93 protein-coding genes, 1 tRNA gene, 1 pseudogene and 1 riboswitch (2 of these 96 only partly in view) are annotated in these 115343 nt (G+C 53.1%); of the genes and pseudogenes, 50 read left to right on the forward strand and 45 right to left on the reverse strand.

Features of this window, described 5'->3' with window-relative positions:
• The 8 genes in view from Q2J34_RS08070 to Q2J34_RS08105 are tightly spaced (at most 41 nt apart) and all read left to right on the forward strand, a layout consistent with a single transcriptional unit that may run on beyond the window.
• Nucleotides 1-330, forward strand: the 3' portion of a protein-coding gene (locus Q2J34_RS08070; protein ID WP_300969895.1) for a terminase small subunit-like protein. The gene continues 159 nt to the left of window position 1, outside the view; the window shows 330 of its 489 coding nt (coding positions 160-489); the start codon falls outside the window, past its left edge; the stop codon is at nucleotides 328-330.
• Nucleotides 331-342: 12 nt separating this feature from the next.
• Entirely contained in the window at nucleotides 343-1527 is a 1185-nt protein-coding gene (locus Q2J34_RS08075) for a PBSX family phage terminase large subunit (RefSeq protein ID WP_300969897.1), read from the forward strand.
• The gene (locus Q2J34_RS08080) at nucleotides 1524-1898 is read left to right on the forward strand and encodes a helix-turn-helix domain-containing protein (protein ID WP_300969899.1); all 375 of its coding nucleotides are present in this window, start codon (nucleotides 1524-1526) and stop codon (nucleotides 1896-1898) included. Before Q2J34_RS08075 ends, Q2J34_RS08080 begins: the two co-directional genes overlap by 4 nt.
• Nucleotides 1858-3231: a phage portal protein gene (locus tag Q2J34_RS08085; RefSeq protein WP_300969901.1), complete on the forward strand. Its 1374-nt coding sequence runs from the start codon at nucleotides 1858-1860 to the stop codon at nucleotides 3229-3231. Before Q2J34_RS08080 ends, Q2J34_RS08085 begins: the two co-directional genes overlap by 41 nt.
• A 41-nt stretch (nucleotides 3232-3272) precedes the next feature.
• Complete coding sequence (locus Q2J34_RS08090) at nucleotides 3273-3698, forward strand: structural protein P5 (RefSeq protein ID WP_300969902.1); 426 nt, start codon at nucleotides 3273-3275, stop codon at nucleotides 3696-3698.
• Complete coding sequence (locus tag Q2J34_RS08095) at nucleotides 3695-3883, forward strand: hypothetical protein (protein WP_300969903.1); 189 nt, start codon at nucleotides 3695-3697, stop codon at nucleotides 3881-3883. Before Q2J34_RS08090 ends, Q2J34_RS08095 begins: the two co-directional genes overlap by 4 nt.
• The gene (locus tag Q2J34_RS08100; RefSeq protein WP_300969904.1) at nucleotides 3871-4257 is read left to right on the forward strand and encodes a hypothetical protein; all 387 of its coding nucleotides are present in this window, start codon (nucleotides 3871-3873) and stop codon (nucleotides 4255-4257) included. Before Q2J34_RS08095 ends, Q2J34_RS08100 begins: the two co-directional genes overlap by 13 nt.
• A 35-nt stretch (nucleotides 4258-4292) precedes the next feature.
• Entirely contained in the window at nucleotides 4293-6962 is a 2670-nt protein-coding gene (locus Q2J34_RS08105; RefSeq protein WP_300969906.1) for a structural protein, read from the forward strand.
• Here Q2J34_RS08105 and Q2J34_RS08110 read toward each other — a convergent pair.
• Complete coding sequence (locus Q2J34_RS08110) at nucleotides 6959-7270, reverse strand: hypothetical protein (RefSeq protein ID WP_300969908.1); 312 nt, start codon at nucleotides 7268-7270, stop codon at nucleotides 6959-6961. The two genes, Q2J34_RS08105 and Q2J34_RS08110, sit on opposite strands and share 4 nt — an antisense overlap.
• 53 nt (nucleotides 7271-7323) lie before the next feature.
• Between Q2J34_RS08110 and Q2J34_RS08115 the strand changes: the two genes are divergently transcribed.
• The 18 genes from Q2J34_RS08115 to Q2J34_RS08200 all read left to right on the forward strand — a co-directional run bounded on the left by Q2J34_RS08115 (nucleotide 7324) and on the right by Q2J34_RS08200 (nucleotide 24961).
• Nucleotides 7324-7959 (forward strand): ParB/RepB/Spo0J family partition protein, encoded by a 636-nt coding sequence (locus Q2J34_RS08115; protein WP_300969910.1) that lies wholly within the window; start codon nucleotides 7324-7326, stop codon nucleotides 7957-7959.
• Nucleotides 7956-9368, forward strand: a complete 1413-nt coding sequence (locus Q2J34_RS08120) for a ParB N-terminal domain-containing protein (protein ID WP_300969912.1) — start codon at nucleotides 7956-7958, stop codon at nucleotides 9366-9368. The genes Q2J34_RS08115 and Q2J34_RS08120 overlap by 4 nt, the downstream gene beginning before the upstream one ends.
• Nucleotides 9369-9460: 92 nt before the next feature.
• Complete coding sequence (locus Q2J34_RS08125) at nucleotides 9461-10006, forward strand: hypothetical protein (protein WP_300969913.1); 546 nt, start codon at nucleotides 9461-9463, stop codon at nucleotides 10004-10006.
• Between the two features lie 20 nt (nucleotides 10007-10026).
• Nucleotides 10027-10422, forward strand: coding sequence for a hypothetical protein (locus Q2J34_RS08130; RefSeq protein WP_300969915.1), 396 nt, complete (start codon nucleotides 10027-10029; stop codon nucleotides 10420-10422).
• 22 nt (nucleotides 10423-10444) lie between these two features.
• Nucleotides 10445-11524, forward strand: coding sequence for a major capsid protein (locus Q2J34_RS08135; RefSeq protein WP_300969916.1), 1080 nt, complete (start codon nucleotides 10445-10447; stop codon nucleotides 11522-11524).
• A gap of 8 nt (nucleotides 11525-11532) precedes the next feature.
• Nucleotides 11533-11856 (forward strand): hypothetical protein, encoded by a 324-nt coding sequence (locus tag Q2J34_RS08140; RefSeq protein ID WP_300969918.1) that lies wholly within the window; start codon nucleotides 11533-11535, stop codon nucleotides 11854-11856.
• Nucleotides 11853-12182: a hypothetical protein gene (locus Q2J34_RS08145; protein WP_300969920.1), complete on the forward strand. Its 330-nt coding sequence runs from the start codon at nucleotides 11853-11855 to the stop codon at nucleotides 12180-12182. The genes Q2J34_RS08140 and Q2J34_RS08145 overlap by 4 nt, the downstream gene beginning before the upstream one ends.
• The gene (locus tag Q2J34_RS08150) at nucleotides 12173-12583 is read left to right on the forward strand and encodes a hypothetical protein (RefSeq protein WP_300969922.1); all 411 of its coding nucleotides are present in this window, start codon (nucleotides 12173-12175) and stop codon (nucleotides 12581-12583) included. The genes Q2J34_RS08145 and Q2J34_RS08150 overlap by 10 nt, the downstream gene beginning before the upstream one ends.
• The gene (locus Q2J34_RS08155; protein ID WP_300969924.1) at nucleotides 12580-12993 is read left to right on the forward strand and encodes a hypothetical protein; all 414 of its coding nucleotides are present in this window, start codon (nucleotides 12580-12582) and stop codon (nucleotides 12991-12993) included. Before Q2J34_RS08150 ends, Q2J34_RS08155 begins: the two co-directional genes overlap by 4 nt.
• Nucleotides 12994-13012: 19 nt before the next feature.
• The gene (locus Q2J34_RS08160) at nucleotides 13013-13456 is read left to right on the forward strand and encodes a hypothetical protein (protein WP_300969926.1); all 444 of its coding nucleotides are present in this window, start codon (nucleotides 13013-13015) and stop codon (nucleotides 13454-13456) included.
• A gap of 197 nt (nucleotides 13457-13653) precedes the next feature.
• On the forward strand, nucleotides 13654-14007 hold the full coding sequence (locus tag Q2J34_RS08165; protein ID WP_300969928.1) for a hypothetical protein: 354 nt from the start codon (nucleotides 13654-13656) through the stop codon (nucleotides 14005-14007).
• A gap of 14 nt (nucleotides 14008-14021) precedes the next feature.
• On the forward strand, nucleotides 14022-14513 hold the full coding sequence (locus Q2J34_RS08170) for a hypothetical protein (protein WP_300969930.1): 492 nt from the start codon (nucleotides 14022-14024) through the stop codon (nucleotides 14511-14513).
• The gene (locus tag Q2J34_RS08175; protein ID WP_300969932.1) at nucleotides 14513-14701 is read left to right on the forward strand and encodes a hypothetical protein; all 189 of its coding nucleotides are present in this window, start codon (nucleotides 14513-14515) and stop codon (nucleotides 14699-14701) included. The genes Q2J34_RS08170 and Q2J34_RS08175 overlap by 1 nt, the downstream gene beginning before the upstream one ends.
• Nucleotides 14698-18978 (forward strand): tape measure protein, encoded by a 4281-nt coding sequence (locus Q2J34_RS08180; RefSeq protein WP_300969934.1) that lies wholly within the window; start codon nucleotides 14698-14700, stop codon nucleotides 18976-18978. Before Q2J34_RS08175 ends, Q2J34_RS08180 begins: the two co-directional genes overlap by 4 nt.
• A 4-nt stretch (nucleotides 18979-18982) precedes the next feature.
• The gene (locus Q2J34_RS08185; RefSeq protein ID WP_300969935.1) at nucleotides 18983-19414 is read left to right on the forward strand and encodes a hypothetical protein; all 432 of its coding nucleotides are present in this window, start codon (nucleotides 18983-18985) and stop codon (nucleotides 19412-19414) included.
• Nucleotides 19411-20157, forward strand: coding sequence for a hypothetical protein (locus tag Q2J34_RS08190; protein WP_300969936.1), 747 nt, complete (start codon nucleotides 19411-19413; stop codon nucleotides 20155-20157). The genes Q2J34_RS08185 and Q2J34_RS08190 overlap by 4 nt, the downstream gene beginning before the upstream one ends.
• A complete protein-coding gene (locus Q2J34_RS08195) occupies nucleotides 20154-24308 on the forward strand; it encodes a hypothetical protein (protein ID WP_300969938.1) in 4155 nt (1384 codons plus the stop codon). Before Q2J34_RS08190 ends, Q2J34_RS08195 begins: the two co-directional genes overlap by 4 nt.
• A 56-nt stretch (nucleotides 24309-24364) precedes the next feature.
• Nucleotides 24365-24961 carry a hypothetical protein gene (locus Q2J34_RS08200; protein ID WP_300969939.1) on the forward strand — a complete coding sequence of 199 codons (597 nt, stop codon included), beginning with the start codon at nucleotides 24365-24367 and terminating at the stop codon, nucleotides 24959-24961.
• A 540-nt stretch (nucleotides 24962-25501) separates the two neighbouring features.
• Here Q2J34_RS08200 and Q2J34_RS08205 read toward each other — a convergent pair.
• The 9 genes from Q2J34_RS08205 to Q2J34_RS08245 form a co-directional block, all read right to left on the reverse strand.
• On the reverse strand, nucleotides 25502-25666 hold the full coding sequence (locus tag Q2J34_RS08205; protein WP_300969940.1) for a hypothetical protein: 165 nt from the start codon (nucleotides 25664-25666) through the stop codon (nucleotides 25502-25504).
• A 594-nt stretch (nucleotides 25667-26260) separates the two neighbouring features.
• Nucleotides 26261-27625: a Na+/H+ antiporter NhaA gene (gene nhaA / locus Q2J34_RS08210; RefSeq protein ID WP_300969942.1), complete on the reverse strand. Its 1365-nt coding sequence runs from the start codon at nucleotides 27623-27625 to the stop codon at nucleotides 26261-26263.
• 657 nt (nucleotides 27626-28282) lie between these two features.
• Nucleotides 28283-29833: a potassium/proton antiporter gene (locus tag Q2J34_RS08215; RefSeq protein WP_298887453.1), complete on the reverse strand. Its 1551-nt coding sequence runs from the start codon at nucleotides 29831-29833 to the stop codon at nucleotides 28283-28285.
• 140 nt (nucleotides 29834-29973) lie between these two features.
• Entirely contained in the window at nucleotides 29974-32610 is a 2637-nt protein-coding gene (locus Q2J34_RS08220) for a DUF5686 family protein (protein WP_298887449.1), read from the reverse strand.
• A gap of 7 nt (nucleotides 32611-32617) precedes the next feature.
• Nucleotides 32618-34096, reverse strand: coding sequence for an RNA polymerase factor sigma-54 (gene rpoN, locus Q2J34_RS08225; protein WP_298887447.1), 1479 nt, complete (start codon nucleotides 34094-34096; stop codon nucleotides 32618-32620).
• Entirely contained in the window at nucleotides 34090-35460 is a 1371-nt protein-coding gene (locus tag Q2J34_RS08230; protein ID WP_300969945.1) for a UDP-N-acetylmuramoyl-tripeptide--D-alanyl-D-alanine ligase, read from the reverse strand. The genes rpoN and Q2J34_RS08230 overlap by 7 nt, the downstream gene beginning before the upstream one ends.
• 24 nt (nucleotides 35461-35484) lie before the next feature.
• A complete protein-coding gene (gene coaD / locus Q2J34_RS08235; protein WP_298887442.1) occupies nucleotides 35485-35949 on the reverse strand; it encodes a pantetheine-phosphate adenylyltransferase in 465 nt (154 codons plus the stop codon).
• A gap of 28 nt (nucleotides 35950-35977) precedes the next feature.
• Complete coding sequence (locus Q2J34_RS08240) at nucleotides 35978-37999, reverse strand: toprim domain-containing protein (protein ID WP_298887439.1); 2022 nt, start codon at nucleotides 37997-37999, stop codon at nucleotides 35978-35980.
• Nucleotides 38000-38026: 27 nt separating this feature from the next.
• Nucleotides 38027-39154, reverse strand: coding sequence for a protein-tyrosine phosphatase family protein (locus Q2J34_RS08245; protein ID WP_298887436.1), 1128 nt, complete (start codon nucleotides 39152-39154; stop codon nucleotides 38027-38029).
• A 604-nt stretch (nucleotides 39155-39758) separates the two neighbouring features.
• Here Q2J34_RS08245 and Q2J34_RS08250 point away from each other — a divergent pair.
• Nucleotides 39759-40340, forward strand: coding sequence for an outer membrane beta-barrel protein (locus Q2J34_RS08250; RefSeq protein WP_298887430.1), 582 nt, complete (start codon nucleotides 39759-39761; stop codon nucleotides 40338-40340).
• Here Q2J34_RS08250 and yihA read toward each other — a convergent pair.
• From yihA to Q2J34_RS08265, 3 genes are read right to left on the reverse strand one after another with little or no spacing between them, the layout of a single operon-like run.
• The gene (yihA, locus tag Q2J34_RS08255; protein ID WP_298887427.1) at nucleotides 40337-40948 is read right to left on the reverse strand and encodes a ribosome biogenesis GTP-binding protein YihA/YsxC; all 612 of its coding nucleotides are present in this window, start codon (nucleotides 40946-40948) and stop codon (nucleotides 40337-40339) included. The genes Q2J34_RS08250 and yihA overlap by 4 nt on opposite strands.
• A 37-nt stretch (nucleotides 40949-40985) precedes the next feature.
• Nucleotides 40986-41546, reverse strand: a complete 561-nt coding sequence (locus tag Q2J34_RS08260) for an HD domain-containing protein (protein ID WP_298887421.1) — start codon at nucleotides 41544-41546, stop codon at nucleotides 40986-40988.
• A complete protein-coding gene (locus Q2J34_RS08265) occupies nucleotides 41539-47223 on the reverse strand; it encodes an alpha-2-macroglobulin family protein (protein ID WP_300969947.1) in 5685 nt (1894 codons plus the stop codon). The genes Q2J34_RS08260 and Q2J34_RS08265 overlap by 8 nt, the downstream gene beginning before the upstream one ends.
• A gap of 911 nt (nucleotides 47224-48134) precedes the next feature.
• Between Q2J34_RS08265 and Q2J34_RS08270 the strand changes: the two genes are divergently transcribed.
• Nucleotides 48135-50771 carry a TonB-dependent receptor gene (locus Q2J34_RS08270; protein ID WP_300969949.1) on the forward strand — a complete coding sequence of 879 codons (2637 nt, stop codon included), beginning with the start codon at nucleotides 48135-48137 and terminating at the stop codon, nucleotides 50769-50771.
• 95 nt (nucleotides 50772-50866) lie between these two features.
• Here Q2J34_RS08270 and hemH read toward each other — a convergent pair whose 3' ends face one another.
• The 4 genes from hemH to Q2J34_RS08290 all read right to left on the reverse strand — a co-directional run bounded on the left by hemH (nucleotide 50867) and on the right by Q2J34_RS08290 (nucleotide 56345).
• The gene (gene hemH, locus Q2J34_RS08275) at nucleotides 50867-51856 is read right to left on the reverse strand and encodes a ferrochelatase (RefSeq protein WP_300969951.1); all 990 of its coding nucleotides are present in this window, start codon (nucleotides 51854-51856) and stop codon (nucleotides 50867-50869) included.
• A 4-nt stretch (nucleotides 51857-51860) separates the two neighbouring features.
• Nucleotides 51861-53012: a metallophosphoesterase gene (locus Q2J34_RS08280; RefSeq protein ID WP_298887413.1), complete on the reverse strand. Its 1152-nt coding sequence runs from the start codon at nucleotides 53010-53012 to the stop codon at nucleotides 51861-51863.
• Nucleotides 53013-53024: 12 nt separating this feature from the next.
• Complete coding sequence (locus tag Q2J34_RS08285; RefSeq protein WP_300969953.1) at nucleotides 53025-54437, reverse strand: MATE family efflux transporter; 1413 nt, start codon at nucleotides 54435-54437, stop codon at nucleotides 53025-53027.
• Nucleotides 54438-54911: 474 nt separating this feature from the next.
• Nucleotides 54912-56345 carry an IS3 family transposase gene (locus tag Q2J34_RS08290; protein ID WP_300969099.1) on the reverse strand — a complete coding sequence of 478 codons (1434 nt, stop codon included), beginning with the start codon at nucleotides 56343-56345 and terminating at the stop codon, nucleotides 54912-54914.
• 32 nt (nucleotides 56346-56377) lie between these two features.
• Here Q2J34_RS08290 and Q2J34_RS08295 point away from each other — a divergent pair.
• From Q2J34_RS08295 to Q2J34_RS08315, 5 genes and pseudogenes are all read left to right on the forward strand, one after another.
• Nucleotides 56378-56667: pseudogene (locus tag Q2J34_RS08295) on the forward strand (helix-turn-helix domain-containing protein).
• 248 nt (nucleotides 56668-56915) lie between these two features.
• Nucleotides 56916-57647 carry a toxin-antitoxin system YwqK family antitoxin gene (locus Q2J34_RS08300; RefSeq protein ID WP_300969954.1) on the forward strand — a complete coding sequence of 244 codons (732 nt, stop codon included), beginning with the start codon at nucleotides 56916-56918 and terminating at the stop codon, nucleotides 57645-57647.
• Nucleotides 57648-57662: 15 nt separating this feature from the next.
• Nucleotides 57663-58232, forward strand: a complete 570-nt coding sequence (locus tag Q2J34_RS08305; RefSeq protein WP_018027751.1) for a LemA family protein — start codon at nucleotides 57663-57665, stop codon at nucleotides 58230-58232.
• A complete protein-coding gene (locus tag Q2J34_RS08310) occupies nucleotides 58233-59279 on the forward strand; it encodes a DUF3137 domain-containing protein (RefSeq protein WP_300969957.1) in 1047 nt (348 codons plus the stop codon). It abuts the gene before it with no gap.
• Between the two features lie 47 nt (nucleotides 59280-59326).
• Nucleotides 59327-60034 carry a DUF1266 domain-containing protein gene (locus tag Q2J34_RS08315; protein ID WP_300969959.1) on the forward strand — a complete coding sequence of 236 codons (708 nt, stop codon included), beginning with the start codon at nucleotides 59327-59329 and terminating at the stop codon, nucleotides 60032-60034.
• Nucleotides 60035-60265: 231 nt separating this feature from the next.
• Here the strand turns inward: Q2J34_RS08315 and pepT are convergent, their stop codons facing one another.
• Genes pepT through Q2J34_RS08335 form a run of 4 tightly spaced genes read right to left on the reverse strand, consistent with a single transcriptional unit; the run spans nucleotide 60266 to nucleotide 67651 of the window.
• Nucleotides 60266-61498, reverse strand: coding sequence for a peptidase T (pepT, locus tag Q2J34_RS08320; RefSeq protein WP_300969962.1), 1233 nt, complete (start codon nucleotides 61496-61498; stop codon nucleotides 60266-60268).
• Between the two features lie 15 nt (nucleotides 61499-61513).
• Nucleotides 61514-62776 (reverse strand): HAD hydrolase family protein, encoded by a 1263-nt coding sequence (locus Q2J34_RS08325; protein ID WP_300969963.1) that lies wholly within the window; start codon nucleotides 62774-62776, stop codon nucleotides 61514-61516.
• Between the two features lie 12 nt (nucleotides 62777-62788).
• Entirely contained in the window at nucleotides 62789-64597 is a 1809-nt protein-coding gene (locus Q2J34_RS08330) for a hypothetical protein (RefSeq protein ID WP_300969965.1), read from the reverse strand.
• 42 nt (nucleotides 64598-64639) lie between these two features.
• On the reverse strand, nucleotides 64640-67651 hold the full coding sequence (locus Q2J34_RS08335; RefSeq protein WP_300969967.1) for a tetratricopeptide repeat protein: 3012 nt from the start codon (nucleotides 67649-67651) through the stop codon (nucleotides 64640-64642).
• Between the two features lie 320 nt (nucleotides 67652-67971).
• Between Q2J34_RS08335 and Q2J34_RS08340 the strand changes: the two genes are divergently transcribed.
• The 7 genes from Q2J34_RS08340 to truA all read left to right on the forward strand — a co-directional run bounded on the left by Q2J34_RS08340 (nucleotide 67972) and on the right by truA (nucleotide 74826).
• Nucleotides 67972-68370, forward strand: a complete 399-nt coding sequence (locus Q2J34_RS08340; RefSeq protein ID WP_300969969.1) for a hypothetical protein — start codon at nucleotides 67972-67974, stop codon at nucleotides 68368-68370.
• Nucleotides 68371-68640: 270 nt separating this feature from the next.
• Nucleotides 68641-68868, forward strand: coding sequence for a 4Fe-4S binding protein (locus Q2J34_RS08345; RefSeq protein ID WP_004331567.1), 228 nt, complete (start codon nucleotides 68641-68643; stop codon nucleotides 68866-68868).
• A gap of 14 nt (nucleotides 68869-68882) precedes the next feature.
• Entirely contained in the window at nucleotides 68883-69962 is a 1080-nt protein-coding gene (locus Q2J34_RS08350) for a 3-methyl-2-oxobutanoate dehydrogenase subunit VorB (protein ID WP_300969971.1), read from the forward strand.
• Nucleotides 69963-70002: 40 nt separating this feature from the next.
• Nucleotides 70003-70806 (forward strand): thiamine pyrophosphate-dependent enzyme, encoded by an 804-nt coding sequence (locus Q2J34_RS08355; protein WP_007365492.1) that lies wholly within the window; start codon nucleotides 70003-70005, stop codon nucleotides 70804-70806.
• Between the two features lie 19 nt (nucleotides 70807-70825).
• A complete protein-coding gene (locus tag Q2J34_RS08360; RefSeq protein ID WP_298889090.1) occupies nucleotides 70826-71371 on the forward strand; it encodes a 2-oxoacid:acceptor oxidoreductase family protein in 546 nt (181 codons plus the stop codon).
• Nucleotides 71372-71538: 167 nt separating this feature from the next.
• Nucleotides 71539-74019 carry a type I DNA topoisomerase gene (gene topA, locus Q2J34_RS08365; protein ID WP_300969974.1) on the forward strand — a complete coding sequence of 827 codons (2481 nt, stop codon included), beginning with the start codon at nucleotides 71539-71541 and terminating at the stop codon, nucleotides 74017-74019.
• Between the two features lie 18 nt (nucleotides 74020-74037).
• Entirely contained in the window at nucleotides 74038-74826 is a 789-nt protein-coding gene (gene truA / locus Q2J34_RS08370) for a tRNA pseudouridine(38-40) synthase TruA (protein WP_300969976.1), read from the forward strand.
• A gap of 862 nt (nucleotides 74827-75688) precedes the next feature.
• On the opposite strand, the gene asnS is transcribed toward truA, so the two are convergent.
• The 9 genes from asnS to Q2J34_RS08415 all read right to left on the reverse strand — a co-directional run bounded on the left by asnS (nucleotide 75689) and on the right by Q2J34_RS08415 (nucleotide 86305).
• A complete protein-coding gene (gene asnS, locus Q2J34_RS08375) occupies nucleotides 75689-77104 on the reverse strand; it encodes an asparagine--tRNA ligase (RefSeq protein WP_300969977.1) in 1416 nt (471 codons plus the stop codon).
• A 28-nt stretch (nucleotides 77105-77132) separates the two neighbouring features.
• Nucleotides 77133-78545: a pseudouridine synthase gene (locus Q2J34_RS08380; protein WP_300969979.1), complete on the reverse strand. Its 1413-nt coding sequence runs from the start codon at nucleotides 78543-78545 to the stop codon at nucleotides 77133-77135.
• A gap of 170 nt (nucleotides 78546-78715) precedes the next feature.
• Entirely contained in the window at nucleotides 78716-80050 is a 1335-nt protein-coding gene (purB, locus tag Q2J34_RS08385) for an adenylosuccinate lyase (RefSeq protein WP_300969981.1), read from the reverse strand.
• A 215-nt stretch (nucleotides 80051-80265) separates the two neighbouring features.
• Nucleotides 80266-80613 carry a 50S ribosomal protein L20 gene (gene rplT / locus Q2J34_RS08390; protein WP_293965705.1) on the reverse strand — a complete coding sequence of 116 codons (348 nt, stop codon included), beginning with the start codon at nucleotides 80611-80613 and terminating at the stop codon, nucleotides 80266-80268.
• 57 nt (nucleotides 80614-80670) lie between these two features.
• Nucleotides 80671-80865 (reverse strand): 50S ribosomal protein L35, encoded by a 195-nt coding sequence (rpmI, locus tag Q2J34_RS08395; RefSeq protein WP_004331667.1) that lies wholly within the window; start codon nucleotides 80863-80865, stop codon nucleotides 80671-80673.
• A gap of 159 nt (nucleotides 80866-81024) precedes the next feature.
• Nucleotides 81025-81654, reverse strand: coding sequence for a translation initiation factor IF-3 (gene infC, locus Q2J34_RS08400; RefSeq protein ID WP_298888440.1), 630 nt, complete (start codon nucleotides 81652-81654; stop codon nucleotides 81025-81027).
• 110 nt (nucleotides 81655-81764) lie between these two features.
• Nucleotides 81765-83717 (reverse strand): threonine--tRNA ligase, encoded by a 1953-nt coding sequence (gene thrS / locus Q2J34_RS08405; RefSeq protein ID WP_298888442.1) that lies wholly within the window; start codon nucleotides 83715-83717, stop codon nucleotides 81765-81767.
• Between the two features lie 751 nt (nucleotides 83718-84468).
• Nucleotides 84469-86139, reverse strand: coding sequence for a formate--tetrahydrofolate ligase (locus Q2J34_RS08410; RefSeq protein ID WP_300969983.1), 1671 nt, complete (start codon nucleotides 86137-86139; stop codon nucleotides 84469-84471).
• Between the two features lie 93 nt (nucleotides 86140-86232).
• Nucleotides 86233-86305: transfer RNA gene (locus tag Q2J34_RS08415), tRNA-Thr, on the reverse strand.
• Between the two features lie 553 nt (nucleotides 86306-86858).
• Nucleotides 86859-87085: riboswitch (cobalamin riboswitch) on the forward strand.
• A 54-nt stretch (nucleotides 87086-87139) separates the two neighbouring features.
• Between Q2J34_RS08415 and Q2J34_RS08420 the strand changes: the two genes are divergently transcribed.
• The gene (locus Q2J34_RS08420; RefSeq protein WP_298886695.1) at nucleotides 87140-89539 is read left to right on the forward strand and encodes an anaerobic ribonucleoside triphosphate reductase; all 2400 of its coding nucleotides are present in this window, start codon (nucleotides 87140-87142) and stop codon (nucleotides 89537-89539) included.
• Nucleotides 89540-89554: 15 nt separating this feature from the next.
• On the forward strand, nucleotides 89555-90028 hold the full coding sequence (nrdG, locus tag Q2J34_RS08425; protein ID WP_298886690.1) for an anaerobic ribonucleoside-triphosphate reductase activating protein: 474 nt from the start codon (nucleotides 89555-89557) through the stop codon (nucleotides 90026-90028).
• Here the strand turns inward: nrdG and Q2J34_RS08430 are convergent.
• Nucleotides 89997-91577 carry a S41 family peptidase gene (locus tag Q2J34_RS08430; RefSeq protein ID WP_300969985.1) on the reverse strand — a complete coding sequence of 527 codons (1581 nt, stop codon included), beginning with the start codon at nucleotides 91575-91577 and terminating at the stop codon, nucleotides 89997-89999. The genes nrdG and Q2J34_RS08430 overlap by 32 nt on opposite strands.
• Before the next feature lie 615 nt (nucleotides 91578-92192).
• Here Q2J34_RS08430 and Q2J34_RS08435 point away from each other — a divergent pair.
• From Q2J34_RS08435 to Q2J34_RS08445, 3 genes are all read left to right on the forward strand, one after another.
• A complete protein-coding gene (locus Q2J34_RS08435) occupies nucleotides 92193-92591 on the forward strand; it encodes a hypothetical protein (RefSeq protein ID WP_300969987.1) in 399 nt (132 codons plus the stop codon).
• Between the two features lie 1012 nt (nucleotides 92592-93603).
• Nucleotides 93604-94893 (forward strand): methionine adenosyltransferase, encoded by a 1290-nt coding sequence (metK, locus tag Q2J34_RS08440; protein WP_300969988.1) that lies wholly within the window; start codon nucleotides 93604-93606, stop codon nucleotides 94891-94893.
• 15 nt (nucleotides 94894-94908) lie between these two features.
• Complete coding sequence (locus Q2J34_RS08445; protein ID WP_300969990.1) at nucleotides 94909-95367, forward strand: transcriptional repressor; 459 nt, start codon at nucleotides 94909-94911, stop codon at nucleotides 95365-95367.
• Nucleotides 95368-95457: 90 nt separating this feature from the next.
• Here Q2J34_RS08445 and Q2J34_RS08450 read toward each other — a convergent pair whose 3' ends face one another.
• The 9 genes from Q2J34_RS08450 to Q2J34_RS08490 form a co-directional block, all read right to left on the reverse strand.
• Nucleotides 95458-97482: a TonB-dependent receptor gene (locus Q2J34_RS08450; RefSeq protein ID WP_300969992.1), complete on the reverse strand. Its 2025-nt coding sequence runs from the start codon at nucleotides 97480-97482 to the stop codon at nucleotides 95458-95460.
• Between the two features lie 115 nt (nucleotides 97483-97597).
• Nucleotides 97598-98767, reverse strand: a complete 1170-nt coding sequence (locus tag Q2J34_RS08455) for a DUF5074 domain-containing protein (RefSeq protein ID WP_298887984.1) — start codon at nucleotides 98765-98767, stop codon at nucleotides 97598-97600.
• 80 nt (nucleotides 98768-98847) lie between these two features.
• Complete coding sequence (gene mtnN, locus Q2J34_RS08460) at nucleotides 98848-99600, reverse strand: 5'-methylthioadenosine/S-adenosylhomocysteine nucleosidase (RefSeq protein ID WP_298887986.1); 753 nt, start codon at nucleotides 99598-99600, stop codon at nucleotides 98848-98850.
• A gap of 17 nt (nucleotides 99601-99617) precedes the next feature.
• Nucleotides 99618-101039: a cell division protein FtsZ gene (locus tag Q2J34_RS08465; RefSeq protein WP_298887987.1), complete on the reverse strand. Its 1422-nt coding sequence runs from the start codon at nucleotides 101037-101039 to the stop codon at nucleotides 99618-99620.
• Between the two features lie 49 nt (nucleotides 101040-101088).
• On the reverse strand, nucleotides 101089-102561 hold the full coding sequence (locus tag Q2J34_RS08470; RefSeq protein ID WP_298887989.1) for a cell division FtsA domain-containing protein: 1473 nt from the start codon (nucleotides 102559-102561) through the stop codon (nucleotides 101089-101091).
• Between the two features lie 54 nt (nucleotides 102562-102615).
• Complete coding sequence (locus Q2J34_RS08475) at nucleotides 102616-103368, reverse strand: cell division protein FtsQ/DivIB (RefSeq protein WP_298887991.1); 753 nt, start codon at nucleotides 103366-103368, stop codon at nucleotides 102616-102618.
• 6 nt (nucleotides 103369-103374) lie between these two features.
• Complete coding sequence (gene murC / locus Q2J34_RS08480; RefSeq protein ID WP_298887993.1) at nucleotides 103375-104751, reverse strand: UDP-N-acetylmuramate--L-alanine ligase; 1377 nt, start codon at nucleotides 104749-104751, stop codon at nucleotides 103375-103377.
• A 37-nt stretch (nucleotides 104752-104788) separates the two neighbouring features.
• Complete coding sequence (murG, locus tag Q2J34_RS08485; protein ID WP_298887995.1) at nucleotides 104789-105901, reverse strand: undecaprenyldiphospho-muramoylpentapeptide beta-N-acetylglucosaminyltransferase; 1113 nt, start codon at nucleotides 105899-105901, stop codon at nucleotides 104789-104791.
• Complete coding sequence (locus tag Q2J34_RS08490) at nucleotides 105874-106329, reverse strand: ParB/RepB/Spo0J family partition protein (protein ID WP_298887997.1); 456 nt, start codon at nucleotides 106327-106329, stop codon at nucleotides 105874-105876. Before Q2J34_RS08490 ends, murG begins: the two co-directional genes overlap by 28 nt.
• Nucleotides 106330-106383: 54 nt before the next feature.
• Here Q2J34_RS08490 and Q2J34_RS08495 point away from each other — a divergent pair, with 54 nt between their 5' ends.
• Nucleotides 106384-107142 (forward strand): hypothetical protein, encoded by a 759-nt coding sequence (locus tag Q2J34_RS08495; RefSeq protein ID WP_298887999.1) that lies wholly within the window; start codon nucleotides 106384-106386, stop codon nucleotides 107140-107142.
• A gap of 83 nt (nucleotides 107143-107225) precedes the next feature.
• Nucleotides 107226-107492 (forward strand): hypothetical protein, encoded by a 267-nt coding sequence (locus tag Q2J34_RS08500; RefSeq protein ID WP_298888001.1) that lies wholly within the window; start codon nucleotides 107226-107228, stop codon nucleotides 107490-107492.
• Here the strand turns inward: Q2J34_RS08500 and Q2J34_RS08505 are convergent.
• From Q2J34_RS08505 to Q2J34_RS08515, 3 genes are all read right to left on the reverse strand, one after another.
• On the reverse strand, nucleotides 107448-108488 hold the full coding sequence (locus Q2J34_RS08505) for a toxin glutamine deamidase domain-containing protein (protein WP_298888003.1): 1041 nt from the start codon (nucleotides 108486-108488) through the stop codon (nucleotides 107448-107450). The genes Q2J34_RS08500 and Q2J34_RS08505 overlap by 45 nt on opposite strands.
• Before the next feature lie 921 nt (nucleotides 108489-109409).
• Nucleotides 109410-110324: a dihydroorotate dehydrogenase gene (locus Q2J34_RS08510; RefSeq protein ID WP_298888005.1), complete on the reverse strand. Its 915-nt coding sequence runs from the start codon at nucleotides 110322-110324 to the stop codon at nucleotides 109410-109412.
• Complete coding sequence (locus tag Q2J34_RS08515) at nucleotides 110318-111136, reverse strand: dihydroorotate dehydrogenase electron transfer subunit (RefSeq protein WP_298888007.1); 819 nt, start codon at nucleotides 111134-111136, stop codon at nucleotides 110318-110320. The genes Q2J34_RS08510 and Q2J34_RS08515 overlap by 7 nt, the downstream gene beginning before the upstream one ends.
• Before the next feature lie 664 nt (nucleotides 111137-111800).
• Between Q2J34_RS08515 and Q2J34_RS08520 the strand changes: the two genes are divergently transcribed.
• Nucleotides 111801-112304: a helix-turn-helix domain-containing protein gene (locus Q2J34_RS08520; protein WP_298888009.1), complete on the forward strand. Its 504-nt coding sequence runs from the start codon at nucleotides 111801-111803 to the stop codon at nucleotides 112302-112304.
• A gap of 102 nt (nucleotides 112305-112406) precedes the next feature.
• Here the strand turns inward: Q2J34_RS08520 and Q2J34_RS08525 are convergent, their stop codons facing one another.
• Both Q2J34_RS08525 and Q2J34_RS08530 read right to left on the reverse strand, forming a co-directional pair.
• On the reverse strand, nucleotides 112407-112634 hold the full coding sequence (locus tag Q2J34_RS08525) for a DUF7675 family protein (protein ID WP_298888011.1): 228 nt from the start codon (nucleotides 112632-112634) through the stop codon (nucleotides 112407-112409).
• Nucleotides 112635-112722: 88 nt separating this feature from the next.
• The gene (locus Q2J34_RS08530) at nucleotides 112723-112959 is read right to left on the reverse strand and encodes a hypothetical protein (protein WP_298888012.1); all 237 of its coding nucleotides are present in this window, start codon (nucleotides 112957-112959) and stop codon (nucleotides 112723-112725) included.
• A gap of 412 nt (nucleotides 112960-113371) precedes the next feature.
• On the opposite strand from Q2J34_RS08530, the gene Q2J34_RS08535 reads away from it, so the two are divergent.
• Together Q2J34_RS08535 and Q2J34_RS08540 are read left to right on the forward strand one after the other, a co-directional pair.
• The gene (locus tag Q2J34_RS08535; RefSeq protein ID WP_298888014.1) at nucleotides 113372-113797 is read left to right on the forward strand and encodes a hypothetical protein; all 426 of its coding nucleotides are present in this window, start codon (nucleotides 113372-113374) and stop codon (nucleotides 113795-113797) included.
• 313 nt (nucleotides 113798-114110) lie between these two features.
• Nucleotides 114111-115343 carry the 5' portion of a fimbria major subunit gene (locus tag Q2J34_RS08540; protein WP_300969995.1) on the forward strand. 249 nt of this gene lie beyond the right edge of the window, so only the first 1233 of its 1482 coding nucleotides appear in the window; the start codon lies at nucleotides 114111-114113; the stop codon falls past the right edge of the window.

The raw sequence follows: 115343 nt of genomic DNA on the forward strand, positions 1-115343 counted from the left end.
GAGACGCACCGACTCTCCAAGCAGTCCGAGACGGAGGTGAGCGTCCACAAGGCAGCCTGCGGGTACGAGTTTACCGAGGTACGCACTGAGTACGGTGTCGGAGCCAACGGGCAACCGATCATCACCAAGCAAGTCAAGACCGTCAAGCACTTCCCGCCAAACGTGCAGGCGGCTAAGATGGAGCTACTCAACCTCGCCCCTGAGAAGTGGGGCAACAGTCCGATGGACGACAACTTCGCAGGCGTCCGAGTGGAGGTTGTCACAGCACAGCCAGCGCAGGACAAGGAGCAGGACAAGGAGCAGGAGCAACCAGCACAGAGCAACAAGTAAGACCACATCACCGTGCAGACCATACAGACCACTGAGATATACACCCGACTGGACACAGCGGTACGAGAGGGGTACACAGCTATCTCCCTCCAAGGGTCGGCACGATCGGGCAAGACCTACAACGTGATGATATGGCTCATCCTCTACGCTCTGAGAGTACCCAGCATCAAGATAAGCGTGGTACGTGCCACCCTCCCTGCCCTCAAGGGGTCGGTGCTGGAGGACTTCGAGGCGATTATGCGAGAGCTCGGAGTCTACAACGAGAGGCACTTCAACAAGACCGACCTTGTCTATTGGTTCAAGACACGTAGCACCATCGAGTTCTTCTCCGCATCGGACGAGCAGAGACTGAGAGGTCGCAAGCGGGACATTCTCTTCGTTAACGAGGCTAACGAGCTAACGGCAATCCAATTCCAGCAACTCAAGATGCGTACGACACGGCTCACGATCGTGGACTACAACCCCTCATTCAGCGAGGAACACTGGATCGCCAAAGACCTCAACAAGGACCCCCGCACATACCACTTCGTCAGCACGTACAAAGACAATCCATTCCTCGAGCAGACCGTCATCGACGAGATCGAGAGCCTCCAGCACAAGAATCTCAGCCTTTGGCAGATCTTCGGTGAGGGCAAGATGGCGCAGATAGAGGGACTAGTCTTTACCAACGTGACCACCATCGAAGCCTTCCCCGACCACATCACGCGCACCATCCTCGGCATAGACTTCGGCTTTACGAACGACCCGACCGCCATCGTCGAGGTCGCCTACGACAAGGAGGCACTCTACATCAGCGAGGTCTGCTATCGCACCGAGATGCTACAGCAGGACATCATCAAGGTACTCAAGGAGCATCCCCGCACCAAGGTCGTCAGTGAGAGTGCCGACCCCCGCCTCATCGAGGAGATATACAGAGCTGGCGTCAACATCCACCCAGTCCGCAAGTACGCTGGCAGTATCGAGGCGGGCATAGCGTGGATGCTCCAGCACCCCCTACGAGTCACCGCACACAGCACCAACGTCCTCAAGGAGCTACACAACTACGTCTACTCACAGGACAAGGAGGGCAAGCTCCTCAACACCCCAATCGATGCGTACAACCACGCCATCGACGCCACCCGCTACGTCTGCATGACGGAGTGGATGGGCGGGAAAAAGAAGCCCATCAACCTCAAGAAGTTAGCGCAAATCGTATGAGTCAGCCACAATGGCTCGCCAAGTACAGCGAGCGACAGCAAGCCACCAGCCAGCAGGCTATCGAGCGAGCAACGGACATCGTCCAGCGAGCAACGGGCAAGCCACGGAGCTACTACACGACACGCTCCCGCAAGGTCGAGTTTGTCGCCTATCGTGCGCTCTTCGCCTACCTAGCCGTGGAGATGGGAGCCAGCTACGTAGCAGTCGGCAAAGCACTCGGCAGGACGCACGCCACAGCCATCCACGCTTACGACACCTACACCATCTACGCCACCACATGGGAGCCTCTAGCCACGCTCCGTGAAAAAGTCATTAACCTATCCAACACCAATGCAAAACATCGACGAAATACTAAGTCTCGCACCCGCTGAGGCGGTCAAGAAGCTGAAGAGCAAAGCCTTCACCCCGCCAGCGTGGAGCGACCTCGTCAAGGAGTACGACCCCGCACAGCATCCAGTTACGAACAAGGGCAAATACCCCGACGCAGTAACCCCCGACGGCAAGCTCGAGGAGGTAACACGCATCACGCTCAACTACCAGCAACTAGCCACCAAGCGCATGAGCGAGCTAGTATGCGGTATCCCCGTCAAGCGCATCTACAGCCCCGAGGACGACCGCCAGCGTGAGGCGAGCGAGTGCCTAGAGGCTATCTTCCAACGCAACCGCATCGACTCGGTCAACATCGAGCGGTGCAACGCCCTCTTCAGCGGTTGCGAGATCCTCACCCTTTGGTACCCCACCAAGGAGCCTAACAAGCTCTACGGCTTCGACAGCGACCTCAAGATCCGATGCCAGACCTACAGCCCACGAGAGGGCGCACAGCTCTACCCACTATTCCACGAGGGCGACCTCATAGCCCTCAGCATCGAGACGACACGCACCGAGGACCGGGAGGACATCCGCTACCTAGACACCTACACACGAGACAGCCACATCACCTACCGAGAGGGCAAGGGTGGCTGGCAGGTAGACAAGGAGGAGCCGATCAAGCTCGGCAAGATACCCGCCATCTACTGCATGCGCCCCACACCGATATGGGAGGACACGAGCCGACTAGTCTACGAGATGGAGTGGGCATTGTCACGCAACGGAAATTACCTGCGGAAAAACTCCAAGCCGATCTTCGCAGTCTTTGCCGACGAGGAGGTCTACTTCGGAGGCGAGGAGAGCGAAAACAAGGAGTACAGAGCGGTCGTGCAGTACCCCAAGGGTAGCACCGCAGGCTACCTCACGTGGAGCCAGGCGATTGACTCGCTCAAGTTCTACATCGCTGAGCTACGCCAATCATTCTTCACTCAGCTCCAGCTCCCCGACTGGAGCTACGAGTCGATGAAGTCCACACCGATGAGTGGCGAGAGTCGCAAGCAACTATTCATTGACGCACAGCTCAAGGTCACCGAGGAGAGCGGGCGACTGCTAGAGTTTTACGACCGTGAGGTGAGCGTTGTCAAGGCATACCTCGCCATGCTCCGCCCCGACCTGACGGACGCTATCGAGGCACTCCCCGTGGAGGTCGTCATAACCCCCTACCAAATCACGGAGCAACGAGACACCATCACCGAGCTACTAGCCGCCAACGGCAACAAGCCCCTCATCTCGCACCGTGAGTCTATCGAGCAACTCGGCTGGAGTACCAACGCCAGCGACACGCTCGAGGAGATCCAGCAGGAGAGTACGCTCAACGCTTACGAGATAGCGGAGTAGCGGGGCTAGAGATTAGAAATTAGAGATTAGAAGATAGAACTATGCCTAGAGGAATACGCAATAATAACCCACTCAACATTCGGAGGAGTACCGACAAGTGGCTCGGACTTAGCCCCACACAGCGAGACCCTGCCTTTTTCCAATTCGTCGACCTTGTCTACGGCTATCGAGCCGCAGGCAAGCTCCTCCAAAACTACCAACGGCTCCACAAGCTCTACAACCTTAACGGACTAATAGCCCGCTGGGCACCAGCCAAGGAGAACAACACCAAAGCGTACGTGGCACGAGTCGCCCGTGAGCTATCCACGCAGGCTGGCAGGATGATAGACGGAGAGACGCACCTTGACCTCATCCACGACAAGGAGCTACTCCGCAAAACCATCATCGCCATGCACATCGTGGAGAACGGACTGCGCCCCACAGCCAGCCAGCTGGAGGCACTAGACAAAGGACTATCGATGCTATGATCCAAAACTTCCAGCGAGTAATAGACGAGCGTCAAGCACGCTACGACGAGGCGGTACGCATCTACGCATACAATCGCCAGTGGCTATCGCACAGCGACAGCGTGAGCGCATCACAGCACCGCACAGCCGTGTCGAGAGACGTCATCAAGCGTGAGTGCATAAGAGCTGGAGTATGGGACGACTAGCACGAGAGATCGCAACCGTTGCACTATTTGCAACAGTTGCCAGTTGCGCCCCACGCTACATCCCCGTCAATCACTACATCGAGACGGAGCGTATCAAAGTCGAGCGGGACAGCGTACACTACACCGACACTATCCGCATTGCAGAGAGAGGCGACACGGTTCTTGTGGAGGTCGTCAAGTGGCGCACACGCTACAAGACCGCCACGGACACGCTCGTCAAGGTAGACACGATCAAACTACCGCCCCAGTTTCTCGCACAGCCAGCCCCCGAGCGACAGCCGTGGTGGCGCAGGTGGCTCACAGCCATCGGTGCCATCGTCCTCGTAGGAGCGGGAGCAATAGCCATCTACAAGCTGATAAGAGTGCTCCAATAGCCAACAGCCAACCGCTAATAGCCAACAGCCAAACAATGACCCCCAAGCAGTACGACCGCCAGCACCTCAAGCACCTATCCGCTATGGATAGGTGCATCGACCAGCTCTTCGACAAGGCACTCAAGAGGCTGGCGAGTTACGGCATCTTCCTTGACAAGCCCCTCGGAGACCAGCCCTTCAGCTTTGCCGACTACCCCGAGGTGCAGCGCATCATCGACGGCATCTTCGAGGAGTTCCGCCAGTCGGTGGAGGTCACCATCACCAAGGGACTAGAGTGGGAGGACAACCTCTCAGCCAGCAAGGCGACCGACCTCGCCTCACGCTATGGAGTAGCAGTTGCCCAGCAGAGGAGCCAAGCGATCGCAGGCTTCGCACAGCGCAAGGTCGGGGGGCTAGATTTGTCCCAGCGAGTTTGGAATATCACCAGCACGTTTGAAAAGGAGGTCGAGACCGCTATGGACATCGCCCTCCGTGACGGCACCCCCGCCAACCGCCTAGCGACCGACCTCAAGCAGTACCTCAAGCACCCCGACAAGCTATTTCGCAGGGTACGAGACGAACACGGACAGCTCCAGCTCTCCAAGCGTGCCAAGGAGTTTCACCCAGGGGCTGGCGTCTATCGCTCCAGCTACAAAAACGCTCGCAGGCTAGCCGTCACCGAGACCAATATGGCGTACCACAAGGCGGACAACGAGCGGTGGCGACAGCTAGACTTCGTCCTCGGCTACGAGGTGCAGGTATCGGGGACGAACCCCAACGTCTGCCCCCTTTGCGTGGAGCTAGCGGGCAAGTACCCCAAGGAGTTCGAGTTCGTCGGCTGGCACCCGCATTGCAGGTGCCACGCCGTGCCGATTATGGAGGACATCGACAGCTTTCAAGCCCGCCAAGAGCTAATAGCCAACGGCAAACAGCCACCAGCCCCCACGGGACAAGTGACTGAGCCTCCGAAGAACTTCACCGACCACCTCGCCAACAACAGCGACCGCCTCCAGCGAGCCAGCAAAGCAGGCACGCTCCCCTACTTCGTCCGTGACAACTACAAGGTCGGCAAGGACGGCACACTCACCCCGACATTCAACGCCCCGAAGAAGCCAAACAAGCCAGCGATGCCGAGCATCCTAGAGCGAGCCAAAGCACGCCACGAAGCCCGCACGCCCGAGGAGGTCAAAGACATCAAGCGCAGGCTCATCCAGCGCAACGCAGACATACGCCACGCCAACCGCACAGACGAGGAGGTCGCACGTATCAAGCAGGCGGTTATAGACCGCAGAGTCAACCGCAACTACGGCAAGCGCATACTCGCTACGATGGACGGCATCTCAGACGTAGACACGAGCCGTCTCCGTGACCTCCTCCAGCGAGGAGACCACGAGGCTATACTGCAGGAGGCTCGCAGGCTACGAGACATCGGCAAGGAAATCACATCGCTCAAGCACCTAGACAACCCGCTACAAGTCGCTCGCAACTTCTCAATGGAGAGTGCCAAGCTCGTGGACAAGGCTGTCGCAGACAAGCTCAAGACATTCAGCGGGCTATCCAATGAGCAGAAGCTCAAGAAGCTCAAGTTTGAGGCGGAGTGGGTAGAGCAGCACAAGAAGTACAGCACGTGGTCAGTAGCACGAGACGCATACAAGAAAGAGTACGCCAAGGTCGAGCAGACGATCTACTGGGACGACAAGAAGTCCGCACTATCCACGCTAAAGGGCTTCAAAACATCGAGCAAGCTGTACAAGGACGACCTCGGCAAGCTAACCGACGCGATCGCCAAGGGAGACAAGACGACAGCAGAGAGTGCCATAGCACGACTAGAGAAGAGACGCTCAGACCTGCGGTTAAAAAGTCAAGAGAAAGTCAAAGTAGCAGTATCTGCGAGTGGTAAAGGCAGTAGCTCTTACGAGACACTGCCAGAACTAACAGAAAGGCTTGGAAAAGACCTTCCACCAACACTGAAAAATCTCGAGAAGCTTATAGAGAAAGGTCTATCAACTGGAGACTACTCAAGGTATTGGACAGAAGCTGAGATTGAAAAGGCTGAGAGGATAATCAAGGAAGTTATAGACAATGGTTGCTATGGGATGAATGTCCCTAGATGTGACAGCGATGGCAATGCGGATGTGATAGACAAGATATTCTCATCTTGGTTTAAGAACCAAATAGAGACTGGCACGGGGAATGGCTTGGTGAATGTAAGTAGGAGAAAAAAAGCCAGCAGGGCTCTATTCGGCACGCCTCCGAGGGTTAAAGCTATAGATTATGAGAAGTATGGGTTCCTTATGGATAAGGATGTCATCGCTCAAGCGCACTCCAGCATCGCTGGGCAATACTGGAACTATGGGGATGGTATACAAATTCGCTTCAAGAAAGACAAGACAATCGCTACATTTACGATGCAAGACAGCCTAGGTAGTTATCTACACCCGTCTTTATGTAGCGACCCGAAAATATCTTCATTTAATCCCTATGCGGGCAAGTCTATCGTTGAAAGGACGATAGACACTACCTCAGCCATAAAAGCGACTAAGGAGTTCGCCAGAGGCTATATCGAATTGCAATATCACGGAGTGTTAACTCCCGAATGTGTTGAGAGCGTATTCATCCCGCAGGACGTACTCCGCAAACTCAATGTAGACACACTGCAACTGATCAAAAAGAGCGGAGCAATAGTGTATAGTGAAGATGCGTACGGGAATCTTATAACGCTCTAGTACTGGTTGATTATGTCAAGATTATCGTATGGGAAGTTTTTCCCGTGCCAAAGGTCTAAATAGAATATGATTGCTCTCTTTTCAAACGGGATGGAGCTGTCAATAAGCACTCCATCGCAGTCCCCAGACGTTAGTGCATCTTCCAATGAGTCTTTCAGCCTTTGGAAGAAACTCTTATCGTCAGATACATTGTCAGATAGAGACTTCTCCCCACTCCACCAAAGAGCATCAATAGAACCTCCGTCAAACGGACACTCATCCTCGCCTTTGTAGTATCGGCACTGCTTAATCAATTCTTCTCTAGTCATAACTCAATACTTTGACACCAAAGGTACAAACTAACAACCAATAATACAACACCATGAACGACAACAACGCACCGCACTACACCGAGCTACCCATAGCACAGCTCGAGGAGAACAGAGGGCAGATTGACGGGCTACCAGCCAACCCCCGCAACATTCAGCCCGATAAGCTCGCCAAGCTCAAGCGAAGCATACTAGACAACCCCGAGATGCTCCAGCTCCGTGGCATCCTCGTCTATCCGCACGGGGACAAGTACATCGTCATCGGGGGCAATATGCGCCTCCGAGCAATGGTCGAGCTAGGTATGACCTCCGCCCCCTGCGTCGTTATCCCCAGCCACGTCACAGCCGACAAGCTCCGAGCCTACACGATCCTCGACAACAGCTCTATGGGTGAGTGGGACTGGCAAGCTCTCCAGCTCGAGTGGGACACCGCACAGCTCGACGACTGGGGCATTGACCTGCCCGACTGGGAGGAGGAGCTAGCAAGCACAGACGGGACACTGGAGATGACATCGGACAAGACAGAGTCTACAGTGTCGCTCAATCGTATGAACGTAGGAGACTACGTAATACTGTACACAGACGAAGAGAAAGCTCATTTGATAGAATCAATAGAGCGGTACATTGAGAAGTACGGCATTACGACTGGATATATTAGACACTTAGTAGAGAGCGAGCGAGACTTATGAACAAGACAGAGAGGGTCAAGATTGACACACTAGTCCCAGCAGAATATAACCCCAGAGACATCTCAGAGGAGTCTCTCGACATGCTCAAGCAGTCAATCAGCGAGCTGGGGCAGATAAAGCCTATCATCGTAAATGGGGAGACCAGCGTGATAATGGCGGGACACCAACGCACTAAAGCTATGAGAGCGTTAGGGTACGATGAGTGCGATGCGTATGTATTGCACGGGATAAATCAGCAGGACGAGGCGAGATTTAACCAAATCCACAACAAGACAGAGTATGAGGTGAGCGATGATGCTCCTAGAGTCCGCATCAACAAGCCAATGGAGCTGGGGACTTCAATCATATACCCCAATGAGGTGGAGGTACTAGACAAAGGCAGGCTAGCAGACTTCAACAAGTCTCTCGCCACGCTAATACAGCGATACGGGGCATTTGGGATGCCTATATGCACACAGAGTGGAGATGTGATAGTCTCCTCGGCATACGCTATGGCGAGCAAGTTGTGCTATGAGCCGATGCTAGTACTGACGCTAGACGACCACAAGGCAGAGCTAGCTAAGTCGTACCTAAGTAAAGAGTATGGGAGATTCTCATACGACACGATAAGGCGTAAGACGTACATACAGTCTCTCGCACAGCTACCAAGACTGCAGGGTCGAGGCAAGCGCAGAATGGTATCAAAGCTGTATGAGCAAATGGTGATACCCTATCTAGATGCTATCCAAGACGGCTCTACGCTCCGAATTCTGGACTTCGGGGCTGGCAAGTACGCCTACGCAGACAAGCTCAGAGCTAGAGGGTATAACATCGAGCGAGTAGACCCGTATCACAGAGTAGCTGGCACACATCGGATCGCAGTGGCTGACAATGAAGAAGCCTTCAAGCGTATCGCAAAGAGCATATCCGAGGACGGGCTATACGACATCGTGATATGTGACTCAGTACTTAACTCAGTGGATTCGCTCCAAGCGTGGAACGACGTAGTGAACACGTGCCACGCACTGACAAAGGACGGAGGTACAATCTTCATAAGCGGGAGAAAAGTCGAGGACGCACTAATGAAGTGCAACACTAAGAGTACTAGTGGCAGACAGACTCTCTATTTCCTCGATGACGACAATCTGACAGCTCAGTATAGACGGGGTAATTGGTTCTTTCAGAAGTTCGAGAATGAAGAGCAGATTACAGAGATCCACACGAGGATAGGAGAGCTGATAGACAGACAAGAAGACAACTCGTATAGACTACACATCAATAAGACGAGACGCATCTCTCAGCGCACGGCAATAGAGAGCCTCAGACGGGAGTGGAGTCTTATGCTCCCAGATGGACAGCAGTACGAGCTGGCAGATGTGATAGAAGACGCTTATAAGAGAGCCGTCAAGACAAACAAAAGACAACGGTAGATAAACGAAATCAAGAAGTTATCAACAATTGTGCGATTTCCTTGGAGCGGACTCCAGACGCACTTATCTTTGCACCAAAACAATAAACAACAATGACACAGACAACACAGACCACACAGCCCGCAGGCGAGGCGACACAGCAGCCAACCACCCCGCCCGCAGAGACCACACAGCAGACGACGGCACAACACCCCGAGCAGACGGCACAGCAGGCACAGCAGACCACGCCACCGCCAGCCCCGAAGTCGGCATTCATCACCGACGGCAAGCTACCACAGCAGACCAACGAGCCAACAGCTAACAGCCAAGAGCTAATAGCAAAAGTCACCGCCCTGCAGGCACGGCTAGACGCTATCGAGAGCCAGCGCACCACCGAGACACGCACAGCAGAGGTCGAGCGCATCATAGCTCCACTCAGCGAAACGCTCAAGGCGGTCTACAGACGCACCCCATTTGCCTCGCTCACCGACGAGGAGTACGCACAGCTCACCGAGACCATCAAAAAGGAGGTCAACGAGCTAGCCACAGCCGACAAAGCACGGGGCGCAGTCTTCAGCAGACCCACCGCCAGCAAGCCGACCGACGGCAAGGCGAGCGACAAAGAGACGGACGAAGTCCTCAGACGACTCAATCTATAACCAACTAACACCTAAACACTATGGCAGAATCAACACTGAATCAGACCAGCAAAGTCTTCGGGAGCGGTAAAGACGGCATTTGCATCATCAAATGTCTAACCGACATCCCAGGCGGACGCTCACTAGACGTGTCCCGCATCCCAGCTGAGTACGACGTTATCTCAGCGGGTCACATCGTTATCAGCAAGGCAGGGCAGTACATCCTCCTCGGAGTCACTGGCGGTAAGTTCGCCACGCTCACCGAGGGCGAGAGCTACGTAGGCGTCCTCCGCACGGCTATCATGCGACAAGACCCACGTGGTGCTATCGTCACTTCAGGACAGGTCAACGGAGCCTGTACCCCATTCCCCATTGACGATGCAATCGCCAAGGGGCTACCACACATTGAGTTCCTCTTCACGGACAAACGCAACTAATTAACACAAGACACCTAACACTATGCAAGAATCACTATTCAAGGAACTAGTCGACAAGTACCTCGGGTCAGTTGTCGGCAAAGTTGTCGAGAAGGAAAACGGAGCCACCACCCCACCCACGCTCCTACACAAGACGATGCTCACCAACGAGTACTCGCCCGACCTTAATTGGGGTGCCAGCACGCTAAATAACAGTGTAGTCGCAGCCGATGTCGTATCGCTCGACAGCTCGCTACCCCTCAAGAGCCGTGCCACGCTACGAGTAGCTACGGGCAAGCTCCCAAAGCTCGGTCTGAAGTACCGCAAGAGCGAGAGCGAAATCAGCGACCTCAACGTAATGGTCGCACGAGGCACCAACGAGGCGACCATCGCCAGCAAACTACTAGACGACACCGTACGAGCTATCAAGGCTATCGATGTCCGCAACGAGATTATGTTCCTGCAGGGGCTATCCTCGGGCGTCGTCCTAGTCACTGACGAGGACAACCAAGGTACTGGCATCCGTGCCAGCTTTGGCTATCGTGACGAGAACAAGGTCAAGGCGAAGAAAGCGTGGAGCGGTGCAGGAGCTACTCCGCTCAGCGACATCACGGCAGTCTTTGACAAAGCCAACGCTGACAGCAACCCAATCGCTCACGTCTACATCGACACCAAGACCTTCAACGAGCTAAGGTCGAGCGCGGAGGGCAAGATGCTCGGTGCCAGCTACAGCGGTCACGTAGTTACGGACAAGACGCTACTAGCCGTACCGCCACGTGCTACCTTCCTTGAGGCTCTCAAGGACGAGTTCGGAGCTGAGTGGCACATCGTAGAGAGCAAGTACCGCATCGAGGGGCTAGACGGCACCAAGAAGCCAGCGAATGCTTGGACGGAGGGCAACATCGTCTTCACGCCCACCGACAAGGTCGGACGTCTCGTGTACGGTACACTTGTCGAGGAGACCAACCCAGTCGCAGGCGTTGTCTACCAAAAGGCAGGCGACTATACTCTTATCAGTAAGTACAGCACCAACGACCCCGTAGAGGAGTTCACCGCAGGTCAGGCTTTATGCCTCCCCGTCATCGATGGCGCTGACGGCATCTACGTATTAACGCAGAAGTAAGTTGAGAGATGACGCTGAGCGACTACCTGCGTGGCTTGACCAACTACCCCCTATCTGAGGAAGCTCTCCAGAGCATCCTCAGTAAGCGGGGTGCCTCCTACGACACGGACACCATCGACGATGACCAGCTCCTATGCCTCACCACGGCAGACGTCTATCGCTGGCTCTCCACCGCCCCCGACGTATCGCAGGGCGGGCAGAGCTACAGCCTATCGGACAACATACGGGAGTACTATCGCAGACGTGCCAACGAGTTGTACCGAGAGGCGGGCGAGCCTGAGAGCGTCCTCGAGGAGCATCCACGTTACGGCTACAAGGGCGACCGACTATGATCATCGCAAGTGGCAAGCTCGAGTACAGGGCTAGAGACGGACGGGAGTACGACGACAACGGCTACCCCGTACAGCAGACCACCGAGTGGTCGCCAGCGGTGCCGTGCCAAGTCGTGCCACTGCAGTACGATCGCACCGTCCTCTCCAGCACCACCGAGACGCCCATCGTCATAGCCCGCTACGAGGTGCTAATCGACGCACGCCACTACAAGGAGGCGACCGAGATACGCATCACCGACACGAGGAGCGGACAGGTCGAGGAGCTACGAGTCGTCAAGCCTGAGTACCTACGAGCCGTCAGCCAATACAAGCTACTATGCCGATAGAGGTCACGACACCGAGCGGAGAGATCCAGCAGTACATTGAGGAGCAACTCGCCCTCAAGGTCGAGCGACTCATCAACAGTCTCAGCTACATCGGTGAGGGCGCACTGCGCATCGCACGAGAGCAAGGGAGCTACACCGACCGCACGGGCAATCTGCGCAATTCCACTGGCTACGTGATAGCCGTGGACGGACAGATCATCGCCCGAGCAGGCTTCCGCTCCAAGGACGAGGACGGAGCCGCCTTTGCCGAGGAGCTAGCCCGCACGACAGAGGGCAAGGCGGTACTCGTAGTTTGCGCAGGCATGAATTACGCCACCTACGTATCACGCAGAGGCTACGACGTCCTCGACTCAGCCGAGATAGAGGCGAAAGTTTTAGCCGAAAAGTTACTCAAGCTATGATGACCCGCAAAAGCGTTACCAGCCGAGAGGTGCAGACGACCGTTTACAAGCTCCTCCGTGAGAGCGAGCTTTGTAAAGCGGTCAACGGCAAGCTCTACCACGCCACGACCCGCCCCCGAGCCAGCCACAAGGAGGACATCATCGTCCGCTACACAGCAGGCAGGAGCGGGGAGGTACAAGAGGGCGTTGTGACCGTCCTCATCTACAGCGAGCCGATACCAGCACCCGACGGCACACCACGTGAGGACATAGCCCGCACCGTACAGATAGAGCGACTAGCGACCGACTGGGTCGACGACCTCCCCACGGGGCGGTACCTCTTCAGCCCGTCCGACACCGCTCAGACGCTCTACGATCCCGAGGCGGGACAATACTTCACCAGCATCAAAATCAATTACAAACACTATTAACCTAACACCACAGAACACTATGGCAACAAACGTAGAACTTACATGGGGCAAATGCACCGTGGACTATTCGATAGGCGGGAACGCCTACTCAGAGCAACCCAAGCTAGACAGCACTAAGCTCACCGCATCTGACGGCACCACTGTCGAGGCTAAAGTCGAGGGCGGAGACGTCCTACGAGTACGCAGGGACTCAGACTCCTACACGCTGGAGTGGGACACCTACATTCACTCCGCCAATGCGGACAAGTACAAGGATCGCATAGCAACGCCAGACATAGCAATCACCAAGCTATCCGTCACGCCAGCAAATAAGGCGGCTCTCTGCATCATAGCCGCTAATGCTAACCTACACAGCACCTTCAGCTTCGACACGCAGGGCGGTATTTTGATGCACAACAAGGCGACCTTCGTCCTCGGTGAGGGCGGTACACAGCTCTTTGAGCTCAAGGTCGCCACCGCCTAAGCACAGCACCCGCCCCACACGGCTAGTCAACCGAAGCAAATACGGGGCTTCCAGCGCTAGCCACGGGGCGGGAGCTAACACAAGAGTGAGAGTTTAGACGATAGGGAGCGAGGTTTTCTTTTGTCAGTTTCTTTCCCCCGCCACCCCTATCGTCCTCTCATTAACCATTAACCACTAGCCACTAACCACCACACACCATGCTAGAGACCATATTCACAGCAGTCTTCACCGCCATCGCAGGAGCCATCGCCACCGTTTGGGGCTATTGGACTGGGCGCAAAAAGACCGCCAGCGAGAACGCTATCAAGCGTGCCGAAGCACTAGACAAGCAAAGCGAGATCATCGACCAGCAAGCTGAGAAGCTCGAGAAGCTATACAACATCGTCGTAGCCCTCCGAGACGAAAACGCCAAGCTCATAAGCCAAAACAACACCCTCAAGCTGAGCGTAGACAACCTCAACAAGGAGGTCGAGTCGCTCCGTCAAGAGCTAGCGCATTACAAGCACCCAGCCCACAAGCGCAAAGCCCCAATCACCGAAGCTTACGAGTAACCAGCACAACCACCATGATCGAGACACAGACCAGCAATCTACTCAACGACACCCCCACGACCATCGTCATCGGGGGTGCCACTTATCAGATAGCACCACCCACCTTCGCCAACCTCGCCCGCATATCCAGCGAGATAGCACAGCTAGAGATTGGCACCATCGACCCCGCACAGCTTGCCGAGGGCGTACTCCGTGAGGCACGCCACGGCTACCAGCTAGCACGCATCATCGCCACAGCCATTGAGGAGACCGAGCGACCCACACGGCTCCAGCGTCTATGGCGCAAGCTACGGCAGCGCATCACCCGCACCACCTTAGCCGACCGCATCTATCGCACAGCCACACCGAGCGAGGCGACACAAGCATTTTCGGAGATCCTACAGACGTTACAACTAGGTGATTTTTTCGCAATTACCACTTTCCTCAGCGGGGCAAGGATCACGAGGGCGACGAAAGTGGAGACAGAGATCGGAGCGACAGCCCGTGGAGCCTCATCGCAGGGCTGATGAAGACCTACCGCCTCTCGTGGCACGCAGTCGTCCACGAGATCAGCTACGCCAACCTCATACTCCTCTCCAGCGTCATACCCGACTACGATAGCCCCAAGACGGACGGAGAGACCTCGGGGACGCTCCACCTCAGAGCAGACGACCCCGCAAACGCAGACCGCATTAGACACCTACTACAGATATGATCCAAGGCAAGGGCGGTGAGATAGCCGCACGAGTAACCCTAGACACCTCGCAACTAGACAAGGACGTACAGCGAGCCACGGGCAAGTTCCAGCAAATATCCAAGAGCGCACAGCAGGAGAGCAACCGCATGCGGGACGCACTCCTCAGCGTGGGCAAGGCGGTCGGGATAGCCTTCTCCGCACAGCAGGCGATAGCTTTCATCAAGCAGATCGTGAGCGTCCGAAGCGAGATCCAAGCCCTCGAGGTATCATTTCGTACGCTCCTCGGGAGCCAGCAAGCATCGGCCGAGCTGATGCGCCAAATGAAAGAGTTCGCAGCCGCCACACCCCTCCAGCTGGGCGACCTAGCCAAGGGAGCGCAGACGATGCTCGGCTTCAACCTCGCCCCCGACGAGATCATGCCGATGCTCAAGGCGATAGGCGATATTTCGATGGGTGATGCGCAGAAGTTCCAGTCACTCACCCTAGCCTTTTCACAGATGCAGTCGGTCGGCAAGCTTATGGGACAAGACCTTCTGCAGATGATCAACGCAGGCTTCTCGCCATTAGCAGTGATGGCGGACAAGACGGGCAAGAGCATCGGAGAACTCAAAGAGGAGATGTCAGCGGGAGCCATCAGTGCCGAGATGGTCAAGCAGGCATTCATCGATGCGACCAGCGAGGGCGGGCAATTCTACGGCATGCTATCGGGGCAGGGCGACACGGTCAAGGGCGCACTAGCTCAGCTGTCGGGAGCTTTCACCGACATGTTCAACGGCATCGGAGAGCAGAGTGAGGGCATCATCAAGGGGTCGGTCAAGTCCGTGCAGTGGCTCGTGGAGAACTACGAGACGCTCGGCAAAGTCCTCGCAGGCATCATCGCCACCTACGGCACCTACAAGGCAGTCATGATGACGGTCGTAGCACTGGAGCGACTACAAGTCCAGCTCGCACTCGCTAAGATGGAGGGGATGACCAAGCAGGCAGCACTACTAGACATCCTCAAGGCTAAGCAACTAGCCCTCAACAAGGCGGTGACATCTCTAGCTAATCCGTACGTCCTCCTCGCTATGGCTATCGTGGGCGTCACCTACGGCATCTACAAGCTCGCCACAGCCGAGACAGAAGCGGAGAAAGCGCAGCGCAAGCACAACGAGGCGATCGAGCAGGGCAAGAAAGAGATCGAAGACTACAAGCAGGCGGTCGGGGAGTACCTCGAGATAGTCCGTGACGATACCGCCACACAGCGACAGCGATACGAGGCGTACGAGAAGCTCGCCAAGCTGATGCCACAGCTCAAGGGCAAGAGCGTTGAGGAGATTAGTCAGATGGACACCAAAGAGCTGGACAAGCTCCTCAATACCAACACGGACATAATCCACCTCCAGCAACTCAAGAAAGAGGCAAAGGCAGCGCAGGCAGAGGTCGACAAGCTCCGAGCCGTGGTCGAGGCTTACGACAACGCACCGTGGCGCAAGGGGGCAGACCTAGAGGTCGAGAAAGCCCGCAAGAAGCTAGTCATAGCAGAGCAGACCCTCCGCACAGCACAGCAGGATCTAGCCGTCTACGAGGAGCAACAACGTCAAGCCGAGTACGAGGCAATGTCGCAGGAGGAGAAGCTCGCCTACCTCAATGAGCAGAAGAACAATCTCGAGTGGCAGATGGACGCCACCTCCAACCTCATATCTCTGCAGGTACGCCAGCTCATCGAGCAGGGCAAGATAGCCGATGCCGTCCGACTAGCCAAAAAGGAGGCGGGAGGATTTAGCGGTGCGCTCTTCAACGCATTTCACCAAACCGTCGCACTCAACGATGAGATGGTCAAGCTCAACGGCAAGATACAGCAGGTGCAGGCTACCGACACGGGCAAGACATACAAGGAGGCACTAGCTGATGCCTACCAAGAGTGGCAACGGACAAAGCAGGCACTCAAGGACGCCACGAACAAGAACGTGGCGGACTACAACAAAGCCAAGGAGGAGGCGGACAAAGCCGAGCAAGCGTACAAAGCACTCGGGGGCAACACCTCGCCACGCACCTCCACAGCTCCCAAGCGTGACCGCAAGGCAGAGCAGGCTGAGGAGCGTAGACGCCTCCAGCAGTTAGCCGACCTCAAGGCAGACTTTGCGAAGAGGGAGCTTCGCCAAGCTATCGACAACGAGTTTGCCATCAAGCAGGCTCGCATCAACGCTCAGGAGGACACGATCCAGCGAGAGCTAGAGCTAGCACGACTCCACACGGCACAGCTTAAGGAGGAGAACAAGCGACGGGAGGAGGACTGGATAGAGACCCTCCAGCGCAAGCGGGAGGAGGAGTGGAAGCTACAGAACCCCGCCAAAGCCAAGGAGGGCTACAGCTTCACAGGCGTAACCACACGAGACGACCTCAGCAAGCAACAGCTAGAGCAACTAGCCGAGTACGACCGCATCGCCACCGAGCAGGGCGTCAAGGCAGAGACCGAGGCACTCCGCAAGCGACTCCAGCAGTTCGAGAGCTACGCACAAGAGCGTATGAGAGTCGCCAAGGAGTATGCCGACAAGGAGCAAGAGCTCCACAACGCTGACGGCTCGCTCCGTGAGGGCGTGACGCAGGACAACCTTGACGAGCTCAAGCGACAGAGCGACGAGGCACTAGCCAAGATCGACGAGGCGTGGGCAGAGCGTGAGGAGACTTACCAGCAGTGGATGACCGACATCGCCAGCATGTCCATCGCACAGCTCGAGCAGGAGCTGGAGCGGGTGCAACTACTACTCGCTAAGGCGCAGATAGAGGGCAAGGACGACAAGAGCGTGGCGGTGATCCGTACGCAAGTCGAGCAACTCCGTAAGAAGCTCGGAGAGGTAAACCGAGAGGCACAGAAGACGGGACAGAGCTTTGCCGATTGGAGCCGTGCCACCGAGACGCTACGAGCCACCAAGGACGAGCTGGACAGCCTCGCTGAGAGCGTCCGACCGCTCAGTGACAGCCTCGCCAATACGATCAAAGGCGTGGCAGGCTTAGCCACACCCGTCATCGGAATCATAGGGAGCATCGGCAAGTTTGCAGAGATGTCCCAGCAGGGCATCTCCGCCTCCGCCACCGCCACCCAAAAGGCTATCGCTATAGCTGAGAAAGGTACCGTCATCCTTACCATCATCTCCACCGCTATCCAGCTAGCCACCAAGGTTGCAAAGCTATTCAGCAACGACAAGCGACACGAGAAGAACATCAAGGAGCTAGACAACCGCATAGCCGACATTCAGTGGCGACTAGATCACTGGGGCTGGGACAAGCTCGAGGAGAGCGCAGGCAGACCCCTAGAGCGCATCAACGAGTGGCTCGCAGAGGTACGCCTCAAGGCGCTAGCAGCTGCAGCCGCTACGGGCGACTACGTCAAGGCGTGGCAGACGCTCAACGACATAACCCTCGGCACAGAGGAGGCGGGGCGCAACCTCGCTGACGCTTACATGCGGGCGGACTATATGGCGGGCAAGCTCCTCGGCTCCGACCGCTACTCCGAGGCACGCAATCAGCTCGACATGATGGGTCAGAAGATCGTCAATATCCAGCAGAAAATTGACGAGAAGAAAGCGAAGAAAGGCGACCACAGCAAGGAGATAGAAGAGCTGGAGCGGCAGCAGAAGGAGGAGGCAGAGAAGATGGCGGGCTACATCGACAACATGCTCAACGACCTCCTCGGGGGTAACGCTATCCAGCTAGCCGACAAGCTCGGCAACGCACTCTTCGATGCCTTCAGCAAGGGCGAGGACGCTGCACGAGCTTTCGAGGGAGCGGTCAATGACATCATCAACAACATGGTTAAGAAGCTCCTCATCCAGCAGTTCCTCGAGAAGCCGATCGCCGAGGCGATCAACAAGCTCAAGCAGGCAGCGACCAAGGATGGCGTGCTAGACATGGACGCACTGATAGCCAGCATCGGGACGCTCTTTGACGACTTTCAGAAGATCGGCGCTGATGCAGGTAAGCTCCAAGACGCCTACGATAAGATCATGCAGACGATAGGAGCGGATATGAGCGACATGCTCTCGGGACAGCGCAAGGGCATAGCCACCGCCAGCCAAGACAGCATCGATGAACTTAACGGACGAGCCACCGCTATACAGACGCACACCGCTATGATAGCGCAAGGCACAGCACGGCTCACCTCACTAGCGCAAAGCACCTTTGACCAGCTGGTCGAGGTTGGGCGCATGGTCAAGGAGGGCAACGCCACACGCCAGCGCATCGAGACCTCCACCGCCACCATCGCCACCAAGGTACGAGACTTCGAGACCTACGGCATCAAGATGAAGAGATAACGCTATGACAACACTACAGAAAGCAATCCACCAATGCAAGTTAGCGGGAGCCTGCGACCTCCTGCGCCCCAATATGTCCCCGACAGAGCTTTGCCAGCTCCTACGCACCCCGCAGGGCGAGGAATTTATCCTCAAAGGACTGCCGACCTTGTCCTTGTGGCGACTGATAGGCGAGGAGTACAAGGACTTGCTCGCACAGCACCACATCTACCTAGACGCTGGCTACATCGAACTAAACGGCGAGACGACCCGCCACATCGCCATAGGAGCCACGCACCTACGCATCACCGCTAACCAGCCGAAGCTATACAACGTCACACTCATACACGGAGCCAAGGCGGACGTACTAGCGACCAATTGGGCAGTCGTCAGCGTGGAGCGTGACGCACAGAGTACCGCCTACATAGCCTGCACCGACAACGCCATATCGATATGATCACACTAGACCTCAGAGCGGGAGAGACCACGCTCTACACCGCACCCGTGATGCTGGGGGGCTTCAGTGACCTCCTCCAGCTCACACAGCCCCGCAAGCCTATCGCCACCGACTGGGCTGAGGAGCCACGACTAGACACCGTGCAGACCACGCTCGAGCCACAGCCCACACGACCGCTTAAGATAGACCTCTGGCTACCCAAGGGGACACCGCACAGCGACCTCCAGCGCATCGACAGCATGCGGGCGCAGTACGGACGCACCTACAAGGTGCAGATCAGAGAGGTTGCAGAGGACGACCGCTACAAGGGTGGGAGTGCCTACACCCTACGAGGCACGATCCAGCAGGACGACGCACCCGCCCTACCCGACTCAACAAACCTCAAGTTCACACCCGCCAGCAGGTTGTACAACATAACGACCAAGCGTGTCTCGCTAGCCACCATCGGAGTAATACCGATAGACGGCTGGCGATCAGCTTTGCGAGATAAGACAGCCTTCAAGGCGACCAGCCCCGAGGCGAGTCGGGAGGTTGTCCTGCCTACCTTACTGCAGGGCAACACGCTCGACCAGCTACTGAACGCTCGGGACATGCTAGACGCACTACTATATAGAGAGACCCGCAACCAGCTCACGACTCCTTACGGCACATTCGCCTGCACCTTCTCACGCTCACGAGTCAGTGGCTACTGGCTCGGGATCAATCCACACATCTTCTACGACCTTACACTGACACTCGTATGACCCTCAAGTTTTATCAATACGGAGCCGACAAGCTTGTAGCCACGCTAGAGCTAGACGAGGCGCAGTCCTCAATAATCGAGCGTATCAACGAGCCGACACGGCTCTCAGCCACGCTCACCAGCGACACAGCACCCACCCTCCAGCTGGGCGCACGCACCACATACAAGGGCGTAACATACTACGTCACCAAGGAGCCGACAGTCCGCAAGGAGCATAGCAAGCTATACACCATCGAGACGGAGCTGGAGACCGTCATCGGACTCGCCCGCCACGTGATCCTAGACAACCCCGTGGACAAGCGATCCAGCTTCGACTACACCGCCACCGCCACGGAGCATATACAGCTAGTCGTGGACTCGCTCAACGGAAAGAAGCTCCGCAAGATACCAGCGTGGACACGTGGCAAGATACGAGTCCCCGACAAGGTCAAGCACATCAAGTACGACGGCATCTCAGCGTGGGACGCTCTCCAGCTCATACGACAGACCTACGAGACTGACCTCCACATAGACGGCACAGCCATCGACCTCGGCATCTGGAGCGATAAAAACAACGCTATCGAGCTAGCCTACGGCAAGGACAACGGCATACTCAGCGGACTAGAGCGCCTCAAGCACGACGACACACCCACACCCATGAGACTATACGTCACAGGTGCCAAGCGCAACATGACCAAGGGCAGGCTCACGATGCAACATCTAGAGACGCTCAAGGTAGACGACAACGGCATCATACACCACGGAGATAGTGCCAGCGGGCGCATCTTCCACACAGACAAGACGGGGCAGTACATCTCAGAGTTTACTCACGACAACGGGGAGCAACCCCTATACACGGAGGCAACCTACACCAACGAGGAGATCTACCCCTCGCACGTCTCAACGATCCAAAGCGTCACCAAGGTCAAAGACCACTTCGAGGTCAACAGCGACTTCGACTACAGCAAGCTTCGCATCGATGGCGAGCAGATGCAGGTAGTCTTTCAATCGGGCAACCTTGCGGGGCGGGACTTTGACGCTAAGCATTTCGCCTCCTCGGGCAGGCTCGCTATTGTCCCCAAGGAGGAGGACGACACGACGCTACCCAACGACACGCTATGCCCCAAGGTCGGTGACCAATACATCGTCACGGGCATCAAGCTCCCCGACAAGTACATCACGGAGGCACAGCGCAAGCTCACAGAGGAGGCACTGCGACACCTACTCAAGCTCCAGCAACAGCGGTACAGCTACAAGGCGGAGATAGACCCCGTCTACCTCCACAACCACAAGACCACCATCGGCACCAAGCTAGACGTGGGCAAGTACGTACACCTCACCGACCAGCAGATAGCCGTCGGTGATCCATATATACGCATCATAGCCAAGCGCACCTACCTCGACCGCCCGCACACCCCCGAGATCGAGCTGTCCAACGAGGTGGAGCGACTCAGCCTCCTCGACCGACTCATCCGTGACACCGACGGCATGATCCTCGACAGCAAGCTCATCCTCGGCAGAGTCAACAGCCAAGGGCTAACCCTCTCCGACTACAGCCAGCGACTCACCACAGCCGAGGAGGGTTTGCGGGGCACGCTCAGTAGCGAGGCTTTCCAACAGTGGCAGGCGGGCGACCTCGCCAAGGCACTCGCAGGCAAGCAACCCGCTGGCAACTACCAGCCCGCAGGCAACTACGCCTTCACCAGCCAGCTCGTCACGAGCCAACAGCAGGCAGTCGCCGAGGCGGTCAAGCAGGCTGGCGAGATGGACAAGCAAATCAAGGTGGGGGGAAGGAATCTGATTGTCACTAGTCGCTGGAAAGCGGGCTATCTGTATGGAGATAGAGACGAGAACGCCTACCCCGTAGGGAGCGAGAACTACAAAGTATTAGTCGGATATGACACATTCCGCTTTGACCCCGTCTACATCCCTACGCTAGGCGAGCGAGAGGTGACCTACAAGCTCTACGACAACGGAGGTTCCAAAAACGGAACTGTACAGATACACGCATACGACAAGGACAAGAAGTTCCTTTGGTGGTCGGTTGACGGCTGGAATGGAACGATTGGTCACACGAATGCTTGGACGCTACCAACTGACACCGCCTACATAAGGTTAGGAGTAACAAACGAGAATGTCAGAGCCAAGGTAGAGTTCGGGACAGTCGCAACCGACTGGACACCCGCCCCCGAGGACGTGGCGGAGAGCGTCAGCACGGTAAACACGAGCTTGGTCTCGCTCGCCAGCACGCTAGAGAGCCACAAGACAGCTACGGCACAGAGCTTTGCGGAGCTGAGCGACCACCCGCTGACCATAGACGAGAACGGCTATTGGCAGATATGGAGCGTCAAGGAGGGGGCGTACAAGACCACGCAGTATCAGTCACGAGGACGAGACGGCGAAGACGCAGGACGCTATCTAGGCAGGGCTAAGCGCATACACCGTGACTTCAACGGCAACTACCTACTAGAGACCGAATCTAGCTGGCGGACAGCCCAAGAGGGCGACTATGTGTATCTAGTCGGAGACCTATCTAACAGAGGAGGAGACAAGGACACTTACTACATCGTCCGTGAGCATAAGGGCAACACCGTATGGGAGGTGTACGACATCAAGGGAGAAAAGGGAGACACGCCAAATCTCTCTCTCGACAGCCAGTACCGCCTAGTAGCAGACGGACAGCTAGTTAGTCAGCAATCACTCAAGGGCGAGGCAGGACATTCGCCCGAACCCGAGGAGGTGCTGAAGGAGCCACAATTCCGCAAGTTACTCAAAGGTGAGGTAGACACGCAGGTCAAGCCCGTAAGGGAGAGCCTCACCACCGTCACGAACAACCTCTCCACCGCCAACACCGCCATCTCAGCCCTGCAGGATGTCGCCCTCACGACCGAGCAAAAGAGCGACCTAGGCTATCTGACGCACTCGCTACAAGTGCTGAGGAGCGGTAACAATAACACCCTCGAGGGCTTAGCACTCCAACGCCTCATAGCACTCAGTGGCAACGGCAAAGACATATCCGCCTACCTAGCTAGTGACACACTAGGCGCAGTCCTCAAAGCAGGCATCACGGGCTTCGGCACGGCTAACGAGCGGGAGCAGGTCGAGATAACGCACCAAGGCACTGGACACTTCGGCAACCTATACTTCACGGGCAATCAGATTGACTTCAAGACGGGACGTGACGATGCTCCGTACCTTTCTATCGGTGCTGAGGAGGCTACATTTATCGACAGCTTCGTCAACGAGGCACGTGTCGTGGACACTCCCGTCTCCGTTAGCTCCGTGAGCCTCACAGCGAGCAACGCAGAGTACCAGCGCACCATAAGCGTGGCTAATGACGGCACCCGCCTGACGATTTCGCTGGAGAAAATCAACGTAGCGGTCTATGGGTCGTCAAAGCTCCGTCTCACGCTAGACGGCGATACGCTTGCTGAGTGGAGAGGTGACGCTAGGTACATAGACACCGGCCAACACGCAACGGATGGTGGCGGTAGCTTCAGAATTGACTATACCCCTTACGAGGCGAGCAACCTCTCTTACGAGCGAGTGGTCAAGGCGGGCAGTCACACCGTACGCCTAGAGATAGTCTCCCCCCGCAACGGCAACGCCACGGTCAATTGGCTACGAGTCCGCAGACGCTACGACACAGGCGCACAGCAGAGCGCACTGACCAAGAGCGGACTACGACTCTTTGCCTCGCCCGACCGATACTTTGACGTGGACTATCGCAAGAGCGTATGGTACTCAGCTCCTAACCAGATGAGTACGTGGCAATCCAACCCCTACCTTGTCCGCATCAAGGGCGGAGCCAAGGTCGACAAGCTGACGGCTGAGGAGCTGGACGCGCCAGGCGTGCCGTTGTGCGGAGCGAGCTTCAACACTAACGGAACGCAGATTAAAGCGTTTGGGAAGTACGTCAATAAGAGAGGCTCGACCAGAGCGCAAGCAGAGTACGATTATGGTATGGCAGCCTTTAAGGTCTACCACAGCATCGGTCACACCAACTACATACCAATCGTGCAGGTCTCTGGCTTTGCGAGCAACGACATCAATTGGTCGCTCACGCCACGAGTGTACAACATCACTTCGGAGTACTTTGTAGTCCGCATCCTTACCAACAACGACAATCCGACAGCCAGAGGTATCTCCTACGTAGCGTACAAGACAATGTAGCATCTTCACGGAGAAAACTCTATATTTGCATCACAACAACATAAACAGATACAACTATGAAACACTTCGCACCGCTACTCCTACTCGGAGCAATCCTACTAACAGCCTGCACCCCAAAGCAGGAGCCGACACAGAAGGGGCTAGCCCCATCAGCTAGACTTTACATTAACGTCAGAAACGAACCTATGAGAGACGCACAAGACACAACCGCAACAGAAGACTCCGTACCCACACCACGAGAGGTCGTGGAGCAGGCAGATTGCTTCCTCTTCACAGACCCAGAGACGGGCAAGCCAGATTGTCCGCTAGCTATTGGAGATGGGCAAAAAGACTGCGAGAACGAGCGCATCGTAATGTGGAGTGGACAGATTATGAACGACTCAAACAACAAGGAGGGGCGACTAGAGCTGAACCCCTACTTCTTCAAAGTCCGTGACCTCCGCATACTCGCATTGCTACGAGACGGAGAGACAGAGCAGCGCATCGTAGCCTACATCCCCAACAAGCGTATGGAGGAGGCAGAAATTGCCATAACGACCGCCTACAACGACCGCAACTATGACGAGGTCTACCGCCTCTTCCAAGAGCTCTACACCGCCATACCCACCACAACCGCCCGGTGGGAGGCGCTAAAAGCCAAAGGCGAGCAATAGCCACGAGCAACACCACCACGACAGCCCCCACCAGCCGACCAGCCCGTGGGGGCTTGTTGTATCCCAGCCCGAGGCACTATCCATATCCACAAATTCACTACCTTTGTGGACAGAGCGAGCGACCCCGCCAGCACCCCATTTTGTACACTTTTGATGCTCCGTTGTTGCTCACTCAATCGCATCAAAGACGTGACAATCACAAAACCAACACATTACAACCATCCACGGACTTTTGGGGTGTGAAAGATTTACATTGACTCGTAGTAACTCCCACATAATATTGCTTTGCATTGAATTCTATCAGAAGGTTTGAGCCACCCCGATAACCACCACTACAATTAATTTCCAGTACTGAGAAATTAGTTATCTCCTTCTCGCGATTTACAATAGCCTTTCTATGATTATATGAGAACCAAGCATATAGAAAGATGGCTAATAAGCCAATATTTATTAGACAAACAACGCTTCTACTTCTTTTCATTATTGGTTGTTGTTTTGGGTTGCTCTTTGAGTTTTACTATCGGCTGTTTTTGAAATGGTCTATCTGGAGGCATAGGTACTACCATTCAGGACGGTAGATATGCCCTTTACTGGAAATGTCACCTTGCTGACAACAGGAAGTCCATTGCTCACGGCATCATAGCTGTAGAGATTGTCCATGATACCACAATGCCTCAGAACGTTAGAGTGTGTGATTGAGTTCATAGTGCTTTCCTACTTAAGGAGCAGGAGCTCTGAAATGGTCTTTTTTCTTGATTCTGTATATGTAGACTTTATCCGTTTCTGCATCCGCGCATGTCGGTGTCAAGTACACCCTGCTTACAAATGTAGGAAAAAACTTGGTAGGCGGGTCGCACATTTTCATTTAACTCTTGTGCGTACATTCCACCCGCCCACCAAAACCCCACTGGGACAGACAGCGCGTTATGACTCTCGCCTCATCAAGTTTCGGGGTAAAACGCCCAGAAACTCCTTTTCCCTATGAAACTTGGGTTATGGATGAGCCTGTATCCATCTAACCCGAGACTGTTGCAAAAGTCAACAGTCTCACAATCTTGCTCGCAAGATTGTCCTGACTTTGCAGAAAGGATGAAGCGCAAGGCGCTGAGGGTGAGGTCTGAAGGGAGCATACCTCCGTATGTGACCGAAGCCGAATCCCGAAAGCAACACAGCGATTCGCCTTTATGCAGCAGTCTCAACCCATGTATCAAGCGGGTTATGATCCAGGAGCTATAATCCAAAATATCCACGTGGAGATGCGATTTCTCCACGTGGATATCTAGTGTGTGTATGGGCTACTTAGTTTGCTTTTTGAGCCAGTTTCTTCTGATGCCGCTTGCCTACAGCCAGCACCGTGATGTAGCCCACGATGCCTGAGGTAAGGCTACCTGCTAGGATACCCAGCTTGGCCTCGCTGAGCCAGTCGAGGTGCAGATGTACATCGTATGATAGACTGGCGATAAACATAGAGACCGTAAAGCCGATACCACCCAAGATAGATACCGCAAAGAGCATGGCCGGGTAGACCCCATCGCTCCACTGATGTCGCGTCAGCAGTATATAGACATAGGTAAAGAGGAAGATGCCGACAGGCTTACCGATGAATAGTCCTAGCATGACTGCAAAGGGGAGCGTCGAGATATCGCCCATACTAAAGGTCGAGAAGTCGATGCCTGCATTGACAAACGCAAAGACAGGTAGGATCAAGTAGTTGACCCAACCTGTGAGCGCATGCTCCAGACGCTGTACCGGAGGAATTGCAGCTGAGGCTGCTTGGCGCAAACTATTGATCATCGCAATGTCAGATCCATCTAGGTGGGTCGTCTGTCCCTTCTTAGCGCTCTCTTCTGTAGGGAGCATCTTAGAGATAGCACCCGCGAGGCTGCCCAGTTGGTGACGAGATACAGAAGTGGTCATAGGCATCGCTAGAGCCACCATGACACCTGCGATGGTGGTGTGGATGCCGCTCTGTAGGAAGAAGAACCACACGACAAAGAGTCCGATCATGTAGAGCCCAATGTTACGTATCCCTGCGCGCCCTAAGAGAGCCAAGACAACAACGACCGCCAGCCCGAGTCCGAGCATCAGCAGGTTGATACCAGAGGAGTAAAAGAGCGCTATCACGATGATACCGCCTATATCGTCAGCCACTGCTAGCGTAGTCATAAAGACACGTAGTGAGACAGGGACATGATCCTTCAGAACCATCAGCACCGCCAGGACAAAGGCTATATCTGTAGCCATTGGGATAGCTGCGCCTCGGCTTGCGTCACCCGCAGGAGCGATCAGCCAGAAGAGGAGGATAGGCATGATCATACCGCCTATAGCTCCTACCACAGGCATCATCGCCTTCTTGACAGAGGAGAGCTCACCCACGAGAAGTTGCTGCTTGATGTCTAGTCCGACAACAAAGAAAAAGAAGACCATCAAGACATCATTGGCAAAAACCAAGAAGCTCATCGGCTCTCCATGATACTGAAATATGTCTAGCCCTAGTATGTTGAGGTTGATCGGCATAGCAAGTAAGCTATGGTATAGATCTCTGAGAGGACTATTAGCTACAATGAGTGCTACGATGGTCGCAAGAAAGAGTACGACCGAAGAGTCTACCTTACGGATTGTAAACCTCTGAATAGGTCTAAGGATGCGATTGGTTGAAGACATGAGGTACTATACGATTAGATATTAACGTGATCTCAAGGTGGGGACTGTATGTATATCAGTGACATACAGAGCCTAAGAGAGTCTTTTTTTAAGTAGAGATAGAGAGCTATGGTAGGGCTAGCAAGAGGGTGTGCTGAAGTAGCTTCTCAGGCAGTCCCGCTCTCGGGGCAAAGGTAGCAAAATATGTGGAGACCATTGCACGGACAGGTGACAAATCCAGGCTGACACATGATATATATATGATGCATTCATTTACTCCTCGCTTGTCGCCAATGTGTAGCTCCCGAAAGATCGATTATGATGCGTCAGCACGGGCTGAGCAAATTCGACGCCAGGTCGTTACAATAATTTAGGGCAGACTACATATCGATACAGAGCTGTGTCGGTGAAAACTGATTTCCACGTGGATATTTCGAAATCTCCACGTGGAGAATAAAAAATTCTTCGGAGGAATGAAATGAAACTTCGGAAGAATCAAATGAAACTTCGGAAGAAATGAATCACGCCCACGTGGAAAATAAAAAATATCCACGTGGAGATTTGAGATTTCCCACGTGGATATTCGAGAAAGGAGGGAATCGGACGAATTTCTCCGTAAAGATATGTAAATAGAGATTAGAGGCTAGAAGTTAGAGGTTAGAGAGTGGGTGTGACCGCTTAACTATCAGATCGCTTTTTACCCTTGTGGATAGTGACCTGTCCGAGGGTCTTCCTCAAGCGAGTGAAGAGATCTGCAGTAGGGATCTCTAGATACTGACGATCTGGCTCATTCCGCTCGGAGACGATCAGGAGGATGTCGTTAGGGTGCAGGTGTAGTCCACCCTTAGGCACTATGTAGCGATCATTACGACGTACGAGGATAACCAGTTCGTCGGGATTGAGTGCTAAATCCTTAAGCAGATGCCCCTCGGAGAGCATCTCCTCTACGACAATACGCTCCTCCATGCTTGTATTGGTCTCCTCAGGGATCTCAACACCCATGAAGTAGCCCTCAGGGGGAGCAGGCTCAGCGAGGTGCAGCGCACGAGCCACGGGCGTGATCGTCATGCCCTGACAGATGAGTGATACCAGTGTAATGACAAAAACGATAGTGAAGATGTGATTAGACTGGGGTACCTCAGCTAGTACAGGATAGGTAGCAAAGAGGATGGGCGCCGCTCCACGCAGACCGACCCAAGAGGTGAAGAGGCGAGCCTTGAAGGATCGCTGGCGAAAGGGGAGTAGCGTCACGAAGCATGCGAGCGGACGAGCTACAAACATCATCAGCACAGCCATGATGAGCGTCGGAACCAATACGGGGAGCATGTCGCTCGGGTTAACCAGTAGTCCTAGCATGATGAAGAGTACGATCTGCACCAGCCAGGTGATACCATCGAAGAAGCCGTACACAGACCTTCGTGCTGTGATCTTACTATTACCTAGATAGATGCCCGCTATATAGACTGCTAGATAACCATTGCCCCCTATATACCAGGTGCTCACGTAGGTGATCATGACGAGGCAAAGGAGTGCTATGGGGTAGAGTACTTCGTTCTGAATGTTCAGATTGTTGAGCATCTTGACGCATAGCCAGCCAAAGAAAAAGCCTCCGATGGTGCCAAAGAGAAACTGCAGTACGAGACTCCCCGCCACGCTCCAGAGGGAGGTGTCGCCCCCCATGACGAAGCCAATGAGTGCGACGGTAATCATATAGGCCATCGGGTCGTTGCTACCGCTCTCTAGCTCTAGGAGTGGCTTGAGGTTTTCCTTAAGATGCACACGCTGCGAGCGTAAGATCGCAAAGACCGAAGCAGAGTCGGTACTGGACATCGTGGCCGCTAGTAGGATAGCGATAGGTAGCGAGAAGGTGAGCGAGGCAAAGAGGTAGTGTGTCACGCAGAAGATGAGTAGTCCTGTGAAGAGCGTCGTGAGCAGCACGCCTATGGTACTCAGAGCGATACCCTCGCCTATGACGGGACGTATCTGCGAGAGCTTGGTACCCATACCACCGGAAAAAAGAATGATCGAGAGTGCCACAATACCGATGGACTGCACGCCCCGCATATTGCTAAAATGTATACCGATACCATCTACGCCAAAGAGCATACCCGTCAGCAAGAAGAGGAGCAGGGCTGGTACTCCAAAGCGGGCTCCTACCTTACCTAGTAGGATACCGACAAAGATGACGATGGAACCAATAATTAAAAAGGTCTCAGTGGATAGAAGCATAAACTGATGCTAAGTAAATAATACAGAAAAGATTGTGTAATGAGTGCTGTACGCCTCTCACAGAGATCGCATAACTCCCTACAAATATACGGAAGAAAAAGAGAATCTCACGAGATAAAAGGCGACTTCCCTGTACGATGTCAGAAGGAGACGGAGATGCCTAGGCGAACGGAGTGACGCTGGAGCGGGGGGATGCCTTGGCCTGTGATGCGGTAGAAGTATTGGACGGAGAGCACCTTAAAGATGTTGCTCAGACCAGCCGAGAGCTCTAGGTGTAGGTCGTTGCGCATAGGCTCGGCGTAGGTGGGTAGGAGGATTTGCCCTGGGCGCGGGGTGATGTGTCGTGGCGATGTGTCGCCCCAGTAGCCGTGGATGCCGACGAGCTCTCGCAGTCCAAGTCGCTTGACGAGCGGGATGCGGTTGAAGAGCAAGCCCTCCATACGATAGAGGAGCTTGAAGTCGAGGTATTTGTCGGCGATGAACTCGAGTGGCTGTATGGTCTGGAAGGCATCAGGGACGAGTAGCCAAGCGCGATTGCCGTATGGTGTGAAGAGTTGTGACTGTGGTGTATTGCCTAGAGCGATACCGCTCTGTAGAGTTATGTCGAGCGCACCAAATATGCTGAGGTATAGTCTCTGGCTGTAGGCGAGATGCAGCGCGCCGTGGGTCTGATCGTTGCCCCATAGACCTCGTGGATAGATCGATCCAGAGAGTGTAAAGGAGGGCTTGTAGATGTCTGCCGAGACGATGCTGCCGGGCTTACGCCCTGAGTAGGGAGTGCGTCCAGGCGTCCAGCTTAGCGAGGCTCCGATCTCAGTCTGTCGTAGCTCGTGGACTTCGTATTGCTTGCCCTCGGCATCTATCGAGTAGTAGTGGAGCGTGCCTGTGGGACGCTGGCGCTGGTAGTCGACCCATATATTGGAGTATAAGCTAGGCAACCAGTCGATCTCGTGCGAAGCGTTGATGTCCAGTCCGTAGTAGCGCCGTGTGATGGTGTAGGTGCCAAAGATAGAGGCGATGCCATCTTTGTACAGTCCGTAGCTCTCCTCCCCAGGGAAGAAGAGGTCGTTGCGTATGGAGAGCGCAAAGTTGTTTCGGGGGTAGGTATGGGGGTGTAGCTCTTTGGGCTTAGTAGCGTAGGTGAGGCGGGCATAGTATTTCCACTTTTTGTCCTTAAAGCCATAGGTGACATAGCCCTCGGCAAAGAGCTGGTTGTGCAGTCTGGCCGTGGTCATACCACCGAGGCGCAGCCGTACGCCCTCGATTAGGTTGGCACTGATGAGGGTCTCTAGGGGACCCAGGTCTACATAGACACGCTCACGGTGTAGTGGCTCGGCAGGTATCGGGATAAAGCCTACGGAAGCCATCCTGGCGCATAGCGAAAAGAACTTGTACCCAGGGTCGTGGAGGATATAGTCGACGAGCTGTGTGGCGCGCAGCTCAGTGGAGTCGATCGGCTCGGGACGAACGACCAGACCGTAGTCGTCGATGACGCGTGTCATGAGTTGCTGGAGCGTATCGGCAGGGAGGAGGAGACGAGGATCGAGCGTCTCAGGTCGTAGTGCTGTAGCACCTGTCTCGTAGTGGCTGTAGAGGGAGGTGACGCGAGCCAAGGCGGAGATGTCTAGTCGCTTGGAGACGCGAAAGAGTGCATCGAGGCGCTGCCGCTCGGGGAGCCATAGGGTGTCGAGCCGTCCGTCTGGTCGTGTGATGCTCTGCGGGGTGTAGTCGATGGTGATCTCTAGGCGGTCTATCCAGTTGACATTGGCGGTGGTGGGGAGGCGCATCTCTACTCGGTGGATGCTGTAGTCCACGGTGTCTATCAGTAGCGTCCCCGAAAAGCCTGCGTCACGCATCTCTATCGGTACGAACTGTATCTGATAGCAGGGATTGCCCGAAGCGTCTGGGATGGTGTCTCGTAGATAGTACTTGTAGAAGGTTATGCCGAGCTGCGAGTGCAGGGGGCCGATGATCTCTCTAGAGAGTAGTGGCAGATCGTTGTCGTAGATGTCTACGGGAGCGAGGAGGGCGTCTATATTGCTCGATAGCAGTCCCTCGTCAACGATCTGCTCGACCCCACTGTGTCGTGTGCCGAGGAGTAGCGGGTTCTCCGGGTGTCCACCTTGCTGTGCGTAGACGAGATGTCGCTCACGCAGGGAGAAGGGGAGGATGGGTGTCCTAGCGAGGGCAGAGCTATCAACGAAGCTCTTCATGCGCCACTTGGGGATGCCCCAGTAGCCTTTGCCTCGTGTGATGTCGCCCTGAGCGAGGAGGGTCTTCTGGTAGAGTTGGTAGGAGTAGTCGGGTAGGGTGGATAGGTGGTTGCGCTCCTTGTGCTGCATCACCTGTCGCATGATGGTTACGGCGGGATTGCCCTTGCGTCGGTAGCGCTCTTTCTTGGGCTTGACGACAACCGTCTCTATGTCTGTCGCTTTTCGTGAGAGCGGGATGCGTCCTAATTCGTAGTCTTGGTATTTGTCCAAACGCAATGTTCGCCCCTCATAGCCTATACAGCTGATCTGTAGCACGATGGTGTCTTGCGCGATCTCTTCGTATCGTAGCTTGATGGTGAATGCGCCCTTGTCATCGCTGGCTGTGCCAGTGATGCTCTGGCGTGTCTGAGTAGAGATAGAGGCGTAGGGAACTGCCTCTCCAGTCTGCCGGTCGTATAGGATACCCGAGATGGTGGTGCTACTCACGATCTGTGCGGGGAGCAGGGTGGGGAGTAGGCACAGGAAGCTCCAGAGCAGGATGAGGTAGCTACGCTTGACTGGCATGAGCGAGTTACTTAGTCAGCTTGCGACGCAGTCGAGCCGTGGGGAGTCCGAGCTGCTGTCGATACTTGGCGGTGGTGCGGCGCGCTATGTCGTAGCCTTGCTGTGAGAGCGCCTCCGTGAGTTGGTCGTCTGTGAGTGGCTGGCGTGGATCTTCCCCGTCGATGATCTGCTTGAGGCAATCTTTGATCACTTTGGTGGAGACGTCACTACCATCCTTGGCCTGCATGCTTTCGCTAAAGAAGAACTTGACGGGGTAGATGCCCCACTGGCACTGCACGTACTTGCTATTGCTGACACGTGATATGGTGCTGATGTCTAGTCGGGCTAGCTCGGCAACGTCCTTGAGGATCATGGGGCGCAGGTCTACGATGTCACCTGAGAGGAAGAAGTCTCGCTGTAGCGTCATGATGATGGTCATGGTCGTGCGGAGGGTGTCGTAGCGCTGCTGCAGAGCGGAGATGAACCACTCAGCGTCCTTGACTCGGTCGCGGGTGTACTGTATGGTCTCCTTGAGCTTAGCGCGCTCGCTCTCTGACGCATCTCGGTAGTCGGCAATCATCTGCTTGTAGCTTGGCGATACGGTCAGGGCGGGTATCTCGCGCTGGTCGGTGAGGGTCAGGGTGAGCTCGCCCTCATGCTCGGTGATGATGAAGTCTGGCGTCACCTTCGAGAGAAGGGTCTCTGCTGAGGAGTCAAAGCCGTTGCCCGGCTTAGGCGATAGCTGGTGAATGAGTGTCGAGACCTCTTCGAGTTGCTTCTGATCAAAGCCTCGCTTGGTGAGTCGCTCGAATCGCTTGTAAGCAAAGTCATCGAAGTAGCGAGAGACGATCTTCTCCGCATTGACGACGGTCTCGCTCTGCTCCATGCGGTGCAGTTGCAAGAGTAAGCACTCTTGTAGCGTCCTGGCACCAACGCCTGGAGGGTCTAAGCTCTGAATGATCTGGAGCAGCTCGGTGAGCTCCTGCTCGGAGGCATCGACGCCCTCTTTGAGGAGCAGATCCTGAGCGATGAGTGGTAGCGAGCGGTCTAGGTAACCGTCCTCACGGAGGTTACCTACTATATAAGGTACGAGTAACTGCTGCCGCTCGGTGAGCTCTAGGGTGGAGAGCTGGTTGTCGAGGTAGTCCGTGAGGGAGAGTCCGTGAGCGGCAAAGGGTATCTCCTCGCGCTGCTGCTCTCTCTCGGCGATCATCCTCAGCCGATAAGCTGGGATCTCGTCGTCATTGCCAAACTCGTTGCGCGCTTCGAGCCGATCTTGGTCGGACTGGCTTAGGGTGGAGTCGACTTGCTCGTTGGTTGCGTTGCTTTCATTGGAATCGTCACGAGCCGTATAGCCCTCTTCGAGAGCCGGGTTGCGCTCGATCTCAGCACTGATGCGTTGCTCCAGCTCGGTGACAGGTAGCTCCAGCAGTTGTATCTGCTGTATCTGCCGGGCGGTGAGGGTCTGGCGCTGCTCTAGTTGCTGTTGCTGGCGATTCTTTAGCATAGCTCCGCAATGGACGAGAGATGGTGCGAGTTAGAGCCTTTGATCAGGATAAAGCTGTGCTGCGGTTGGTGTCGGGTGAAGTATTGCTTGAGAGCAGTCGCTGAGGGGAAGAAGATAAAGTGCTCGCTCCCGTAGCGAGCCTGCAGGGCGAAGAAGTTGGGCCCGCAGAAGTAGGTGACCATCTTAGGATAGCGCAGGAGGTAGCTCTGTATCTGTCTGATGACGGTGATATGCTCGCTCTCGGCCGCATCGCCTAGCTCGTTCATATCGCCGAGGATAAGCATGCGGTTGAGTCCCTGCGAGTCCATCGTGAAGTAGCTACTGAGTGCCACCTCCATGCTAGAGGGGTTGGCGTTGTAGCAGTCGAGGATGACTCGGTTGCCCTGCGCCGTCGGGGGAAGGACTTGCGACCGCTCATTGTGTGGCTGGTAGTTGGTCACAGCCTCATTGATCGTCTTCGGGTCTAAGCCGAAGTGTAGCCCTACGGTGATGGCTGCTAATATGTTGTTGAGGTTGTAGTCGCCGACTAGCTTTGTCGCTAGCTGGTAGCTCTCGCCAGTCTCCTGGTCACGCCACTCTATCTTGAGCAGTCCAGACTCATCAGTGGGGAGTACGGAGCCCGTGATGCGTGGTGACGTGGTGCCATTGTAGTAGACCGTGGGCAGCCCATTGAGGTTGCTGATGAGCGTCTTGTCCTCGCCATTGCAGAAGGCTTGTCCGTCATGCTCTCGCAGATAAGCGTACAGTTCGCTCTTAGCCTTGACCACCCCCTCGGGCGTGCCAAAGCCTGAGAGATGAGCCCGCCCTACATTCGTAATGATACCGTACTGCGGCTGTGCCAGCTTGCAGAGAGAAGCTATGTCTCCGATGTGCGAAGCGCCGAGCTCGACGATGACAAACTGATGCTCGGGGCGAACTTGTAACAGGGTAAGCGGGACACCTATCTCGTTATTGTAGTTGCCCTGCGTGGCATGCACCCGATACTTGGCGGACAAGACCGCAGCGACCAGCTCCTTGGTGGTCGTCTTGCCATTGGTCCCTGTGATCGCTATGAAGGTCGCCTCGGACTTCGCCCTATGTAGGAGCGCCAGCTCGTGGAGCGCCTCAAAGCCTCCGTCCTTGTAGTAGATGAGTCTCTCCCGAAGGTCGGCTTCCTCGACCTCATCTATATAGCTAAGGTCGTCAACGAGTGCATACTTGCAGCCCTGCTTGAGCGCATCCACCGCAAAGCGATTGCCATCGAAGTGCGCGCCTCGCAGCGATACGAAGAGTGAGTCGGGACGCAGATGTCTCGTATCGGTACAGATGCCGTCACTCTGGAGGAGTAAGTCGTAGATATGATTGATGTCAGCTGATTGTCGCATAGTAAGAGGATAGGAGATAGCTAATTAGTCAAAAGTCAAAGGCATGCCACTGGGTACGTAGTCGGATACATCTAGATTCCAGCTCAGCAGCTCCCGTACCATAGAGCTAGAGATGTGGAGCAGTCCTTGCGCCCCAAAGAGTAGCACCGTCATAGGTCCATGCAGATGGTCATTGATCTGGGAGATACTCTGCTCGTACTCGAAGTCGCTCGTGGAGCGTACGCCACGTATGAGAAACTGTGCGCCACACTGCTTCGCCGCCTCGATGGTCATGCCGCTATAACTCACGACTCGGACACGAGGCTCCTGCGCATAGACGGTCTCTATCTGTAGAGCGCGCTGCTCGGAGGTGAAGCATGGCTTTTTCGTTGGGTGCGTGCCGATACCTATGACCACCTCGTCGAAAATCTTGAGAGCTCGTGCCACAATGTCCGCATGCCCTAGTGTAAAGGGGTCAAAGGAACCCGCAAAGAATCCGATACGCTTCATATCTGTCTGCTAAGCTAGCTGGGGAGACTCAGACGATCTCCTCGTCGATGACTAGGTTGTCTATGATAAAGTCTTGACGGTCGGGCGTGTTCTTGCCCATGTAGAAGTGTAGCATCCGCTTGAGATTGTCCTCCTTGCGGAGCGACACCTGACGGAGCTTGATGTTTTCCTCTGTGATCAGCTCCTTAAACTCGTTGGCACTGATCTCGCCCAGACCCTTGAAGCGGGTGATCTGAGCCGAAGCTCCCATTCGCTCGACAGCTGCATTGAGCTCCTGATCACTATAACAGTAGGCAGAGGTCTCTTTTTCAGACTCAGGCTCGATGGTTATCTTCTTGCCGCTCTTCTTCTTACCCGCTGAGGCAACACGTGCCGTGATGCTCTTCTTACGCTTGGCTGGGAGCGAGACACGATAGAGCGGTGTCTCCAATATGTAGACGTGCCCACGCCGCACCAGCTCGGGAAAGAACTGCAAGAAGAAGGTCAGCGTCAGGAGTCGTATGTGCATACCATCATCATCGGCATCGGTAGCGATGATCACACGGTTGTAGCGCAAGCCGTCGAGGCCGTCCTCGATGTTGAGCGCAGCCTGGAGGAGGTTAAACTCTTCGTTCTCATAGACCACCTTCTTGCTCAGCCCGTAGCTGTTGAGCGGTTTGCCTCGCAAGCTAAAGACCGCCTGGTAGCGTGCATCTCGGCTCTGCGTGATCGATCCACTAGCCGAGTTACCCTCGGTGATGAAGATACTGGTCAGCTCGGGGTTCTTAGCCTTCGGATCGTTGTAGTGCTCGGTGCAGTCACGCAGCTTTTTATTGTGCAGGCTCGCCTTCTTAGCACGCTCACGCGCCAGCTTGGTCACCCCGCTCATCGCTTTGCGCTCACGCTCGTTGGCTTGGATCGTTTGGAGCATCACCTCGGAGATCTCGGGGTGCATGTGGAGGTAGTTGTCGAGCTTCTCCTTGAGGAAGTCGCCGACAAACTTCTGTACCGTCACACCCCGCAGTGGTTCATGCTCAAACATTGGGTCTTGTGGCACCATCTCTTTGGAGCCGAGCTTGATCTTCGTCTGGCTTTCGAACTCAGGCTCGATGATGCGGATGCTGATCGCTGCCGCCATGCCAGAGCGAATGTCCCCATACTCAAAGCCCTTGCCCGAAAACTCCTTGATCACACGAGCCACCTGCTCGCGAAAGGCGGTCAAGTGGGTACCGCCCTGTGTGGTGTACTGACCATTGACAAAGCTGTAAAACTCCTCTCCGTACTGATCAATGTGTGTGATAGCAACCTCTATGTCAGGTCCTGTGAGACGTATGATCGGGTAGAGCGGATCGCCCGTGATCGTGTCTGAGAGGAAGTCTTGTAGTCCGTGGCGGCTTACATATTTCTTATCGTTGAGGTAGAGCGTCAGCCCCGTGTTGAGGTAGCAGTAGTTGCGCACGAGCGCCTCCACGTGGCGCAGGTCGTAGTGCGAGTTGCGAAAGACCTCAGCATCTGGTGTGAAGGTGACCAATGTGCCATGTGCCTCTTTGTCCTCCCACGGCTCTGCTGGCGTATGAGCGATCATCTCGGCCCGCTCGTAGGTGACTGAGGAGGTTTCTCCCTCACGCCAGCTCTGGACAGTAAAGGTCGAGGAGAGCGCATTGACCGCTTTGAGACCGACACCGTTCAGACCGACCGACTTCTTGAAGGCTTGCGAGTCGATCTTAGCACCCGTATTCATCTTAGAGGTCGCATCGACGAGCTTGCCGAGCGGTATGCCACGACCATAGTCTCGTATCGTGACCTCGTTTGTCTCGCTATCTATCGTGATGCGTATCTCACTACCCACGCCCATGACAAACTCATCGATTGAGTTGTCTATCACCTCCTTGATAAGGATGTAGATGCCGTCGTCCGCCTGCGTACCATCTCCGAGCTTACCGATATACATACCAGGACGCTTGCGGATATGTTCGCTCCAGGAGAGCGTCCGAAAGTCATCCTCGGTGTACCCCGCTACGGCGCTTGGGGATAGCTGGTCTAGGTTATTTAGTGGTTCTTGTGTCGGCATGGAGGTGAGGGTAAATAAAAGAAGAGATTAGAGCTCCTTGATGAAGACACGGCGTGTCTTGTGATGCTTACGCTCGAAGTAGCTCCACTGCATCTGTACCGCCACATTTGTCTCTAGCTCAGGATTGCTCTCAGCGACCTCGACACCTAGCTTGTTATAGATCGGTATCAGGTCGGCGAAGATGAGTGCATTGATCCCCTTGTTTTGATACTCAGGCAGGACACCGATGAGGTATAGATCTACCACCTTGGGCGGAGTCTTGAGTGCATTCAGTATTGGTATGAAGCCAAAGGGGTAGAGACGACCCTTGGCAGCGCGCATCGCCTTACTCAGGTTGGGCATGGTGATAGCGAAAGCAATCATCTGCTCGTCACGCTCCCTGACAATAGCGGTAAAGAAGTCTAGACGCAGTAGTGGCAGGTAGGCTTTGGCATAGTACTCCATCTGTGCGGGCGATAACTCGCTAAAGCCGTAGAGCGGTGCGTACGCCTTATTGAGCGTGGTAAAGATTTCTTCAGCGTGAGACATGATCTCCTTGCGGCTCTTGTACTTAACCACTTTGAGACCATACTTCTCCTTCACTAGATTAGCGATACGCTGATGCTTCTCTGGGATCTCCTTGGGGATCTTGATCAGATACTCCTTCCAGTCGGTACTCTTGACATATCCTAGTCGCTCTAGCTGCTTGGGGTAGTACGCGTAGTTGTATAGCCCTACAGTCGTACCCATCTGGTCAAAACCCTCCACGAGCATCGCCTCCTGATCCATATCGGTAAAGGACATCGGCCCGTGTATGTAGTCCATGCCCTTGTTGCGCCCCCACTGCTCGACAGTCTCAAAGAGCTTGTCGACCACCTCATCATCATTGATGAAGTCAACGAAACCAAAGCGAGCGTAGTTTTGATTCCACGTCTCGTTTGCCTTATGGTTGATGATACCCGCGATGCGCCCTACGATCTTGCCATCCTTGTAGGCTAGGAAGTAGGCCGCCTCACATACATCGAAGGAGGGATTCTTGTCCTTATCGAGTAGGTCTATCTCATCCTTGATGATGCCAGGGACGTGGTAAGGGTTGTTTTTGTATAGCTCGAGATTGAACTCAACAAACTTCTTCAGCTCCTTGCGTCCATCTATTTGTCTGATTTCTACTGCCATGATTTAAGCTTATGGGTTTGCGTTACAACCCTCCACAAAATAAGGTAGGGATGCTGTGGGGCAAATGTAGCGTCTGTACTACAAGTGCAAGCAATAGCGGAGTGTCCGAAGCCGTAGCAAGTGAAGCTCCTCTCCTCTTACTGCTCTGGCGACAAAGTTAGCAAAATAAGCGATACAAATGACTCTCTGGCTGAGCTCATCACCCTTCTAGCGAAGCTAAATAGCCGATCTGCTACTCCTTGCATCGTTACAACTCATCGACCGCTATGGAGACGAATGCAGTTTCCTACCTATGGCACTCCAGTTTCCTACCCATGGCACTCCAGTTTCCTACCCATGGCACTGCAGTTTCCTACCCATGGTACTACAGTTTCCTACCCATGGCACTCTAGTTTCACCTAGGTGGCACTGATAGTTACGTTGATTTGTCGATAAGATTGTCCCTACAATGACAAAGTCTCCGAGGAGAGGCGAAACATCAACATGGAGACGAGCTTCTTGCTAGAGGGCCTCGGATACCGCCTCCGTTACTGGGATATTGGTATTGCATATCTACTGAAAGATTCCGACCTTTGCCCCCGAGTAATAACACATACAACTAGAGATGAAGAAACTATTCACACTTTTCGCTGGGCTACTAGCCCTCCTCTGGAGCTGCGGCTCTCTGCAGGCGCAGACTACAACCGAAGAACACGAAGACCACGCATCATGGTTCGTGGGCGGTGTCGCTAGCTTTTGGGTTAATAGCGATGCCAAGACGACGTCGCTAGAGTTTCACCCTGAGCTAGGTTACTTCTTCAACGACACCTGGGCCGTGGGACTGATGGCTGGCTATGGACTGAAGGCGTATGAGACGGCTAGCAAGAAGGCACTACAGCACGAGTTCTCGCTCTCACCTTTCGTCCGCTACTACTACCTACACAGAGGCCCTTTCAACCTCTATCTAGACGGCAATGTCGGCTACAGCTATGAGAGACAGGGCGAACATAGTCACCAAGGCTTTGAGGTGGGCTTGCGTCCAGGCGCTTGTCTAGACCTTGCCGAGGGACTGTGTCTCTGCATGCGCTTTGGCTTCTTGGGCTATCGCAAGAGCTTCCACGGAGAGGAGACTAATCTGCCTTCGAATGGATTCGGGCTATCCTTCACGCCAGAGCATCTGATGGTCGGATTGGAGCTAGAGTTTTAGCTCCCCTGCTCAGCTATCATACGGTTGAGCTGATCAATATAATCTAGGAGTTCGTCACGCCCCATGCCAGTCGACGCACTGGTCACGAAGAGAGGCGGCAGCTCCTCCCAATCTTCTAGTAGACGAGATCGGTAAGCCTCTACAGCATCCCGCTGTACCTGCTTGCCGATCTTGTCTGCTTTGGTGAAGACGATACTGAAGGGGATGCCTTTTTCGCCCATCTCGTTGATAAACTCTAGGTCGATGCGCTGCGGCTCATGGCGTATGTCCACGAGGACGAAGAGATTGACCAAGGCCTCGCGCTTAGAGACATACTGGGTGATCAGCTTGCGAAACTGCTCCCGCTGCTCGAGGCTCCTGCGTGCATAGCCGTAGCCAGGCAGGTCCACGAGATGCCACGACTCATTGATGAGGAAGTGGTTGATGAGCTGCGTCTTACCAGGCTTTTGAGAGGTCATCGCTAGCCCTTTGTGCCCTGTGAGCATATTGATGAGCGAGGACTTGCCCACGTTGGAGCGCCCGATGAAGGCGTACTCGGGTAGTGTGCTTTGGGGACAGGACTTTACTGAAGGACTGCTCTGTACGAAGGTGGCGGAGTGTATTAACATTGTGGTTTGGGTCTTGGTGGATGAATGGATAGGTGCTTTAGACTAATGTACTGGGCACCTGAAACTGCTCGTGCATCTCATCGAAGCGGGCTAAGGATTCGGCGCCAAACTTGGCGAGCGAGGCGCGAACCTTCTCTAGGGGCTTCTGATGCTCTAGCTGGGTCTTGGAGTAAAACTTGTCGGCATAGCAGATGACCCGCTCCTCGATGCTCTGGGGCATATAGAGGCGGTCGGTCGGGAGATCTAGCCCCCGAGCGAGGATGGTCTCGCTATCTAGTCCTGTGCCGGTGTGGCGCTCGGCAACCTGCGCATGACGCTCCAGACCTAGCTCACGTAGTAGCTGGCCACCAAGGTAGCCGTGCCGTAGGTAAGGCTCGGTGCCGTAGCAACCGATCGTGGGGGCGTCGGTGAGATAGATGCCGATGTCGTGGAGCATGGCTCCCTCGTAGACAAATCGCTCGTCGCACGATAGCTCGGGGTGCTGACGTACAACCTCAAGTGCCAGCTCGGCAACCTGCTGGCTGTGGGTCAGCAGGATGCGGTAGCCGAGCGTGTCGGTAGGGTAGTAACGCTCGATGATCTGTATGGGGTCAATCATTTGCGATTACGATGTAAGGGGTTGGCATAGCGGTCTGTGCGGAGTACTCGGTGGCGTAAGCGCACTGAGCCTGCGTGATACCACGCTGGTAGATGCCTGGGCGTACCACGCTCTGCTCGTAGCTGATCTCGTAGGAGCCACGGAGTAGACTATTAATATGGTATATCTGCGCATAGTGGCGTGCCTCGACATAGTAGCCTAGGCCACCCTGCCACTCGTAGTGACTGAGCTGCTCTAGTGGCTCGCAACATGCGGGACGCATATCTCGTATGGTGACGAAGTCTAGGTCACGACGTGTGGTGATGCGAAGCTTCGTGATGAGGATCGTCCCGACGGTGAGCTTTTCGCCAGACTGGATGGGACGCTCTTGCAGTTGACCGTTGATCTCTTCGCGAACGTAAGTCTTGCTCTCGATCATCAGTTCGCCTTGTCGCTCGGACACTTCGCTAAGTGGCTTCTCGCCAACGCTTAGGATGCCACCCCAGAGGATAGCTTGCGGGTCGCTGTGCGTGATGACGATGCTACCCGTGCGGTCTAGCTGGCTAGGCTTGTACTGTAGTCCGCAGTAGGAGTCGGTCTCGATGCGCTTGGTCGTGCCATCGGCAAGAGGTATGGAGATGGTCACCTGGTCGTGCGTAGCTGTTTCCCCAGCGTTGTCCTCTAGGAGCGTGAGCAGTAGCTCTAGCTGCGTGAGGTTGGAGGCGCGCAGATTGGTGCGTAGGTACTCCATCGCCCAGCGACGCATCTGCTGTACCATGTCGGGGTAGATACCCAACAGCTCGAAGAGCTCGATAGTCTCTCGCTGTAGCGACATCGAGCGGTCTCGCCAGAAGTAACCGCCAACGAGGGTGTTGGCAAAGAAAGCTCCCTGAGCCGCTTCGTAGGATAGATGGTCGTGCAGGATCTCGGCGAGCTGTCGTGCTTGCGACACGTTGCCCAGCTTGTAGAGCGTGTAGGCTGCTTGCGGCAGGGCGTAGAGGGGGAGCTGCTGCGCCTCTTTGACGAGGAGTGGCGTGAGGTAGTCGATGAGTGCCTTCGTGGTCTGGTTTTTTTGCAGAGCCTTAGCGTCACGCCAGCGGTAGGAGAGGTAGAGCCACTCGGCACCCCATGCGGGGAGGGTAGGTTTCCGCTTGCTCTTGGCTAGCTTTTTCTTCATCTCTTGCATCTGCTTGGTCGTGGAGCGGTCGTAAGCCTGCCATCCACGGGAAAGCATAGAGGTTATCTCTTCGTTTGCCTCTAGCTCACTGACCGCTGCGAGGTAGTCGAGGATGAGCGGCGTGAGGTAAGAGGAGCTAGGCATGTCGGGGTACCACGACCAGTCTCCTGAACTGGTCTGTAGATTGCGCAGCTGTGCTATGTCCTTAGTAGCGGTGCGCTTATTGGGTGCCTTGAAGAGTGTCCAGAGCTGTTCCTGTGCACCGTCTAGCCATCGCTCGGTAGCACGCCAAGGAGTCTCGTCTAGCGGTAGGAGTGTGGTCTCACGGTTGCTGGTCAACTTGTTGGCGCCCTCAGTCGCCTGAGATTGTGCCTGAACCCACTGAGCTATCTCTGGCTGGCGTAGCAGTTGCTGCGTGCGGGTCAAAGTGTAGATGCGGAGGACCGTATTGATAGCGTCTCGCTCCTCATTGTTAAAGAGGATCGGCAGTTGCTGCAAGGCGAAGTAACGTGGATTGCTCCAGAGCTGTAGGTGTAGCGAAGCTGACGGATCGCTTGCCTGCCCGAGCAACGCGCTGAGCGGGTAAGAGTAGCTCGCCTGCTTGTCCCACGCGAAGGGGATACTCTCGACGGTGCGTACCGTCGCTGGCTGTACGGGGATGACGTACTCCTCGCCATCGCTGAGTGAGTCGCTGACGAAGTAGACCTGCACCCGCAGTGCCGAGAGATCAGGCAGAGCGGGTAGGGCGATGGCGTAGGGCGTCACGCCACTGGCGGGAACGGTGAGAGCTAGCTCCCGTGTGCCGTCGGCAAGCGGTGTCGCCGTGCTGTCCGCCGCCAGAGCATCGTAGAGGACTAGTCGGAGGGTGCCACGGAGCGGCTCCTCGGTGAGGTTACGTATCGACCCCGTCAAGTAAGCTTGGTCTCCCTGCATGAGGAAGCGTGGCTGCAACGTCTCGACCATCAGCTGGCGGTAGCTCTTGATGTCGGTCGTTGCGGCGCAGTCCGTCAGTCGGCTGTCGTAGCCAAAGAGTGCTAGGCGATAGCTGGAGAGTGCTTCGGGCATCTTGCCCGTAAAGGTGACAACGCCCTCGTCGTCGGTGTAGAGGTCCGCTAGGAAGAAGGCGGTCTGAGAGAAGTCCTTCCGCAAAATAGGCGCGGCGAAGCCAGTGACCACCACCTCGTCTAGTCTGTTTTCGCTCATATCTTCCACTAAGACTTCATCATTAGCTAGCCCCATCACTTCACCCTCTAGGGAGGCGCTCTTAGTAAGAGCCATTATCGGAGGAAAAGTTGCTCTGGCACCATAAACCATTGACGAGTAATCCTCTAGGCCAAATCGGAAGCAGGGGTTTAGACGGAAAGCCTGCGGGTAGAGCGGTATGTACTGAGCCAAGCGATCAGTGCTGTGCGAGCGCAGACTCTCCAAGGCAGCGTCATACATCCACGCCATGACGGGGATGCGACGAGCCGGCGTGCCATCGCTGTAGGTGAGGCGAGCTTGCCACGTGTGTGTCTCGCCAGCGAGGAGCTTGTCGGGCATCTCGATCCACGAGAGCTGCAGGGTCGGCTGGTCAGCCGTATAGCGATACTCAAAGCTCTGAGAGGTGTAGCGTCCGTCGCATACACAGTAGAGTTCTATGCGGATCTGCCCCTTGGGGTCGACACTCTTGGGGAGCGTCGGCTGCCAGCGTCCTACCTGCTGAGCGGGGAGCGCGGGGAGCTGTCCGTAGATAGCGGGCTGGTCTACCGTATTGATGACGTAGTAGATCGACTGCATGCTCTCGTTGCTGGCATAGTATATTGTAGGCGCGCCACCTCGTGGATATTCCTCCGAGGGCGAAGCCGCCCACAGCACCCTCTGTATCGATAGATGCTTGTCTCGCTCATCACAGAGGACTATCTCCTCCTCTTCCTCTAGCGTTTCGCCTGTTTTATCGTGATAAATGTAAGTCAAGCGGTAAGAGCCCGAAGGTAGTCGAAGCCACTCAGCGGGCAGGTGCTGCTCTTCGTTGGCGGGCACCTCTACCGACCAAGAGCTTGTCGTGTCAGCGAGCGAGGTGAGTCGTAGCTCTAGCGTTGTGGCTATGGGCGTATTGTCTTCGTTGGTTACACGGATGGTAAAAGTCTTTGTTCCATCCTTGAAGAAAGTCTCCGCCCCCTCGTACTCCATAGATACAGGTGTCGAGCCGATCCAAATAGATCGCTCTAGTCGCTGCGTCTCGCCACTAGGCGCCGTGATGGTTACCGCTATATGGTAGGTGTGTAGGCTCCAAGGCTGCGGGTTCTGACGCATAGCCTCGGTGCGTAAGTCTGAGAGGGTAATCGGGAACTCAAAGCTCCCATCCTGCTCATTGACCTGAAGCGTGCCAGAGGTGAGTAGCTGATCGGGAAAAACCTCATCAAACAACCAGTTCCTATAGCTCCCCGTCACGCTGTAGGCTACAGATGCCCCTGCGAGCGGATAGCCACTGTAAGTTATCGCAGATCCACAAACGGTAATCGTGTCTCCCAGCTTCATCGCCACCTCGGGTAGCCTCAAGGCACCCTTAAAGCTCGGACGCTTATACTCTGCTACGTGAATGGTTGTCATATTGTCAGCGAAATCATCTAGATCGCTATCACAAGAGACCTCGATGGTGTAGTCGCCCGTCATCGCCTCTTTGGGTAGCTGGAGGGTCGCATGGAGACGACCCCACTGATCTGTCTGAGCCGTAATCGAGTCGATCATATCGTCTTGTGGCGTGTGTAGCTCGATGGTCAGGTCAAGCTTGGGCAGCACCGTCGCTTGCTTCGGGTCGTAACCCTTGCGGTAAGCGACAGCGTAAAGCTCTATCGCATCACCCAGCTGGTAGATACTTCTATCGGTCTGTAGGAGTGCCGTGCTGACAGGCTTGGGTAGCTGAAACGAACTCTCCTCACCACGGTAGCCATACCAATCGTTACATAATGGCAAGAGCAACCGATGGTCTGCACTCTCCACTAGAAAAGCTTCAGCACGCTCCCGCTTCGCCTGCCTAGGCGTTGCAAAGATGCCGAGCTTGTCGGGTGTTCGCTCGCCAATCTTGTCCAGTGTAGGCTTATAGTTCGAGTGCCACCCTGAGCGCTTGTCTCCATAGCTCCACAGCTGTATGGGCGCCGTCTGGGCCTGTCCTGTGAGAGCATTCAGCAGTTGAGTTGTTCCGTTGCCTAGATCCAGCGTCCATAGGTCGCTTACGGTGCAGTCGTAAGTAGTTGTGTCTGTCTGCTCCTCGTCCTCTAGTTGTTGCGCTTCAGCCGTGCGATGAGAGACTACTTGCAGGCGATAGTGTCCCGTGGGCAAGGAGGGAAGCTCTATCGAGTCGCTTTGTAGCACCATCGCCTCTAGACCTTGCTTCCCCTGATGTGTGTGACTCCAGACGAGCTTGGCTTGCTTGGGAATTGTGTTTCTTTCAGCCTTGATGGCGTCTTGTGGCGTAAGCGCAAAGAGCTTTAGCTCTAGTCGCTCCACATTGCTCATTTGAAGCTCTACAAACCCTAGATGGTCAGCTAAAATAAAGTTAGGGAAGAAGATATTTAGATGTGGGGTAAAGAGTTGTCGGCGGATCCCCTTACAGAACTCAGGGTACTTGCCCTGCTTGTCTAGCCACTCTAGGTAAGGCGTGATGAAGTGGTAGGCACGCAGAGGGTCAGAGCCGTTGGCATAGTAGTAGTGGAAGAGTCGCTTGTATATCTTCATCGTCTCAAGGTGCATCTGCTGACTCTGCTGGAGGAAGCCTTCTAATTGCTCCGCTACGGTACTGAGAGTTGCGCCACGGGTTGTCTCCTCGAGTGTCACCGCTTGGTAAAGGGCATAGAGTCTAGCCCCCTCGTCTGCTTGCTGGAGTTGATCTTCCGTTATGAGCGCACCGATCCGATCCGACCAAGTGGGTGTGCGTCCGATCTTTTGCTCTAGTCTCTGCAACTGATAGATAGGTAGCGCCTTCAGCAGGTGGCTTATGAGTGTATAGTTACCCTCTTTGGGAAGGCGATCAGCGTAAAGCGCATCGGGTAGCTGCTTCGCCTCTTGTCGTGGTATCACCTTGTAGAGCTCAGCACTGGGAGCGCAAGCTATCTCCATCAATGGATCAATAGCTTTCAGATAGTCCGCATCGCTCCAGTAGCGAGGCGTGACACTGTCTTGCTCTTGGGTCGTGAGGCTTAGTCCCTCTGACCTCAGGCGCTGACTGTAGCTCCGACTGATATACTGATTCGCTATGTATAGAGCGAGGAAGCGCTGATCCCGCACCGACAGCTTATCTCGTCCTTGCCATGTGGTGTGGAGTAGGGGAAACTGCTCTAGCAGACGATTGTAGTCTAGTCTGCGAAGAGCCGTCTTGTGCGCCTCTAGAGCCTCGATGGTGTAGTAGAGATTGCCCTCACGGAGAGCCTGAGTGGCGAGTCGCTCAGCGCAGGAGAGCGTCTGCGTCGGCAGACGCTTCTTCTGTAATTCCTGTAGCTCCTTGTAGAGAGCCTGGCTAGAGGTAGCTGGTTGCTGTGCCATAGTCATAGTGACAGATAGTAAAGTGGCAAACAATATAGATAGTGTGGTGCGAAGTCTCATAACGTAGTCCCGTTTCTTTGATACCCCGAAGTTACTCGAAAAGATACAAACAAGCAAAAGAGAGCATCCCTACACCTCGCAAATCTCACGAGTAATGACTGGTCGGGGGACGCTCGTCGAGTGTCCGTCCCCGTTAAAATCTCGATGCAGTAACCTTTGACACAACGGACGCACGAGCCGTACGTCCCTACAGATCGAGGTTACAGCGTTTGATGAATGGAATTGTCGTGCTGACGTAGCTTGTGTAGGGGCGGACCTACGTGTCCGCCCGCAGAATAGACTGCGCTCAGGTGAGGACGGGCGGACACACAGGTCCGCCCCTACGGTGGAAGCTCCCACCCCGCCGAGCGGTTCACCCGAAGAGAAGCCGACTGAGTTTCCGAAACGAGAAAAAACTTCGCTTTTTACTTGCATATAAACTTAGAAAGCAACGGGTAACACGTCTCTATATCCCTATGGGGGGATCTTTGCGTCCCTCCCTTGGGATCTTTTGCGTCCCTCCCTTGGGATCTTTTGCTCCCTCCCTTGGGATTTTTTCGTCCCGCCCTGGGTGGGAGATTTTCGTTCCATCAGAATGGGACGGCAATCCAGACGATTATGCAACGGACGCACGACCACTCGAGACCCTTACAGATCATTACTCGTAAGATTAGCGGCATTGAGTGGTCGGCTCACCTTGGAGCCGTGCTACAATCTCTACTAGTAGGTAGGTATTTGGTGTGGTGAGTGATACCCAGTCGCGAGTAATTTTGCGGTTAAATGAGGTTAGGGAGTGAGAGTTGTCTTATCTTTGTACCTCCAAAATGGAAACAGACTAGCAAGCAAACATATCATCCAAATAATCATAATCTATGCAGTACAGTAAACTACCAATCAGGGCGATGAGCGCACTCCTTGCGACTCTCTGCTCGCTCTCTATGGCGGTGGCCGCGCCTGCAGCTCTCACAGCTGAGCGCACACTGCCTATCGTATCTACTCATGCCGATGCGCACATCACGGGTCACGTGGTGGATGCTATGACAAAAAAGCACATCGCTGGTGCTACCATCATCATCCAGCAATACAATGTCTCGGTCACGACCGACGCTTCGGGACACTACTCCTTCCGCAATCAGAAGCCTGGCAAGCTAACCCTGACGATGCTAGCTGATGGCTACCTGACGCAGGTCAAAGAGGTCACACTCAAGAATGGGGAGACACTAGAGGTCAACTTTGAGGCGGTCCTCGATGATACACAGCTTGAGGAGGTGGTCATCACGGCCAACCGTCAGCGCACGCTACGTCGCTACGCTCCTACACTAGTTTCAGTGATCGACAGCAAGAGCTTCCAGCTCAACAATGCGGTCAACCTCGCTGGTGGTCTCTCCTTCAAGCCTGGTATCCGTGTCGAGAACGACTGCCAGAACTGCGGTTTCAACCAGGTGCGTATCAACGGTCTCGATGGTCGCTACTCGCAGATCTTGATCGATAGTCGTCCTGTCTTCTCCGCACTCGCTGGTGTATACGGTCTAGAGCAGCTCCCCGCTAATATGATCGACCGCGTAGAGGTCGTCCGTGGCGGTGGCTCTGCCCTCTACGGCTCATCAGCTATCGCTGGTGTGGTCAACGTGATCACCAAGGAGCCTACGACCAATAGCTTCTCACTGAGCGAAAACTTCTCGCTCATCGGTGGTAAGAAGCCAGACAATACGATTGCTTTCAACGGTACCGTCCTCAGCCCTGACCGTCAGATGGGTGCTATGATCTTCGGACAGCATCGTACGCGTACGGGTTGGGATGCCAATGGCGATGGCTTCTCTGAGATAGGACAGCTAGAGAGCCGTGCACTCGGTACGCAGCTCTTCTTCCGCCTCAATCCTTACAACAAGATCACCGCTGAGATTCACTCCATTCAGGAGAAGCGTCGTGGTGGTGACCACTTCGAGCGTCCAGAGCATGTGGTCGCTGTCGCTGAGAGTGTCGGTCACTCAATCCTGAGCGGTAATATACGCTATGATGCTCACTCGGCAGACTACAAGCACAACTTCCAGCTCTATGCCTCTGGTCAGCGTATCGTACGCAACAGCTACTATGGCGGTATCGATGAGGAGAATGTAGCTGACGACAAGCACGCTACACCTAAGGAAGCTTACGGTGACAACTACGGTCTGACCCACGGCAATGTAGCTATGGGCGGTGCTCAGTACACCTACAAGACGGATCGCCTCTTCTTCATGCCGGGCAACATCCTCGTCGGTGCTGAGTATCTCTACGACCACCTCAACGATGAGATGCCTATTCTCAAGTATCAGAAGCTCCCTGACGGCACCTCTCGCGCTCCTGGTCTAGATCAGCGCATCCACAACCTAAGCCAGATCGCTCAGATCGAGTGGACGAACAAGGTCTTCACCCTCCTCCTCGGTGGTCGTCTTGACGAGCACTCAGCAATTAGAACTGACAAGGGTGCTATCAAGCCTGTCTTCACCCCTCGTGCTACGGTACGCTACAATCCATTTACCTGGATGAACCTCCGTGCTTCCTACGCACAGGGCTTCCGCGCTCCTCAGACCTTCGACGAGGATCTACACGTCGGTGTCGTATCGGGTGAGGCACAGAAGGTTGTCAACGTAAAGGGCCTCAAGCCTGAGTACAGCCACAGCTTCAACCTGAGCAACGATATGTACTTCTCTCACGGAGCTATGCAGGCTAACCTCCTCCTTGAGGGCTTCTTCACACGTCTCAAGGGCGCGTTCAACACACGTCCGATAGAGGAGCGTGAGGGCTTTACGCTCTTCGAGCGCTACAACGCTTCGGACGCTTCTGTCTATGGTGCCAACATCGAGGGTAAGGTTGCCTACAAGCACTTTACCGTACAGGCTGGCTTTACCATTGCCAAGAGCCTCTGGGACAAGCCTGAGAGTACGGGCGTAGAGCGTTCGCTCATCAAGGGTGAAAACGAGAAGGAGCCTAGCGACATCAATACGCTTGAGAACAATGGCCCTGAGAAGGCTGCTGGCTTCCTTACCGATGGCGACGGCAACTTCGTCAGCACAGAGCTTAAGAGCCGCAACCTCATGAGGACGCCTATGACTTACGGCTACCTGACGCTAACCTACAACCCTGTCTCTACGCTCAACCTTACCGCTACGTGCAACTATACGGGCTCTATGCTAGCTCCTCACGTGATCGAGTACGGTGCTGAGAGCGCTGTCCTAGATCGTGACCTCGTTGCTGCGGGTAAGCGTGAGGCTGGTGCTGCGGATGCTAGCGAGTCTGCACCTAAGTGGGGACGTATCGAGAAGACTCCTTCGTTCTTCGACCTAGGGGCTCGTATCTCTTACGACTTCGACATCTTCACCTCGTCATCTCTGCAGCTCTTCCTCGGAGCTAACAACCTACTCAACTCATTCCAGAAGGACTTTGACCTAGGTGGCGGACGTGATAGTGGTTACATCTACGGACCTATGCAGCCTCGCACGGTCTATATGGGTATGACGATCAAGTTCTAATCCCTCCAGACTGAGACTGCGGTCTCAAACTAAGCAAAAGGGTGCAAGCTAGAGAGAAGTCTAGTTTGCACCCTTCTTAATTTACGAAAGGGGGGCTAGCGTTGCCGCTGTACCCGCTCGACTAAGCTAGCAATGAGTGCACCACTATCAGGGTGTGTGGAGAGACAGGGTACGTAGATAAGCTCTTCTCCACCTGCTGCGAGGAATAGCTCACGAGCCTCTAGCTCTAGATCGAGCTTCGTCTCCAAGCAATCTGCGACAAAGCTAGGGCTAAAGAGTACGGCGCGGCGAACACCCTGCGCGGCGAGTTCTTGCAGTACGCTGACGAGTGTCGGCTCTAGCCAGCGCCCATGTCCCATAGCGGAGTGAAAGGTGAGATGGACACGCTCCTCAGGTACGCCTAGCATGCTGACCACCGATTGTAGCGTAGCGACACACTGCGCATGGTAGTTCCAGCCGTGTGTCTGGTCGTACTTCTGATGCGCCTCGGGGATACTATGATAGGAGGCGATGTAGTGGTAGGTACTGTCGCTCGTATCTACATGCCGTTGGATCAGCTCGGCCAATTGCTGGATATAGTGCGCGTCGGTACCCCACGGAGTCAGCACAGTCGTCTTGTACTCCCCACCAGTAGGCTTGGGTAGGTCCGAGAAATAGGTGATAGCACTACCCGCATTGCTTCGTGTGTAGTGAGGAAAAAGCGGGAGCAATAGCACCTCCACATCGTCCGTACCGACAAGCTGGGCGATACGCTCGCCCCACTCAGCACGGCTTGTCTGGGCATAGCGTGGTGTGTAGAGCGTCGGGAGCTGCGTCAGCTGAGCGACCAGCTCTGCGAGTCGCTGCATCTCAGCAGTCAGAGGCATGACGCCACTAGAGAGGGCTAAGAGCCGACGATACCGTCCTGAAGAGAAGTGCGTACGACGTGGCACGATGATACCCCGCACCAGTATCTGTCGCATCAGATAGGGTACGGAAATGATGTCCCCATCGGTGAGAAACTCCCGCAGGTAGCTTCGCACGTCCTCCTCGTTGGCGGTCCGTGGAGAGCCCGTATTGGTCAGTAGTATGATCTGCTGTGTCAAGGTCTTATTGCTTGCTATTGCTGTACAAATCGAAGACCGCCACCTCGCTATTGGTAAAAAGCCTCATCGCCGGCCCCGCAGCACCATATCCACTAGAGACGTAGACAGGCGTACCGTATCGCTCAGTGAATCCGTGCGCTATCGGATAGTAAGCACGCACCAGTAGGGTGAAGGGGAAGATTTGTCCATCGTGTGTATGTCCATAGAGTGCCAAGTCAATGCCGTTGCTTGCGAGGCTGTCTAACTGTCTCGGCTGATGCTCGAAGAGGATGCGCGGCAGTTGCTGGCTCTCTTGCGGTATCTGGTGGACCAATTCGGAAAGCGTAGCCCGCCCACGCTGCGTGTAGTCATCCCGTCCGATGAGCGTCACCGCTCCGCCAGGCGTTGCAATAGAGTCCACGAGGAGGATGCCCCCGACGAGCTTGATCCAGGCCTTTTTCTTTGCCATATCGGAGCGGTACTCGTGATTGCCCAGTGCGTAGTAGCAGCCCAGTGGCGGGGTGATCTGCTGCATGATCTCGGGGATGCTGTCTAGATATGCGGGGTCGGGGTAGTAGTCGAAGATATCCCCACCTACGAGCATGAGGTCTGGCTCTGTCTTTTTGTAAAGCTCTAGGAGCCGCTCTGCAAAGGGTCGGCCGATCGTTTCGCTAAAGTGAAGGTCCGACACGAAGAGCACCCGCAGATGTTCCCGATCAGCACCAAGCGGCTTGGTCAGCTCCACCTTATGCTCCACTATGTGCGGTGTCGCAGCCTGCTGGTAGCCATACATAAGAATCAGAGCTGAGATTGCTACCATTACGAAAAAGAGAACCCACTTAGCTCGCTGGTATACCGTGTCGCCGAGCCGTGCGCGAAGCGTTTGTCCCGTGATGCGCTTGTAGAGCAGTCGTCCGCCATTGATCAGGAGTGCCAGCGGTACTATATATAGGAGTACGAAAGCCCACGAGCAGACGAAGACGATGCTAAAGGTGAGCAACGCCGATGAGAGCTGATGACGTAGCAAAACGACCACAAGGACGAAGAGCAGGTCGGCCAGTAGCACCCCACGCAGTGACCGTCGCCACCAGCCACGAGGCACCGCCTGCCCTCCACGCCACACGAGGTAGAGGATACCTATGAGCTGTATGAAGAGCGTGTAGAGGAGTACGTGCATATTTAGAAGGTCTTACACTAAGGGTGAAGGTTGCTCGCTAGTCCACTTCTTGAAGTAGTAGATAATCATCGAGCCCGAGACGACCGTCGCCAAGAGATCACCCAGAGGTATCGCATACCAGACGCCATCGATGCCGTAGAAGTGGGGGAGAATCAGCAGTGCAGGTAGGAGGAAGATGATCTGACGTGTCAAGCTGATGAAGATAGCCTGACGGCTCAGACCAAGGCTCTGGAAGAGCTGTGAGGTGGTAATCTGAAAGCCCACAACGAAGAAGACGCAGAAGACTATTCGAATGGCGCGCTGACCTATCGCGATCAACTCAGGCGACGCGTTGAAGAGCATAAAGAGTTGCTCCGGTAGCAGCATGGCAGTCGCAAAGCCTAGTATAGAGATGACCGTATTGACCCCGACGGCGAGCTTGTAGCAGCTCAGTGACCGCTCGATATGTCCCGCACCATAGTTGTACCCCACGATAGGCTGCATGCCTTGCGCTACTCCGATGATAGTGAGTGCGATGAGTGTCGTGTAGTTATTGATGATACCGTAGGTCGCTATGGATAGATCCGCCTCAGCCACAGTCTTAGCAAAGCGCGCGAAGTTATGGTTGAGCACAAAGCTAACGGCACTGCCCGCTACCTGCATCGCAAAGGGAGCTATACCGACACTGATGATCGATAGGAGGATCGAGCCCGAGGGCTTCATATTCTGACGCTTGAAGCGCACCACGCTCTTGCGCTGGAAGAAGTGATACTGCACGAAGACCATCGTGCAGAACATCGCAATTACCGTTGCCCAGGCAGCGCCCTTGACACCCCATCCGAAGTGCATGATAAAGAAGTAGTCCAGCACCACATTGATCACAGCTCCGATGATCATCGTAATCATCGCTTTCGTTGGGTAGCCCGATGCACGCATCACATTGTTGTACCCGTAGGTCAGGTTGCTCAGTATGATAGCTGGCAGATAGATGTGGAGGTAGTCCTTTGCTAGGGGGATGATATTGTCACTCGCCCCGATGAGTCGCAAGATATCCTCTAGGAAGATCATCGAGGGGGTTACCGCGAGGATGTAAAAGCTAAAGGTCAGATAGACCGCATTGCTCAGGATACGATCCGCACGATCCGAGTCCCGCCTACCTAGAGCGATCGATACGCCCACAGAGGCACCCGTCCCCACGAGCATGCTGAAGCCGACGAGGAGGATAATCAATGGGAAGCCAATATAGACCGCAGCGATGCCCAGCTCGCCACTACCCTGGCCGATGAAGATCGTGTCCACGATGTTGTACAGCGCCTGCACGACCGTACCCACCACAGCAGGTATAGCATACCGCAGCAGTAGCTTGGGGATCGGCTGCGTGCGCAGATCCTGCGTGCGCTTATTGTCTTCGGCTTGATCAGTAGCCTCTATCTCTCTCTCATTCATCGTTGCAAAGGTAGCAAATTAGGCCATACTAAATAGAGACTGTTAAGTCAACAGTCTCACAATCTTGCTAGCAAGATTGTCTAGACTTTGCAGAAAGGATGAAGCGCAAGGCGCTGAGGGTGAGGTCTGAAGGGAGCATACCTCCGTATGTGACCGAAGCCGAATCCCGAAAGCAACACAGCGATTCGCCTTTCTGCGACAGTCTCAAATAAGCATTTAGGGGAGCTTGACGGGCTCCTTCCCATGGAACTGAAGTTTTCCAGCGTTGGAAAAGAAACTTTCCAGCGTTGGAAAACTTCTTTTCCTCCCTTGGAAATTTATTTTTCCTCCCTTGGAAATTTTATTTTCCAAGGCTGGAAAGTTTTTGGAAAACTCTCGGAAGTGTCCTCTTCCTGAAAAAAGTACACAGTTGGGAAGGTATTACTGAGATGGTACTCGGGTCATTTTTGTTAGTCCTGTGAGTGTACTCATTTGTTAGTTTTGCTCTTGCTGGGGTACACGACTTGTGGTCGTTTTTACTGCGGAGGTACACAAAGATAGGTCTTTGTGTGGAGTTAAGCGGCATGAGCTCGGAGATTTGAGGCTCGGAGCTTTTGGTGAATTGTTCTTAGATGTCTGTTTCTTAGAGGGTTGTGTGGTTATAGGGTTGGGGTAATCTGGTATGAGCATCTGCATCGGAGTCTTCTTGTTGATGGCTCGATGAGGACGCGCTGTGTTATAGAGAGCAATCGTTTGCGAGAGGATCTCTCGAACTTGATCTATGGGCTTATCCTCGAAGTTGTAGAGCCAGTCGTTCTTGATGATCCCGTTAAGTCGCTCTGCCATAGCGTTGTGGAGAGGGTTGCCTGTCTGGGTGACACTGGTTACGATGCCTAGGCTGGCCTCGTAGTCGGTCATCTGCTTGGAGACATATTGACAGCCTCGGTCGCTATGGAAGATGAGCCCTTTGAGGTCAAAGCCATGCTTCTGGTAGAAGTCAACGGTCTGTCTTAGTGCGTTGTAGGGGCCCTCTGTGGAGAGCGTGGGCTGCAGGTCAAAGCCGGTGATGATGCGGCTATAAGCGTCCATCGTCAGGGAGAGATATGCGAAGCCACCTAAACATTTGACGTAGGTTATGTCTGAGACGGTGAGCCGGCAATGGTCTGTGGCGATGTATTTAGGGGTGGTGTTCAGGTGGTCTTGGAAGCCGTGATTGACCACGCCCTTGGTCGTCTGGGGTGGACGCTTGCGCTTGCGACTTCTCAGTAGCATGTCGTTGGCTCCTAATACTTTGTATAGCCAGTCGCGACCTACTTGGAAGGTCCCTTTGAAGTATTCGTTGGCACACTGCTGGAGGGTGTCTACGCCTGCTTTGGGGAGTTGACCGCGCACATACTGGCAATAGTGTAGGACGGAGGCTACTTTGACATCTTCGTCTTGCTCGGTGAAGGTGTGCTTGTAGTAGCCTTTGCGGCTGACTTCTAGTAGCTGACAAAGGTAGGTTATGGAGAGCTTTTGACCTCTCACTTTGGCGGATTCAAGCGTTTTCACGGCTGCAAATCGGTCTTTTTTTTTTAGATCAATATGGTAGCGATTCAAGACCTCTTCGAGTAGTGTCTTATTGACTAAGGCCTTGCTCTCAGCCTGGAAGAGGGCTGCTTTGAGGCGAGCGTTTTCGCGCTTGAGTTCTGCGTACTCTGGATCTACGTCTTTGTTCTTGTTTGTCTTGCTCATAGTGCTACTGCTGCTTTGGTTGGGTAACTCTACTCCAAAGGTACGCAACCAATTTCGAATGGTGCGTGTGGTAATGCCGTAGCGCTGGCTGGTCGTGGCGATGCTCTCGCCAGTGGCTAGGAGGTCATCAATGACTCTCCACTTGAAATCTAGGGGATATCCCTTTCGTCCTCGGTTACTTTTTTCTTCTTTCATAGTTGTTGGGGTTGGCTTCCCAACTGTGTACTATTTCAGGAGAGGACAAAGGTCCGCTTCGCCGCTTCTCTGGCATTAAAGGTTTGACGAATCGAGTGAGAAGTATCGCTCAAACTCATCGTCCTCTTTTTGAAGGTGAAATCTACCTCACAGGACGGGAGGTTTGCGAGAGACTGTTCCTTTCCCCTCGCACCCTGCAAGACTATCGGGATAAGGGCATTATCCCTTACACCCAAATCGCAGGGAAAATCCTCTATCGGCTCTCAGACATAAACAGAGAATACTGAGTGAGAACTATGTCAACAGAAACCTTCATCGGTAATGATGTAGGTCTTTGTTTTTATCCATTGTTTTGGTCAGAGTATCGCAAAAAAACTCTATCTTTGCCACTGAGTATCTGTGTATGCTCTTGCCTCTTGATAAAAGAGGCCGGATATTTTCTTATATGCTCGAGAGCAGAGAAACTTAAAGCAAGAAAGGACAAAGGAAGCGAAGCACATAGTTTCACGTTTATTAAACAGGCAATGAAGCAAAAGTAACCAATTAAATAATTGGGCATTCTATTATAATATGAATCGATATATTCTCTTTTTCTTCTCGCTGTTGCTGAGCCTTTCGGTATCGGCTCAAAAGGTGATTCTAAGCGATGAACTCTTACCCCTATCGGGCGAAAACAATACGACAGTTTATTTCGAAAAGGACAGCCGAAAACCCTTGCAGGGAGAGTGGCGTATCAAGCGGGGGCTTGACGAAGAGACTATTTCCTTTTCTAACGGACTGATGGATGGCAAGTACCACCGCTATCGGGATGGTGTACTGAGAGAAACGGGAGCGTATGACCAGGGGAAAAGAAATGGGGTGTTCACGGAGTACTACCAAGACGGCAAAACTGTCAGCAAGATTACCCCTATGAAGAAGGGTAAAATCGATGGCTGTGTAAAAACCTATTTCAAAGACGGTCGTTTGGATTTGGAGAAAGAATACCAGGAAAGTGTGGAAAACGGCTTTGAGAAGCGGTATGACAGCCAAAACGGTGCTCAAATACTTGAGACCCGTTGGGTGAATGGGAAGAAAGACGGGGTCGAGTGGAAACTCACGAAACAGGGAGATGGCGTTGAAAGCAAAGTCACACGAACTTATCGCATGGGCGTGCTACATGGGGCGTACAAAGAAGAAGTTTTGCGCAACGGAAATCCGATTTTGGTTGTAGAGGGACAGTATGCCGATGGAGAACGTTCGGGGGTATGGACAGAGTACGACGCCACTATGAAGACCACAAGAGTACTAAGAAATAATCATTGAGACAAGAGAATTTGTATGACTGCATCAATAATTGCCGGGAGTGTCCTTATCGCAATAGCTGTGCTTATACTGATTTGGGGTATAATCACCTCTAATAATCTCATTGCCAAGAAAAACAGGGTGGAACAATGCCGGAGTGGCATTTGTGTGGCACTCAAGCAGAGAAATGACCTTATACCCAATTTGGTAGCATCTCTTAAAGCGTATATGGGACACGAAAATGAAATCCTTACCCGCATAGCCGAACTAAGGTCTCGAGCAGACGGAGCCCCCGAAGCAGAACAAATCAAGGACGGGACAGAAATCTCCGCTCTTCTCAAACAAGTTAAGGCCGTTGTTGAGAGTAATCCGGATCTCAAAGCCAATGAGCAGTTTGTCTATCTCCAATATCAGATAACGGATATGGAGAACGAATTGCAGGCTATACGCCGAACTTATAACGCAACCGTAACGGATTATAACAATGCCGTAGAAATGTTCCCGTCTTCATACATCGCTTCAAGAAAACATCTTGGGAAAGAAGCTTTGATACGAATTCCTGAAAGTGAGTTGGGCGACATTCATATCAAGGAGATTTTCGGATAAATGATGAAAGAAGACCACTTGATTGACTTCAAGATTGTCGCTCAACAAATGAGAGGGCAACTAACCCACATAGCTATGTGGCGTAAGATTGTTAGGCTTCTCATTTATTCCGTTTACCCTTTGGCTCTGCTTTGGCTTGCATTCACTATATTCGGAAGGTATATCGTTGATGCGGGCAATTATGAAACCTCACAAATAACGGCAACGTATGTCGTCATATTCTTTGTCGCCTTTGTGGTCCTCAATACGCTGTTCTCTTTATGCCTAAATGTACTGAAGCAGAAAGAGGAAAAAGTAATGGGGCAAGTTATCAACCAGCTATTTCCGGATGCAAATTATTCTCCGACAAAAGAAGTAAAGGTGTCCGATATTCGGGCAAGCAGACTATTCGGAACCCCAAATAGGTCGGAGGGTACTCTGCAAGTGGCAAGTTACGGTGCATTGAGTTTCCCAACTCAGCATCAAGCATTGACAATAGCCGATATAGGAGTAACCGCAACAAATGAACAGAATACTAAACCATGGAGATCCTTTAGGCTCCTCTGTCGGGCGATTTTCAGTCCGATGTGGGGCGCACAAGTAGAGAGCACGATGTTCAGCTTTAGGGGAATGTTTGGTTACTGCCGTCTTCCAAGAACTTGCAGGGGATTTGTTATGCTGCTTCCCGACCATTTGGAGGATAAGTTGGGCTACTTCGCTCTGACGATACAAAAACTGAGGGAGAGACATAAAGCAAAGTTTGTTTATTTGGAAGACCCCGAGTTTGAACGTCTCTTTACCGTATATGCCGATGACGAGGTAGAAGCCCGTATGATTTTGACCCCGGCAATGATGAAGAAACTTACCGCTCTTCGTTGTTCCTTTACTCATGACTTGATGCTCTCCTTTAGCGGAGATACATTTTATTATGCCTCCAATATGCCAAAAGGATTTCTTCGCCTTAGCGGGAAAACATCTTTAAACGAAGACCTATTGCTTGAAATCTACCAAGAGATCGGGTTCTGTCTTTCTGTAGAAGAAATGATGGGGAAGCATGTGGATAAGTAGGAAATATGATATAATAGACTTATGTTTAACTTCAAAATAATACTTGTATGATCTGGAAAATCATCGTGGCAATAGTCGCTGTCTTGATTATTGCTTTTATCGTGTTTGAAATCGTGTCTCGGCTCATTGCTAAGAAAAACCTGAAAGCCTTTTTGGCTTCTCATCCTCAAACACCGCTCACCGAGGAAAAGAAAAGGTTACTGGTATTTGGAGCCATCTTGTCTTGTTATCGCAGTGAGGACATCCTTAGTATTATCACCGATGATAATATGAATGTATACAAGACCGGGCTTCAAGAACAATGGAGCATTAATGGTCGGGAAGATGCTCTAGAGACGCTAAACGCTCTCCTTAATTTAGAGCGGAGTACGGAATTGGACGAAGTCCTTGCTCAAAGAGGTTCTTCCGAGGAACTTATTGAGCTGCAGACTTTGATAGCAGACGGGCTAAAAACGGATTTGGCTCAAGTCCGGACCACAACCTCCACGTATGCTTGGGACGTATGCCGACTGGTGAGCTTGGCAAAATGGTGTTATTGGTTGCAATACATCAGTGAAGCGGAAATGTGGAAGTACCTCAATGAAGGAGCGGTGAAGGCATCGTCATTAGGCAAAGACTGGAACGACTATACGGTCTCGTTCTTAATGGGCCGAGCCATTCAAGGGTTTGGTACAGAGGATATCATAGACGATTGTAAGGCTCTATATCATAGAGAGTCTGACACGGATGTGTATTCCAAATACAGCTTTAAATAACTTTTCAAAGCTGACCGAGACCTCTGTGCAAAGGTCTCCCAATGATGGTATAGTCAATGGTCCTTTACAAAAAGGATCATTGACTATATTATTATCTATGTCTATCTTTCTTGTGAGAAAGAGGAAGTCTTTGACAGCTCCTTATTGTAATAAGGGGCTGCTAAAAAAGAATGTAGCCCGCTGGTAGGAGGGGAGACCTACTAGCGGGCTACAGATTTAATGCGTTGGCTCTTAGTCTAAGGCCTGCGATGTGGCGTAGCGACGAACTAGCTGCGTCACGATGGCGAGGCAGCGCTCCATGGCATCGAGCGAGCAGTACTCGTGGAGGGAGTGGAAGTTGCCCCCACTGGTGAAGATGTTGGGGCAGGGGATGCCTCGCTCCGAGAGAACCGCCCCGTCGGTACCGCCACGTATCGGCTGGATGATCGGCTTGACACCGACCGCCTCGTAGGCTGCGATAGCGTGCTCGATGACCTCTGGGTGCGGAGCGATGTAGTCGTACATGTTGCGGTACTGGTAAGAGACTTCGATCGCAAGCTGTGCGGCGTGTGGCTCTTCGTTGACCTGCTGAGCTACCTCTTGGATGCGTGCTATGCGCTGCTCTAGGAGCTGGCGGTCGTGGTCGCGGATGATGTACTCAGCGGTTGCGGACGAGACATCGCCCGACATGTGGCATAGGTGCAGGAAGCCTTCCCGTCCCTGGGTCACCTCGGGTCGCTCGCTCGTGTAACCTAGTCTGTAGTCGAGCTTGATGAGTGACTGGAGGGCATGACGCATCGTGTGGTAGGCACTGCCTGGGTGGACGTTGTGTCCTGTAGCGGTGATGCGTGCAGAGGCTGCGTGAAAGCATTCGTACTCAAACTCGCCCTCAAGTCCTCCGTCGATGGTGTAGGCATAGGTCGCCTGAAGCTGACTCTCGTCGAAGGACTCTAGTCCTCGCCCGACCTCTTCGTCTGTCGTGAAGGCTAGTGCGATAGGTCCGTGCGCTAGCTCGGGCTTGCTCTGAAGCTCCGCAGCAAGGGTCATCAAAATGGCGACGCCCGCCTTGTCGTCAGCTCCGAGGAGCGTCGTCCCGTCGCTCGTGATGAGCGTATGCCCCACATAGCGCAGCAGGTCGGGGTAGTCGCTGGGACTTAGTATGCTGCCCTTGAGCTGTATCGGCTTGCCGTCGTAGTTGGGGTGGAGACAGGGTGAGACCTTTTCGCCAGGAGCTTCGGGCGAGGTGTCTACATGAGCGAGGAGTGCGATGCGGGGCACCTTTTCGTAGCCAGCAGTGGCAGGGATTTGTGCTATCAGATAGCCTGCATCGTAGCAAGTAGCGGGGATCTGTAGCGTCTCTAGCTCCGTGTGAAGCAGGTGGAGCAAGTCCCACTGACAGGGTGTCGAGGGCTTCGTCGGGCTATTCGGATCGGAGGTGGTGTGCACCTTTACGTAGCGGAGAAATCGCTCTAGGAGTTGGCTCATAGCGTGTGCCGATGCTTAGCGCTGCTTGATGATACTGTTGATGACACGGCAAGTGCAGATGAGCTTGCCACTCTGGGTGGAGTAGATGTCTACGTTCCAGACATGTGTGCTGCGCCCTTTGTGGAGTATCGTAGCGACGCCGCGCACGGTGTCTCCGACGACTGTCGAGGAGACGTGGTAGCCACTCACCTGCATGCCGACTTGTATCTCGCCTTCGTTGGCGATGGCTACAGATCCTAGTCCCGCGAGGGTTTCGGCAAAGGCTAGTGAAGCTCCTCCGTGCAGTATACCCATGGGTTGTCTCGTACGATTGTCCACGGGCATCGTACCTGTGACATAGCCACGGGCTATCTCTGTGCAGCGCATACCGAGCGTGCCCATGAGCGTATTGGGCATGATTTCGTTGGCATCTTTTGGGTCAAAGGGAACTCCGTCGTAGCGCAACTTGATCTGCTTGGTGATCATGTGGGCTAAGCCCGCAGCATCGCAAGAGGTGGTGATGTAGTCGGCGCAACTCTTGAGTGGCTCGGGAGCGTTTGCCATAGCTACGCCCAGTCCAGCACGCTGTACCATGGCAACATCCTCTAGGGTGGTGCCGACGGCGATGATGTTTTGCTGATTGAGGTCTAGTCGATCGAGGATAAAGTCGAGTGCTCCTCGCAGGCTGACGCCAGAGGCTACGATCGAAAGCTCATTCATCGGCTCATCGTAGAGGGTAGCGGTCAAGCCTTGTGCTGCGTTGAGCTGGTCGCTCAGCTTAGCCAGGCGATCTTGTCTGGCTAAGATGATAGCTCTAAAGATCGGCTCGGCGGGAGCTTTGAAGGGCTCATCCCCCTTGGTCAAGTCTAGGATCGGCATGCTCCAGAGCTTAGCGAGCTGGAGGATACGTGGCTGATGGGTCTTGGTAGCGTAGAGTGCTTTCTCGCCTATGAGTGCGAGCGTGTAGTCGCTATCGACCAGTTCATAGAGATGCGTGAGCTGCTCAGCACGCAGAGGACGAGAGGCTAGCTCACGACCCGTGCGACAGTTGTGAATGCGTGCGCCTAGATGGGAGATGATGTAGCCGCTGTTGCGCGGTAGTTGCAGCTGCTCCGAGATATTCAGGAGACTACTCATAGGCGCTTCGCTGGCGACCGCCACACGCAGGGCGTACTCCTCCTGCACCTCTAGGAGAGCTTCGCGGTCCTCCAGAGCGATCTCGCCATTGCTCCCGAGTAGGCAGTTGCGGTCTTTGATGGCTAGAAACTTATAGCCGCCACTCTTTGCTTGATTCATCATATTACTCCTTAATTATAATGCGGACCAGTTAAACTGTACCCCGATGCGCCCGCTGTAAGGCTGCGACATGTCGTAAGCACCTAGTCCGTAGTGCTGACTGTCGAAGGTGGCAAAGAGCGTCCACATCTTGGTCAAGCGGTACTGCGCCGTCACCTCAGCGGTGAGCCTTGTGAGCGAACCCCTAGCGGCACCCTCGCGAAGCCCGGTCTTGGGAGCTTGGGCGGGGTGCAGGATCTTGGTCGTGAGACTGGTGTCGTAGTAGACCACCCCACGAAGGTCTAGGCGCTTGGTAGGACGAACGGCCAACTTCGCATAGCCTTGGAAGTAAGGCTTGGGGACACGGAATGAGTAGTTGGCAAGACGGTTAAACTGCGCTCCGAGGCTCAGTTCACAGACCTTTGCAATGACGGTAGAGAGGTCTAGACCCGCGTAGAAGATGTCGAGCTTCGTGTACTCGTTGCGCTGCGACTGTAGCCATGAGCCGTAAAGCTCCTCGCCAGCGTAGTAGGGTAGGAGGTTGAAGCCGTAAGTGCGAGCGTAATGATCGTACCCGCCGTACAGCTCGTAGGTGCCAGAGCCGAGCTGGAGCTTGACTCCTGTGCGAGAGGCGAGCTGCTGACGCTCAGGTCTAGGCAGTGCGTTGAGCATGATGCCTGGTATGCGAGCTAGGTAGTCAAAGGGGTTGACATCTTGTAGCCCGCCCGACGCCTGCAGGTACCACTCCCAGCGTCTCTGATCAGAGAGCGACAGGCGAACCTCTGGGTAGACCAAAACCTCTTGGTTGGCTAAGTCTACGCCCACACCGCCTGAAAAGTCTAGATCGGCAAAGTTAACGAACCCACGATAGCGGAACTGCGGGTGCGCCCCTAGGAGGAAGAGCTGTGACGGCTGGCCCGTGCGGATACGCATATCGGCACCTAGTCCGAGAGACCAGTCGTCAGAGAGCTGCACAGCTGTAGCTCCATCGGCGTCTATCACGTGCATGTGCTCGCTTGCAATGAGATCTCTTTGGGCTGGGCTGGGTAGTGAGTGGGATAGGAAGGCGTAGCGTGCGCCAAGGTCAAAAGACCAGTTCTGCGCCTGGAGGTTGTCTATGCGTCCCGTCAGACTGTACTCGCGCAGTGCATCTTGCCAGCCAGTGCGGTCCAGTAGGGGTATCTCGTTCATCTGCATCCTCTGCTGCGTAGGCGTATGCGCAAAGATATGACTGCGTATGCCTCCCTGCAGCTTGATCATGCTCTCTCGCCAGTGGTAGCTGTAGCCTAGGACTCCCTCGGTAGCGTGGCGGTACATCTCCGTCTGTCGGGGAACTTCCTCAAGGTAGTGATAGTCTGGATCGGACTGGTCCATAGGTCCATGCACGGAGCGGTTAGGTCCGTTCTTGCTGAGCGAGAAAAGCTCCGACCGATGCGTCAGATCGAGCGAGAGGACATTGTGCTGGCTCCCAAAGTGCCACTGCCCCGCCAGATCCCCACCGAAAGCTGGTGCATAGCCTCCAAAGAGACGAGCCATGATGCCATTGTACGGCTGAGGCACCTCACGGGCAAAGCCCGACAGCTGAGGCGTCGGTGCTGGCGAAAGGGTCGGCGTGAAGTCTCTCGTGGAGCGAGGCGTCGCTGGGTTGTAGCGCTCGATCTGAGGCTTCGTCAGAGGTATCGGGGTAAAGATAGGATTGGTGTCATCGATCTGTCTCACCTTGTCGCTCACCACGGTAACCTCGCGGCTGATCGTGTCACGCTCGGCCAATGTTTTGGTGTTTTGAGCTAAAGCTGGGAGTAGTGTGCTGAGCAGGATTAGGAGGAGACTATATAGTCGTTTCATCGCTTGTAGACTTAATCGTTGGAATAGTAGGGTAGAGAGATATTAGCGAGCGGTGCTCTGGCGAAGCTGTGCAAGCTTTTCGGCAGCACGCTGACGTATCGGCGAGCTCTCGTCGGTGTAGTTCTTGAGCAGGCTCTCGAGGTATAGTCTTGCCGTGTCGGGGTCTCCCTTGGCGAGGTACCAGTCGGAGAGCGTTATGATCGTCTCGGCAGATAGTTCGGGGTCTGGGTAGGCGTCGTTGACCAACTTGTCGAGTAGCTGCTTCGAGTAGCTCTGCTGGATCTTGTTGGAGACGTAGTACTGAGCCAATAGGAGCGTCCCCTGAGTGCCAGCGTAGGTCTCTATGCGAGCGATAAGTGGCTTCAGCAGCGACTCGATCTGGTTGCCCCGACCTGTCTTCAAGTAGCTGGTCGCTAGGCGACAAGTCAGGCGGTCTAGTTGCTCTTGGCTCCACCCCTTAGACTTGTCTAGCTGTGGGGTTACGACCTTGATGACCCACTCATACTGTCCCGCTTGGAGCGCGCTCTCGGTAGCCGAGAGCAGTGTCGTCTGATAACTCGCTGGCTCTAGCGGTAGTGTGAGCAGCTCCTGCTGCAAGGGCAATGCCTGCGCATAAGCTCGCTGATGAAGGCGCATGGCTGACATCTTCTGAAGCAAACCGATGTGTAGCTCCTGCGACAATTGCTTGCGGCTGGGGTAGATGCGCTCATAGAGTGCTAGAGCGTCTGCCTCCTTACCAGCTCGCTCGTAGAGGTCGCCCAAGTAGTAGTGCGCTAAGAGCGAAGAGGCTCCCTGGGGCTTCAGAGCTAGATACTCCTTGAGCAAACGCTCTGCCTGTGGCTGTCGCGACTGGTAAGCACGCTCGGCCGTCTCGAAGGAGATGTTCATCGCCTCGCTCTCGTTGATGGCGTAGCTGCCGCCAATGCTATTCGCATACTGGACAAACTCTGTGGAGCGTCCCTCCTCGATGTAGATACTCTTGAGGGCTTCGTATGCCTGCTTTGCTTCGCCACTCTGAGGAGCCTCGGCTAGCAGAGCTTTGTACGTCTCGATAGCTCGGCTCGTCTCATTCCTATTATAATATAGTAGTGCCAACTGCAGGGCAGCCTTGCGCCCATACTCACTCTGTGGGTACTCTTGCGACAGGCGCGTGAAGGCTCCGATAGCCTCCGCATGCTGTCCCGACAGCTCCATAGCGCGTCCCTGATCGTACATAGCTCGAGGCTTGTAGAGACTGTTTGGGTGGCGAGCAACTAACTTATCGAGGGCAGCTATCTGCGCCTTGTAGTCCTTCTTGAGGCCCTCAATGTCTGACAACATGTAGAGCGCATAGACCTGATTGTCAGGTGCGAGTCTATATGCCTCCTCGTAGTAGCGAACGGCCGGCGTGTAGTGACCCTGCATGTAGTGTGTGTCTCCTAGACGGGCGTGGATATCAGCTTGTAGCGTGTTGTCGAGCGTGCCCTCTTGGAGTAGTATGGAGAGTGTCTGTGTGGCAGCACTGTACTGCTTCTGCTTGATCTGGCTGTAGCCTAGTAGGTAGCGAGCTATCTGTAGCTGCTGGCTGGAGGCTGTGCGCTTATTGAGGATGGCCGTGAGGGCTTGTGAAGCTTGCTTGTAGGCACCCTGCTGAGAGAGGAGCTGCGCCCCTAGCAACTCAGCCTCGGTCTGGTGAGCAGACTTTGTGGCTAGTTGCTGCGCCTGCTGGTTATAGCGTTGTGCTAGAGCCAAGTCTCCGGCTTGTTGCGCCTGCTGCGTGAGCTGATTGAGCAGATAGCACTGCGCCTCTACGATAACTGGCGAAGGTCTCTGGATGCGTCCTATAGAGGCTAGACTAGTCAAGTAGTCGGGGCTGCGGTAGTAGCTCTCGATGAGGAAGCGCTCCATAGCCTCACGGTGTGCCGACTGTGCGAATGTGTTGAGAAACTCCTCGCAGAGCCTTACCTCCTGACCAAACGAACCGCTAGCCTTGCTACGCATCAGCAATACCTGCTCATACATGGCAGCCTCACGGATCGTGGGTGCTACGGCTCTATCTGCCGCCACCTGATAGGAGGCAAGGGCTTCGGAGTAAAGCCCCATATCTCTACGAGCACGTGCTAGGTAGAGGTTGGCCACGCCACTGGTCTCCGCGTCGCCACGGGTCGCTAGGAGTAGGTGCGGGATGGCTTGCTCCGTGCGCTCTGTCTCCATGTAGGCAGCCGCTAGGATGAGTTGGTCTTCGGGAGTCAAGGCATTAGCCTTTTGCTCTGCTATTGGAGCAAGACGTTCGATCGCTTTGCTTGGCTCCTCGAGACGATACCAAGCATTTGCCTCTAGGATCTGACTCTCCGTGCGCTGCTCCTCCGAGAGATGTGCCGTGGCGAGTGCCTCGGTGTGCGTGAGCACCGACTGATAGTTTTGCCGATAGAGGGCTATCCGTGCTAGTCCCAGACGAGCATCGTACTGCAGATCTCCCTGATCTTGTATCGGGATGAGTGTGCGCTCAGCCTTGTCCAGATTGTTTTGCGCGATGTATAGCTGCGCTAGATAGAGCCTAGCCACATCGCCCCAGTAATCATCACCTGCAGCGGTCATCTCAAAGAGCTGCTCTACCTGCTCCACAGGACGGCCAGACAGTAGGAGTGCGTAGGCCATCTTGACCTGCCACTCGCTGCGTGCCTCACGTGTCAGGGTCCGCTCACGTACCTGCTCTAGCGTATGGCGTGCACGATTGTACTCCTTACTATATAGGTAGTGTGTAGCACGAGCTATACGAGCGACCTGCGCCTGACGGGAGATGGGATTGGTGGTGATATACTCCTCCAGCTCGGCAGCAGCATTCGGCCGCCCCAGCAGATGCGCCCCGTAGGTGGCAAACCACCCATCCACCTTGCTCAGTCGTTGTGCAGGGGTGAGGAGCGTCGTGGTACGCAGGGGTGAGCCCGCTGCGAGTGTCCCCTCGATAGCATGTTGCTCGGTGGGTATGCTAAAAGTATCTTGTGCCTGTAGTTGGTAGGCTAGTGGCAATTGCCCGCAGAGCAGTAGCGTGTATAGGAATCCTTTGTAGTTCATCGGTAATAGTCTTACTTAGGGGGCTCAGTCCACAGGATGCGCCCAATCGATTCTAACGCAAATCTACTGAAATAACTGCTGAGAGCAAAATGCGCCACCTTCGTACATTCCACTCACTAGCGCATTACGTTGCTACCCGTCTAGTGGAGCTTAGCGTTTTGTCGTTTGCAAAAAAAAGAACTATCTTTGCGACATAGTGATTGTTTCCAGCTTGTTTCATCTTCTGGTACAAGGTGTTGAAGCAACGGGAGACTTCAACGAGAGATCTAAAGAGAGTGAAATGATAAACTAAACAATACTAACTTCTAAGCTTTATAATTATGAAACATACGACATGGTTATGTGCTCTGCTCCTTTTCGTGCTACCACTCGTGGCAAAGGGACAAGAGACAGCGACGTTGGACAAATCTCAGCAAGAGATCGCTAAGGTCATAGAAACCGTTATGCATCTATCTGAGCAGGAGGCTATCCTCGAGCAGGCAGACGCTACGACACGCAAGGCTGTCGAGACTGTGCGAGCCCTCTCTGGCCAAAAAGAGTACAGCGAGAAGAAGGCTACAGACATCGCCTCTTCACTTACCATAGAAGACAATCACATCGTACTCCTCCCGAAGTATCAGCATCTAGCAGAGGCTGCAAGGTGGGATGGTGTATCCCTAGCTGAATTAGTGAAGGCCCTTGATGACTTTCGCTCAGCGACCCTAACTAGTCAGCCATAATCGACGGTGTAACCTGCATCTTATTGCACCTATCCGTCTAGAGACTGTCGCTAGTAGTGGCAGTCTCTACTCATTTTTAGGAGTCTATTCATCTACAAGAGAGCCTCTTTATGGAGAATATGTTAGGGGAACAATCTTTTTCTCTACCCAATGGTAGGTATTTCGAATATTCTTTGTACCTTTGAGGTCGAAGAAAACTAATTGTATCACAGTACTCGACTTTTGTCCTCTGACGGGAGGAGGGTGCAACATATCTATAAAGTACTACACATGGCAAAATTTAGAGGAGCAATCGTAGTCAACGAGCAGCGCTGCAAGGGGTGCAACCTCTGCGTTGTGGCGTGTCCTACTACGAGTATCTCGCTTCACCCAGACGAGGTGAACGACAAGGGGTATCACTACTGCTATATGAGCAGCCCCGAAACATGCATTGGCTGCGCAAACTGTGGCGTGGTCTGTCCCGACGGCTGTATCAGCGTCTATAAAGTAACCCTTTAATCCTAATAGCTATCATGGCAGAAGTAAAACTGATGAAGGGCAACGAGGCCCTGGCACACTCGGCAATCCTCAACGGACTGGATGGCTATTTCGGATATCCTATCACACCTCAGTCAGAGGTGCTTGAGACTCTTATGTCGCTACGCCCCTGGGAGAAGACCGGTATGGTCGTCCTACAGGCTGAGAGTGAGGTCTCTTCTATCAACATGGTATATGGAGGTGCTGGCGCTGGTAAGCGTGTCATGACTTCCTCCTCTAGCCCTGGTATCAGCCTTATGGCTGAGGGTATCAGCTACATCGCTGGTGCTGAACTACCTACACTGATCGTCAACGTGATGCGTGGTGGCCCTGGTCTAGGTACGATCCAGCCAAGTCAGGCTGACTACTTCCAGACCACAAAGGGTGGTGGACACGGTGACTACCGCCTCATCGTACTAGCTCCTTACTCTGTACAGGAGATGGTCGACTTCGTAGGTCTCGGTATGGATCTAGCATTTAAGTATCGCAACCCCGTCATGATGCTCAGCGATGGTATCATCGGACAGATGATGGAGAAGGTGGTACTACCCGATCAGAAGCCTCGTCACACTGATGAGGAGATCGCTGCTAGTTGCCCCTGGGCTACTACAGGTCATACGCCTGACAAGCGTGCTATCATCACATCTCTCGAGCTAGACTCAGCTGTGATGGAGCAAAACAACCTACGCTTCCAGGAGAAGTATCGTAAGATCGAGGAGAACGAGGTGCGCTACGAGGAGACGATGACTGAGGATGCTGACTACGTACTCGTAGCTTTCGGCTCTTCGGCACGTATCTGCCAGAAGGTTGTTCAGGTGGCTCGCCAAGAGGGTCTCAAGGTAGGTCTCGTACGTCCTATCACGCTATGGCCTTATCCATACGAGGTGATCACCAAGCTCGCTGAGCGTGGTGTCAAGGGCTTCCTCTCTGTCGAGCTCAATGCTGGCCAGATGGTCGAGGATGTCAGACTAGCTGTCAACGGTCGCTGCCCCGTAGAGCACTTCGGACGTATGGGTGGTATGCTATTCTCTCCAGACGAGGTCCTCAACGCTCTGCGTACGAAGCTCGTCAAGTAAGCTTACCCTTATCAATAACCAGTAACAGACAACAAGTATCATGGATATAAAGGATATAACCAAACCAGAGAACTTGGTCTATCAGAAGCCAAGTCTGCTCAACAATAATACGATGCACTACTGCCCTGGCTGTAGCCACGGTGTCGTGCACAAGCTGGTTGCAGAGGTCCTCGAGGAGATGGGCATGGGCGACCAGGCCGTCGGTATAGCTCCTGTGGGCTGCTCCGTCTTTGCATACAACTATATAGACATCGACTGGCAGGAGGCTGCTCACGGACGTGCGCCTGCTGTAGCTACTGCTATCAAGCGTCTATATCCTAATAAGCTCGTCTTCACCTATCAGGGTGATGGTGACCTAGCTGCTATCGGTACCGCTGAGACAATCCACGCTGCAAACCGTGGTGAGAACATTGTCATCATCTTCATCAACAACGGTATCTACGGTATGACTGGTGGTCAGATGGCTCCTACGACGCTACTCGGCATGAAGACGGTCACCTGTCCTGATGGTCGTACGCCAGAGCTCAACGGCTATCCACTCGTCATCTCTAAGATCCTCTCTGAGCTAGACGGTACGTGCTACGTCACTCGTCAGAGTGTACACACTGCTGGTGCTGTTCGCAAGGCTAAGAAGGCTCTACGCAAGGCTTTTGAAAATTCACTCGCAGGCAAGGGTACCAGCGTTGTTGAGTTTGTCTCAACCTGCAATACGGGCTGGAAGATGACCCCTGCTAAGGCTAATGAGTGGATGTCGAAGTTTATGGTCGACAAGTACGCTCTTGGTGACATCAAGGATGTCGAGTCTAAGGGTAGCAACGACGAGGTGGTTACAATGAAAATCTAATCAGACGAAAGGAACAACTATGAATTACGAAATAGTCATATCTGGCTTCGGAGGTCAGGGCGTACTCTCTATGGGTAAGATCATCGCTTACTCTGGTATCATGGAGGACAAGGAGGTATCGTGGATGCCTTCTTACGGACCTGAGCAGCGTGGTGGTACGAGTAACGTCACGGTCATCGTGAGCGATGAGCCTGTTAGCTCGCCGGTTGTCAACGAGTATGATGTAGTCATCGTACTCAACCAGCCATCACTCGACAAGTTCGGACCTCGTGTTAAGAAGGGCGGTATCCTCATCTACGACCCAGCTCTGATCCAGCACAAGTCTGACCGTAAGGATATCAACATCTACGAGGTACCTGCTACTGAGCAGAGCCTTGAGATGGGTAATGATAAGATCTTCAACATGATCATACTCGGTGGTATGCTCAAGGCTGCTCCTATGCTCAAGCTTGAGAGCATCATCGCAGGACTTAAGAAGTCGCTGCCTGAGCGTCACCACAAGCTGATCCCCCTCAACGAGGAGGCTATCAAGCGTGGCATGAATAGTCTGGTCAAGGTCAACTAGTCCACAGAGACCCTTACACGATATAATATAATGTCAAGGCGTCCGCCGATCTACTCGTTAGATTGACGGACGCCTTCTCTTTTTCTGCTAAAGCGTTTTGTTTCCTTATAAAAGAGTACCTTTGCACCGATTGAGACTATGGCAAGAGTCTCTGACAGCGTGAGATTATGGCAAAGCAGAAGAACTTAGTAATAGTAGAGTCCCCCGCAAAGGCGAAAACAATTGGCAAATTCCTCGGTGCTGACTACAAAGTGCTCTCGAGCTATGGACACATACGTGACCTCAAGCCGAGTAGCTTTAGTGTAGATGTGGAGCATCACTTCGCACCCATCTATGAGATTCCCGCAGACAAGCAGCGTCTTGTCTCAGACCTGCGCAAGGCGGCCAAGGCGAGTGACATCGTATGGCTCGCATCCGATGAGGATCGCGAGGGAGAGGCAATCGCATGGCACCTCTATCAGGTGCTAGACCTCAAGGATAAGGAGACACATCGTATCGCATTCCACGAAATCACCAAGAGTGCCATACAGCATGCCATACAGAATCCACGCTTGATCAACGAAAACCTCGTCGATGCGCAGCAGGCGCGTCGTGTCCTAGATCGTATCGTGGGCTTTGAGCTCTCGCCAGTCCTCTGGCGACGTGTCGGCCCCTCGCTCTCGGCTGGACGTGTGCAGAGCGTTGCTGTGCGTCTCATCGTAGAGCGGGAGCGCGAGATACTAGCTTTCCAGCCGGAGACCTCTTTTGCCATCACGACACGTCTAGAGACCAAGGGGGGAGACACCTTTACCGCTACACTCCCTGACAACCTTCCCTCCGAGGAGGCTGCTCGCCAGCTCATGCAGCGAGCTATCGATAGTCAGTCCGCTTTTGCTGTACAGCAGGTGGAGCAGAAGCCTGGGCGTCGCTCACCGTCGGCACCTTTTACGACCAGTACGCTCCAGCAGGAAGCCTCTCGCAAGCTCGGTATGAGCGTCTCCAACACGATGCGCGTGGCGCAGGCTCTCTACGAGCGAGGTCTCATCACCTATATGCGTACCGACTCGGTCAATCTCTCCAGCCTCGCACTCCACGATGCCGAGACGGTGATCCTAGAGCAGTGGGGTGCCGACTACTATCAGCGTCGACGCTATCACGTTAAGAGCAAAGGGGCGCAGGAGGCGCACGAAGCTATTCGCCCCACCTATCTGCGCAACGCTACGATACAAGGCACCAAGCAGGAGCAAGCTCTCTACGACCTCATACGCAAGCGCACACTCGCTAGTCAGATGGCCGACGCTCGCATCGAGCGGACGATAGCGCAGATCGCTTCGCAGGGTGCTGACCCCGTTCGTCTAGAGGCTCGTGGCGAGGTGATTGTCTTCGACGGCTTCATCAGCGCTTACACCGAGAGCCGTGATGACGAGGAGGATACCAGTAGCAATGAGCTTCCTAAGCTGAAGGCCGGAGACCTGCTACAGCTACGAGAGATAGAGGGAAGGCAATCCTTTACCAAGCCGAAGCCACGCTACACCGAGGCATCCCTCGTTCGCAAGATGGAGGAGCTAGGCATCGGTCGTCCGTCTACTTATGCTCCGACGATCCAGACGATCCAAAACAGAGAGTATGTGCGTCGTGGCGAGAGCCAAGGCGAGAGTCGCGATGTGCTATACCTCAGCTGGCAGCACAGCGCTGGAAATACAACGATCAAGTCGCACAAACAGAAGGAGCGCTACGGTGGCGATCGAGGACGGCTCGTACCCACCGATATGGGGATCGTCGTGACCGACTTCCTGATGGAAAACTTCTCCCGCGTCGTTGACTACAACTTTACGGCAGATGTCGAGGAGCACTTTGACAAAGTTGCCGAGGGTGAGGCACAGTGGCAAGATTTGATCGGCACGTTTTACGATAAGTTCCATCCGATGATCGAGGAGCAGAGCCAGTCTGGAGCCAAGCGCTATACCGGCGAGCGTCTGCTCGGCACCGATCCTGTCAGTGGCAAGCCGGTCATTGCTCGCATCGGACGCTACGGCCCGATGGTGCAGATCGGAGAGACACCCGACAACTCTCTCCCCGAGGCGGAGCGGGAGCGTCTCAAACCTCGCTTTGCTAGTATCCCGAGCAATCTGCTCATAGAGACCATCACGCTAGAGGAGGCACTGAAGCTCTTTGACCTGCCTCGCATGGTCGGTGAGTTTGAGGGTGGCGAAGTGGTTGCTGCTGTGGGGCGCTTTGGCCCTTACCTACGGCACAAAGGTGCCTTTACTTCAATCCCCAAGAGTAGCGGTCTGACACCCGAGGAGATAACCCTTCAGGAGGCGATCGAGCTCATCGAGGAGAAACGTCATAAGGATGCTGCGAGTCTGCTTAAGACCTTCCCCGAGGATCCCGACATTTCGATCCGTGACGGACGCTGGGGCGCTTACATCAAGGTGGGCAAGAAGAACTATAAGCTCACCAAGGAGCAGAAAGCTGACCCCATGAAGCTGACATACGCTGAGATAGTCGCTATCATTGCGGAGCAAGACAAAGAGACCCCGAAGAAGGGACGCACAACAGCTAAGAAGGCCGCTAGTACGGCTAAGAAGAAGACTACGACCAAGAAGACTACCAGCACTGCCAAGAAGGCTGCGCCTAAGCGTAGTGCGGCCTCTAAGTCTCGATAGCTACTTATCCTTGAAGCCATGGAGGCTCCTGTACAGCGTGTATTCCTCGAGGTCGCTTACGACGGCACCAACTACTGTGGCTGGCAGGTACAGCCTCGTGGTGTCTCGGTGCAGTCTGAGCTAGAGCGCGCCCTCTCTATACTCTTTCGCCAGCCGATACCAGTCACAGGCGCAGGGCGCACAGACGCTGGGGTACACGCTTACAGTATGATGGCGCATGCCGACCTTCCGATCCCGCATCCGCCGCTAGCACAGATACAGAGAGGCTTGTGTGGCATACTGCGTGGAGGTATATCCGTTCGCTCTATCACGCCGGTCATCCCGACGGCTCACGCACGCTTTGACGCTACCTCACGAAGGTATCACTACTACATCTCGGCTTGTAGCAACCCCTTCTGGGGCGACTACTGCTGGGAGCGACGCACGCTCCCTGATATAGAGCTGATGAATGAAGCTTGTCGCCACTTGATCGGTGAGCACGACTTCACCTCCTTTAGCAAGCTACACACGCAGACGAAGCACAATCGCTGTACCGTCTATATAGCGCATTGGGAGCAGGTTGAGATGCCTGGTCTCTGGGATGCGATGCGCTACGAAGTGTGTGCCAATCGCTTCCTCCACGGCATGGTGCGCACGATGGTGGGGACGCTCCTCGAGGTGGGCTACGGACAGCGCACGCCAGACTCTATCGCAGAGCTGATCCTGTCTGAAGACCGCACGCTAGCTGGCTCAGCAGCACCAGCTCGTGCGCTTTTCTTCGTCGAGGCAACCTATCCCGACTCGATCTACAGCACAGATCTCCAGTAAAAGCTTCGTCGACTAATATATTGATCCACTAACACCTACCAAGGGGTTGTCGTATCTGCGGCAACTCCTTTTTTATTCGACTAATCTCCAGTTTCTTCCGCATGAAACTGTAGTGCCAACGGGGGGTGGCACTAGGGCTGACGCATTATAATAATGATCTCATCGACCTCTCTACTCCTCGCTGGTCGCTAATGTGTAGTTTCTGAAAGAGCAATTATGATGCGTCAGCCCTAGCTGGGAAAAATCGACACCGACTTACTACAATAATTTAGACCTGGCTACATATCGAAACGGAATTGTGTCGGGGAAAAGTGATTCCCACCTAGATATTTCAAAATCTCCACGTGGGGAATAAAAAATTCTTCGGAGGAATGAAATGAAACTTCGGAAGAATCAAATGAAACTTCGGAAGAAATGAATCACGCCCACGTGGAAAATAAAAAACATCCACGTGGAGATTTGAGATTCACCACGTGGATATTCGAGAAAGGAGAGAATCGGACGAATTTCCCCGTAAAGATATGTAAAGATGCTAGAGGTTAGAAATTAGAAGTTAGAGATCCGATCACTCTGATAGCTCCGATGGTTCCGATAGCTAACAGCCAACAGCCAATCCATGGCTGACACGTTATATATAATGCCCCCCATCTATGCCTCGCTTGTCGCTAATGGGTTGCTTCTGAAAAGACGATTATAATGCGTCAGCCCTGGGGGTGGCACTGGATTTTCACCCTAGTGGCACTGATAGTTAGCTCATTTTTGCAGGGCAACAAATAGAAAAGGCTGCAGCACCCTGCGGGGAGGTGCTACAGCCTTGACTGATAAGATATGATCGCTAGTCCGCTAGCGAGTGGGGGAGGGACTAGAAGTTGGCGTTGTTTGGCGTGCGGGGGAAGGGGATCACGTCACGGATGTTGGTCATGCCAGTGACGAAGAGGAGGAGTCTCTCGAAGCCCAGTCCGAAGCCCGCATGTGGTGCTGAGCCGTAGCGACGGGTGTCGAGGTACCACCACAGATCCTTGTCCTTGATGCCGACCTCCTCGGCACGTGCCGTGAGCTTGTCGATGTCGGTCTCACGCTCGCTACCTCCGATGATCTCGCCGATGTGCGGGAAGAGGACGTCCATACCGCGTACAGTCTTGCCGTCATCGTTCTGCTTCATATAGAAGGCCTTGATCTCCTTCGGGTAGTCGGTCATGATGACGGGTGCGTTGTAGTGCTGCTCGACGAGGTAACGCTCATGCTCGCTGGCGAGGTCGGCACCCCAGTAGACGGGGAACTCGAACTTCTTGCCACCACGGACGGCCTCCTCGAGGATGGCGACACCCTCGGTGTAGGTGATGCGTACGAATGGACGCTCTACGACGAAGCGGATGCGCTCGATGAGCTCCTTGTCGTAATGCTCTGCGAGGAACTCGAGGTCGTCCATACAGTGATCTAGTGCCCACTGCAGACAGTGCTTGGTGAATGCCTCGGCGAGGTCTTGGTTGCCCTCATTATCCATAAAGGCGACCTCGGGCTCGACCATCCAGAACTCAGCGAGGTGGCGTGGGGTATTAGAGTTTTCAGCTCTAAAGGTAGGCCCAAAGGTGTAGATGCCACCTAGTGCCAGAGCGCCTAGCTCACCCTCTAGCTGTCCCGATACGGTCAGCGAGGTGTGCTTGCCAAAGAAGTCTTTGCTGTAGTCCACGCTCCCGTCTTTAGCGATGGGGAGCTTGTTCATGTCTAGCGTGGTGACGGTAAACATTTGCCCAGCGCCCTCGGCATCGCTCGATGTGATGATCGGCGTGTGGAGGTAGAAGTATCCACGCTCGTGAAAGAAGGTGTGGATCGCATAAGCCATGTTGTGGCGGATGCGGAGGACTGCTGCGAATGTGTTGGTACGTGGACGCAGGTGAGCAATCTCACGGAGGAACTCCAGTGTGTGTCCCTTCTTTTGCAGTGGATAGCGTACTGGGTCAGAGGTCCCGTAGATGGTTATTTCGTTAGCCTGTATCTCGTACTCTTGCCCTTGACCCTGTGAAGCGACGAGCGTACCAACGACACCGATAGCGGCGCCTGTGGTGATCTGCTCGAGGAGCTTGGGGTCAGTCTGGGTCTTGTCAATGACGATCTGTATGTTATGTACGGTCGAGCCATCGTTGAGCGCAACGAAGCAGACAGCTTTGTTGCCTCGCTTGGTGCGTACCCATCCCTTGACACAGACGGGCTGGGGGAGCTGACGCTGAGCGAGCTGGGGAAGCTCCTTGATAGTAGTGCGTGGTAGTGAGTTATTCATAGTATCTGCTGATATGGTTTATACCTATTTAGTCTTCTATCTCTTCGGATGCGAAGGGATGATCTGGTGTCTCTTGGTGCTTGTGGTAGACTTTGGTGGTGGGTGCTACGCCGTTGTCCTCTTGCTCCTTGACCCCCATGCGGAGGTAGCGTACCTCCTCGGGCGTTAGGTAGCGCCAGCGACCGCGGGGTAGATCTTTCTTAGTGAGACCTGCATAGTAGACACGGTCTAGATGCACGACGCGATAGCCTAGATGCTCGAAGATGCGGCGCACGATGCGGTTGCGGCCCGAGTGGATCTCTATGCCTACCTTGTCGTGGGTCTGTCCAGTGATATAGCTGATGGCATCGGCGTGTATCTCGCCATCCTCTAGCTCGAAGCCCTGAGCAATCATCTGCATGTGCTCTACGGTGACCTCCTTGTCGAGGGCTACCTCGTAGATCTTCTTCTTGCGAAAGGCGGGGTGCATCAAGCGCACCGCTAGGTCGCCATCATTGGTCAGAAGGAGGATGCCAGTCGTGTTGCGGTCTAGTCGACCGATGGGGTAGATGCGCTCGGTGCAAGCGTTGTGCACGAGGTCCATGACGGTGCGTCGCCCCTCGGGATCGGTAAGCGTGGTGACACAGTTCTTCGGCTTGTTGAGCAGTACGTAGACCTTAGCCTCTAGTGTGATGGGCTTGTCATCGACCATCACTTGGTCGGTCGGTAGCACCTGCGAGCCTAGCTCGGAGACGACGGAGCCATTGACCTTGACACGTCCAGCAGTGATGTACTGATCTGCTGTGCGACGTGAGCATAGACCAGAGTTGGAGAGGAACTTATTGAGTCGTATCGGTTCGCCAGCCTCGACTAGGGGAGAGGCGTAGCGTACAGGCTCGACAGGAGCCTTAGGCATGCGGGGCTTAGCTTCGCTCTTGCGCTGCTTGTTAGGACGCTGACCAGCGTTCTTGCGAGGAGCTGCGGAGCGCTTATCTTTACGATCCGTTGCATTGGCCCCTCTCTTGCGTCGTGGAGATGAGGTGCCAGCCTCTTCGCTATGTGCTTTAGGGCGGGTAGCCTTGCCTCTCTGCTTGGCGTATGGGTATATGACAGGGTCCTCCTGATTGCCATCGCCAACAACAGACATCGGTGCCACGACTTTGTGAAAACTCCGCTCTCCAGTATGTTGCTCGTCGAAGTTATGTCTTCGCTCTAAAGCTTTCTCAGCATTGATGTTGCGGGGCTTGACCATCTCGGAAGCATCTATGTTGCGATGCGTTACGGTGGCACTCTCCTCACCACTGACCTTGACACGGATCAAGGCCTCGCTGCTAGTGGGGCGTGCTATGCGTTGACGTCTGCGCTTGCCAGTAGATGCGGATGTGGGCACCTCGGCAGATGAGTCTGCAGAGGAACTCGTCTTGTGCTGTGCCTCTGATGTAGGATTGCTGTCTATGGACATGAAGCTGTTTGATGACTACACAACAGGCTTAGTGTGTTGCGTGGTATATTCTGTATCAAGGGGACTCTGTCGCTGTTCAAACAGTGCCAACAGGCTTTCCCTCGTATCTGACTAACTGTGGATCTTCCTAGTAGATCGAGCTACGACAAAGGTACTAATTTATTAGCAGACTAGAGCCCTACGTAGTTGTGCGGAGTGATCTGACGAAGCTCCTTTTTGACCTCCTCGGCAACCTCTAGGGTGTCGATGAAGTGGGCGATCGTCTCTTGGCTTATCTCCTCACCAGTACGGGTCAGTGCCTTGAGCGTCTCATAAGGGTGCGGATAACCCTCACGGCGCAGGATCGTCTGGATAGCTTCGGCGACCACGGCCCAGTTGCAGTCGAGGTCATGAGCGATGCGCTCGGGGTGGATGACTAGCTTGCCCAAACCCTTAGAGAGACTACTGAAAGCTATCAGTGTGTAGCCCATCGGGACGAGCTGATTGCGTATCACCGTCGAGTCGGTCAGATCACGCTGTAGACGAGATATGGGGAGCTTAGAGGCTAGATGTAGCGCCACGGCATTAGCTAGCCCGAGGTTGCCCTCAGCATTCTCAAAGTCAATAGGATTAACCTTGTGAGGCATCGCACTGGAGCCAACCTCTCCTGCCTTGATCTTCTGCCCGAAGTAACCCATAGAGATGTAGCTCCAGAAGTCTCGAGCCAGGTCTATGAGGATCGTGTTGATACGCGCCGTCGCCTCAAAGAGGGCAGCGAGGTTGTCGTAGTTAGAGATCTGTGTCGTGTACTGCTCACGCTCTAGCCCTAGCGATGTGAGGAAGTTATTGCCAAAAGCGACCCAGTCAATGGTGGGGTAGGCGACATGATGCGCATTAAAGTTGCCCGTAGCACCGCCAAACTTACCCGTGATAGGCACCTGCTCCAGAGCCTTAGTCTGCTGCTCCAAGCGATAGACGAAGACCATGATCTCCTTGCCCAGACGTGTGGGGCTAGCGGGCTGACCATGTGTGCGAGCCAGCATAGCGACATCGTGCCACTCACTGGCGAGCTGACGCAGCTGCTCGATGAGCTTTTGGAGCGTGGGGAGATAGACCTCGTGCAGTGCCTCGCGTAGCATCAGCGGGAAGGCGGTATTATTGACATCTTGCGATGTTAGTCCGAAGTGGACAAACTCCTCAATCTCCTCTAGTCCCAGCTGAGGTAGATGACGCTTGATGTAGTACTCAATAGCCTTGACATCATGATTGGTCGTAGCCTCGATATCTTTTACCTCTTGTGCGGCCTCTGTAGACCACTCTTTGTAAAGCTGCCTGAGAGCCTCTTGCTTAGACTCTGGGAGGGCTTTGCTCAGTGCGGGTATCGCTTGGGTTAGCGCTATGAGGTACTCCACCTCGATACGTACACGATAGCGGATAAGTGCCGACTCGGAGCTATATGCTGCTAGGGGAGCCGTCTTGCTCGCATAGCGACCATCTAGAGGTGAGATTGCTTGAAGAGCTGACATACTATATTATGGATTGAAGAGTGTTGTAAGATGACAGAAAGGAGTGTGTCGCCACACTAAGTCTGCTACAGCTGGCGCCGTCTGCTGACCATAGCCATAGCGACTCGATAGAAAATCGCTTAATGACTAGACGCAAGACTCAAGATCGTGATGTCATCAAGGAGACATCGTGCGTCCTGTGTCTTGCGCCTAGGCTTTATATTAGAGCCCGTTGTTTAGCCTCTAGCCTTTTCGCAGATAGACTTAAAGGCTTCGGGATTGTTCATAGCGAGGTCAGCGAGGACCTTACGATTGATCTCAATCCCCTGCTTGTGTAGGGCACCCATCAGTGTAGAGTAGGTCATACCCTCTAGACGTGCAGCAGCATTGATACGCTGTATCCATAGAGCGCGGAAAGAGCGCTTCTTGTTCTTACGGTCACGGTAAGCATAGGTGAGACCCTTCTCCCAGCCATTCTTGGCTACGGTCCAGACGTTGCTGCGGGCACCGATGTATCCGCGTGTTAGCTTGAGTATTCTTTTGCGCTTAGCTCGTGAAGCGACGTGATTTACTGATCTAGGCATTTCTTGTGTCGATTAGTGTGTTTGATAAATACGTACTAAACTCTGTTGAGTCCTCGATTAAAGGTTGAGCATCTCCTTGACGCTCTTCTCATTGTGTGGATCCACGAGAGCGGTGTAGGTAAGGTTGCGCTTACGCTTCTTGCTCTTTTTGGTGAGGATGTGACTCTTGTACGCATGCTTACGCTTGATGCGTCCGCTACCTGTCAGGAAAAAACGCTTCTTAGCGCCTGATACTGTCTTCTGTTTAGGCATTTTGTTTGGATTTTGAATTGTGTGAAACTATTGTTAGATGCACCCTTCCGACCAACTACCTAGAGGCACGCCTATGCCTGTTTGGATAGTCTGCTACGCACGGAGCATAGCTGGTAGGGTAGGTGACTTTACTTACTCATGAATGTGTCTATACTGTGACTACTCGTCATCGTTCTTCTCAGAGGCATCTTGATCAGACAGCTCCTCGCTGGTCTGCTTAGGCTCCTTCTTCTTACCCTTGGCAGAGGCTGGCTTGGGGGCTAGCATGATCGTCATGCGCTTGCCCTCCAGCACGGGCATATTCTCGACACGTGCCAAATCCTCTAGGTCGTTGGCAAAGCGTAGGAGAAGTATCTCGCCCTGATCCTTAAAGAGGATGCTGCGACCACGGAAGAAGACGTACGCCTTGACCTTAAAGCCCTCCTTGAGGAAGCCCTCGGCGTGACGTAGCTTGAAGTTGTAGTCGTGATCATCCGTCTGAGGTCCGAAGCGGATCTCCTTGACGACCACCTTAGCCTGCTTAGCCTTCTGCTCCTTCTGTCGCTTCTTCTGCTGGTAGAGAAACTTCTGGTAGTCAGTCACACGACATACAGGTGGCTCCGCATTCGGAGAGATCTCCACAAGGTCTAGCCCCTGCAGCTCGGCTATACGACGAGCTTGCTGGATAGGGTAGACCCCCTGCTCTACATTGTCACCGACGAGACGTACCTCACGATGAGGTATCTGCTCGTTGATCCGGTTCGGTTGCTCTTTGATGGGTGGACGTCTGAAATTTCTACTGTTTGCCATTCGTCTGCAATTAGCAGTTAGTGATTCGTTAGCAGTGTGCTAGGTTGGGGTTATTTGATCTAGTGCTTAGATTGATATGACTTATCTTTCTTGAGATAAATGACCGATGACTACCCTCTAGCATTCATCTGACTCTCTATCTCCTGAAGGATATGCTCGGCAAAGGTACTAATTTTTTCTGTACCTGCATCACCCTCGCCCTGCTTACGCACTGATACCGTGCCATCGGCCTGCTCCTGCTCACCGACGATCAGCATGTAGGGGATGCGCTTGAGCTCATTGTCTCGTATTTTGCGACCCACCTTCTCGTTGCGGTCGTCAACGGATACGCTGATGTCTTGCTCGCTCAGGGCTGCTGCTACCTCATAAGCGTAATCGTTGAAACGCTCCGAGACAGGCAGTATTACCACTTGGTCGGGTGCCAGCCATAGGGGGAACTTGCCCGCCGTGTGCTCTATGAGTACAGCTACAAATCGCTCCATAGAGCCAAAAGGTGCGCGGTGTATCATCACTGGGCGGTGCTTCTGATTGTCCTCGCCCGTGTACTCTAGGTCAAATCGCTCTGGTAGGTTGTAGTCTACCTGGATCGTACCCAGCTGCCAGCGTCTACCGAGAGCATCCTTGACCATAAAGTCAAGCTTCGGACCATAGAAAGCAGCCTCGTCGTACTCGACATGTGCTGGTAGACCAGCCTCCTGACAAGCCTCGATGATCGCTTGCTCAGCACGATCCCAGTTCTCTTCGCTACCGATGTACTTGCTGCGGTCAGTCTGACTACGTAGAGAAATCTGCGCCTCAAAGTTCTCAAAGTCCAGAGCCTTAAAGATGATGAAGATAATGTCCATCACCTTGAGAAACTCCTCCTTGACCTGATCAGGACGGCAGAAGATGTGTGCATCGTCTTGCGTAAAGCCACGTACACGCGTCAAGCCGTGTAGCTCACCGCTCTGCTCGTAGCGATAGACCGTGCCAAACTCAGCCAGACGTACTGGCAGATCTCTGTAGGAGTGTGGCTTGAGCCTATATATCTCACAGTGGTGAGGGCAGTTCATCGGCTTCAGCATGAAGGCCTCACCCTCCTGAGGAGTCGTGATCACTTGAAATGAGTCAGCACCATACTTAGCGTAGTGACCGCTCGTCTTGTAGAGCTCCACATTGCCGATGTGAGGCGTCATCACCTGCTGGTAGCCGTAGCGCTTCTGGATACGCTTGAGGAAGTCCTCGAGCTTGAGTCTCAGCTGTGTACCACGTGGTAGCCATAGAGGCAGCCCCTGTCCGACACGCTGTGAGAATGCAAAGAGCTCTAGCTCCTTACCTATCTTGCGGTGGTCACGCTTCTTTGCCTCTTCGAGCAGTGCGAGATACTCATCGAGGAGCTTCTTCTTGGGGAAGGTGATACCATATATACGAGTCAACTGCTTACGCGTCTCATCGCCACGCCAGTAAGCGCCAGCCACGCTCAGTAGCTTGACCGCCTTGATAGGCGCTGTAGAGGGAAGGTGCGGTCCACGGCAAAGATCCGTGAAAGCACCCTGCGTATAGGTCGTGATGGTGCCATCCTCTAGATCGTTGATCAGCTCTAGCTTGTAGCCCTGACCCGTTTTCTTGAAGAAGTCCAGAGCATCGCTCTTAGAGATCGACTTACGCTCGAGCGTCTCCTTGCGACGCGCCAGCTCCAGCATCTTAGCCTCGATCTTCGGCAGATCCTCCGACTTGATCACCTCGTCACCAGTATCTATATCATAGTAAAAGCCCGCCTCGATAGCAGGTCCTATGCCAAACTGTACGCCAGGATAAAGCTCCTGTAGCGCCTCCGCCATAAGGTGAGCTGAGGTGTGCCAAAAGGCGTGCTTGCCGCCCTCGTCCTCCCACTTGAGGAGCTTGATGTGGGCATCATGCATCAGCGGTGTACGCACATCTATGAGCTTGCCATCGCACTCGGCTGCTAGGACCTCTTGCGCCAGTCGCTCGCTGATGCTATTCGCTATATCTAGCGGGGTCACCCCCTGCTTCATTTCCTTCACACTGCCGTCGGGTAGTGTGATATGTATCTGATCAGACATAAGTGGTGTGTTGTAGTCGACTATATAATAAGGAGACTCTTGCTCGCAGCAATCATCTCAAAAAAGGTATATACGCCACAAAGGTACAAAAAAAGCTTTCACTCTCCACCCCGCAAAGGACGCACGCACTCCCGCGGAGCGTCTGTCTTCGAACCGGCCGTGACGTACGGACGCACGGTCGGACGTGTTACGATTTGTATGGACGCACGGTCTGTGCGTCCGTCCCCGTTAAAACCTTGACGCTGTAACCTTTGACACAACGGACGCATAGCCCGTGCGTCCCTGTCAATGGTTACGGAGTTATGCATTGTGCCAAAGTGTGGCGTCGTCTCGTAGGTGCGAGCGAATCTTTAGCGGGTTGCACGTGTCGACTTGGCTACCTATATATAATGTGGTAAATAGCCCGGAAGGGTCGTCCCATACTGATGGGACGAAAATATCTCACCCCGTGTGGAACGAAAAAATCCCAAGGGGGGGGATTTCAAAATCCCCTCGGAGGGACGAAAAGATCCCGGGATCTTGAAGTATCCACGTGGAAAATGAGAAGTGCCCACGTAGGGGCGAAATAAAACTTCGGAAGAATCAAATGAAACTTCGGAGGAGTTTTTTCTTCCCCACGTGGAGAATAAAAAATATCCACGTGAAATTTGAGATTTCTCACGTGGATATTGAATTAGAGATTGGACTTTAGAGGTTAGAGATGTGATACCTACTGTGGGGATCACGTCTCGTCGGTTTAGCCGACTTGCTTTTAGCTCAGCCCCTCGATGACGCCATCGACGATGTCCATGTGGACTGCTTGTGGCTCCTTGGGTAGTCCAGGCATACGCATGATGCTGCCCATGATGACGACGATCATCTCAGCACCGCTGTTGAGGACGATGTCCTCGACCTTCATGTCGAAGTCGCGTATGTCTCCATAACCCTTGGGATCTGCCGAGAAGGAGTACTGCGTCTTGGCGATGCAGATAGGGTAGCGCTCCATGTTGAGCTCGTGGATGCGAGCAAGCTTCTTCTCCGCCTTGCTACTATAGGTAACGTTGGCAGCGCCGTAGATGCGCTTAGCGATGTGCTCGACCTTTGTCTTGACAGGTTCACTGAGCTCGTAGACGTGATCGATAGGCTCTGAGGGATGCTCCTCGATGGTCTTGACGACTAGCTCAGCCAGCTCGGTAGCACCCTTGCCACCCTCGCTGTAAGCGTTGTTGATCGCAAAGCCGCAGCCTAGGACCTGCTCGCAGTGATTGCGTACGATCTCGATCTCCTCGTCGGTGTCGGTAGCGTAGCGGTTGAAGGCGACGACCACCGTCTGCCCGAAGTTGTGCAGGTTGTGCACGTGGCGGTCCAAGTTAGCTAGACCCTTACGGACGCCCTCTATGTCCTTCTCGTAGATCTGCTTTTCGTTGACATCGCCGTGCATCTTGAGACCCGCTAGGGTAGCTACGATGACCGTCAGCTTGGGCGTGATGCCCGCTACACGACACTTGATGTCGAGGAACTTCTCTGCACCGAGGTCTGCACCGAAGCCTGCCTCCGTGATCGTGTAGTCGCAGCAAGACATAGCCATCTTAGTCGCGATGATCGAGTTGCAGCCGTGAGCGATATTGGCAAAAGGTCCGCCATGGATGAAGGCGGGTGTCCCCTCGGTGGTCTGTACGAGGTTAGGCTTGATAGCATCCTTCAGGAGGATGGTGATAGCGCCTCCGATGCCTAGATCCTTAACGCGAAATGGCTCCTTAGCCTTGGTATAGCCGAGGAGGATATTGTCGATACGACGGCGCAGGTCGTCAAGGTCAGATGCCAAGCAGAGGATTGCCATAATCTCACTTGCAGGGGTGATATCGAAGCCAGTCTCCGTGGGGACGCCATTGCCTACACCGCCCAGACCGGTGATGCAGTTACGCAGTGAGCGATCGTTGACGTCGAGGACGCGCTTCCAGAGCACCTCGGAGAGTCCCTCGCAGCTATTTCTATTCTGATAGATATAGTTGTCTAGGAGTGCGGTGATCATGTTGTGTGCAGAGGTGATGGCGTGAAAGTCACCAGTGAAGTGAAGGTTGATGTTCTCCATGGGTAACACCTGTGCGTATCCACCACCTGCGGCACCACCCTTCATACCGAAGCAGGGACCGAGCGAGGGCTCACGAAGAGCCACGGCGGCACTCTTGCCGATCTTGTTGAGTCCTAGAGCGAGACCGATAGAGACGGTGGTCTTACCGACACCGGCCTTGGTCGGTGTGATAGCGGTCACGAGGATGAGGTTGCTCTGAGCTATCTTGTCAGGGTCCATGCGCTCATGCGAAACTTTGCCGATGTAGTGCCCGTAGGGCTCTAGTTCTTGATCTGTGATGCGGAGCTGGTGAGCGATCTCCTCAATGGGCTTGAGCTGGCACTCACGAGCTATCTGAATATCTGATTTCATTGTGGTACTATGTTAGTGTATAAAGAAAGAAAGGCACCCCCTACAGGGTCAGGTAGACCACTATAGACGACGCCCTAAGGAAGTGATATTAAGAGCCGAAAGCCGGACTCGAACCGGCGACCTACTCATTACGAATGAGTTGCTCTACCAACTGAGCTATTTCGGCGTCTCATTGACGATGCAAAAGTACAACAAACTTTTGATACTACAAAACTTTTGGTACTACAAAATTTTTGGTACTAACTCGATCCTGCAACGCTTACGGGTAGCGACATCTAGGATCGCACGGTTCGTGTCTAGTGGGAGGGCGTCCGTTGTGTCAAAGGTTACAGCGTCTGATGGCTGGATTTGTCGTGTTGATGTGGTTCGTGTAGGGGCGGACCTGCGTGTCCGCCCACAGAGCACACTGCGCTTCGACGAGGACGGGCGGACACATAGGTCCGCCCCTACAAATCGTAACATGTATCGTCGCTACTCGTATCGATGTTGACAACTTAGTCGACGAAGTGGAGTGAGAGAAGATTCTAATTAGAAAACTTCTCGGAGATAGTGTTTTTGCAAATAGCTAAACAACAGTATGTTGTGAATTTGTTTTGGACAACTTTTCAACAGTTGTTGATTTAGAAGTTGTTTTATTTGGTCATCTCGCTGGAATGTTGTAATATTGCATTCGCAATAAACGAGGATGTTTTACGCCGCCCGTCTTTCGTTCGTTTGCAATCTCATAATACTGATAGGGTGTACTAGTGCACATCGCCTAGTCACTGGGAAACTGGTGCAAGTCCAGTACAGAACCCGCTGCTGTAATTCTCGCTATAGAGGAGGATCATATATCCACTGTCTATATAATAAGATGGGAAGGAGATCACTCCAAGCAGGGCTACGCTACACACAGCCTAGTCCCGACGAGATAAGTCAGAAGACCGACCCGAGTAGACGGAGATAGCACGAGAGAAGGAAGATACGTGAAGGTCCTCACATTACTTTCGGGAATTGAAGTATGACAACAACTATCAAGCAAATCATCAAACGGGATGGGCTGCAAGAGCCGTTTACCCCGTCCAAGATTGAGAACGCCGTTCTCAAAGCCTACATCGCCACAGGTCAGACTGAGTGTCTCCAAGAGGCGAAAACTGTTACCATGGGTGTGCTAGCGCGCATCGAGCAGGAGGTCATTTCTGTCGAGGAGGTGCAGGACCTCGTCGAGAGCGAGCTCATGAAGGTGCAGCCCGAGGTGGCTAAGCGCTACATACTCTATCGTGAGTGGCGTAACACAGAGCGTCAGAAGAAGAGCGAGCTCAAGCGCAACCTCGACGGCATCGTGACTATCGACAGTAACGATGTCAACCTGAGCAACGCTAATATGAGTAGTCACACGCCTGCAGGGCAGATGATGACCTTCGCCTCGGAGGTTTCTAAGGACTACACCTACCGCTACCTGCTCCCCACGCAGTACGCTGAGGCGCATCGTCGCGGAGACATACATATCCACGACCTCGACTACTACCCCACGAAGACGACTACTTGCATCCAGTACGACCTGGCGGATCTGTACGAGCGAGGCTTCCATACGAAGAATGGTAGCATCCGCACGCCTCAGAGCATACAGAGCTATGCGACGCTGGCGACGATCGTCTTCCAGACGAACCAAAACGAGCAGCATGGCGGGCAGGCGATACCAGCCTTTGACTTCTTCATGGCACCTGGCGTCTACAAGACTTTTCTCAAGCATGTGGCCGACACGACACGCCTATTCCTCCACTGCCAGGGTGCTACGGATCTGCCCACCGTACGAGAGATACGAGAGCTGGCAGAGCAGCATCTGGATAGTATCGTACCGACCTCGACAGCGGTGACGAATCTGTGCCAAGCTCTAAGCCAAAGGGTCAATAAAGAGATACCTCGCAAAGAGGTGGTCTACTTGATCAACCAAGCGATAGAGCGCACACGTCGTGACACGCATCAAGCGATGGAGGGCTTCATACACAACCTCAACACGATGCACTCACGAGGAGGCAATCAGGTGGTCTTTAGCTCGATCAATTACGGTACCGACACCTCGGCCGAGGGACGTATGGTGATCGAGGAGCTGATGAAAGCAACGACTGAAGGTCTCGGCGTAGGTGGAGAAGTGCCAGTCTTCCCGATACAGATCTTTAAAGTCAAGGATGGGGTCAACTACTCCGAGGCGGACTTTGACCGTGCGATGAAAGACTTCGACAGTGCCGTGGCTGGAGAGATAGAGTTTGAGACGCCAAACTTTGACCTCTTCCTGAAAGCTTGCGAGACGACGGCAAAGGCGCTTTTCCCCAACTTTGTTTTCCTTGATACGCCCTTCAATCATAGTGATGAGTGGGATGCCAATGACCCGCTGCGCTACCGCCATGAGATTGCGACGATGGGATGCCGTACGCGTGTCTTCGAGAATATCAATGGTCCTCGCACCTCAATAGGTCGTGGCAATCTCTCCTTTACGACGATCAATCTGCCACGCCTAGCGATCGAGGCGATGCGCTATGCTAAGGAGCAGATGGGTACGAAGGAGGATATAGGCAAGATGCGTAGCATAGCGATCAATAAGCTCTATACATCGATACGTGAGATGGCTCAGCTCGTGGGCGAACAGCTACACACGCGCTACGAGTTTCAGGCGACAGCCTTGGCACGTCAGTTCCCCTTTATGATGGGCAATGATGTCTGGAAGGGTGGGGGAGCTCTGCGTCCCAACGATCCCGTGGGTCACGTGATAGACAGCGGCACGCTCGGCATCGGCTTCATCGGTGGGCACAACGCTATGTGCGCCATCTACGGTGAGGGACACGGCACCAACGAGGATGCTTGGCACACGCTCTACCACTGTGTCGAGATCATTGGTGAGGTAGCACAGGAGTTCAAGGAGCGCTATCACCTCAACTACTCCGTACTAGCCACTCCAGCGGAGGGTCTCTCAGGTCGCTTCACACGCCTCGACCGTAAGCGCTACGGGACCATCGAGGGGGTTAACGATAGAGCATACTATGTCAACTCCTTCCACATCGATGTCAAGGAGGAGATACGCATCGCGGATAAGATACGTCTGGAGGCGCCCTTCCATGCACTCACGCTAGGAGGACACATTACCTATATAGAGCTCGATGGCGAGGCTAAGAAGAATGTCAAGGCTATCGCCAAGATTGTCAAGCTGATGCAAGACAACCACATTGGCTACGGCTCTATCAATCACCCGATAGATACTTGTCGCGAGTGTCACTACAAGGGGGTCATCTATGCTAAGTGCCCGATATGTGGTGGCGAGGATATACTACGTATGCGTCGCATCACGGGCTACCTGACGGGCGATCTCGCCTCGTGGAACTCTGCCAAGCGTGCCGAGGAGGCTGATCGCGTCAAGCATCACTAGTCAGATTTCTCTCGGATGAACGTCCTCAAGGTCATACCCGAGACCATCCTCGACGGTGATGGGATACGCTGCTCGATCTACTTAGCGGGCTGCTCCCATCACTGCCTGGGGTGTCACAACCCTGAGAGTCACAATCCGCTCGTAGGGACGCCCCTGACGGAGGCATACCTGCAGCAGATCATCGACGACATCAACGGCAATCCCCTCCTCGACGGCATCACGCTGAGTGGAGGGGATCCGATGTTCTGCCCTGAGGAGCTGCTCACGTTGCTCCAGCGTCTCAAGCGAGACACGGGGCAAGAGATCTGGTGCTACACGGGCTACACGCTCGAGCAGATCGAGCAAGACCCCACACGCGCCCCACTACTAGACTATATAGATGTACTCGTTGACGGCCGCTTCGTGCAGAGTCTCTACGACCCCCAGCTCCCCTTCAGAGGTAGCTCCAATCAGCGCATTATAGCACTGCACAAAGAGTCTGCTCAATAGCTTTTGATAGATATGGGTCTACATTGGTCAGAATAGTATCTGTCTCAAAAAGAACTGGAACGTCGATCTTGACACCTCTCCCATTCATTGGAAAGTAGTTTGAGTCCAAGACCCCTAAGCCTGTCAAGAAAGTCATGACTCCTCCTGGGAATTCGTATAAATGTACGTTCCCATTCGCTCCAGATGAAGAAGTTCCTACAGTGATGGCTTTGGGGTTCTTTTGTAGCATCATGCAGAGATACTCTGAGAAGCTCTCGGTTTGGTTGTCTACGAGCAGAATAACATTACCCTTATAATAGTTTTCACTGCCTAGATGCTGAGGCCCAGCCACATACTTAAACTCTCCTGGCCGCTGACTGTCAGGGTAGACTATGTATGAGAAGTTTTCAGTTTGGGGGATAAAGCACTTAGATAATTCCCAAAAAGACGACGGATATGGATAGCATCTTAAGTCAAGAATAATGTATTGGGCATTGCAAACTTGACGATAAAACCTCTCCACATTGTCTTGCTTTGCTGATGCCAAATGCCAGTAAGCAACCGAGTCGTTAAGCCACTGAGGCTTCATTTTACCCTCTTCCTCTAGCTTCAGAGAGTTGAAGTAATCCATATGTTCGCTTTTTTCTTTGACTTCCAAGGTATCCTTGTTTCGTCGAATCTTCAAGACGAAGCTCTCTTTAGGAGTTGACAAAATTGCATTATTGAGAAACTTATCTCGAGTTGAAGCATTGCTCGCAGAGACAAAAAGAGCAAGACTATCACTTAGGTGTTTTATGGGGATGGAGTTTACCGATAGGACTTCATCCCCTATTTTTACATTGGTGGGATAGTTGGCTGATCTCTTACTGTACACAAACCATCTCCCCGATAGAGATCTCATCCTAAATCCAGCCCTGCGCTCTCCGAATAGAAGCGTATCCATTGCTGTCGAGTGAGACGCATGAGAGTCATTCAGTCTTGCTGTGATATAGCGGATTGCCTTGTGGTAATCAACTTCGTTCTCAACGTGCAAAAACATTGGGATAGCCTGTTGCAAGGACAAGTCCCAAGGCTGCTCGAACAACTGCCTGTTTGGATAGAAGTAATAGACAAAAGAGTAGAAGTCAAAGAGCCCGATAAGACGATTAAGAGGATTACGCCAATCAAGATCTCGATAAGAGCCTCTCCTCCTTATGGGTCCATTAGGTTTGTTGTAAGTGGCAAAGCTCGCACTAGTCTTATCTATCTGAGTGTAAGCGTGAGCGAGCCGACCGAGGAGCATCTTGCTTTCTTGAGTCAGGTCAGAAGACTCTCGCACCCATCCTTCTTCACTTATCGCAAAGAGACTATCAGCATTTGTCTCCCCTCCTATGCGTGCCAGCTCTGTACTTAATGCTTGCTGTAGTTTGTCATTAAAACTCTTGATAGAGACATTCTCCTCAACCACCTCCTGCAATATAGGATAGAGCAGTTCACGAGCATAGTTCTCTTTATAAGATGTCGATTTGTACTCAATTAGTCCATATATCTTTGCTGTATAAAACAGCTCTCTTTCTCTCTCTGAAACCATACTATCTGGCAAACAGACAGGATGATTAGCCATCCTATAGACTGGATCTATAGGAGAAATACTTGCCTCAAAAGAGGTCTCAAGAAGTCGGACATAACGAACGATCCCATACCCTAAAAGGATGAGAACAAAGAAGACAACAACAAACCAAAATAGATACTTCGGTCTCTTCACGAGTAAAATAGTAAGAAGATTATACGGAGCGAATACGTGGGATAAGCACTATGTGCATTCTTATATTCACTGCAAATGTACTTGTTTTTAAGTGGATTTGACACGATGTAGAAGCCTCTCTCTTCTAGGGGAAAATCGTTAAACACCGAATAGCTAAAGAATGGAATGTACGCGCAGACCATAGCTGATGCATTATAATAGCTCCGCTTAACGACCTGCTAGGAATAGCGTGTTAGATGAGTTCATTATATTATAATGTATCAGCCGTGTCTTAGCATTTTGTTGTTTGCAAAAAGAAAACTATCTTTGCAACATAGTGGTTGTTTCATCCTCTGGTACAAGGTGTTGAATCAGCGGGAGACTTCAACAAGAGATCTAACGAGCGCGAAGAAACAGGCATACAAGACAAACCAACAATACTAACTTCTAAGCTTTATAATTATGAGACATACGACATGGTTATGTGCTTTGCTCCTATTCCTGCTACCACTCGTGGCAAAGGGACAGCAGCAGGTGACGCTGGACAAATCTCAGCAAGAGATCGCTAAGGTCATAGAGACCGTCATGCACCTATCTGAGCAAGAGGCTATCCTCGATCAGGCGGATGCTACGACACGTAAGGCTGTCGAGGCTGTGCGTGCCCTCACTGGCCAAAAAGAATACAGTGAGAAGAGGGCTACAGACCTAGCCTCTGCACTGACTCTAGAAGACAATCACATCGTAATCCTCCCCAAGTATCAGGATCTAGCAGAGACAGCCAGGTGGGATGGCGTATCCCTCGCAGAATTAGTGAAGGCGATAGACGACTTTCGCACTGCAGCACTAACTAGTCAGCCTTAATTGACTGTGTAGTCTGCATCTTTCGCTCTTATCCTTCTAGAGACTGTCGCTTGTAGTGGCAGTCTCTAGACGTTTTTTAGCGACCTATTTGTTTCCAAATGAGCCTCTTTTACGGAGAATATCAGGGAAACCTTATTGCCCACTCAAAAATGTCTGGAGTGTAGCCTGCCCTGAAACGCAGATGCCCTCCCCAGGGCTGACGCATTATAATCGCTCTGTCAGGGACTACACATGAGCGACAAGCAAGGCATAGATGAGGTCACTATATATAATGTATCAGCCATGGATTGGCTGTTGGCTGTTAGCTATTGGCTGTTAGCTATCGGAACCATCGGAGCTATCAGAGTGATCGGATCTCTAATTTCTAACTTCTAACCTCTAATCTCTAATAACATATCTTTACAGGGGAAATTGTTCGATCCCCGCCTTTCTCGAATATCCACGTGGAAAATCTCAAATCTCCACGTGGATATTTTTTATTTCCCACGTGGGCGTGAAATAAAACTTCGGAGGAATCAAATGAAACTTCGGAAGAATCAAATGAAACTTCCGAGGAATTTTTTCTTCTCCACGTGGGAATTTCGAAATATCCACGTGGAAATCAGTTTTCCCCGACATGGTGCCGTTTCGATATGTAGTCTGCTCTAAATTATTGTAACAAGCTGGCGTTGGATTTTCAGCTAGGGCAGATGCCACCCCTTGCAGGATTAAAAAGTTTGTCTTACCTTTGCATCCACGAGATGACAAGAAGCTCTGATGCAGTCTTGGGATCGTAGTGGATGGATTTGATAAGCTTGCAACCACTTAGAAAAATGCTAAAAACTTACCTCCTCACCACTCTCTAGCAGAGATCGCAGCAGGAGGATCTTTTCTAAGCAAGCATAGAGATATCAAAGCACCCCACGAGCTGATCCGTCAGACTGGTGGGGTGCTTTCTTGTTGTACCCAGAGGCTTTGGCACGGGCCAATAGCCTCGACTCAATATATTTACATCAATCAGTATATCAGTAGTATGAATTACTTCTTTACATCCGAGTCGGTGTCTGAAGGACATCCAGATAAAGTGGCAGACCAAATATCCGATGCCATCCTAGACCAGCTGCTAGCTGGTGATCCCGCTTCGCGTGTCGCCTGTGAGACGCTCGTCACCACGGGACAGGTGATCGTTTCTGGCGAGGTGCGTAGCAATGCTTATGTCGATCTAGATGCGACCGTGAGGCGTGTGGTAGATCGTATCGGGTACAACCAGCCTGAGTACGGCTTTGACGCTCGTAGCTGTGGCATACTGAGTGCTATCCACGATCAGAGTAACGACATCAACCGTGGTGTGGACCGTGCCAACCCTGAGGAGCAGGGAGCTGGCGACCAGGGCATGATGTTTGGCTATGCAACGACCGAGACGGCCAACTATATGCCACTACCTCTCGACCTCTCTAATGCGCTGCTCTTCGAGCTGGCTGAGATACGCAAGCATGAGCCGGAGCTGATGCCTTACCTGAGACCTGATGCTAAGAGTCAGGTGACGGTAGAGTACGATGAGGACAACCATCCCGTGCGTATCGATACGATCGTCTTGAGTACGCAGCACGATGAGTTCATCAAGCCTGCCGATAGCTCTTACAAGGCGCAGCATGCTGCCGACCTGAAGATGCAAGAGCAAATCACAGAGGACATACGTCGCTACCTGCTCCCTCGTGTGGAGAAGTACTACCCGCAGTACGCTGATCTCTTTGCGGTGCAGGAGTATCGCCTGCTGGTCAACCCCACGGGTAAGTTTGTCATCGGTGGTCCTCACGGAGATACGGGTCTCACAGGTCGTAAGATCATCGTAGACACTTACGGTGGTCGCGCCTCCCATGGTGGTGGAGCCTTCTCGGGCAAGGACTGCTCTAAGGTAGACCGCTCTGGTGCCTATGCAGCACGTCATATAGCCAAAAATATGGTCGCTGCGGGCGTTTGCTCAGAGATGCTCGTACAGCTCTCATACGCTATCGGTGTCGCAGAGCCAGTGAGCATCTACGTGCATACATCTGGCAAGACGATCGATATGAGCGATGGCGAGATAGCACAGCGCATCTTGCGGGTCTTTGACCTGAGGCCCTATGCTATCGAGCAGCGCTTTGACCTACGCAAGCCGATCTATGAGGAGACCGCAGCTTATGGACACTTCGGGCGTGATGTGCGTTGGGTCAAGAAGAGCTTCGAGACCTTCCATAGAGGTACCATAGAGATGGAGGTAGAGCTATTCCCCTGGGAGAAGCTGGACTATGTGGAGCGTATCAGACAAGAGTTCGGTCTCTAGCCGCAGCTACGTCGTATGTCTCGTCTCTCTGAGAGTCTCCAGGCTAAGGAGCGACTCTTGCTACAAAACTATATCAAGGAGCAGGGGTTGAACCGTAGCCGCACGCGCGAAGCTATCTTAGAGTTGATAGGGGAGCAGATGGGGATCTTCTCGTCAGAGGATCTGATAGCACTCGCTAAGGAGCGTGGCGTGGCTATCGGAGACACGACGATCTATACTTGCGTAGACCTTTTTCTCAAGATCGGGATCTTGCTACCCCTACCGATGGGGCTAGCTGGGTCATTGGTGCGGCAGTCACTATGTCAAAGCAAGGCGTTACTGCTGTGCCGGCACTGTGGCACCGCCTTGCTCCATCGTAGCACCTCCGCACTGACGGAGCTACAGGCGGTCACGCCACCTCGCTACGGTGACGTCACACCGCTGCTGATCTACTGGGGCGTCTGCCCTCAGTGCTACCGTCTCGGACGACGATAGAGCCACACGACAAAAAGAGAGGAGATGCCGGTGAAGACATCTCCTCTCTTCAAAATGTGGGGGCAAAGTTTACCGCTTCGTCTAGCTTGACTAGTGGGTGACGACGAGTGTGAGACGGTAGTTGCGCAGCGGCATGGGGTAGTTGGCAATGACGTCGTAGGCTTGGCTTAGGAGGTTGTTGCACTCGAGCTGCAGACGCAGGCCGTACCCTCGTAGGGTGCGCTCGTAGGCGAGGGCTAGATCGTTGGTGTACCACGGCTGGAGGTGATTCTCGGGGAAGTTTTCCAGCTGACTGTACCGCTCGCCAGCGTAGATAAAGTTGTAGTTGAGCTGCCACCCCTTGTACTGCAGGATAGCCGTGGCGGAGCCACTATGCCAGGGGATGTAGGGGATCTGGTGGCGGTAGTAACTGTCCTTAGGGCTTGTGATGTCGATAGCTCTCTGGTAGGTGTACTGGGCCCGCAGAGATAGCTGCAGATCACGGACAGGCACGAGGCTCCAGGTGCACTGAGCGTCGATGCCTCGTATGTCGACCTTGCCGAGGTTGATCATGGTCCAGCGGAATTGCTGTCCCTTGGGGTAGGCGATGATCTTGTTGGTCACGAGGTTGTAGTAGGCATCTACCTTGAAGTCTAGGGCGTAAAGCCACGGCCTCTGCGGTGTGAGCTGGTACTGTAACCCTAGGTTGTACTGGGTCGTGTGCTCTGGGTCGAGCTTGACATTGCCTATCTCGGTGTAGTATAGATCGTTGAAGGTGGGGAGGCGAAAGCTTTGCTTATAAAAGGCGTTGAACCGCAGGTCTACGGTTTGCCACGGCTTGATCGAAAGGATCGCTGCAGGTGTGAGCTTGCGAAAGAGAGGAGCCTTGGTGAGCTTTTGCGCTTTATCCTGAGCTAGCGTGCCGAGGAGGCTGGCCTGTGCATTGATCCAATCGTTGGTATAGGTCGAGGCGAGGGCGAGCAGGTGGGTGAAGCGGTGTGGGTAGACGAAGTCGTAGAGATTGGCGTCGAGCTTGTTCCACTGCAGATCGTAGGCGGCGGAGAGGTACCAGTGGTCGATCAATTGGAAGGCGGAGGCGACGGAGCCGTATAGCTCTTGCTGCTGGTAGAGGTTGTCTACCTTGAAGGCTGCTGTCGGCTCGTTGCGCACGAAGTGGGTCTGATAGTAGGCATACTTGGCGATGGCATGTAGTCGTATGCGGTCGCTGAGCTGCTGCTCGTAGGTGGTCTGGACGAAGCTGTTGTTGTCCCAGAGACGCTCGCCACGACGCCACACATTATTGACGATAGCGCCTGGTATGCCTCGCTCGCTGTTGTAGTTGTAGAGCTTGACGAGCACCTGTCCGTCGGGGAGACCGATATGGAGATTGCCCTCTAGTCGTGTGGCGTTGATGTCTCCGTTGTGCCGGACGGCTGTGGTGTCGTAAGCTATCTCGTGGGTGATGGGCAGGACCTTCTTATACCTAAACTTATACTTGCCACTGCTCTTGATCCACTCCGCATTGAAGGACATGGTGACCCTGGGCTCTAGTCGGTGCTCGATCAGTATGGCGGGATTGAAGAGGTCGAAGGAGCCAGTCCTGAGGCTCGCTCTCAGATTGGTCTGCGCACCATCGGTAAAGATCGGCTTGCGTGTCTGCAGGTAGACGGTACCGCTAGAGCCAAAGTCCTTGGCAGGCTGTAGGTAGCTACCCTTTTGCCCATTGAAGACCTGTATCGCCTCCATATTGTCGAGGGAGTACTGGCCGAGGTCTATCTGCCCATTCTGCGCATTGCTCAGCTCGACACCATCGTAAAAGATCCCGACGTGGTGAGTACCCATGCTGCGTATGTTGACCGTCTTGAGTCCACCGACCCCGCCGAAGTCCTTGACCTGAACGCCTGAGAAGGAGCGGAGCGCATCGGCTATGGAGAAGGCACTGAGCGCCTTGAGCTCTTGCCCTGAGAGTTGCTGTGCGGGTATGACTCCTCGCTTGTAGTCTGGCTCACGGGGAGCGCGGACGACAACTGTCTCCAGATGGTGCGTGGATACGCTGTCTGGAGCGGTGTATTGCTGCCCATATATATAAGGAGTGGCAGCGCAGAGGAGGATGAGTGAGAAGATGAGAGTAGACATCGAGATAGAGACCTGTATATAAAAAGGGTAGGGGCGAACTCCCTAAGAGTCCGCCCCTACGTAGCTGTCTAACGGACAGGTATGGGCACTTATCGTGTGCCTCGTTGCCGTCTAGTTATTGCTTTACGAATGCAATGTGAGCGGGCAGCATACCGGTGCGTCCGGTCTGCCACTTGAGCTTGCCATCGGGTGTGTAGCAGTATAGCGTACCACTAGAGACAAAGTCCTTGGCATCCATGATGTAGATGTCGCCCGAAGTGGGGTGGATAGCGAGACCGTATGCGGTCTGAATGTTTTCAGCCGTGCCATCGGTGATGAAGCTCTCAGCGAGAGGCTTCGCAGCGTTGATGTCAACCAGACCGAAGCCTATCTTCATCTTCTTAGCTGCACTATCCCAGACGCTGCTGTAGTAGTAGAGCTTGTCACCATAGAAGGCCATCTCAGCGCAAGGCATATTGAGCGAGTCGAGCTTCGCAACCTTTTGCGTAGCTGGGTCTAGGTCTATGTAGTAGAGGTTTGAGGGTACGTTGCCGTAGTTACCACGCGAGGTGACCCATAGTCTACCGTTGTGGTCCATTCTGAGGCGGTGGAGATTCATACCAACCTCGATCTTGTCTACTTCGGTGAAGCTCTTAAGGTCGATGACTGATAGGGTGCGCTCATAGTTTGGCTTCATGTAGCCACCAGAGTTAGCGACGTATAGTCTTTCGCCCTTGATAACCATCTCCTCAGGCTGGTAGCCTACGACGACCTGTCCTGTGATAGCGAGCGTGTTGAGGTTGATACGATAGACGGCTCCACGGACTTGCCCCTGAGCGTCTCGTGTATCTGAGGTGCTGACGTAGCTAGAGACGTAAGCATTGTCGCCGCTGAAGCAGATGTAGCGACAGTTAGGAATGTTTACCTGACCGATGCGCTTACCGCTCTGAGCGTCGAGCACCTCTACCTTGTTAGAGCTGTTGATGACTGCGTATAGTCTAGAGCCGTATGCCTGTAGATCATTGCCCGTGTCGCCAAGCTCCTTGACTACGTTGGGGTTGACTGTGGCGTAGATATTTCGTGTGTAGGTGCCGTTGACGAGGTTCATGTAGTCCAGCGAACTGTTGTTTGCCTGGAAGTTGCCCTCGTTGAGTAGGTAGAAGCCAGCGATACCACCACTGACTTGTTGACTATTAGCTATCTCCTCAGAGTCGGCAGGAACGATAGCATCAGGCTCTTGACAAGAGCTGAAGAGTCCTAGACTGAGGATGCAGAGTAGGAGTAGATTGCGATATAAGTGATTCATAATATGATTGGGTTAAATAACTTTACTACAAAGATAATGAAAGGAATCGGTTTAGACGCTTTATGGGGAGGTGCCTACAGCTAGAGGAGCCCTGCGAGCGAAGAGACGAGTCGCATAGCATCTGCAAAGGGCGGTAGGAAAAGGTCTCTCTGCTGCCAGAAGTCTGCGTACTGCTTGCCATGATCCTGGCTCGTGAGTGGCGTGTCGCTGACGATGCGTAGGCTGACTAGTGGCGTCTGGTATAGATAAGCTGTCTGAGCGATGGCAGCACTCTCCATATCGACCGCAACGAGGTAGGGGTACTGCTGCGCGAAGGCTCTTAGGTGCTCAGCGTCGGGTATGAAGGTATCACCACAGAGGAGCAACCCCTCGTGAAGCGGTATGCTTAGTTGCTTTGCCACGACTGCAATGGTTGCAGCATCTGCTGAGAACTGAGCTGGCATGCCTTGTACTTGTCCACGCTCATTGCCCTCACCGCACCAGACGTCGTGGTAGCGGTAAGCCGTCGAGAGACAAAGGTCGCCGACCTGTGCCCCTGCGTAAAGTCCTCCCGACACGCCCACGTTGACTAAGAGGTGGGGGTGATAGAGCTCGATGGCGCGCTGTGTGGCAAGCGCTGCGTGTACCTTGCCGATGCCAGTCTCAATGAGGTGAAAGGTCCACTCAGTGGCATGCTCCTCTAGTCGTAAGGTGTAGCGATAGGTAGCAAAGGGGGCCTTTTCGACCAAAGCGCGCTCCACCAACTCGACAGCGGGAGCTAGAGCTTGCAGAGCAGACTGTATCGCCATGTGCTCTTTGCCCATAGCGCATAGCAAGACAATGGAGGAGAACATGCTGCTAGAGCTCCGGCTCAGAACTTGATAATCTTGGGCTGGTTGACTGATTGGGTGGTAGGCTCTGTACCTTCCTTCGTAGGATCGACGTTGGGCAGCTCCTCTACGTCTGCACTAGGCATCCGAGTAGGTGTGGAGCGCTGAGCAACCTTTGACGTGTCGAGTGTCTGAGACATAGCGGGTGTCTGGTTGCCATACTTGTACTTAGCACGTCGCTCCTCGACCTCTGAGTAGCTGTGGTTCTTAGCAGGCTCCTCGTCGAGGTAGTCTATCAGGTCGTCACGATCTAGCTCATCATCGGTCAGCACGATAGGCACAAAGGTAGGCAGAGAGCTGCGTGGCTCCAGGTCAAACTCGGAGTAGTACTGGTTGAGTAGCTTGTTTTGCTCCTTCTCGATCTCCGTCTGGCGCACATAGTCCTCCACATCCATAGCGGTCATAGGCATGTGCGCCTCCTTTTGGAAGCCAGATGCGATGATGACCACCATCACCTTGTTGCCCAGCTCTTCATTGAAAGCGTGTCCCGACTTATTGTTCTGCAGATTGCGGATGGAGGAGGTGAGCTTCTTGATCTCGTCCATCTCGTCTGTCGTCAGCGCGTCGGACGGATCGTAGAAGATAGCCAGCTGAAGCCTTGTCGCCGTCGTGATGTCGTCATTGTTGAGTAGGGGAGAGCGCAGAGCGGAGTCGATAGCCTTGCTCACACGGTCTACCCCCTCGCCGTAGCCGATGCTGATATGTGCGATGCCTCCGTCCTTGAGCGTGGTGCGTACGTCGGCAAAGTCTTGGTTCATCTCCATCTCGTTGGTGATAACCATCGTAATGGCTCGTACCGCATTGGCAAGGATCTCGTTTGCCTTGTTGAGAGACTCGTTCCAGGGTAGCTCACCATAGACTTGGTTGATGTTTTCGTTGGCAATGATGACCAGCGAGTCTACCTCTTGTCGCATGCGCTCGGCACCTTGCGCCGCTTTGATCATACGCTGTCTCTCCTCACGGACGAAAGGCATGAAGATAAAGCCAACGGTGAGCAGTCCCATGTCGCGAGCTATCTTCGCAATGACAGGTGCAGCGCCAGTCCCTGTGCCACCTCCCATGCCAGCGCAGATGAAGACCATCTGCGTCTCATTGTCGTCCAGGAGGGAGTGGATGAGCTCTCGGTCTTCTAAGGCGGCCTCTTCGCCGACCTCGATCTTACTTCCGGCACCTAGTCCCTGGGTTAGCTTCTGCCCGATGACGGCTACATCTTTTAGTCCGCTCTTGGCGAGGTCTTGCTCATCAGTGTTGAGGAGCAGATAGGATACGCCCTGGAGTCCAGAAGCGTGAATGTGCTTGACGGCATTGCCTCCAGCACCACCTACGCCGATCACCTTGATGAGCTTTCTCTGAGCGACCGCTTTATTGTATTTGAAGTTGACGAGCTTGTCTGCGTTATCCATTTGTCGAAAGAGGTAAGAGGTTAGATAAATTGAAGGTGAGAGGGGAGGACTAGTCGATGTCGTCGTTGGTCAGTACGTCCTTAATCTTGGAGAACCAGTTGAAGGACTTCTTGCGCTTAGCACTCTTGGGCTCCCGCTTTGCAGTCTTATGTGGCTGGTCGACATCGGGTAGGTCAAAGAGCGATGTCTGAGCCTGTTGCTGTGGGTGCTGCTCTGGCTCCTCTTGAGGTGTAGCGGCGCTAGTCGTCTCTTCCGGAGCCTCTTGGGGCGTATCAACTTGTGCCGCTACAGGCTGAGGATGAGCCTGTGTGGTGACCTTGCTTGACGGAGAGGCCGTCGTCTGAGGGGTGTCGATAGCTCCGACGCAGTTGACCTCGGCGCGATAGATGAGTCCTGCACAGCCAGCGTAGTCCACATCGCTAGAGAGGGGTGTGTTGTCCTTGTACACCTTATCGTTGAACTCTCGCGCTAGTGAGACAAACTTGCTCTCGCTCTGTAGGTAGTTTATGAAGCCTCTCATGAGTGCGCCTTGCCCAGCTAGGACAATGCCAGAACCCAGTCTAGCACCCGCCTCAAAGTCACGAATGACTCGAAGCACGTTGGCGGTGATCTCCTTCATACGGGCTGTCACGAGGCTATTGATGTCACGCATCTTGATCTCTCGCTCGCGGGTACCGTCTGGAGAGCTGAGCGTGATAGACTCATCATCGTAAGCATCGGTAAAGGGGTGTGCCTCCTCCAGCTTGATCTTCTCTGCTTCGGGGTAAGTGATGTGGAGAGACATCAAGTCGTTGGTTATGTTTTTCGAACCAAAGGGGATGACCCGTAGACACTTCAGCGTGTCGTTTTTGTAGATAGCGACAGAGGAAGTGCCGGCACCAATGTTGACTAGTGCTACGCCGAGCGTCTTAGCATCGGGATAGAGGAGTACGTCCGCCTCGCAGCATGGAGAGGGGAGTATAGCCTCTAGCTCGAGCCCTAGACGGTCCTCGATAGCCATCCGGATGAAGTTGACATTGCTAGAGCGAGTCGTGATGAGGTTGAAGTGGATCGAAAACTCCGTGCAGAGCAGTCCCTTGATGTTTCTCTCCACACGTCCGTCTACGAGACAGTAAGGGTCCGACACATCCAGCACCTCGTGAGCGTTGAGTCGGTAGTTCTTGACTCGCTCATTGATGAGGTTGATATGGTAGTCGCTGATCTCCTCACCGTCGGGGTTGTCCATCTTATGATTGATCTTGTAGGATCGTGACATAAGAGACTTACCGCCGAAGCCGACGTAGACCTTTTTGATCTCTGTGTGCTGATCCGGGAGCTGCTCGTTGAGACGATCTATCAGTACCTTGAGCTTGTTGTGTAGCTCCTCCATATTGTTGACGACCCCCTTGCGAATTGCGTTGCTTGTGGGCACCTCGGCTATGGCGATAGGGAGGACTTTGCCATCCTTCTTGGTACCTACCATACCCCGTATGGTAGCACTACCTAAGTCTATGGCAGTGTAGAGATCTTCGTTGTATAACATTAGAGTGCGTTGAGAGTATACGATTATGTGTTAAGGCAGATTCGAGAGGCTTGATCAAGGTCTTTGTAAAGCTCCCTCCTCTGACGGGACGGTTACTATTTGGTCTTTGTACTCCAAATGTACAGAAATAAAGCTATTCCAGCCAAATATGGGGATCACCTGTTCGACGAAGAGTCTGAGATTATCTAGTTTCTCCTCCCAGTTAGAGCTTCGCCCCAGGATGATCTCCGTATTGCTAGCTCGTGGCGTGGCGATGACCCCTCGAATGGGATCTACATAGATATGTATGAATAGATCTCGCCAGAGCGGATCAGCAAGGATCAGTTGCATCAACGGGTAAAGCTCGTGCGCCGCTTGATCTACAGAGATGCTACCACTGACCGGCAGAAAGGTCGTGTAGTAGTCCTCGCTACGCTCTATCGGCACTACCGTCTGATCCTTGCAGACGAAGTAGTTGCCCTGTGGCGTGAGCAACGTAAAGAGTGGCTCGCGCTGGAGCATAGATACGTGTAGCACGCCCCCTGGAGTGGTGTAGAGATCTATGTGACTAAAGAGCCCATTGCGTATCAGCTGCGACTCGATAGCCATCGTAGAGAGTGAGTCTACCGACTGACCTATGGGGCGGAAGCCTAGCGCCTTCAGCTCGCTCACGAGATCTCGCTCAGGCATCAAGGGATGCTCGCCCTCGTACTTAATATCCGCCTTCACATCAGAGATACGTACTGGTGCCGTCTGTGGTGACGAGACCGCCATGTAGCAGAGTAGTCCTACGAGGAGAGCAGCTAAGGTGAGATATAGGTAGCGCATGCCTTATTATGATAGTGTAGCTAGATAATCTCTGATCGGGAGGACCAACTTGTCAATGTCTCCCGCCCCGACCGTGACCACCACTCGTGGCAACTCTATCTGTCGCAGTAGGGGGAGTAGCTCCTCCTTGGTACATAGCCAGCGGTGTGGCGCTGTCAACTCCTTATATATAAGCTCCGAAGTGATGCCAGGCATAGGCTCCTCACGGGCTGGGTAAATGTCTAGCACGATTACCTGATCCACGTGCGAGAGGCTCTCGGCAAAGTCCTTATAGAAGTCTGCCGTACGCGAGTAGAGGTGTGGCTGAAAGATAGCCAGTACGTCCTCCGAGCCGTAGATCTCCTTGATCGAGCGAATGGAGCTGTCTAGCTCCACTGGGTGATGCGCATAGTCATCGATGAGTAGGTGTCGATCCGTCTGCAGTACCAGCTCGAAGCGTCGCTTGGTGCCTCGGAAGCTCTCCACACCTCGTACGATGTCCGCCGGAGCAACTCCGTTGAGGTAAGCGATGGTCATAGCTGCCGTAGCATTCTCTAGGTTAGTACGTACAGGCACCCCGAGAGCGACCTGCTCTAGATGAAGCCCCGCCTCTGGGTAGTGCCAGTCGAAGCGGATCGTACCATCGCCGACCGTCACATGGTCGTAGTAAACGTCCGCCGTAGAGGCACTGCCATAGGTCAATGTGCGTACGCCCTCTGCTAGGTGTGGCTTGATCGGTAGCCCTTCCTTCATCAGTAGCGTGCCACCAGGTTGTATTTGCCCACAAAATGCTTCAAAGCCTGCGAGGTACCCCGCATAGTCTCCGTAGATGTCTAGGTGATCCGCATCAGTTGAGGTCACGACAGCCATATAAGGGTTGAGGTGTAGGAACGAGCGGTCATACTCGTCCGCCTCTACCACCAGCAGGTCGGAGTGGTCGGAGTAGATAAAGTTAGAACCCGTATCCACAGCCAGTCCGCCGATGAATGCGGTACAGCCCACCTCCTTGGCTCCATCTAGGATATGCGCTAGCATATTGGTCGTTGTGGTCTTACCATGCGAACCGGCAACGGCCAGTGTACGATAGCTCTCGGCTATGACACCCAGCGCCTCCGCACGCTTCAAGACACGGAAGTGATGACTGCGCAGATAGCACAGCTCAGGGTGGTCGTGCGGTATAGCAGGCGTGTAGATGACGAGGGTATTGTCAGGCGTCATCGGAGCTGTCTCCAGCCACGTCGCATCGCTATCGTAGTGTATAGCGATGCCTAGTTGCTCCAGCTCGTCCGTGTACATATTGTGCGAGCGGTCGTAGCCCGACACGTTGCACCCCTTGAGATGATAGTAACGTGCTAGAGCACTCATGCCAGCACCGCCGATACCTATAAGATAAACGTAACTCATGCGTTAGAGAAAGGTCTTTGCAAAGTAATATAAGAGACTACCACAGCAGCTCCATCTGATCCACGATGCGCTCCACCGCTTGCGGTGTAGCAAGATCACGGAGCGCCACCTTCATCTCATCCCTTCGCGTCTCGTCTTTGAGTAGCTCCGTGATGGTGAGTCCCATCTGACCTATCGCTTCGCTGTCGGGAAGGAGGATTGCAGCGCCACGAGTAGAGAGTGCACGCGCGTTTTTCGTCTGATGATCCTCAGCCACATTGGGTGAAGGAACCAGTATAGCAGGAAGCTCCGAGAGACAAAGTTCTGAGACACTCAAAGCACCCGCACGAGACACAGCCACATCGGCCAGGCGGTAAGCTAGATCCATACGCTCTACGTATGCCGAGACGTAAGCTCGCTTGCTAATATCGTACTCCTTGATCAGCTCCTGTGCTTCATGCTCATAGCTACGTCCCGTCTGCCAGATCAACTGATAGCCTAGCTTGCTCCACTCAGGTAGCGCAGCCACGACCGACTCATTGATCGTCCTAGCCCCCAGACTACCGCCCATGACTAGGATCGTACGCGAGAGTGAAGAGGGGAGTGCAAAGTACGCACAAGCCTCCTCGCGGGTCGTATGGTTGTACTCGATAGCGTGACGTACCGGATTGCCCGTTAGGATGATCCGATCACTCGGGAAGAAGCGCTCCATGCCTGGATAAGCGACGCAGATACACTTCGCATCACGAGCTAGGAGCTTATTGGTCACACCAGCATAGCTATTTTGCTCTTGCAGGAGGGTAGGGATGCCGCTACGCTGAGCCTCCTTGAGCGTGGGGGCGCTCGCATAGCCACCCACACCGACGGCTAGATCGGGGTGAAAGTCTGCCAAAGTCTTGCGAACCATCAGGCGGCTCTTGATAAGAGAGCGCAGTACCTTAAAGTTGCGCCAGAGACGCTTACGATCCATCCCCATGACAGGCAGTCCCACGATCTCATAACCAGCTGCGGGGACACGCTCCATCTCCATACGCCCCAGGGCACCCACGAAGAGTATCTGACTCTCGGGGTAGCGTCGACGTACCTCGTCGGCAATAGCTAGGGCGGGGTTGATATGTCCACCTGTACCGCCTCCACTGATGATCACTCTAGGTTTGTTTGGCTCTTGCATAGCACGATGAGATCGATAAAGTCTACTGAAATAAAATGGCCTGTCGCAGTCGGCTCTACATAGCCCGACTGCAATCGCTTACAAATGTACGAAAAAGCACACAACTGCCCAGCTTGGCTCTTGGCTCGGAGCTTGTCGGCTGTGACGTGGCTCGGGATAACGACGCAGGGGGCGGAGGTCATACCCAGCTCGACCATAGCTCGGAGGCGCATATTGCCTCCGATGACGATGTACTTGTCCCCGTGCGGATAGACGAGGATGCCACGTAGCTGGAGCATATCGGGGTTGTCTAGTATGCTTCGCTTGAGCTTGGCTAACTTGTCGGGCTGTATGTTGCGGGGATTGGCTGGTAGCCCGTCTATCTGCCCCTTGTTCTCCTCGAGCTGTGCTATGGGTAGCTCGGTGTAGTGCGGTGCGTTGTTGTTCATGGTGTTGTATTATTGGTTGTTAGTTTGTACCTTTGGTTCGTAATTGGTTGAGTTATGGAGGAGGATTTAAGCTTTCAATATCATCTAAAGAATACGAAGCCGATAGAGCTTCTAGAGCTTACAAATTCGCTTGCTTCTCTTGATGTTATGTTCAAAGAGCAGACGAAGGTGAAAGATGCTAAGCTATACGTCCATACAGTCCGTGAGGGGAGCATAATTGTAGACCTTGTCCAATATGTTGGAGTCACAATGCTAGAATTTCCTGATGTGGCTCCGCTCTTTGTCTCTTTTGCTGAGTATCTTTTCTTAAAGATTCGTGAGGCAATGGTCGGGCAACCTTTGGAACGTTGGAGTATAGATGAATTGAAATCTATTCGCAGTATTCTATCCCCTGCGACAAAGGGAGACAATAGTCTCGAACTTAGTGTTGCGGATAATAAGGGAAACATATTCAATAATTGTTCGTTCAATCTTACAGCATCACAGGCTCACGATGCGAGCTTAAACATCGAAGCTGAAGAGATACGTCGGAAAGAGACGGTCTTAGAAGATGAGGTGTATGAAGAATTGCTTGTTCTCACTCAGTTACGTAATGAAAGTTCGGCTGTGGGCTCTCAAGGGGTGATAGATAGATTTGGACGTAAACCTAAGAGACTACTCTTTGCTCCTGGAGTAAATGAAATCATCTCTCATCAAAGTGACAACCCATTTAAGCAGATGTACTTTGTTCGTTTTTCTGTGAAGACTGCGAATGGAGAAATCAAAGCGTACTATATACAATCAGTCTTGGACATCATACCATTAGAGGGATAGTGTTTGTCGTGTCGGGTGAAGCTGTTCATTCTGTTGTTGTGAAATTAGTTTGTACCTTTGTTGTGTCTGAAAACGAATACATTATGAATAAGATAGACCCCTCCGTATTAGAGAGACTAAAGCCTATTGCAATACCAAACGACTGGGACATAGTAGCACGAGTTGGTGTCTTGATGGACAAGACTGTTTATCAGCTCAGCAGTAGTGCTATATCTGATGGCGCAAAAGTCGGGTATCCTCACCTTTACTTTGCCGATGGCGTTCAGTTGTCTCATGAGCAGGTTCTATTGGTAATAAAACAAGATTTATTTCAAAGTGGAGGAGATTGCTCCCAAAAAATCACTTCTTAGGAGTAGTCTATCTACACGTAGTAGCTGAATCTTTGAACCGCTCATCATCTCTTTTACGACTCCTTCTAAAGATAGAAACGTGTTCCTCTGCGGGTCGTAAATAACTAATCCGTCGGCAGTCCTCTCAGCTGTCACGATATGTCCTAACTTCTTCGATATATCCCAGCCTATATGGTAGCGACTACCGATTGGCTGGGTTTGCTTTTCTATCGCTTTCACAATCTCGTCTGGCTCTCCGCCTATCAAAGCTGAGAATTCGGGCGTTTTCCCCTTGGCTGTCATCCAAATGCTACGAGTGTCCTCTGATAGTAGCTTTGATATACTGCCATCACGTTTGTCAAACTTCAAGGCTGTAATGTCATACCCTCTGAGTCTCATTTCGTGTACTACTACGCAGGAGGCGCAGTTCTCAATGTCTCGTGAGATGTTAGATTGTCCGTTGTCTGCTTCCTCAAAAGACATAGCCTTCCCACGCTTATACCCCGTAGCCTTATTTATCTCTTCAAAGTTCTTCACTTGAGCCTCAGAGAAGTTGTCTAGTGTCTTGTGATCGGCTAGAGCTGTCTGCGCCTCTTTTGTTGCTTTGCGTCCGAGCTTGTTGCCGTATGTGCCGAGCTTTTGAGCTTCTATAGACTGACTCTTGAATGTCGGTGTGAGGGTGCCGTCCTTGCCTACCTTGTAGTTGTCACGGACGAAGTAGGGGAGCGTGCCTCGCTGGCTGGAGCGTGCGATGCGGTCGCTGTTGTTGGCGAGGTGGTCGGTGAAGTTCTTCGGGGGTGCGGTCACTTGTCCCGTGGGGGCTGGTGGCTGTTTGCCGTTGGCTATTAGCTCTTGGCGGGCTTGGAAGCTGTCGATGTCCTCCATAATCGGAACTGCGTGGCACCTGCAGTGGGGGTGCCAGCCGACGAACTCGAACTCCTTGGGGTACTTGAGGTACTGCTTGAGGTGGGTCGCTAGGCGGTTGGCGGGGGTGCCGTCACGGAGGGCGATGTCCATAGCGGTCTCGACCTAGAGCTGACTGACACGAAGGACTTCATCCTTGTCAATGAGCTTTACGATCTGAGCGTATAGTGGCTGTCAGATAAAATGCGTGCCTTCGGGCAAAGGTTACAGCATCGTGATTTTAACGGGGACGGACGCACCGACGGTCTGCGTCCGACCGTGCGTTCCTACAAATCGTTACTCGTCAAATTCATCCCTGCAAAGGGGGATCTTCGTAAGATTTACGGAATTGGGGGACTAGACACTCCTCACTCCTAAAACATATAATCTCACCATGCAACTAAACATAAAACTCATTCTGAAATCAGCAAAGATATAATAAAGGAGTCTCAAGGGTTAGCCCATATATTGCTTTTTCATGGGCTACAACACAACGACAGACGAGGAATAGATGTGCTGAGCACTCCGATATTTGCGAGGATTCGGATCTCACCTGAGAAAATCTCCAATAGCTACGTAGCAAACAAAAAATCTCCACGGAGAGGAGAAACAAAACTTCGGAAGAATGAAATGAAACCTCTAATCTCTATTTACATATCTTTACGGGGAAATTCGTCCGATTCCCTCCTTTCTCGAATATCCACGTGGAAAATCTCAAATCTCTACGTGGATATTTTTTATTTTCCACGTGGGCGCAAATCATTTCTTCCGAAGTTTCATTTCATTCCTCCGAAGTTTCATTTCATTCCTCCGAGGAATTTTTTATTCCCCACGTGGAGATTTCGAAATATCCACGTGGAAATCACTTTTCACCGACACAGCGCCGTGTCGATATGTAGACGGCTCTAAATTATTGTAACAAGCCGGCATCAAATTTCCCCAGCCAGGGCTCACGCATTTTTGGCGATCAATCTGACCTCTCTTCGCAAATCGCGAAAAGAACTCGGAGGATATCACAGGTGCCTCTCGGAGTCGTTAGATGGATACGGCTCCGATCAGCTCCTGTACATCTGATATGTGATTCTCTTCGAGATAGTTAGATAGCTGGTGGACAAGCTTGGAGGCTATGTCTGGCTCGACGAAGTTGTAGGTACCCACTTGCACAGCAGTAGCACCCGCCAAGAGGAATTCGATCACATCTTCGATAGTAGCGATGCCTCCTAGCCCTATGACTGGTATCGACACCGCCTGCGCCACTTGCCACACCATACGAACGGCTATAGGCTTGACAGCAGGACCACTCAGTCCTCCAGTGATTGTCGATAGCTTAGGTCTTCGCGTCTTGACATCAATCGCCATACCGAGGAGCGTATTGATGAGCGAAAGGCTATCAGCGCCAGCCTCTTCGGCAGCACATGCGATCGATGTGATATCGGTGACATTAGGCGAAAGCTTGACCATCAGATGACCTTTGTAAGCTTTTCGCACCGCCGAGACAACTTCGTAGGCACTGTCGCAATTGACACCAAAAGACATCCCGCCCTCTTTTACATTCGGACAGCTGATATTGAGCTCGATAGCATGCACCTTTGGGTGGTCATTTAGTCGCTCAGCGCAGGCTACATAATCTTCGATCGTAGAGCCACTCACATTGACCAGTATCTCTGTTTCATAGTGACTTATCTCAGGTAGGATATGCTCTACTAGGTAGTCCACGCCCTTGTTTTGTAGGCCTACACAGTTGAGCATACCAGCCGTCGTCTCTGCCATACGGGGGTATGGATTCCCTTGTCTGGGATGCAGGGTAGTTCCTTTGACTATAAATCCACCCAGCTCACTGAGATCTTGAAATGGTGCAAACTCCAACCCATATCCGAAAGTACCAGAAGCTGTTAGAATGGGGTTCTTAAGCGTAATTCCCCCTCCTATATTGACCGATGTGCTTACCATAATAGTTGATCAAAGTTAAATACAGGACCATCCGTACAGACGCACGTATTCCCCTGGTTTGCAATATTCTCCACACAGCAAAGGCATGCCCCCACACCACAAGCCATAAGATTTTCGAGCGAAGCTTGGCCTGGCACGTTGTGCTTCTTAGCCCAGCTATGGATAGCTCGCATCATAGGACGAGGACCGCAAGTGTAGACCATCGAGTAGTCGTCTTGCTCTAGCTCAGGAGCGGCCAAGACGGCACCCCGAGTACCATAGGACCCATCGTCAGTCGTATAACTATAAGAGCAACCGATCTGCTCAATCTCATCGCGAAGTATCAGTAAAGAAGAGGTGCGAGCACCTATGATCAGGTGCGGGTGCACTCCCGATAGTTGCTGCAAGTGGCGCGCCAGCATAATGATGGGAGCCATACCGACCCCGCCAGCGATTAGGAGCGGACGCTCTCCAGCAATGCCAAGGTCTGTCGCAAAGGGCGTGCCCAAGGGACCAATTATATTGACCTTGGCACCCGCTTTTAGATCGCACATATAATTACTTCCACGTCCCACACGCTGCACTAGGAGGGTCAGGCATAGCTCCTCGCTAGACCACTTATATATAGATATGGGGCGCCTCAAGAGTATTCCAGCTGGGCGACAGTCTATTTGTACAAACTGTCCAGGAGCCACCCCTTGTAGCCACGATGCACTAGAGATAGAGGTGATCTCCAGTCTTAAGTAAAGTAGGTGATAGCGTGGAGCTACCTGCTCATTGTCTATTACAACAGCATCAACGCTCGCAGGCTGTGATGATTTGGTCCGATCCATATCCATTCATTTGTATGCGTATAGAAAACTATCGAGAGCCTCTCTTTGGGGCTCCTAGCTTCTGCTGAGACAAAAGTACGGCTTTTTTGCCGTTTGCTCCATATAGATAAAAAGTCGAGATAAGGAGCAGATAAGATTCACAAACGAACAGTCGGGCTGCTACAAATAAATCTCGCTACAATTGCAAACTAGAAAACATCCAACACAAATGTAACTCCAAACACTTCACACAAGTAGTCTAGTTACCGCGAGTACACAAACAACATCGCTAATTTATTTGTAAAGAGGTGCGTTTCACGATATTATCACCACCTTAAAATGTTTCTTTATTGTCTATATATGAGGCAGATACAACAAAACAGATAAGTAAGACTACACTGTTGTATTGCTATATATAGGCATCTAATAGCCCCGTCCCTACCCTACTCTACTAGACGTATCGCTAACTATCAAATAACCAATCAATAGAATTTGATATGCGTAGCTGAAGTGTAAGTAGAAAAGTAGCTGCTTACTAAGCAATACCCTATTTGGATCCTATTTGTCAGCCATGTTGCTTGTCGTTTCAATTGTATTCACTACATTTGTATCGAGAAGGTCGCTTGACACAATTCAACTGCCTACAATTTCGCGCGTCACAAATGTATTGTTAAGGAAGAAGACTATGCTACTAATAGAATCTGAAGGAATTATAGAGCGTGTCCGCTATATGATGGAGTCTATGGAGCTAAACGCTACAGCTTTTGCTACCGAGGCGGGGATTACGCCGTCTGTTATTAGTCACATGCTCAACGGGCGCAATCGCCCCACCATAGAGACACTCAATAACATCATATCTGCCTATCCATCGTGGAGCTATGAGTGGTTGCTCTTTGGCAAGGGGACGCCTAAGCGTGAGGAGCAGAGCGTCTCACTACCCATAGAGAGTAGTCTCTTCGGGAGTTATGAGGCCGGTGCACCATCTTCACAGACAGCGCACGCGACCCCCTCTTCTGAGTCAACATTACAGAGCGGGCTCACCTCCATACCATTTACTTCTGAGGAGGTAGAGCAGATACGTCAAGTGCTACTTCAGCAGCACACTGCAACCCGTGAAGTGAGTGAGATACGCATCTTCTATAGCGATGGGAGCTATGAGATATTCGTTCCTCAGAGCAGTGTGAAGTAGTTCAAGCCTTTAGCCTAACCTCCAGCTAGGCTAGAAATAAAACCTTCGGGCTTCAGATCTCGCAATTCTAGGAAGGCGAATAGCAGTATAGCGAAGTGACGGCTATGTGCCAAAGAACTTCACCCAATACGGATTCTCTCTATCGAAGATTGCTTTCTGCTCCTTCGTTAGTCGATCTGGATAGTCTTCAAAAAGATTGTAGACCATCTTCTTGTCAAATGAGAACAGATGTGAGTCTAGCCTGTCTATCTCAGAAGTCCAATAGATCACATCGCCTTCATTCTTCTTGTCAAAGTCGTAGAGAGCTTCGTACTCGCTTACATCTTTCATATCTCAGCGCATTCTGCACTAAAGGCACAAACTGACAACCAGCTATCGTGCAGACTATCTCTCCATAAATGCTGATGTAGTATAAGACCTATGAACGATCTATGAGATACAGAGAGTCCTCCACTGAAAGCTCCCTAGCCACGCCATCCTTCACAAGAATAGCGGGAGGAATACCAACATACCTCATGGTATTAAGGTCTCCCAAGAAAGCCTTTCCGCCTTTGTACTCACAGACGAAACCAGCAAAGTCGTACCCGCACGAACGAGCCAACTCGTCAGCGAGCCTTTTCTCTTCAGCGGTATATCCTGCTTTGCCCATCTTCATAACTCAACCTATTCAACGCCAAAGGTACAAACTAACGACCAATAATGGAACAATGTACATTCCTTGCAACATACAGCCAAACAAAGGAAATACAATGCCTGTACAGAGCAAATCTTTTCTCCATCTTTGCGGTGTCAAAACTCCTAGAAAGCTTTAAGTTTGCAGAGTGAAAAGAAATCGACCCGAGATTAGGTCAATTAAACGGGTTGTTCTTACCTTTGTTGTAGTAAAGATAAGGACAGCAACGAGAGGGTGATCTATCGTCCCTACGAGGCTACGAACCTAAGGCCTGCTATAGCCCCTCAGGAGTTCAGCTACTTGAGACTTATTAGAAAGTGAGGCTCAGAGCCTAACTGAAGTAATAGCCTAACTATAGCACCTAGCTGACTTATCAACATTCAGCCACAAAATCATGAAAAAACACTCCAAAACAGCTCTTTATAAACCTACGGACGAGAACATGGGTAGCTTACGCGAACTCTTTCTCTATAGGCAGTCAGTAGTTGACGATAGGCAGTATAAGCTAGCTATAGCCAAGGAAAAACGGCACATTTCTAGCAAGTCTGAATCCGATAACTTTATCTATCGAAACTCCAAAAAGGGCATCGACCTCTTGACCAAAAGCATCCAAGAGTGCGAGCGCCTAATGCTTGAGATTATCAAGGAAGATGAGGAGATGTACCGCAACTATCAGCACCTCATCTCCTGCAAGGGGATGGGTCCCATCACCTCCATCATGCTGATCATCTACACCGAAAAATTCAAGGCCTGGAGTGCCAAGATGATGGCTAGCTACTCTAAGATGCAATTTCGAGAGGAGCAGGTAGCGAGCTCCTGAAACTTGAAAAACATCGCTTTCACTAGCTTTGAGACTTAGAATGCAGGTCGCTGGCAATGAGACTTTCGGAGTAGAGTGTGGTTTCGTATGTTTTGTGGGCTTGTGTTTTTTGTATAACTTCGCACCTATAAGAATCAAATTCACATTTATACAAGCAATGCACATATCTATGAAGCTCCTCTCGAAGGCTAGAAACAGCCAGATGCAAGAGTTGCGCCAACAAACGGCGATGAGTACCTCTCGAAAGATAAAAGCTAACCAACAAAGGTGTAGCTACTCAGTAGCATCTGGACTCCTCTCACTAGTGCTCTGTATGAGTGTACTCCTATTGGGAGCTTGTCGTAAGTCGCCCCAGGAAGTCAACCCTGTAGCTACGGAGGGAAACTTGACGATACAGCTGAACTGCTTAGGAGTAGATCTTAGAGCTGGCGAAGATGACCCAATGTCTGCCATAGAGAAACTAGATCTATACTTCTTCTCTGGTGAGTCTGAGGCAGCAGAGCGAACCCTGGTGGCTCACCGTACTTTTGGCAAAGCGGAAGTAGCAACCAGCGCTCCCCTATCTATGTCATTGCCAGTAGCTTCTTATTATTTAGTCGCTGTGCTCAACGGCACGCCAAATATTCAAAACGCCTTCGGTCAGGGCGTATCGTGGAGCAACCTCTTTGAGACAACCTACAAACTCGCTAATCTATACACTAAGTCAGGAGACAAGGTTACTTCTGTCGTGTGGAGTAATGATCAGGGACCTATCCAGATTGATAAGAGTGCATTTGACAAAGGAGCTCCTTCAGTACCAGTAACGCTCACCCGAGCCATAGCTCGTGTCAAATTATTTGGAGAGCCTAAAGTCCCTCAGTATATGTCTATTGACCTAACGAATGGTGGTACGTTTAAGATCGGATGCCGATCTGTTCAATCGTTTTTAATGCGCGAGCTAGCCCCACTTATCGGGAGTACTCAGAATGTTATGGAAAAGCCTGGAGATGGCTCAAACTTCGCTACGCGATATGCTTACTCTCCAGGTTATCAAGAGATCGCTACTAGTGAGCCAAGTAACCAAAAAGCTCTTCTTGATACTTACCGATTCCACAGTACTGATAGGACAATCTGCAATCTAGAGTCTCTCAAGCTCGTTCCTAAGACAGTCGATGAGTGTGATCTAGCTTATTATGGATACTACTCTCTAGAGACCACGGTCGATCCCGATCACACTACTTATTACTTCCTGCCATCCCTGCTCATTGGTTACAAGCTTTATCCAGCTAGTTTGGATGCGCTTGGAGACTTTAAGGCTGACGAGGGGTGGGTTAGCTTCAATGGTCGTTACTATCGTGGACGTGACTTTAACACTTATCTAAAAGACATCTATCAGCGCAACAAGACTACGGGGAAGTCGAAACCTGTCGTAACAGCACCAGCGGGTTATCCGAAAGCTTTACAAGACGTATGCGAAGAGTATGTAGCTACTCAGGGTGATAAGATGCTCATCACGACTTCTGAACATCAAGGTGAGCTAGTACCTATTGACTACAAGGGGTTGCGC

Origin of the sequence: Porphyromonas vaginalis (assembly GCF_958301595.1) — a bacterium.
Classification (GTDB): Bacteria; Bacteroidota; Bacteroidia; order Bacteroidales; family Porphyromonadaceae; genus Porphyromonas; species Porphyromonas vaginalis.

Coding starts and splice junctions, on each gene's coding strand:
- Q2J34_RS08080 (WP_300969899.1), top strand. CDS start 1,524: ATGAGTCAGCCACAATGGCTCGCCAAGTACAGCGAGCGACAGCAAGCC.
- Q2J34_RS08085 (WP_300969901.1), top strand. CDS start 1,858: ATGCAAAACATCGACGAAATACTAAGTCTCGCACCCGCTGAGGCGGTC.
- Q2J34_RS08090 (WP_300969902.1), top strand. CDS start 3,273: ATGCCTAGAGGAATACGCAATAATAACCCACTCAACATTCGGAGGAGT.
- Q2J34_RS08095 (WP_300969903.1), top strand. CDS start 3,695: ATGATCCAAAACTTCCAGCGAGTAATAGACGAGCGTCAAGCACGCTAC.
- Q2J34_RS08100 (WP_300969904.1), top strand. CDS start 3,871: ATGGGACGACTAGCACGAGAGATCGCAACCGTTGCACTATTTGCAACA.
- Q2J34_RS08105 (WP_300969906.1), top strand. CDS start 4,293: ATGACCCCCAAGCAGTACGACCGCCAGCACCTCAAGCACCTATCCGCT.
- Q2J34_RS08110 (WP_300969908.1), bottom strand. CDS start 7,270: ATGACTAGAGAAGAATTGATTAAGCAGTGCCGATACTACAAAGGCGAG.
- Q2J34_RS08115 (WP_300969910.1), top strand. CDS start 7,324: ATGAACGACAACAACGCACCGCACTACACCGAGCTACCCATAGCACAG.
- Q2J34_RS08120 (WP_300969912.1), top strand. CDS start 7,956: ATGAACAAGACAGAGAGGGTCAAGATTGACACACTAGTCCCAGCAGAA.
- Q2J34_RS08125 (WP_300969913.1), top strand. CDS start 9,461: ATGACACAGACAACACAGACCACACAGCCCGCAGGCGAGGCGACACAG.
- Q2J34_RS08130 (WP_300969915.1), top strand. CDS start 10,027: ATGGCAGAATCAACACTGAATCAGACCAGCAAAGTCTTCGGGAGCGGT.
- Q2J34_RS08135 (WP_300969916.1), top strand. CDS start 10,445: ATGCAAGAATCACTATTCAAGGAACTAGTCGACAAGTACCTCGGGTCA.
- Q2J34_RS08140 (WP_300969918.1), top strand. CDS start 11,533: ATGACGCTGAGCGACTACCTGCGTGGCTTGACCAACTACCCCCTATCT.
- Q2J34_RS08145 (WP_300969920.1), top strand. CDS start 11,853: ATGATCATCGCAAGTGGCAAGCTCGAGTACAGGGCTAGAGACGGACGG.
- Q2J34_RS08150 (WP_300969922.1), top strand. CDS start 12,173: ATGCCGATAGAGGTCACGACACCGAGCGGAGAGATCCAGCAGTACATT.
- Q2J34_RS08155 (WP_300969924.1), top strand. CDS start 12,580: ATGATGACCCGCAAAAGCGTTACCAGCCGAGAGGTGCAGACGACCGTT.
- Q2J34_RS08160 (WP_300969926.1), top strand. CDS start 13,013: ATGGCAACAAACGTAGAACTTACATGGGGCAAATGCACCGTGGACTAT.
- Q2J34_RS08165 (WP_300969928.1), top strand. CDS start 13,654: ATGCTAGAGACCATATTCACAGCAGTCTTCACCGCCATCGCAGGAGCC.
- Q2J34_RS08170 (WP_300969930.1), top strand. CDS start 14,022: ATGATCGAGACACAGACCAGCAATCTACTCAACGACACCCCCACGACC.
- Q2J34_RS08175 (WP_300969932.1), top strand. CDS start 14,513: ATGAAGACCTACCGCCTCTCGTGGCACGCAGTCGTCCACGAGATCAGC.
- Q2J34_RS08180 (WP_300969934.1), top strand. CDS start 14,698: ATGATCCAAGGCAAGGGCGGTGAGATAGCCGCACGAGTAACCCTAGAC.
- Q2J34_RS08185 (WP_300969935.1), top strand. CDS start 18,983: ATGACAACACTACAGAAAGCAATCCACCAATGCAAGTTAGCGGGAGCC.
- Q2J34_RS08190 (WP_300969936.1), top strand. CDS start 19,411: ATGATCACACTAGACCTCAGAGCGGGAGAGACCACGCTCTACACCGCA.
- Q2J34_RS08195 (WP_300969938.1), top strand. CDS start 20,154: ATGACCCTCAAGTTTTATCAATACGGAGCCGACAAGCTTGTAGCCACG.
- Q2J34_RS08200 (WP_300969939.1), top strand. CDS start 24,365: ATGAAACACTTCGCACCGCTACTCCTACTCGGAGCAATCCTACTAACA.
- Q2J34_RS08205 (WP_300969940.1), bottom strand. CDS start 25,666: ATGAACTCAATCACACACTCTAACGTTCTGAGGCATTGTGGTATCATG.
- nhaA (WP_300969942.1), bottom strand. CDS start 27,625: ATGTCTTCAACCAATCGCATCCTTAGACCTATTCAGAGGTTTACAATC.
- Q2J34_RS08215 (WP_298887453.1), bottom strand. CDS start 29,833: ATGCTTCTATCCACTGAGACCTTTTTAATTATTGGTTCCATCGTCATC.
- Q2J34_RS08220 (WP_298887449.1), bottom strand. CDS start 32,610: ATGCCAGTCAAGCGTAGCTACCTCATCCTGCTCTGGAGCTTCCTGTGC.
- rpoN (WP_298887447.1), bottom strand. CDS start 34,096: ATGCTAAAGAATCGCCAGCAACAGCAACTAGAGCAGCGCCAGACCCTC.
- Q2J34_RS08230 (WP_300969945.1), bottom strand. CDS start 35,460: ATGCGACAATCAGCTGACATCAATCATATCTACGACTTACTCCTCCAG.
- coaD (WP_298887442.1), bottom strand. CDS start 35,949: ATGAAGCGTATCGGATTCTTTGCGGGTTCCTTTGACCCCTTTACACTA.
- Q2J34_RS08240 (WP_298887439.1), bottom strand. CDS start 37,999: ATGCCGACACAAGAACCACTAAATAACCTAGACCAGCTATCCCCAAGC.
- Q2J34_RS08245 (WP_298887436.1), bottom strand. CDS start 39,154: ATGGCAGTAGAAATCAGACAAATAGATGGACGCAAGGAGCTGAAGAAG.
- Q2J34_RS08250 (WP_298887430.1), top strand. CDS start 39,759: ATGAAGAAACTATTCACACTTTTCGCTGGGCTACTAGCCCTCCTCTGG.
- yihA (WP_298887427.1), bottom strand. CDS start 40,948: ATGTTAATACACTCCGCCACCTTCGTACAGAGCAGTCCTTCAGTAAAG.
- Q2J34_RS08260 (WP_298887421.1), bottom strand. CDS start 41,546: ATGATTGACCCCATACAGATCATCGAGCGTTACTACCCTACCGACACG.
- Q2J34_RS08265 (WP_300969947.1), bottom strand. CDS start 47,223: ATGGCACAGCAACCAGCTACCTCTAGCCAGGCTCTCTACAAGGAGCTA.
- Q2J34_RS08270 (WP_300969949.1), top strand. CDS start 48,135: ATGCAGTACAGTAAACTACCAATCAGGGCGATGAGCGCACTCCTTGCG.
- Q2J34_RS08280 (WP_298887413.1), bottom strand. CDS start 53,012: ATGCACGTACTCCTCTACACGCTCTTCATACAGCTCATAGGTATCCTC.
- Q2J34_RS08285 (WP_300969953.1), bottom strand. CDS start 54,437: ATGAATGAGAGAGAGATAGAGGCTACTGATCAAGCCGAAGACAATAAG.
- Q2J34_RS08290 (WP_300969099.1), bottom strand. CDS start 56,345: ATGAAAGAAGAAAAAAGTAACCGAGGACGAAAGGGATATCCCCTAGAT.
- Q2J34_RS08300 (WP_300969954.1), top strand. CDS start 56,916: ATGAATCGATATATTCTCTTTTTCTTCTCGCTGTTGCTGAGCCTTTCG.
- Q2J34_RS08305 (WP_018027751.1), top strand. CDS start 57,663: ATGACTGCATCAATAATTGCCGGGAGTGTCCTTATCGCAATAGCTGTG.
- Q2J34_RS08310 (WP_300969957.1), top strand. CDS start 58,233: ATGATGAAAGAAGACCACTTGATTGACTTCAAGATTGTCGCTCAACAA.
- Q2J34_RS08315 (WP_300969959.1), top strand. CDS start 59,327: ATGATCTGGAAAATCATCGTGGCAATAGTCGCTGTCTTGATTATTGCT.
- pepT (WP_300969962.1), bottom strand. CDS start 61,498: ATGAGCCAACTCCTAGAGCGATTTCTCCGCTACGTAAAGGTGCACACC.
- Q2J34_RS08325 (WP_300969963.1), bottom strand. CDS start 62,776: ATGATGAATCAAGCAAAGAGTGGCGGCTATAAGTTTCTAGCCATCAAA.
- Q2J34_RS08330 (WP_300969965.1), bottom strand. CDS start 64,597: ATGAAACGACTATATAGTCTCCTCCTAATCCTGCTCAGCACACTACTC.
- Q2J34_RS08335 (WP_300969967.1), bottom strand. CDS start 67,651: ATGAACTACAAAGGATTCCTATACACGCTACTGCTCTGCGGGCAATTG.
- Q2J34_RS08340 (WP_300969969.1), top strand. CDS start 67,972: ATGAAACATACGACATGGTTATGTGCTCTGCTCCTTTTCGTGCTACCA.
- Q2J34_RS08345 (WP_004331567.1), top strand. CDS start 68,641: ATGGCAAAATTTAGAGGAGCAATCGTAGTCAACGAGCAGCGCTGCAAG.
- Q2J34_RS08350 (WP_300969971.1), top strand. CDS start 68,883: ATGGCAGAAGTAAAACTGATGAAGGGCAACGAGGCCCTGGCACACTCG.
- Q2J34_RS08355 (WP_007365492.1), top strand. CDS start 70,003: ATGGATATAAAGGATATAACCAAACCAGAGAACTTGGTCTATCAGAAG.
- Q2J34_RS08360 (WP_298889090.1), top strand. CDS start 70,826: ATGAATTACGAAATAGTCATATCTGGCTTCGGAGGTCAGGGCGTACTC.
- topA (WP_300969974.1), top strand. CDS start 71,539: ATGGCAAAGCAGAAGAACTTAGTAATAGTAGAGTCCCCCGCAAAGGCG.
- truA (WP_300969976.1), top strand. CDS start 74,038: ATGGAGGCTCCTGTACAGCGTGTATTCCTCGAGGTCGCTTACGACGGC.
- asnS (WP_300969977.1), bottom strand. CDS start 77,104: ATGAATAACTCACTACCACGCACTACTATCAAGGAGCTTCCCCAGCTC.
- Q2J34_RS08380 (WP_300969979.1), bottom strand. CDS start 78,545: ATGTCCATAGACAGCAATCCTACATCAGAGGCACAGCACAAGACGAGT.
- purB (WP_300969981.1), bottom strand. CDS start 80,050: ATGTCAGCTCTTCAAGCAATCTCACCTCTAGATGGTCGCTATGCGAGC.
- rplT (WP_293965705.1), bottom strand. CDS start 80,613: ATGCCTAGATCAGTAAATCACGTCGCTTCACGAGCTAAGCGCAAAAGA.
- rpmI (WP_004331667.1), bottom strand. CDS start 80,865: ATGCCTAAACAGAAGACAGTATCAGGCGCTAAGAAGCGTTTTTTCCTG.
- infC (WP_298888440.1), bottom strand. CDS start 81,654: ATGGCAAACAGTAGAAATTTCAGACGTCCACCCATCAAAGAGCAACCG.
- thrS (WP_298888442.1), bottom strand. CDS start 83,717: ATGTCTGATCAGATACATATCACACTACCCGACGGCAGTGTGAAGGAA.
- Q2J34_RS08410 (WP_300969983.1), bottom strand. CDS start 86,139: ATGAAATCAGATATTCAGATAGCTCGTGAGTGCCAGCTCAAGCCCATT.
- Q2J34_RS08420 (WP_298886695.1), top strand. CDS start 87,140: ATGACAACAACTATCAAGCAAATCATCAAACGGGATGGGCTGCAAGAG.
- nrdG (WP_298886690.1), top strand. CDS start 89,555: ATGAACGTCCTCAAGGTCATACCCGAGACCATCCTCGACGGTGATGGG.
- Q2J34_RS08430 (WP_300969985.1), bottom strand. CDS start 91,577: ATGGTTTCAGAGAGAGAAAGAGAGCTGTTTTATACAGCAAAGATATAT.
- Q2J34_RS08435 (WP_300969987.1), top strand. CDS start 92,193: ATGAGACATACGACATGGTTATGTGCTTTGCTCCTATTCCTGCTACCA.
- metK (WP_300969988.1), top strand. CDS start 93,604: ATGAATTACTTCTTTACATCCGAGTCGGTGTCTGAAGGACATCCAGAT.
- Q2J34_RS08445 (WP_300969990.1), top strand. CDS start 94,909: ATGTCTCGTCTCTCTGAGAGTCTCCAGGCTAAGGAGCGACTCTTGCTA.
- Q2J34_RS08450 (WP_300969992.1), bottom strand. CDS start 97,482: ATGTCTACTCTCATCTTCTCACTCATCCTCCTCTGCGCTGCCACTCCT.
- Q2J34_RS08455 (WP_298887984.1), bottom strand. CDS start 98,767: ATGAATCACTTATATCGCAATCTACTCCTACTCTGCATCCTCAGTCTA.
- mtnN (WP_298887986.1), bottom strand. CDS start 99,600: ATGTTCTCCTCCATTGTCTTGCTATGCGCTATGGGCAAAGAGCACATG.
- Q2J34_RS08465 (WP_298887987.1), bottom strand. CDS start 101,039: ATGGATAACGCAGACAAGCTCGTCAACTTCAAATACAATAAAGCGGTC.
- Q2J34_RS08470 (WP_298887989.1), bottom strand. CDS start 102,561: ATGTTATACAACGAAGATCTCTACACTGCCATAGACTTAGGTAGTGCT.
- Q2J34_RS08475 (WP_298887991.1), bottom strand. CDS start 103,368: ATGCGCTACCTATATCTCACCTTAGCTGCTCTCCTCGTAGGACTACTC.
- murC (WP_298887993.1), bottom strand. CDS start 104,751: ATGAGTTACGTTTATCTTATAGGTATCGGCGGTGCTGGCATGAGTGCT.
- murG (WP_298887995.1), bottom strand. CDS start 105,901: ATGCAAGAGCCAAACAAACCTAGAGTGATCATCAGTGGAGGCGGTACA.
- Q2J34_RS08490 (WP_298887997.1), bottom strand. CDS start 106,329: ATGAACAACAACGCACCGCACTACACCGAGCTACCCATAGCACAGCTC.
- Q2J34_RS08495 (WP_298887999.1), top strand. CDS start 106,384: ATGGAGGAGGATTTAAGCTTTCAATATCATCTAAAGAATACGAAGCCG.
- Q2J34_RS08500 (WP_298888001.1), top strand. CDS start 107,226: ATGAATAAGATAGACCCCTCCGTATTAGAGAGACTAAAGCCTATTGCA.
- Q2J34_RS08505 (WP_298888003.1), bottom strand. CDS start 108,488: ATGGACATCGCCCTCCGTGACGGCACCCCCGCCAACCGCCTAGCGACC.
- Q2J34_RS08510 (WP_298888005.1), bottom strand. CDS start 110,324: ATGGTAAGCACATCGGTCAATATAGGAGGGGGAATTACGCTTAAGAAC.
- Q2J34_RS08515 (WP_298888007.1), bottom strand. CDS start 111,136: ATGGATCGGACCAAATCATCACAGCCTGCGAGCGTTGATGCTGTTGTA.
- Q2J34_RS08520 (WP_298888009.1), top strand. CDS start 111,801: ATGCTACTAATAGAATCTGAAGGAATTATAGAGCGTGTCCGCTATATG.
- Q2J34_RS08525 (WP_298888011.1), bottom strand. CDS start 112,634: ATGAAAGATGTAAGCGAGTACGAAGCTCTCTACGACTTTGACAAGAAG.
- Q2J34_RS08530 (WP_298888012.1), bottom strand. CDS start 112,959: ATGAAGATGGGCAAAGCAGGATATACCGCTGAAGAGAAAAGGCTCGCT.
- Q2J34_RS08535 (WP_298888014.1), top strand. CDS start 113,372: ATGAAAAAACACTCCAAAACAGCTCTTTATAAACCTACGGACGAGAAC.